88 protein-coding genes and 1 riboswitch are annotated in these 101592 nt (G+C 71.8%); of the genes, 45 read left to right on the top strand and 43 right to left on the bottom strand.

The features are described from left to right. Positions 1-176: 176 nt before the first annotated feature. The 6 genes from AC068Z_RS37915 to AC068Z_RS37890 all read right to left on the bottom strand — a co-directional run bounded on the left by AC068Z_RS37915 (position 177) and on the right by AC068Z_RS37890 (position 6274). On the bottom strand, positions 177-1166 hold the full coding sequence (locus tag AC068Z_RS37915) for a zinc-dependent alcohol dehydrogenase family protein (RefSeq protein ID WP_478566752.1): 990 nt from the start codon (positions 1164-1166) through the stop codon (positions 177-179). Further along, positions 1163-1987 carry a carbohydrate ABC transporter permease gene (locus AC068Z_RS37910; protein ID WP_478566749.1) on the bottom strand — a complete coding sequence of 275 codons (825 nt, stop codon included), beginning with the start codon at positions 1985-1987 and terminating at the stop codon, positions 1163-1165. The genes AC068Z_RS37915 and AC068Z_RS37910 overlap by 4 nt, the downstream gene beginning before the upstream one ends. Next, positions 1984-2925 carry a carbohydrate ABC transporter permease gene (locus AC068Z_RS37905; RefSeq protein ID WP_478566746.1) on the bottom strand — a complete coding sequence of 314 codons (942 nt, stop codon included), beginning with the start codon at positions 2923-2925 and terminating at the stop codon, positions 1984-1986. The genes AC068Z_RS37910 and AC068Z_RS37905 overlap by 4 nt, the downstream gene beginning before the upstream one ends. Next, positions 2922-4289, bottom strand: coding sequence for an ABC transporter substrate-binding protein (locus AC068Z_RS37900; RefSeq protein WP_478566743.1), 1368 nt, complete (start codon positions 4287-4289; stop codon positions 2922-2924). Before AC068Z_RS37900 ends, AC068Z_RS37905 begins: the two co-directional genes overlap by 4 nt. Before the next feature lie 103 nt (positions 4290-4392). Next, the gene (locus AC068Z_RS37895; RefSeq protein WP_478566764.1) at positions 4393-5160 is read right to left on the bottom strand and encodes a DeoR/GlpR family DNA-binding transcription regulator; all 768 of its coding nucleotides are present in this window, start codon (positions 5158-5160) and stop codon (positions 4393-4395) included. 304 nt (positions 5161-5464) lie between these two features. Further along, a complete protein-coding gene (locus AC068Z_RS37890; protein ID WP_478566740.1) occupies positions 5465-6274 on the bottom strand; it encodes an NAD-dependent epimerase/dehydratase family protein in 810 nt (269 codons plus the stop codon). A gap of 193 nt (positions 6275-6467) precedes the next feature. On the opposite strand from AC068Z_RS37890, the gene AC068Z_RS37885 reads away from it, so the two are divergent. Both AC068Z_RS37885 and AC068Z_RS37880 read left to right on the top strand, forming a co-directional pair. After that, entirely contained in the window at positions 6468-7412 is a 945-nt protein-coding gene (locus tag AC068Z_RS37885; protein WP_478566737.1) for a 5-dehydro-4-deoxyglucarate dehydratase, read from the top strand. Beyond that, positions 7409-8566 (top strand): hypothetical protein, encoded by a 1158-nt coding sequence (locus tag AC068Z_RS37880; protein WP_478566734.1) that lies wholly within the window; start codon positions 7409-7411, stop codon positions 8564-8566. Before AC068Z_RS37885 ends, AC068Z_RS37880 begins: the two co-directional genes overlap by 4 nt. On the opposite strand, the gene AC068Z_RS37875 is transcribed toward AC068Z_RS37880, so the two are convergent. Next, complete coding sequence (locus AC068Z_RS37875; protein ID WP_478566731.1) at positions 8503-9726, bottom strand: MFS transporter; 1224 nt, start codon at positions 9724-9726, stop codon at positions 8503-8505. The two genes, AC068Z_RS37880 and AC068Z_RS37875, sit on opposite strands and share 64 nt — an antisense overlap. Before the next feature lie 63 nt (positions 9727-9789). Between AC068Z_RS37875 and AC068Z_RS37870 the strand changes: the two genes are divergently transcribed. The 20 genes from AC068Z_RS37870 (at position 9790) to AC068Z_RS37775 (ending at position 30844) form a co-directional block, all read left to right on the top strand. Then, positions 9790-9927 carry a hypothetical protein gene (locus AC068Z_RS37870; protein ID WP_478566729.1) on the top strand — a complete coding sequence of 46 codons (138 nt, stop codon included), beginning with the start codon at positions 9790-9792 and terminating at the stop codon, positions 9925-9927. Positions 9928-9957: 30 nt separating this feature from the next. Beyond that, the gene (locus tag AC068Z_RS37865) at positions 9958-10428 is read left to right on the top strand and encodes a hypothetical protein (protein ID WP_478566726.1); all 471 of its coding nucleotides are present in this window, start codon (positions 9958-9960) and stop codon (positions 10426-10428) included. Further along, entirely contained in the window at positions 10425-10796 is a 372-nt protein-coding gene (locus AC068Z_RS37860; protein WP_478566723.1) for a peptidase inhibitor family I36 protein, read from the top strand. The genes AC068Z_RS37865 and AC068Z_RS37860 overlap by 4 nt, the downstream gene beginning before the upstream one ends. A 119-nt stretch (positions 10797-10915) precedes the next feature. Beyond that, positions 10916-11500 (top strand): TIGR03086 family metal-binding protein, encoded by a 585-nt coding sequence (locus AC068Z_RS37855; protein WP_478566720.1) that lies wholly within the window; start codon positions 10916-10918, stop codon positions 11498-11500. 478 nt (positions 11501-11978) lie between these two features. Beyond that, positions 11979-12635 (top strand): GntR family transcriptional regulator, encoded by a 657-nt coding sequence (locus AC068Z_RS37850; RefSeq protein WP_478566717.1) that lies wholly within the window; start codon positions 11979-11981, stop codon positions 12633-12635. After that, the gene (locus AC068Z_RS37845; RefSeq protein WP_478566714.1) at positions 12632-13543 is read left to right on the top strand and encodes a dihydrodipicolinate synthase family protein; all 912 of its coding nucleotides are present in this window, start codon (positions 12632-12634) and stop codon (positions 13541-13543) included. Before AC068Z_RS37850 ends, AC068Z_RS37845 begins: the two co-directional genes overlap by 4 nt. Further along, a complete protein-coding gene (gene araD, locus AC068Z_RS37840; RefSeq protein WP_478566711.1) occupies positions 13531-15261 on the top strand; it encodes an L-arabinonate dehydratase in 1731 nt (576 codons plus the stop codon). Before AC068Z_RS37845 ends, araD begins: the two co-directional genes overlap by 13 nt. Before the next feature lie 109 nt (positions 15262-15370). After that, positions 15371-16306, top strand: coding sequence for a carbohydrate ABC transporter permease (locus tag AC068Z_RS37835; protein WP_478566708.1), 936 nt, complete (start codon positions 15371-15373; stop codon positions 16304-16306). Continuing rightward, positions 16303-17196, top strand: a complete 894-nt coding sequence (locus AC068Z_RS37830; RefSeq protein ID WP_478566705.1) for a carbohydrate ABC transporter permease — start codon at positions 16303-16305, stop codon at positions 17194-17196. Before AC068Z_RS37835 ends, AC068Z_RS37830 begins: the two co-directional genes overlap by 4 nt. Next, positions 17193-18476 carry a pectate lyase family protein gene (locus AC068Z_RS37825; protein WP_478566702.1) on the top strand — a complete coding sequence of 428 codons (1284 nt, stop codon included), beginning with the start codon at positions 17193-17195 and terminating at the stop codon, positions 18474-18476. Before AC068Z_RS37830 ends, AC068Z_RS37825 begins: the two co-directional genes overlap by 4 nt. Further along, the gene (locus AC068Z_RS37820; RefSeq protein ID WP_478566699.1) at positions 18473-19630 is read left to right on the top strand and encodes a Gfo/Idh/MocA family protein; all 1158 of its coding nucleotides are present in this window, start codon (positions 18473-18475) and stop codon (positions 19628-19630) included. Before AC068Z_RS37825 ends, AC068Z_RS37820 begins: the two co-directional genes overlap by 4 nt. Beyond that, complete coding sequence (locus AC068Z_RS37815; RefSeq protein WP_478566696.1) at positions 19627-20475, top strand: DUF6807 domain-containing protein; 849 nt, start codon at positions 19627-19629, stop codon at positions 20473-20475. The genes AC068Z_RS37820 and AC068Z_RS37815 overlap by 4 nt, the downstream gene beginning before the upstream one ends. Further along, positions 20472-21974 (top strand): glycoside hydrolase family 43 protein, encoded by a 1503-nt coding sequence (locus tag AC068Z_RS37810; RefSeq protein WP_478566693.1) that lies wholly within the window; start codon positions 20472-20474, stop codon positions 21972-21974. The genes AC068Z_RS37815 and AC068Z_RS37810 overlap by 4 nt, the downstream gene beginning before the upstream one ends. A gap of 33 nt (positions 21975-22007) precedes the next feature. After that, complete coding sequence (locus AC068Z_RS37805) at positions 22008-23975, top strand: pectinesterase family protein (protein ID WP_478566690.1); 1968 nt, start codon at positions 22008-22010, stop codon at positions 23973-23975. A gap of 48 nt (positions 23976-24023) precedes the next feature. After that, the gene (locus AC068Z_RS37800) at positions 24024-25367 is read left to right on the top strand and encodes an ABC transporter substrate-binding protein (protein ID WP_478566687.1); all 1344 of its coding nucleotides are present in this window, start codon (positions 24024-24026) and stop codon (positions 25365-25367) included. A gap of 94 nt (positions 25368-25461) precedes the next feature. After that, positions 25462-26247, top strand: coding sequence for a rhamnogalacturonan acetylesterase (locus tag AC068Z_RS37795; protein ID WP_478566684.1), 786 nt, complete (start codon positions 25462-25464; stop codon positions 26245-26247). Positions 26248-26280: 33 nt separating this feature from the next. Then, positions 26281-27597 (top strand): pectate lyase family protein, encoded by a 1317-nt coding sequence (locus tag AC068Z_RS37790; RefSeq protein WP_478566681.1) that lies wholly within the window; start codon positions 26281-26283, stop codon positions 27595-27597. 59 nt (positions 27598-27656) lie between these two features. Beyond that, on the top strand, positions 27657-28769 hold the full coding sequence (locus AC068Z_RS37785) for a pectinesterase family protein (protein ID WP_478566678.1): 1113 nt from the start codon (positions 27657-27659) through the stop codon (positions 28767-28769). A 1-nt stretch (position 28770) separates the two neighbouring features. Further along, positions 28771-29808 carry a pectinesterase family protein gene (locus tag AC068Z_RS37780; protein WP_478566675.1) on the top strand — a complete coding sequence of 346 codons (1038 nt, stop codon included), beginning with the start codon at positions 28771-28773 and terminating at the stop codon, positions 29806-29808. Then, complete coding sequence (locus AC068Z_RS37775) at positions 29795-30844, top strand: dienelactone hydrolase family protein (RefSeq protein ID WP_478566672.1); 1050 nt, start codon at positions 29795-29797, stop codon at positions 30842-30844. The genes AC068Z_RS37780 and AC068Z_RS37775 overlap by 14 nt, the downstream gene beginning before the upstream one ends. A gap of 31 nt (positions 30845-30875) precedes the next feature. Here the strand turns inward: AC068Z_RS37775 and AC068Z_RS37770 are convergent, their stop codons facing one another. Further along, a complete protein-coding gene (locus AC068Z_RS37770; RefSeq protein WP_478566670.1) occupies positions 30876-33074 on the bottom strand; it encodes a glycoside hydrolase family 43 protein in 2199 nt (732 codons plus the stop codon). Between the two features lie 199 nt (positions 33075-33273). On the opposite strand from AC068Z_RS37770, the gene AC068Z_RS37765 reads away from it, so the two are divergent. After that, a complete protein-coding gene (locus AC068Z_RS37765; RefSeq protein WP_478566667.1) occupies positions 33274-34428 on the top strand; it encodes a right-handed parallel beta-helix repeat-containing protein in 1155 nt (384 codons plus the stop codon). 93 nt (positions 34429-34521) lie between these two features. Here the strand turns inward: AC068Z_RS37765 and AC068Z_RS37760 are convergent, their stop codons facing one another. The 3 genes from AC068Z_RS37760 to AC068Z_RS37750 all read right to left on the bottom strand — a co-directional run bounded on the left by AC068Z_RS37760 (position 34522) and on the right by AC068Z_RS37750 (position 36869). Further along, on the bottom strand, positions 34522-35352 hold the full coding sequence (locus AC068Z_RS37760; RefSeq protein ID WP_478566664.1) for a pectate lyase: 831 nt from the start codon (positions 35350-35352) through the stop codon (positions 34522-34524). 84 nt (positions 35353-35436) lie between these two features. Beyond that, on the bottom strand, positions 35437-36306 hold the full coding sequence (locus AC068Z_RS37755; RefSeq protein ID WP_478566661.1) for an anti-sigma factor: 870 nt from the start codon (positions 36304-36306) through the stop codon (positions 35437-35439). Next, positions 36303-36869 (bottom strand): SigE family RNA polymerase sigma factor, encoded by a 567-nt coding sequence (locus tag AC068Z_RS37750; RefSeq protein WP_478566658.1) that lies wholly within the window; start codon positions 36867-36869, stop codon positions 36303-36305. Before AC068Z_RS37750 ends, AC068Z_RS37755 begins: the two co-directional genes overlap by 4 nt. A 256-nt stretch (positions 36870-37125) precedes the next feature. Here AC068Z_RS37750 and AC068Z_RS37745 point away from each other — a divergent pair, with 256 nt between their 5' ends. Then, on the top strand, positions 37126-38526 hold the full coding sequence (locus tag AC068Z_RS37745; protein WP_478566655.1) for an NCS2 family permease: 1401 nt from the start codon (positions 37126-37128) through the stop codon (positions 38524-38526). Positions 38527-38529: 3 nt separating this feature from the next. Here AC068Z_RS37745 and AC068Z_RS37740 read toward each other — a convergent pair whose 3' ends face one another. The 5 genes from AC068Z_RS37740 to AC068Z_RS37720 all read right to left on the bottom strand — a co-directional run bounded on the left by AC068Z_RS37740 (position 38530) and on the right by AC068Z_RS37720 (position 43691). After that, positions 38530-39987 carry a peptidoglycan D,D-transpeptidase FtsI family protein gene (locus tag AC068Z_RS37740; RefSeq protein WP_478566652.1) on the bottom strand — a complete coding sequence of 486 codons (1458 nt, stop codon included), beginning with the start codon at positions 39985-39987 and terminating at the stop codon, positions 38530-38532. A 53-nt stretch (positions 39988-40040) separates the two neighbouring features. Then, entirely contained in the window at positions 40041-40691 is a 651-nt protein-coding gene (locus AC068Z_RS37735; RefSeq protein WP_478566649.1) for a response regulator transcription factor, read from the bottom strand. Continuing rightward, positions 40688-41935 carry a sensor histidine kinase gene (locus AC068Z_RS37730; RefSeq protein WP_478566645.1) on the bottom strand — a complete coding sequence of 416 codons (1248 nt, stop codon included), beginning with the start codon at positions 41933-41935 and terminating at the stop codon, positions 40688-40690. Before AC068Z_RS37730 ends, AC068Z_RS37735 begins: the two co-directional genes overlap by 4 nt. Next, the gene (locus AC068Z_RS37725; protein WP_478566642.1) at positions 41932-42831 is read right to left on the bottom strand and encodes a hypothetical protein; all 900 of its coding nucleotides are present in this window, start codon (positions 42829-42831) and stop codon (positions 41932-41934) included. Before AC068Z_RS37725 ends, AC068Z_RS37730 begins: the two co-directional genes overlap by 4 nt. Before the next feature lie 86 nt (positions 42832-42917). Further along, the gene (locus tag AC068Z_RS37720; protein ID WP_478566639.1) at positions 42918-43691 is read right to left on the bottom strand and encodes an IclR family transcriptional regulator; all 774 of its coding nucleotides are present in this window, start codon (positions 43689-43691) and stop codon (positions 42918-42920) included. A gap of 133 nt (positions 43692-43824) precedes the next feature. On the opposite strand from AC068Z_RS37720, the gene AC068Z_RS37715 reads away from it, so the two are divergent. Beyond that, on the top strand, positions 43825-45360 hold the full coding sequence (locus tag AC068Z_RS37715) for an aldehyde dehydrogenase (NADP(+)) (protein ID WP_478566636.1): 1536 nt from the start codon (positions 43825-43827) through the stop codon (positions 45358-45360). Here AC068Z_RS37715 and AC068Z_RS37710 read toward each other — a convergent pair. Beyond that, positions 45357-46004 carry a response regulator gene (locus AC068Z_RS37710; protein ID WP_478566633.1) on the bottom strand — a complete coding sequence of 216 codons (648 nt, stop codon included), beginning with the start codon at positions 46002-46004 and terminating at the stop codon, positions 45357-45359. The two genes, AC068Z_RS37715 and AC068Z_RS37710, sit on opposite strands and share 4 nt — an antisense overlap. Positions 46005-46081: 77 nt before the next feature. Continuing rightward, entirely contained in the window at positions 46082-47785 is a 1704-nt protein-coding gene (locus AC068Z_RS37705) for a sensor histidine kinase (protein WP_478566630.1), read from the bottom strand. Between the two features lie 180 nt (positions 47786-47965). Between AC068Z_RS37705 and AC068Z_RS37700 the strand changes: the two genes are divergently transcribed. Both AC068Z_RS37700 and AC068Z_RS37695 read left to right on the top strand, forming a co-directional pair. Continuing rightward, positions 47966-48502 (top strand): LURP-one-related family protein, encoded by a 537-nt coding sequence (locus AC068Z_RS37700; protein ID WP_478566761.1) that lies wholly within the window; start codon positions 47966-47968, stop codon positions 48500-48502. Between the two features lie 41 nt (positions 48503-48543). Next, positions 48544-49152 carry a DUF1349 domain-containing protein gene (locus AC068Z_RS37695; RefSeq protein WP_478566627.1) on the top strand — a complete coding sequence of 203 codons (609 nt, stop codon included), beginning with the start codon at positions 48544-48546 and terminating at the stop codon, positions 49150-49152. Here AC068Z_RS37695 and AC068Z_RS37690 read toward each other — a convergent pair. Then, entirely contained in the window at positions 49091-50491 is a 1401-nt protein-coding gene (locus AC068Z_RS37690; RefSeq protein WP_478566624.1) for an MFS transporter, read from the bottom strand. The genes AC068Z_RS37695 and AC068Z_RS37690 overlap by 62 nt on opposite strands. Before the next feature lie 70 nt (positions 50492-50561). On the opposite strand from AC068Z_RS37690, the gene AC068Z_RS37685 reads away from it, so the two are divergent. From AC068Z_RS37685 to AC068Z_RS37665, 5 genes are all read left to right on the top strand, one after another. Then, positions 50562-51521 (top strand): GlxA family transcriptional regulator, encoded by a 960-nt coding sequence (locus tag AC068Z_RS37685; protein WP_478566621.1) that lies wholly within the window; start codon positions 50562-50564, stop codon positions 51519-51521. Between the two features lie 62 nt (positions 51522-51583). Further along, on the top strand, positions 51584-52300 hold the full coding sequence (locus AC068Z_RS37680) for a DsbA family oxidoreductase (RefSeq protein ID WP_478566618.1): 717 nt from the start codon (positions 51584-51586) through the stop codon (positions 52298-52300). A gap of 96 nt (positions 52301-52396) precedes the next feature. Further along, a complete protein-coding gene (locus AC068Z_RS37675; RefSeq protein ID WP_478566615.1) occupies positions 52397-53449 on the top strand; it encodes an aminotransferase class V-fold PLP-dependent enzyme in 1053 nt (350 codons plus the stop codon). Positions 53450-53469: 20 nt separating this feature from the next. Next, positions 53470-54090 (top strand): RNA polymerase sigma factor, encoded by a 621-nt coding sequence (locus AC068Z_RS37670; RefSeq protein WP_478566612.1) that lies wholly within the window; start codon positions 53470-53472, stop codon positions 54088-54090. Positions 54091-54124: 34 nt separating this feature from the next. Continuing rightward, positions 54125-55126: a maleylpyruvate isomerase family mycothiol-dependent enzyme gene (locus AC068Z_RS37665; protein ID WP_478566609.1), complete on the top strand. Its 1002-nt coding sequence runs from the start codon at positions 54125-54127 to the stop codon at positions 55124-55126. A gap of 3 nt (positions 55127-55129) precedes the next feature. On the opposite strand, the gene thpD is transcribed toward AC068Z_RS37665, so the two are convergent. The 5 genes from thpD to AC068Z_RS37640 form a co-directional block, all read right to left on the bottom strand. Next, entirely contained in the window at positions 55130-56014 is an 885-nt protein-coding gene (thpD, locus tag AC068Z_RS37660) for an ectoine hydroxylase (protein ID WP_478566606.1), read from the bottom strand. 6 nt (positions 56015-56020) lie between these two features. Beyond that, the gene (locus tag AC068Z_RS37655) at positions 56021-56425 is read right to left on the bottom strand and encodes an ectoine synthase (RefSeq protein ID WP_478566603.1); all 405 of its coding nucleotides are present in this window, start codon (positions 56423-56425) and stop codon (positions 56021-56023) included. 19 nt (positions 56426-56444) lie between these two features. Then, positions 56445-57716 (bottom strand): diaminobutyrate--2-oxoglutarate transaminase, encoded by a 1272-nt coding sequence (gene ectB / locus AC068Z_RS37650; protein ID WP_478566600.1) that lies wholly within the window; start codon positions 57714-57716, stop codon positions 56445-56447. 32 nt (positions 57717-57748) lie between these two features. Next, positions 57749-58255 carry a diaminobutyrate acetyltransferase gene (gene ectA, locus AC068Z_RS37645; RefSeq protein WP_478566597.1) on the bottom strand — a complete coding sequence of 169 codons (507 nt, stop codon included), beginning with the start codon at positions 58253-58255 and terminating at the stop codon, positions 57749-57751. 253 nt (positions 58256-58508) lie between these two features. Then, positions 58509-59039 carry a DinB family protein gene (locus AC068Z_RS37640; RefSeq protein WP_478566594.1) on the bottom strand — a complete coding sequence of 177 codons (531 nt, stop codon included), beginning with the start codon at positions 59037-59039 and terminating at the stop codon, positions 58509-58511. A 98-nt stretch (positions 59040-59137) separates the two neighbouring features. Here AC068Z_RS37640 and AC068Z_RS37635 point away from each other — a divergent pair, with 98 nt between their 5' ends. Both AC068Z_RS37635 and AC068Z_RS37630 read left to right on the top strand, forming a co-directional pair. Continuing rightward, positions 59138-60469 (top strand): esterase/lipase family protein, encoded by a 1332-nt coding sequence (locus AC068Z_RS37635; protein WP_478566591.1) that lies wholly within the window; start codon positions 59138-59140, stop codon positions 60467-60469. Between the two features lie 4 nt (positions 60470-60473). Further along, complete coding sequence (locus AC068Z_RS37630) at positions 60474-65069, top strand: AAA family ATPase (protein ID WP_478566588.1); 4596 nt, start codon at positions 60474-60476, stop codon at positions 65067-65069. Here the strand turns inward: AC068Z_RS37630 and AC068Z_RS37625 are convergent. Then, complete coding sequence (locus AC068Z_RS37625) at positions 65066-66166, bottom strand: pyridoxal-phosphate-dependent aminotransferase family protein (protein ID WP_478566585.1); 1101 nt, start codon at positions 66164-66166, stop codon at positions 65066-65068. The genes AC068Z_RS37630 and AC068Z_RS37625 overlap by 4 nt on opposite strands. Before the next feature lie 200 nt (positions 66167-66366). On the opposite strand from AC068Z_RS37625, the gene AC068Z_RS37620 reads away from it, so the two are divergent. The 6 genes from AC068Z_RS37620 to AC068Z_RS37595 all read left to right on the top strand — a co-directional run bounded on the left by AC068Z_RS37620 (position 66367) and on the right by AC068Z_RS37595 (position 73194). Next, a complete protein-coding gene (locus AC068Z_RS37620; RefSeq protein ID WP_478566582.1) occupies positions 66367-67212 on the top strand; it encodes a transporter substrate-binding domain-containing protein in 846 nt (281 codons plus the stop codon). After that, complete coding sequence (locus tag AC068Z_RS37615) at positions 67209-68042, top strand: amino acid ABC transporter permease (RefSeq protein WP_478566579.1); 834 nt, start codon at positions 67209-67211, stop codon at positions 68040-68042. Before AC068Z_RS37620 ends, AC068Z_RS37615 begins: the two co-directional genes overlap by 4 nt. Next, positions 68039-68830 carry an amino acid ABC transporter ATP-binding protein gene (locus AC068Z_RS37610; protein ID WP_478566576.1) on the top strand — a complete coding sequence of 264 codons (792 nt, stop codon included), beginning with the start codon at positions 68039-68041 and terminating at the stop codon, positions 68828-68830. Before AC068Z_RS37615 ends, AC068Z_RS37610 begins: the two co-directional genes overlap by 4 nt. A gap of 41 nt (positions 68831-68871) precedes the next feature. Continuing rightward, positions 68872-69963, top strand: a complete 1092-nt coding sequence (locus AC068Z_RS37605; RefSeq protein WP_478566573.1) for an amidohydrolase family protein — start codon at positions 68872-68874, stop codon at positions 69961-69963. 154 nt (positions 69964-70117) lie between these two features. Next, the gene (locus AC068Z_RS37600) at positions 70118-71020 is read left to right on the top strand and encodes an SCO1860 family LAETG-anchored protein (RefSeq protein ID WP_478566570.1); all 903 of its coding nucleotides are present in this window, start codon (positions 70118-70120) and stop codon (positions 71018-71020) included. A gap of 137 nt (positions 71021-71157) precedes the next feature. Continuing rightward, positions 71158-73194: a hypothetical protein gene (locus tag AC068Z_RS37595; RefSeq protein WP_478566567.1), complete on the top strand. Its 2037-nt coding sequence runs from the start codon at positions 71158-71160 to the stop codon at positions 73192-73194. A 48-nt stretch (positions 73195-73242) separates the two neighbouring features. Here the strand turns inward: AC068Z_RS37595 and cobC are convergent, their stop codons facing one another. Genes cobC through cobM form a run of 6 tightly spaced genes read right to left on the bottom strand, consistent with a single transcriptional unit; the run spans position 73243 to position 79545 of the window. Then, a complete protein-coding gene (gene cobC / locus AC068Z_RS37590; protein WP_478566564.1) occupies positions 73243-74316 on the bottom strand; it encodes an Rv2231c family pyridoxal phosphate-dependent protein CobC in 1074 nt (357 codons plus the stop codon). Further along, a complete protein-coding gene (locus AC068Z_RS37585) occupies positions 74306-75226 on the bottom strand; it encodes a sirohydrochlorin chelatase (RefSeq protein ID WP_478566561.1) in 921 nt (306 codons plus the stop codon). Before AC068Z_RS37585 ends, cobC begins: the two co-directional genes overlap by 11 nt. Further along, positions 75223-75813, bottom strand: a complete 591-nt coding sequence (locus AC068Z_RS37580) for a precorrin-8X methylmutase (RefSeq protein ID WP_478566558.1) — start codon at positions 75811-75813, stop codon at positions 75223-75225. The genes AC068Z_RS37585 and AC068Z_RS37580 overlap by 4 nt, the downstream gene beginning before the upstream one ends. Next, entirely contained in the window at positions 75810-77483 is a 1674-nt protein-coding gene (gene cobJ / locus AC068Z_RS37575) for a precorrin-3B C(17)-methyltransferase (protein WP_478566555.1), read from the bottom strand. The genes AC068Z_RS37580 and cobJ overlap by 4 nt, the downstream gene beginning before the upstream one ends. Then, a complete protein-coding gene (cbiE, locus tag AC068Z_RS37570) occupies positions 77480-78730 on the bottom strand; it encodes a precorrin-6y C5,15-methyltransferase (decarboxylating) subunit CbiE (protein ID WP_478566552.1) in 1251 nt (416 codons plus the stop codon). The genes cobJ and cbiE overlap by 4 nt, the downstream gene beginning before the upstream one ends. Beyond that, positions 78727-79545, bottom strand: a complete 819-nt coding sequence (cobM, locus tag AC068Z_RS37565; RefSeq protein ID WP_478566549.1) for a precorrin-4 C(11)-methyltransferase — start codon at positions 79543-79545, stop codon at positions 78727-78729. The genes cbiE and cobM overlap by 4 nt, the downstream gene beginning before the upstream one ends. A gap of 202 nt (positions 79546-79747) precedes the next feature. Between cobM and AC068Z_RS37560 the strand changes: the two genes are divergently transcribed. Further along, on the top strand, positions 79748-80476 hold the full coding sequence (locus AC068Z_RS37560; RefSeq protein ID WP_478566546.1) for a ZIP family metal transporter: 729 nt from the start codon (positions 79748-79750) through the stop codon (positions 80474-80476). Between the two features lie 53 nt (positions 80477-80529). On the opposite strand, the gene cobI is transcribed toward AC068Z_RS37560, so the two are convergent. The 10 genes from cobI to AC068Z_RS37510 form a co-directional block, all read right to left on the bottom strand. Further along, complete coding sequence (cobI, locus tag AC068Z_RS37555; RefSeq protein WP_478566543.1) at positions 80530-81282, bottom strand: precorrin-2 C(20)-methyltransferase; 753 nt, start codon at positions 81280-81282, stop codon at positions 80530-80532. Continuing rightward, on the bottom strand, positions 81279-82631 hold the full coding sequence (locus AC068Z_RS37550; protein ID WP_478566540.1) for a cobyrinate a,c-diamide synthase: 1353 nt from the start codon (positions 82629-82631) through the stop codon (positions 81279-81281). Before AC068Z_RS37550 ends, cobI begins: the two co-directional genes overlap by 4 nt. Continuing rightward, positions 82625-83233 carry a cob(I)yrinic acid a,c-diamide adenosyltransferase gene (gene cobO / locus AC068Z_RS37545; protein ID WP_478566537.1) on the bottom strand — a complete coding sequence of 203 codons (609 nt, stop codon included), beginning with the start codon at positions 83231-83233 and terminating at the stop codon, positions 82625-82627. Before cobO ends, AC068Z_RS37550 begins: the two co-directional genes overlap by 7 nt. Next, positions 83233-85224, bottom strand: a complete 1992-nt coding sequence (locus tag AC068Z_RS37540; protein ID WP_478566534.1) for a putative cobaltochelatase — start codon at positions 85222-85224, stop codon at positions 83233-83235. Before AC068Z_RS37540 ends, cobO begins: the two co-directional genes overlap by 1 nt. Beyond that, complete coding sequence (gene cobN / locus AC068Z_RS37535; protein WP_478566531.1) at positions 85221-88874, bottom strand: cobaltochelatase subunit CobN; 3654 nt, start codon at positions 88872-88874, stop codon at positions 85221-85223. Before cobN ends, AC068Z_RS37540 begins: the two co-directional genes overlap by 4 nt. Then, positions 88871-90382 (bottom strand): cobyric acid synthase, encoded by a 1512-nt coding sequence (locus AC068Z_RS37530; RefSeq protein ID WP_478566528.1) that lies wholly within the window; start codon positions 90380-90382, stop codon positions 88871-88873. Before AC068Z_RS37530 ends, cobN begins: the two co-directional genes overlap by 4 nt. Then, positions 90379-91320, bottom strand: coding sequence for a cobalamin biosynthesis protein (locus AC068Z_RS37525; protein WP_478566525.1), 942 nt, complete (start codon positions 91318-91320; stop codon positions 90379-90381). Before AC068Z_RS37525 ends, AC068Z_RS37530 begins: the two co-directional genes overlap by 4 nt. 101 nt (positions 91321-91421) lie before the next feature. Next, positions 91422-91561: riboswitch (cobalamin riboswitch) on the bottom strand. Between the two features lie 193 nt (positions 91562-91754). Further along, complete coding sequence (locus AC068Z_RS37520; protein WP_451724519.1) at positions 91755-91976, bottom strand: hypothetical protein; 222 nt, start codon at positions 91974-91976, stop codon at positions 91755-91757. Between the two features lie 34 nt (positions 91977-92010). Then, the gene (locus tag AC068Z_RS37515) at positions 92011-93249 is read right to left on the bottom strand and encodes an inorganic phosphate transporter (RefSeq protein WP_478566520.1); all 1239 of its coding nucleotides are present in this window, start codon (positions 93247-93249) and stop codon (positions 92011-92013) included. A gap of 154 nt (positions 93250-93403) precedes the next feature. Continuing rightward, positions 93404-94153: a lysozyme gene (locus AC068Z_RS37510; protein ID WP_478566517.1), complete on the bottom strand. Its 750-nt coding sequence runs from the start codon at positions 94151-94153 to the stop codon at positions 93404-93406. 196 nt (positions 94154-94349) lie between these two features. On the opposite strand from AC068Z_RS37510, the gene AC068Z_RS37505 reads away from it, so the two are divergent. From AC068Z_RS37505 to AC068Z_RS37495, 3 genes are all read left to right on the top strand, one after another. After that, the gene (locus AC068Z_RS37505) at positions 94350-95141 is read left to right on the top strand and encodes a class II aldolase/adducin family protein (protein ID WP_478566514.1); all 792 of its coding nucleotides are present in this window, start codon (positions 94350-94352) and stop codon (positions 95139-95141) included. A gap of 250 nt (positions 95142-95391) precedes the next feature. Next, positions 95392-96519, top strand: a complete 1128-nt coding sequence (locus AC068Z_RS37500) for an alpha/beta hydrolase family protein (protein ID WP_478566511.1) — start codon at positions 95392-95394, stop codon at positions 96517-96519. Positions 96520-96733: 214 nt separating this feature from the next. Beyond that, on the top strand, positions 96734-98134 hold the full coding sequence (locus tag AC068Z_RS37495; protein ID WP_478566508.1) for a hypothetical protein: 1401 nt from the start codon (positions 96734-96736) through the stop codon (positions 98132-98134). Here AC068Z_RS37495 and AC068Z_RS37490 read toward each other — a convergent pair. Both AC068Z_RS37490 and ypfJ read right to left on the bottom strand, forming a co-directional pair. After that, positions 98131-98544 (bottom strand): VOC family protein, encoded by a 414-nt coding sequence (locus tag AC068Z_RS37490; protein ID WP_478566505.1) that lies wholly within the window; start codon positions 98542-98544, stop codon positions 98131-98133. The genes AC068Z_RS37495 and AC068Z_RS37490 overlap by 4 nt on opposite strands. Positions 98545-98651: 107 nt before the next feature. After that, a complete protein-coding gene (ypfJ, locus tag AC068Z_RS37485) occupies positions 98652-99542 on the bottom strand; it encodes a KPN_02809 family neutral zinc metallopeptidase (protein ID WP_478566502.1) in 891 nt (296 codons plus the stop codon). Between the two features lie 372 nt (positions 99543-99914). Between ypfJ and AC068Z_RS37480 the strand changes: the two genes are divergently transcribed. Then, entirely contained in the window at positions 99915-101513 is a 1599-nt protein-coding gene (locus tag AC068Z_RS37480) for an ABC-F family ATP-binding cassette domain-containing protein (RefSeq protein ID WP_478566499.1), read from the top strand. Positions 101514-101592 lie beyond the last annotated feature (79 nt).

Raw genomic sequence — 101592 nt, 5'->3', positions numbered from 1 at the left:
TGGGGCGGGTGGTTCTTCGGCGTCCTCTGGGTGTGACACTGTTCCTACGAGCCCGCGCGCCCGCGGGGGCTCTTGCTGCCGTTGCGCGCCGGGGGGGGGGGGGGGGGGGGGGGGGGCGGGGCCCCCCCCCCCCCACCCCCGCTGGCGGCTGCCGCCCCCAAGTGCCGGAAGTGCCCCTACGGCACCACCACGATCTTCCTGCCCACCCCCGCCGCGAACTGGTCCAGCGCCTCCGGGTACCGGTCCAGGGGGATGCGGTCGCTGATGAAGACGTCGGGGTTCAGGACGCCGTTCGCGAAGAGTTCCGCCGCTCGTTCGAAGCTGTGGAGGACCGCCATGGAGCCGGTGATGGTGATCTCCTGGTTGTAGATGCGGTAGGGGTCGATCTCGACCCGGGTCGCGTAGTCCGCCACCCCGAACTGCAGGAACGTGCCGGCCTTCGCCACCCTGCCCAGGCCGTCCTGGATCGCCGCCGCGTTGCCCGTCGCGTCCACCACCAGGTCCCAGCCCTGGGGACGGTCCAGTTCGTCCGGGTTCGCCGCGGCCGCCGAGACGCCGAGGTGCCGGGCCGTTTCCAGACGCGTCGGGTTGACGTCCACCATGTCCACGCTCGCCGCACCCGTCCGCTTCGCCAGCTCCAGCATCATCAGGCCCATCGTGCCCGAGCCGTAGATCAGGACGTGCGCGCCGAGACGGGACTGGAGGACGTCGTAGCCGCGTACCGCGCACGACAGGGGTTCCACCAGTGCCGCGTCCTGGGTGCGGACGTGGTCGGGGAGCAGCACGCAGTTCGCCACCGGGGCCACCGCGTAGCGCGCCGCGCCGCCCGCCGTCGTCACGCCGATCGCCGCCCAGCGTTCGCAGAGGTTGTTGTGGCCCGTACGGCAGTAGCGGCACTCGTGGCAGTAGAGGGACGGGTCCACCGCCACCCGGTCGCCGACCCTCAGCTCCGTGACGTCGGTGCCCAGGCCCACCACCTCGCCGGCGAACTCGTGCCCGGGCACGATCGGCAGCTTCGGGGCGAACTCGCCCTGGAGAATGTGCAGATCCGTGCCGCACAGGCCGCAGGCGGCGACCTCCACGACGACCTGGCGCGGGCCCGGCGTCGGATCCGGGACCTCGGCGACCACGGCCTTGCCCACGGACTCGATGACGGCGGCCTTCATTTCACTGCTCCCAACGACAGGCCCTGGACCAGCTTGTCCTGGGCGGCGAACCCCGCGGCGAGCACCGGCAGGGAGATGACGAGCGAGGCGGCGCACACCTTCGCCAGGAACAGGCCCTGGCTGGTGATGAAGCCGGTCAGGAAGACGGGCGCGGTCTCCGCCACCACACCCGTCAGCACCCTCGCGAACAGCAGCTCGTTCCAGCTGAAGATGAAGCAGATCAGGGCTGTCGCGGCGATGCCGGGGAGGGCGATCGGGGCGACCACCCGGGCGAGGATCGTCGGGAGCTTCGCGCCGTCCACGCGCGCCGCCTCGATCACCGCCACCGGTACCTCGGAGAGGAACGACTGCATCATCCAGACCGCGATCGGCAGGTTCATCGAGGTGTAGAGAATGACCAGCAGCCAGATGTTGTCCAGCAGGTCGGTGTTCTTGGCGAAGAGATAGATCGGCAGCAGGCCCGCCACCACCGGGAGCATCTTCGTCGACAGGAAGAAGAACAGGACGTCCGTCCACTTCTTCACCGGGCGGATCGACAGGGCGTAGGCGGCGGGGAGGGCGAGCAGCAGGACGAGGAGTGTCGAACCGACGGACGCCACCGTCGAGTTGATCAGCGACGGCCACGGGGTCGCCCCGCCGCCCGTGCCGAAGAACTCGCGGTAGCCGTCCAGGGTCAGTGCCGCGCCGAAGGACGGCGGGTTCGTCGCCGCGTCCTCCTCCGAGTGGAAGGACGTCAGGGCCATCCAGGCGATGGGCAGGAAGAACAGGATGCCGACCGCCCAGGCCAGCAGGCCGAGGCCGTTTCTGCGTACGGCGTTCATGCGCGGGAGGCCTCCTCGCGGAACAGGGACGAGACGACCCGCAGTGCGAAGGTCGCGATGATGATCGAGCCGATGACCACCAGGACGCCGGCCGCCGAGGCGAGGCCGTTCTCATGGGCCTGGTAGAAGCTCTGGTAGACGGTGTACGGCAGGTTCGCGGTGCCCAGGCCGCCCGAGGTGATGGTGAAGACCGCGTCGAAGTTCTGGACGATGTAGATCGAGCCCAGCAGGGCCCCCAGCTCCAGGTACCGGCGCAGGTGGGGGAGGGTCAGATGACGGAAGATCTGCCAGTCGCTCGCGCCGTCCACCCGCGCGGCCTCGATCTGCTGCTGGTCCCGGCTCTGCAGCCCCGCCAGCAGGATCAGCATCATGAACGGGGTCCACTGCCAGACCAGGGCCGCCTCCACGGCCAGCAGCGGTGTGTTGGAGATCCAGTCCGGCTGTGGGCCGCCCACGTAGTGCAACAGGCCGTTGAACAGGCCGTATTCGGGGTTGTACAGGACGTGCTTCCAGAGCAGGGCCGCCGCCACCGGGACCACCAGGAAGGGCGCGATCAGGAGCGTGCGGACCACTCCTCTGCCCTTGAATTTGCGGTCCAGCAGCAGGGCGAGGGCCAGGCCCAGGATCAGGCTCGCCAGGACCACGGCCACCGTCAGCAGGACCGTCGTCCAGACCGAGCGGCGCAGGTCGGGGTCGGTGAGGACCTCCTCGTAGTTGGCGAAGCCGGTGAAGCTGCGGGCGTCGGGGTAGAGGGAGTTCCAGTCGAAGAAGGAGATCACCAGCGTGGCCACGAACGGCAGCTGGGTCACCGCGATCATGAAGATCAGCGCGGGGAGGAGCGGGGCGCGGGTGGCCCATGCGCGCAGGCGGTCCGAGGGGCGTTTCTCGGCGCGCTGCAGGGCGGGTGCGGCTGTCGGAGCGGTGGTCGTGGCGGTCATCGTCCCTCGTACTCCTCGGAGATCTTCTCGGCGAGCTCCTGTGCCTTCTTCAGGGCCGACTCGACGGACTGGCGTCCGGCGATGGCCGCGCTGATCTCCTGGGAGACCTTGGTGCCGAGATCGGTGAACTCGGGGATGCCGACGAACTGGATGCCGGGTGCCGGGCGCGGCTGCACCCCCGGGTCCTTCGGCCGGGCGCCCTCGATGGCCTCCTTCGTCATCTCCTGGAAGGCGGCGGCCTCCGCGCGGTAGGCGGGGTTGGCGTAGGTGGAGGCGCGCTTGCCCGCCGGCACGTTGGACCAGCCGATCTCGTCGCCGACGAGTTGCTCGTACTGCTTGCTCGACGCCCAGGAGACGAACTTCCAGGCCTTGTCGGGGTTGCGGGAGGCGTCCTGGATGCCCCAGGCCCAGGTGTAGAGCCAGCCCGAGGAGTCGGTCTTCTCGACCGGGGCGGGCGCGTAGCCGACCTTGCCCTTGACCGGGGAGTCGGCGGACTCCAGGGAACCGGCCGCGGAGGTGGCGTCGTACCACATGGCGACCTTGCCCTGGGTCATGTTGTTGAGGCACTCGGCGAAGCCGGACTGGGCGGCGCCGGACTCGCCGTGCTCACGCACCAGGTCGACATAGAACTTGGTCGCCTTCTCCCATTCCGGGGAGTCGAGACGGGCCGTCCAGTCCTGGTCGAACCAGGTGCCGCCGAAGGTGTTCACGACCGTGGTGAGCGGTGCCATGACCTCGCCCCAGCCGGGCAGTCCGCGCAGACAGATGCCCTTCATGCCCGACTCGGCGCTGTCCACTTTCGCGGCCAGGTCCGCGACCTGCTGCCAGGTGGGGTGCGCGGGCATGGTCAGGCCTTCCTTCTCGAACACGTCCTTGCGGTACATCAGGAAGGACGACTCGCCGTAGAAGGGCTGGCCGTAGAGCTTTCCGTCGTCGCCGGTCAGCGATTCGCGCATCGGCTTCAGGACGTCCTGTTCGTCGTACTCCGGGTCCTTCGCGACGTAGGAGTCCATCTCCTTGAGCCATTCGTTGCGGGCGTAGATCGGTATCTCGTAGTTGGAGAGGGTGGCGACGTCGTACTGGCCGGCCTGGTTGGCGAAGTCCTGGCTGATCTTGTCGCGGACGTCGTTCTCGGGCAGGACGGTGAAGTTGACCTTGATGCCGGTCTCTTCGGTGAAGTGCGGCGCGAGCTTCTGCAGCTCCACCATCTGGGGGTTGTTGACCATCAGGACGTTGATCGAGTCACCGCCCGATCCGGCCCCGCCCGCGCCCGCCCAGCAGCCGGCGAGCAGCGGGGTGAGCAGCGTCCCTGCGGCGGCCGTGGCGAGCGTGGCTCGCGGCCTCCGTCGGCTCTGGGTTCGCATGGATCGCTCCTGGACGTATGGGGATATAAGGGGCGCCTCTGGGTGCGGTGAGGCCCCTTGTGGGTGTCAGTTGGAATGTCGGACGCAGATGTCGGTCGGCGTCTCAGACCCGGATGACCTGCGGGCCCAGCAGGGAGTAGCGGTGCGCCTCCGCCGACGGCAGCAGCGTGCTCGTCACGATCGCCTCCAGTGCGCCGACCTCCGTGAACCGACAGAAGCTGACCGCGCCGAACTTGGTGTGCACGCCCGCGAACACCGTCCGCCGGGACGCGCGTACGGCCTGCGCCTTGACCTCGCTGACCGCGGGGTCGGGGGTGGTCAGCCCGTGTTCGCGGGAGATGCCGTTGGCGCCGATGAACGCCAGGTCGATGACGAAGCCGGCCAGCATCTTCGTCGTCCAGTGGTCCACGGTCGCCAGCGTGCCGGCCCGGACCCGGCCGCCGAGCAGCAGCACCGAGACGTTCTCCGCCTCCGCCAGCGCGCCCGCGACCGGCAGGGACGCGGTGACCACGGTCAGCGGCCGGTCCCGGGGGAGCGCCTCGGCGATGAGCTGGGGGGTGAAGCCCTCGTCGACGAACACGGTCTCGGCGTCCCCGAGCAGTTCGGCCGCGGCGGCCGCGATCCTGCGCTTCTCGGGGACGTGGCTGGTGGCGCGGAAGGCGAGCGTGGTCTCGAAACCGGCGCTCTCCACGGGGTACGCGCCGCCGTGGGTGCGGCGGACGAGGCCGTGGTCCTCCAAGGCGCGGAGGTCTCGGCGTACGGTCTCCCGGGCGACGCCCAGTTCCTCGGCGAGGGCGTTGACGTCGACGGAGCCGTGGGTGCGGGCGGCGCGGATGATCTCTCGCTGGCGTTCTTCCGCGGTCCTGGTCATCTTCTCGTCACCCGCCTTCCTGCGTGGTTGCCCGTTCGGGCTCATGGAGGAAGTTCTACAGCGGGCGCGAGGCCGTGACCAGGTCTGTTACGGGGGTGAAAGTGCCCGTGTGTGCCCGTTCGGTCTTGCTCGTACGAGGTGAGGCCGGGGCGGGTCGGTGGTCGTCCGCAGGTGCGTCGTGGCTGGTCGCGCAGTTCCCCGCGCCCCTGGGGAGTTCGGCCGGCCCCGTGTCGTGCCGTGCCCGAATACACGGGCGGGCGGGCCCGTTTTCTGCCCGCCCGCGCTTGCTGTCGCTCTGTTTCGGTCAGTACGGCCAGATCGGGGGGTCGTTCACGAAGTGGCCGCCCAGGTAGGCGTGGGACTCGTTCGCCGGGTCCAGGTCGCCCTGTTCCGCGATCAGCTTCTCGGCGTAGGGCTCGGAGTCGTCCTGGGGGTCGTAGCCGAGGGCGCGGGCGGTGGTGAGGTCCCACCACAGGCGGGTGTTGGCGGAGGAGCCGTAGACGACGGTGTGGCCGACCTCCTCGGCGGTCAGGGCCGCGTGCAGCAGCCGGGCGCCGTCGGCGGGGCTCATCCACACCGACAGCATGCGGACGCTGGTCGGCTCGGCGAAGCAGGAGCCGATGCGGACCGACACGGTCTCCAGGCCGAACTTGTCCCAGTAGAACTGGGCCAGGTCCTCGCCGAAGGACTTGGACAGGCCGTAGAAGGTGTCCGGGCGGTGCGGGGTGGTGATCGGGATCAGCGGGTCCGCGCCCTGGGGGCGGGGGGTGAAGCCGACCGCGTGGTTGGAGGAGGCGAAGACGACACGCGCGACGCCCTCCTCGCGTGCGGCCTCGTACAGGTTGTACGTGCCCAATATGTTCGCCCGGAGGATCTTCTCGAACGGGGCTTCCAGGGAGATGCCCGCCAGATGGATGATCGCGTCCACCCCACGGACGGCCTCGCGCAGCGCCTCCTTGTCGGCGAGGTCCGCGACGATCGCGTCCGGCTCGCCCTCGATCGGGCGCAGATCGAGCAGGCGCAGCTCGTAGCCGTACGCGGGAAGCAGGTCCCGCATCAGGGTGCCGAGTCCGCCGGCTGCGCCGGTGAGCAGAACGGTGCGGGGCGCTGGCATCCTCGGTCTCCTTGGGTGGACGAGAGTGGACGGCCGTATGACTGCACGGTATTCACATTCGTGGACAAGCTATGGATCATCACCCCGGCTCGTCAAGGGTGGCGGACCTTGTGTTCATAAACATAAACTCTGATCAGAAACCTGCACACTGTTCGTGCACCCCGTCGTGATGGACCCGTTCTAGGGAGAGCCTGTGACGCCAGCCGACCTCGCCGCTCGACTCGGCATCCCCAGCGGGCCGCTGTTCTTCCCCGTCACCGCCTACGACGCCGAGGGAGCCGTTGATCTCGACGTCTACCGCGAGCATGTCCGCCGCGGGGTGGAGGCCGGTGCCGCCGCCGTGTTCGCCTGCTGCGGCACCGGGGAGTTCCACGCGCTGACGCCCGAGGAGTACCAGGACTGCGTCCGGGCGGCCGTCGAGGAGACGGCGGGCCGGGTGCCGGTCGTCGCGGGCGCCGGGTACGGGACCGCGCTGGCCGTGCGGTACGCCCGGCTCGCCGAGTCGGCCGGAGCCGACGGGCTCCTCGCCATGCCGCCGTACCTGGTGCTGGCCGCGCAGGAGGGGCTGCTGCGGCACTACCGCGAGGTCGCCGCCGCCACCGCCCTGCCCGTGATCGTCTACCAGCGCGACAACGCCGTGTTCACCCCGCGGACGGTCGTCGAACTGGCCCGCACGGACGGGATCGTCGGGTTCAAGGACGGCCTCGGCGACCTGGACCTCATGCAGCGGATCGTCAGCACGGTCCGCTCCGAGGTCCCCGGCGACTTCCTCTACTTCAACGGGCTGCCGACCGCCGAGCAGACCCAGCTCGCCTACCGCGCCCTCGGCATCACGCTCTACTCGTCGGCCGTCTTCTGCTTCGCCCCCGAACCGGCCCTCGCCTTCCACCAGGCGCTGCGCCACGGCGACGACGCCACCGTGCGCCGCCTGCTGGACGGCTTCTACCGGCCCTTCGTCGAACTGCGCGCCCAGGGCCGGGGTTACGCCGTGGCGCTGGTCAAGGCGGGCGTCCGGCTGCGCGGCCTGGACGTCGGGGAGGTCCGCCCGCCGCTGCACGAGCCGACCGAGGACCATGTCAAGCAACTCGCTCTGCTGATCGAGCGCGGGTACGCGCTCCTCGAGGAGGATGGACAGTGAAGGCGTCGGCATTCGTCTACCCCTGGGACGTCAACGGCGACCCCGCGGCACCCGGGCGGATCGCCGCCCTCGGAGTGCGGCAGGTGACCCTGGCCGCCGCCTACCACTCCACGCGCGCGCTGACCCCCCGCCACCCGCGCCACCGCATCGTCACCGCCGAGCACGCGGCCGTGCTGTACCCCACGGACGAGCGGTGGCAGGGGCGGGAACCGCGCCCGTACCCCGCCGGTGACTGGGCACCCGGGGACGCCTACGGCGAGGCGGCGGACGCGCTCGCGGAGGCCGGTCTGGAGGTGCACACCTGGGTCGTGCTCGCCCACAACTCCCGCCTGGGCGCCGAGCATCCGGACACCTCCGTCGTCAACGCCTACGGCGACCGCTACCCGTGGGCGCCGTGCATCGCGCAGCCCGCCACGCGCGCGTACCTGATCGACCTGGCCGCGGAGGCCGCCGTACGGCCCGGGGCGCGGGGCACCGAACTGGAGTCCCTCGGCTGGTACGGCCTCGCCCATCTGCACGCCCACGACAAGACCGGCGGGGTCGGCCTCGGCGAGGCGGGGCAGTACCTGATGTCGCTGTGCTTCTGCCCGGTCTGCCGACAGGGGTACGGCGCCCAGGGCCTGGACGCGGACGAGCTGGCGGCCGCCGTACGGGCCGCGCTGGAGCCGCTGTGGCAGGGCACGGCCGCCGACGAGGGGTGGACGGGCGTCGAGAAGCTGCTCGGCGAGGGCAACGCGACGGCAACACGCGCGTGGCGGGACGGGACCGCCCGTACGCTCCAGGAGGCGGCCGTCGCCGCCGTACGCGCCGCCGCCCCGCCCGGCTTCCAGGTGCTGCTGCACGCCGATCCGGTGCCGTACCACTGCGGGGCCAACGCCGGTGTGGATCCGGCCCACATCCTGTCCGTCGCGGACGGTGTGGTCGTGCCCTGTACAGGCGGTCCCGGACTGCTGACGCCGTTCGCGGAGCAGGGGCACGGCGTGCTCGCCGCCAACCTCACGGTGGTCTCCGGAATGGGCGGCAGCCCGGGCACCCTGGCGGTGGACGCGGCACGCGCGCGTGACCTCGGGGCGACGGAACTGCGGCTGTATCACGCGGGGTTGGCGTCCGACGGAGACCTGGAGCTGGTGCGCTCGGCGCTCGCCGGGGCCTGAAGCAGCGGTACGGCCGTGACGAGCAGCGCCGCCCCCGTCACGGCCGGCAGCAGCCGGTGGTCGACCGGTCCGACGAGCGCGGCGCCCGCGGCGAGGCCGATCACGTTCGGGGTGAACACCAGCGTGTTGGCGGTGGCGGTGACGCGGCCCAGCAGCGGGCCCGGCGTCTCCCGCTGGACGTGAGTGAGGGCGGCGATCAGCACGGCGGGCAGCCCCGCGCCGATCGCCGCGCCGCACACCAGGGCCAGCGGGTCGGAGGGGACCGCGCGCAGGGCCACCGCGACGCCGAACAGCACGACGCCGTACCCGCCGAACCGATGCGCGCCCAGCCGGCGCAGGGCGGGACCCGACACCACGCCCACCGCCACCGAGCCGGCGCCCTGGACGGCGTACAGCACACCCGCGTAGGCGGGGGAGTGCCCGAGCGCCTCGACGACCGACCAGATCAAGGCACCGTTCACCCCGGCGAAGAGCATGGTGGCGCCGCCGGTCAGGATCAGCAGCCGCGTCCGGGGGCGGGACCAGAGGTACCGGGCGCCGAGGCGCCAGTCCGTGCCGGCTGCCGGTTGCGGCCGGGGCTCCCGGACGCGCAGGGAGGCGTACAGACCGGCGGCGGCCAGGAAGGTGACCGCGTCCAGCAGGGCGACGCTCGCGCCGCCGTGGAGCGCGTAGAGGGCGGCCCCGGCGGGCGGGGCGAGGATCTTCATGCCCTCGTTCGCCGTCATGCGCAGACCGTTGAAGTCGCCGAGCAGGGGCCTGGGCACGGCGGAGGCCACGAGGGCCGACTCGGCCGCGTCATCGACGACGCCCGCGGCGCCGTACACGAAAAGGACCGTGAACAGGAGCCACAGGTCGGCCGGGGCGTCCACGGTGAGCAGGGTGAGCAGGAGGGCCGCGAGCAGCAGGTTCGTGGTGATCAGCAGGGGTGCGCGGCGGGTGCGGTCGGCGAGGGCGCCGAGCAGCGGGCCCGCCAGGGTGGGGGCCCACATCGCGAGCATGCAGAGCGCGGCGAGACCGTCCGAGCCGGTGAGGTCCTTCACCCACACGCCCGACACCAGCCACAGCGCCGAGGTCCCGAAGCCGGAGATCACGACCCCCGTGAGACAGCGCCGCGCGGTGCGGTCGCGCAGTACGGGGAGCAGGGTCCATTGCGTCGTCATGCCTGCTCAGCGTGGCGCTAAGGCGATCGGGTCGGGATCGGGCAGGTGCCTTAGAACCGGCGCGTGATCGGCGGGTTCCCGGAGACGGCCGTACGGCGCCACCCGACGGCGGCCGTACGGCGCCCCCTCCCGGAGACGGCCGTACGGCCCACCCCGGCCGCCCTGTCGCTCACCAGGGTGAACGGTCGGCCCCCGCCGTGACCTGCGGCCTTTGCCGCGGTTGGGATGATCATGCGCGCCGTCGTCCTGCTCACCGCCCTGTGCGCCCTCACCGCCTGCGCGGCCCCGCAGGCCGCACCGCTCACCCCGGACGACACCGTCAGGACCGCGCAGCTGCTGCTCACCGACCGCTGCCTGACCGCCCAGGGCCTCACCCCGCCGCGCCCGGGCCGACGCCCGGCCGGCGCCGACGAACAACGCCGGGTCAGCGACGCGCTGTTCGGCACCGGACGCGCCGAACTCACGCTCACGCTGCCCAGCGGGCACGAGATCAGCCAGCACACCGACGGCTGCCTCGCCCGGGCCCAGCAGCGGCTCTACGGCGACCAGGAGCGCTGGTTCCGCGCGTCCACCACCGTCAACAACCTCAAGGCCAAGGCGCCGGAAAGCGAACAGAGCGCCTACCGGGAGCTGCGGGCGCACGCCGTCCGCACCGCCCGTTCCCTCCTCCAGTCCGCCCATGAGAAAGGCACGTCCCGATGAAGAAGCCCGCCCTCCTGGCCGCCGCGCTGCTCCTCGCCGCCGGCAGCTCCCTCGCCACCTCCGCCACGGCCTCGGCCGCCGACTGCCCGAGCGGCAACTTCTGTGCCTGGGAGCACGCCGACTACCAGGGACAGCGCGCCAACTGGCACGGCGACGACGACTGGTGGGAGAGCTACATCGCCGACGAGGACTCCTCCTGGGCGAACCACGGCATCGAGGGCCCGGGCATCCCCAGCCACGTGAAGGTCTACTCCTCGGCCAACCAGGGCGGCCACATGACCCTCTGCCTCGCCCCCGGCCAGGAGGTGAACTACAACGGCGCCGCCAACGACGACGGCGACTCCCACACCTGGGCCATGGGCTGCTGACCCCCCGCCGCTCCCGGCGATGAGTTTCCGGGGTGCGAGCGGTCCACCCTTCAGGACCACCCGGCCCGCCCGAACAGCCCGGCCTCACGGCCACCCCGGAAATCGCTGAGGAGCGACGGATGACGGACTCGATCATCGATCTCGGACCCCAGACCCAGGTGCTGGCCCATCTCGCCGGCGAGGTGAGCGACGAGCAGTTGGCGGACCCGACGCCGTGTCCGGAGCTGGCCGTACGCAACCTGCTGGGGCACCTGCTGCATCTGTCCGTCGCCTTCCGTGACGCGGGGCGCAAGCGGCTCGGCCCCACGACCGACACCAGCCCCGGCGAGTCCGTCCCGGACATCGGCCCCGGCTGGCGCGAGGAGCTGCCCGAGGTCCTCGCCGAACTCGCCGAGGCCTGGCGGGATCCGGCCGCCTGGACCGGGATGACCCGGGCCGGCGGGGTGGACCTCCCCGGCGAGGTCGCCGGTGCCGTGGCGATCGACGAACTGGTCATTCACGGCTGGGACCTGGCCCGCGCCACGGGCCTTCCCTACGTCCCCGACCGGACCGCGCTCCAGGCCTGCCACGCCTTCCTCCTCGCCTCGGTGGACGATCCCAGCCGCGGCGAGATCTTCGGCCCCGTCGTCCCCGTCCCCGACAGCGCGTCCCTGCTGGACCGGGCGGTGGGGCTGAGCGGGCGGGACCCGGAGTGGAAGCCGTAGTGGAAGCCGTAGGAGGACCTTGAACGGGGGCCCGCCACCCCGCACCCGACCGCCCTCGCTCCGGACATCTCCTCCGGGGCGGGGGCGCCGTCGTGCGGGTGGACGCCGGTACCGGGACGTTCGCGGAGTTGCGGCGGCACACGGGGCGAGCGGGTGCTCGCCTGCTCCGGCGGCTCCGGCGGCTCCGGCGGCTCCGGCGGCTCCGGCGGCTCCGGGGACGCCGGACCCCGCCCCGCGCTCACCGAACTCGCCCACTGCGCCGCCCTGTTCCTCCGCGAGGCCGGCATCGACCGGCATCGCGAAGGCGAACGGGTCTATCCGACGCCCGAGGGCGCCGGAAGTACCGCCCAGGAGGCCCACGCGGTGCGAACTTCCTTTGTCAGAAGCATTGACGAAACATCGAGGCGCTCCTACCTTCATCGCGTCGTACTTCGTACGTCATATATGAGACGCGATATGTGAGATCCGAGAGGCGCGCATGACCTCTGTGCCCACGCCGATCCCCTCCCGCACGCAGTTCGTGCTGGAGGAGATCAAACGCCGTATCCTCACCGGCCGGTTGACGCCGGGCCAGGCCCTGGTGGAGGCCGAGCTCGCCGCGCAGTTCGGGGTGTCCAAGACCCCGGTGCGCGAGGCGCTCAAGACGCTCGCCGGGACCGGGCTCGTCGTGATGAACCAGTACAAGGGCGTCACGGTGCGCATGGTGGACGCGGACATGGCGCGCGAGGTCTACGACGTGCGGCTGCTCCTCGAACCCGAGGCGCTGAAGCGGGCCGTCCGCCGGGGCGCCTCGCTCGACGCCGCCCGCGACGCCCTCACCCGGGCCGACGTCGCCACCGACACCGCCGAACGCTCCCTGGCCAACCGGGAGTTCCACCGCGCCCTGTACCTGCCCTGCGGCAACCCGCTGCTCGGCCGGATGCTCGACGAGGTCCGTGACCAGGCCGCCCTCGTCTCCGCCGTCGCCTGGGCCGCCTCGCCCTCCTGGGAGCGGGAGGCCGGGGAGCACCGCGAGATCCTGCGGCTCGCCATCGAGGGCGACGCGGACGGGGCCGCCTCCGCCCTCCACGCGCACATCGCGTCTTTCGTCGAGCGGGCGTTCCCCGAGGCGCCGGAACAGGAAGGTCAGGAATGAGCGGCGTGACGTTCGAGACCCAGCGGGCGGCCCTGGCCGACGTGGTGTCGATCCCGGTGACCCCCTTCGCCGAGGACGGCAGCGTCGACCAGGACGTCCACCGGGCCCTGTTGCGCCGACTGCTCGACGGGGGGATCCGGACCCTCACCCCCAACGGCAACACCGGTGAGTTCTACGCCCTCACCCCGCAGGAACGCCGGCTCGTCACCGAGCTGACCGTCGACGAGGCCGGCGACCGCGCCGTGATCCTCGTCGGCGTCGGCCACGACCTGCCCACCGCCGTGGCCTCCGCCCGGCACGCCCGGGACCTGGGCGCCGCGATGGTGATGGTCCATCAGCCCGTCCACCCCTACGTCTCGCAGGCCGGCTGGGTCGACTACCACCGCGCCATCGCCGAGGCCGTGCCCGAGCTGGGCGTCGTCCCGTACATCCGCAACGCGCAGCTCACCGGCGAACGGCTCGCCGAACTCGCCGACTCCTGCCCGAACGTCATCGGCGTCAAGTACGCCGTACCGGATGCCGCCAAGTTCGCCGCCTTCGCCCGGGACGCGGGCCTGGAGCGGTTCGTCTGGGTGGCCGGGCTCGCCGAGCCCTACGCCCCCTCCTACTTCTCCGCGGGCGCCACCGGCTTCACCTCGGGACTGGTGAACGTCGCCCCGGCCGTCTCGCTGAACATGATCGAAGCGCTTCGATCCGGGGACTACCCGGCCGCCATGAAGGTGTGGGAGCAGATCCGCCGCTTCGAGGAGCTGCGCGCCGCCAACGGCTCCGCCAACAACGTCACCGTCGTCAAGGAGGCCCTCGCCTCCCTCGGCCTGTGCCGCCGGGACGTCCGCCCGCCGAGCAAGCCGCTGCCCGAGGACGAGCGCGCCGAGGTCGCCGCGATAGCCGCCGGATGGTCCCTGTGAAGGCGCCGGAAGAGCTCAGAAGCCATCAGTGGTACGGCACCGAGGGCCAGTTGCGCACCTGGTCGCACAACGCCCGGATGCGTCAACTGGGGTACGAGGAAGAGGAGTACCGGGGCCGCCCGGTGATCGCGGTCCTCAACACCTGGTCCGACATCAACCCCTGCCACGTCCATCTGCGCGAGCGCGCACAGGCGGTCAAGCGGGGGGTGTGGCAGGCCGGGGGCTTCCCGCTCGAGTTCCCGGTCTCCACGCTCTCGGAGACCTACCAGAAGCCGACCCCGATGCTCTACCGCAACCTCCTCGCGATGGAGACCGAGGAGCTGCTGCGGTCGTATCCCGTCGACGCGGCGGTGCTGCTCGGCGGCTGCGACAAGTCGACGCCGGCCCTGCTCATGGGAGCGGCCTCGGCCGACGTCCCGTCGCTGTTCGTGCCGGCCGGGCCGATGCTGCCGGGGCACTGGCGGGGCGAGACCCTCGGGTCCGGCACCGACATGTGGAAGTACTGGGACGAGCACCGCGCGGGCAACCTGACCGACTGTGAACTGCGTGAGCTGCAGGGCGGGTTGGCCAGGAGTCCCGGTCACTGCATGACCATGGGCACCGCGTCCACGATGACCGCGGCGGCGGAGGCCCTCGGCATGACGCTGCCCGGCGCCTCCTCGATCCCGGCCGTCGACTCCGGGCACGAGCGGATGGCCGCCGCCTCCGGGCGCCGTGCGGTGGACCTCGCCTGGAGCGGGCTCAAGCCCTCCGGGATCCTCACCCGGGAGGCCTTCGAGGACGCCGTCACCACGGTGCTGGGGCTCGGTGGCTCCACCAACGCGGTCATCCATCTGATCGCCATGGCCGGGCGGGCGGGGGTCAGGCTCACCCTCGACGACTTCGACCGCATCGCCCGTACGGTCCCCGTGCTCGCCAACGTCCGGCCCGGCGGACAGACGTACCTCATGGAGGACTTCCACTTCGCCGGTGGCCTGCCCGCCTTCCTCTCCCGCATCACCGACCTGCTGCACCTGGACCGGCCCACGGTCAACGGCACCCTGGGCGAGCAGATCGCCGGCGCCCAGGTGCACGACGCCGACGTCATCCGGCCCCGCGACAACCCCGTCGCGAGCGAGGGCGGGGTCGCCGTACTGCGCGGCAACCTCTGCCCGGACGGTGCCGTCATCAAGCACATCTCCGCCGAGCCGCACCTGCTCAAGCACACCGGGCCCGCGGTCGTCTTCGACGACTACAAGGCCATGCAGCGCACCATCAACGACCCCTCGCTGGGCATCACCGCCGACAGCGTGCTGGTGCTGCGCAACGCCGGACCCAAGGGCGGCCCCGGCATGCCCGAGTACGGCATGCTCCCCATCCCCGACCACCTGCTCAAGCAGGGCGTCCGGGACATGGTCCGGATCTCCGACGCCCGGATGAGCGGCACCAGTTACGGCGCCTGCGCACTGCACGTGGCGCCCGAGTCGTACATCGGCGGACCGCTCGCCCTCGTCCGCACGGGCGACCGGATCACCCTGGACGTCGAGGCGCGCAGCCTCCATCTCCACGTGGACGACGAGGAGTTGGAGCGCCGCGGGGCGGAGTGGACACCGCCGCCCGTCCGCTACGAGCGCGGCTACGGCGCGCTCTACAACGAGCAGATCACGCAGGCCGACACCGGCTGCGACTTCGAGTTCCTCGCCCGCCCGGGCAAGGTGGCGGACCCCTACGCGGGCTGAACCACAGCGAACCACAGCGCACCGCACGACCCGCACAGCCCTGTACACGGAGAAAGCGCTTCCTCCACGACGTACGCCCCGCACGACGCAAGAGATCGGAGAAACAGTCATGGCCCAAGCCGCAGCCGTGGCGAAACCGCCCGCGCCACCGAGGCGGCGCCGTGCCTCCGCCACCCCCCGCAGACTGCCGTACCTGTTGATCGCCCCGGCCGCCCTGCTGATGCTGGGCTTCATCGCCTACCCGGTCATCAGCGTCTTCTACTACAGCCTCCAGGACTACAACCCCACCAAGCCCTGGCGGAACGGCTTCGCGGGCTTCGACAACTTCGTCCACGCCTTCACCGACGACCCGCTGTTCTGGGACACCCTCGTCTTCAGCGCCAAGTGGGTCTTCGTCGAGGTCGGACTCCAGCTGCTGTTCGGCCTGGCGCTGGCCCTCATCGTCAACCAGACCTTCGTCGGACGGGGGCTCGGCCGCGCGCTGGTCTTCTCGCCCTGGGCCGTCTCCGGTGTGCTGACCTCCGCGATCTGGGTGCTGCTCTACAACTCCCAGACGGGCATCACCCGTTACCTCGCGGACATGGGCATCGGCTCCTACGGCACCAGCTGGCTGTCGGACACCTCCACCGTCTTCCCGGCGGCGATCGTCGCCGACCTGTGGCGCGGAGTGCCCTTCTTCGCGATCCTCATCCTCGCCGACCTCCAGTCCGTCTCGAAGGACCTGTACGAGGCCGCCGAGGTCGACGGGGCCAGCCGGTTCAAGCAGTTCTGGCACATCACGCTGCCCCATCTGAAGGACGCCATCATCCTGTCCACGCTGCTGCGCGCGGTGTGGGAGTTCAACAACGTCGACCTGCTCTACACCCTCACCGGCGGCGGACCCGCGGGGGAGACGACGACGCTCCCGCTGTACATCGCCAACACCAGCGTCGACGCCCACAACTTCGGCTACGCGTCGGCCCTGACGACCGTGGCGTTCGTGATCCTGCTCTTCTGCTCGATGGTCTATCTGCGGCTGAGCAAGTTCGGAGGTGACAGCAAGTGAGCGTCAAGGAAGCCACCCCCGTCGTGCCCGTCGCCAGGCGGAACCCGCCGCCGCCCCGCCCCTCGGGCAAGCACCGCGCCTGGGACGAGGTCCCGCGCTGGAACATCTACCTCCCGCTCGGCATCTATCTGCTCTTCACCCTGATCCCGTTCTACTGGATCCTGCTCTTCGCGCTCCGCCCGGCCGGCTCCACCTCGCTCGTGCCCTGGCCGATGACCTTCGACCACTTCGAGAAGGTCTGGAACGAGCGCAGCTTCGGCACCTACTTCCAGAACAGCGTCCTGGTCGGCGTCGCCACCCTGGTGATGACCACCCTGGTCGCCCTGGCCGGCGGCTACGCCCTCGCCCGGTTCGACTTCAAGATCAAGCGGGCCTTCATGCTCGGCCTGCTCTGCTCGCAGTTCGTGCCGGGGGCGCTGCTGCTGGTGCCGCTCTTCGAGATCTTCGCCGAACTCCAGATGATCAACTCGCTGGGCAGCGTCATCCTCGCGGAGACGGTCTTCCAGCTCCCGCTGTCGATGATCCTGATCAGCAACTTCATCAAGAACGTGCCGTACTCCCTGGAGGAGGCCGCCTGGGTCGACGGGTGCGGGCGGCTGCGGGCCTTCCGGGTCGTCGTCCTCCCGCTGCTGCGGCCCGGGTTGATCGCCGTCGGCTCCTTCGCCTTCGTGCACTCCTGGAACCACTTCCTGTTCGCCCTGATGTTCCTCAACAACCAGGACAAGCAGACCATCCCGGTCGGTCTGAACACCCTGATGAGCGCGGACAGCGTCGACCTCGGCGCGCTCGCGGCGGGCGGCATCATCGCCGCCGTACCCGTGGTGATCGTGTTCGCCTTCATCCAGAAGTGGCTGATCACCGGCTTCAGCGCGGGGGCGGTGAAGGGATGAGAGGGCACCGGTTCATCGTCCCGCTCGCCCTGCTGGGCGTGCTGAGCGTCCCCGCGCACGCCGAGGGCCGTGACATCGGCCGCGACACCCTGCCCGCGCACGACGGCTGGGCCTCGTACGGCACCGGCACGACCGGGGGCGCGGCGGCCGACGACGCTCATGTCCTCACGGTCACCGACCGCGCGGGCCTCGTCCGCGCCCTCGACGGCGGCAGCGACACCCCGAAGATCATCAAGATCGCCGGGACGATCGACGCCAACACCGACGACGACGGCGACCCCCTGGACTGCGCCGACTACACCACCGACGGCTACGACCTGAAGAAGTACCTGGCCGCCTACGACCCCCGCACCTGGGGTTCCGCCAAGCCCAGCGGCCCCCAGGAGGAGGCCCGCCAGGCCTCGGCGCGCCGGCAGGCCGAGCGCGTCGAACTGAGGGTGGGCTCCAACACCACCCTCGTCGGACTCGGTGACAAAGCCGTCCTGAAGGGCGCGAGCCTCCAGGTCACGGACGCCTCCAACGTGATCGTCCGCAATCTCGAACTCCGCGACGCCTACGACTGCTTCCCCGTCTGGCAGCCCAACTCCGGCGGCCTCGGCGACTGGAAGACGGCGTACGACAACCTCTGGCTGCGCGGCGCCACCCATGTCTGGGTCGACCATGTGACGTTGAGCGACAAGGGCCACCCCGACGAGGACGAGCCCACCCACTTCGGCCGCAACTACCTGCGCCACGACGGACTGCTCGACATCACCAACGGCTCCGACCTGGTCACCGTCTCCTGGAGCCGGTTCGCCGACCACGACAAGGCGATGCTCATCGGCAACAGCGACTCCGCCACCGGCGACCGGAGCAGGCTCCGGGTCACCCTGCACCACAACCAGTTCGAGTCCGTCGTACAGCGAGCCCCGAGGGTCCGCTTCGGGCAGGTGCACGTCTACAACAACCGCTACGTCGTCGAGGACGGCCTCCGGTACGCGCTCGGGGCCGGGACCGAGTCCGCCCTGTACGTCCAGAACAACGTCTTCCGCACCCCCGGCCACATCGAAGTCGCCGACCTGGTCAAGAGCTGGAACGGCAGCGCCCTGCACGACGAGGGCACCCTGTTCAACGGCTTCCCCGTCGACCTGCGCACCATCTACAACGCCTACAACCCCGGCGGCGAGCGCGATCTCACGGCCGACGTGGGCTGGACACCTACCCTGCACACAAAGATCGACAGCGCGGCGACGGCCGACCGAGCGGTGGCACGCGGCGCGGGCGCGGGGAGGATCCCATGAGCGGCACCGACATCGTCCTGGCGGGCGCGCGCGGCCATGGCCGCTGGCACCTGGAGAACATCCGACGGCTCCAGGACCAGGGCGTCGTACGGCTGGCCGGCGTCTGCGAGCTGACGCCGCTGACCGAGGCGGAGATCCCCGCGGGCCTCGGCACGCCCGAGCAGTCCGCCGACTTCGGCGCGCTCCTGGACTCCACCGGCGCCCGGATCGCGGTGATCTGCACCCCGATCCCGACCCACACGGACCTGGCGCTCCAGGCGGCGGCCCGCGGCGTGCACCTGCTGCTGGAGAAGCCGCCCGCCCCCTCCTTCGCCGAGTTCCGGCGCATGGCCGACGGAGTCGCGAAGGCGGGCGTCGCCTGCCAGATCGGCTTCCAGTCGCTCGGCTCGCACGCGGTGCCCGCGATCCGGCGGATGATCGCCGAGGGCACCATCGGCCAACTGGTCGGCATCGGCGGGGCCGGCGCCTGGGCCCGTCCCGAGGCCTACTACCGGCGCGCTCCCTGGGCCGGCAAGCGGCGCCTGAACGGCGCCGACGTGATCGACGGCGCGCTGACCAACCCGCTCGCGCACGCCGTCGCCACCGCCCTCGCGCTCGGCGGGTCCGGTCGTGCCGAGGACGTCACCGAGGTCGAGACCGAACTGCTGCGCGCCAACGACATCGAGTCCGACGACACCTCCTGCGTCCGGGTCTCCACCGCCCAGGGCCACCCGGTGGCCGTCGCCGCCACCCTGTGCGCCGAGCACCCCGACGAGCCGTACGTCGTGGTGCACGGCAGCAGCGGCCGGATCACCTTCTGGTACAAGCAGGACCGGGTCCTGCTCCAGCGCGCGGGCCACGGCCCCGAGGAGTCCGAGTACGGCCGCACCGACCTGCTGGAGAACCTCGTACGGCATCTCACCGACGGCGCCGACCTGCTCGTCACCCCCGAGGCGACCGGCGCCTTCATGAAGGTCGTCGAGGCGATCCGGCTCGCCCCCGACCCCGCCCCGCTGCCCGCCGGGGCCTGGCGTCTGCTCCCCGGGGAACAGCGCCGGGTCGTGCCCGGGGTCGACGGTCTGGTCGCGGCCGCCGCCGACTCCCTCGCCCTCTACTCCGAGCTGGGCGCCCCCTGGGCGCTGCCCCACGGACTCCGCAAAGAGGTGAGCACATGACGACGCCCAACGACACCCCGGTCCTGCGGGTCGCGGGCCGCCCGGTCGGCCGGTACGTCACCCGGCCCGAACTGCCCGACCGGCTCTCCCCGCGCCCCTACCTGCACCCGGTCACCACCCTGTCCGGTACGGCGGTCACCGAGCTGAGCCCCGCCGACCACCTCCACCACCTCGGCGTCGGTGTCGCCGTTCCCGACGTCGAGGGGCACAACTTCTGGGGCGGGCGCACCTTCGTCCGCGACCAGGGCCCCACCGAGCTGGACAACCACGGCGCCCAGCGCCACGCGGGCTTCCAGCTGCGCGACCCGGACGGCTTCGTGCAGGAGCTGCGCTGGATGGCGGCGGGCGCCGAGCTGCTGCGCGAGCGCCGTACCGTCGCGGCGACCGAACTGACCGACTCCGCCTGGGCGCTGGACTTCACCTTCTCGCTCACCAACAGCACGGCGGGCGTGCTGTCCATCGGCAGCCCCGCCACCAACGGGCGCCCCGGCGCGGCCTACGGCGGCTTCTTCTGGCGGGCCCGCAAGGAGGCCTCGGCCCCCGACGTCCTCACCCCCGGCGCGGAGGGCGAGGAGGCGGCGCACGGCAGCCGCGCCGACTGGGTCGCCCTGGTCGGCACCTCCTGGACGCTCGTGTTCGCCGGGGCCACCGAACGCACCCGCCAGGACCCGTGGTTCGTACGGACGGCCGAGTACCCGGGGGTGGGCTCCTCCCTGGCGTACGAGGACCGGCTGCCGATCGCCCCCGGTGACACCGTCGTCCGCAGGATCGTCACCGTGGTCGCCGACGGACGTCTCGACCGGGACGCGGCGACGGCGCTCATCAGGAAGGCGGTGAGCCAGTGACGACGTACACCAACCCGGTCCTGAACGCGGACTGGTCCGACCCGGACGTCCTGTGCGTCGGGGACGACTTCTACCTCACCGCCTCCAGCTTCGGCCGCGCCCCGGGGCTGCCGCTGCTGCACTCCCGCGACCTCGTCAACTGGACTTTGGTCGGCCACGCCCTCGAACGCCTGGAACCGGCTGCCGAGTTCAGGACGCCCCGGCACGACTGCGGGGTCTGGGCGCCCTCCCTGCGCCATCACGACGACCGCTTCTGGATCTTCTGGGGCGACCCGGACCAGGGCGTTTACCAGGTCAACGCCCCCGAGATCCGCGGGCCCTGGACCCGGCCGCACCTGCTGAAGTCCGGCAAGGGTCTGATCGACCCCTGCCCGCTGTGGGACGAGGAGACCGGCGAGGCCTACCTGGTGCACGCCTGGGCCAAGTCCCGCTCCGGCGTCAAGAACCGGCTCACCGGGCACCGGATGCGCCCCGACGGCACCGAGCTCCTCGACGAGGGCAAGGTGATCGTCGACGGCGACCGGATCCCCGGCTGGTTCACCCTGGAGGGCCCCAAGCTCTACCGGCACGACGGCTGGTTCTGGATCCTCGCTCCCGCCGGGGGAGTGGAGACCGGCTGGCAGGGCGCCTTCCGCTCGCGCGCCTTCTTCGGCCCGTACGAGGAGAGGATCGTCCTCGAACAGAAGGACACCGAGGTCAACGGCCCCCACCAGGGCGGCTGGGTGCGCACCCCGGCCGGCGAGGACTGGTTCGTCCACTTCCAGCAGCGGGGCGCCTACGGCCGGGTCGTGCACCTCCAGCCGATGCGCTGGGGCACCGACGGCTGGCCGGTCCTCGGCGACGAGGGCGCCCCCGTGGCCGTACACCGCAAGCCCACCCTGCCGCCGCAGCCGCCCGCCGCGCCCGCCACCGACGACGACTTCCCCGGCGGACGGTACGGCCGGCAGTGGCAGTGGACCGCCAACCCGCGTGAGGGCTGGTCCACCCAGCACTCCGCCGACGGGCTCCGGCTGACCTGCGTCCGCACCGCCGACGCGCACGACCTGCGCAGGCTGCCGAACGTGCTCACCCAGCGGCTGCCCGGGACGCCGGCCGCCGTCGAGGCCGAACTGCGCCTGGACAGCGCGGAACCGGGCGCGCGGGCCGGTCTCGCCGTGCTCGGGGACGCCTTCTCCTGGATCGGACTCCAGCGCGGCAGCGACGGCACGGTCCACCTGGTCCACCGGTTCGCCGAGGCCGTCGCCGAACAGGAGCGGGACGCCTCGCACCCACGCCTGGCACCCGAGGGGCGGGCGCGGCTGCGCATCGAGATCGGCTCCGGTGCCCGCTGCCGCTTCCTCTACGACGCCGGCGACGGCTGGACGTCCTCGGGTCCCGTCTTCGCCGCCACTCCCTGGCGCTGGGTCGGCGCCCTGCTCGGTCTGTTCGCCCTCGCGCCCACCGGTCAGGGACACGCCGGTGCCGCGAGCTTCACGCTCTTCCGGGTCATTCCCTCGTAACTCACCTTTTTCGTAAGCCTGTTGGGAGCCGCAATGACGCACCTCCGTGGCAAGCGCTTGCCGGGGGCGGGCAGAACCATGGCCGCCGTCGTGGGTCTGATCGCCGCGCTCGGTCTCGGGGCGGTCGGCGAGGCGGACGCCGTGCCCGTCGCCGGGTCCGTGTCCCGGTTCTCCGACACCCCGCACGGGTTCGCCTCCCTCGCCGGAGGCACCACCGGCGGGGCCGGCGGCAAGGTCGTCACGGTCACCGACCATGCGGCGCTGGCGAAATACGCGGCGGCGGCCGAGCCGTACGTCATCCGCGTCCAGGGCACCATCACCGCCGATCCGTTCGGAGCGAGCATCGAGGTCGCCTCGGACAAGACGATCGTCGGGGTGGGCGGTGGCGGGGAGCTGGTGCAGGGCGAGTTCCGTCTCAGCCCCGGCACCCACAACGTGATCATCCGCAATCTGACGATCCGGGACTCGGCGATCGAGGGCGACTGGGACTGCAAGGACACCGATTTCGACGGCATCCAGATGGACACCGTCCATCACGTCTGGGTCGACCACAACCGCTTCTCGAACATCTGCGACGGACAGCTCGACATCCGCGAGGACAGCGAGTACGTGACCGTCTCCTACAACCGGTTCGAGAACAACAACAAGACGTTCGGGCTGGGCTGGACGACCAACGTCCGCACGCAGATCACCGTCGACCACAACTGGTTCCGCAACACCAAGCAGCGCAACCCGTCGGTGGACAACGCGGCTTACGCGCACCTGTACAACAACTACCTGACCGCCCAGGCGGATCCGGGCGACCCCGTGTGGACGTACGGGAACTGGTCGCGCGGTCGGACGAAGATGGTCATCGAGAACAGCTTTTACGAGGACGTCCAGCACCCCTACCAGGCCGACGCCACCGCCGAGTTGGTGCAGCGCGGATCGATCCTCCGTCGTACGACGGGCCGCCACGACACCTGGGGCGCCGCCTTCGAGCCCCGGGAGTTCTACGACTACCGGCTCGACCCGGCCGCCGCCGTGCCCGCGCTGGTGAAGCGGTTCTCGGGGCCGCAGGAGCGGATCGGCGTGACGTTGCACGTACCCGCCGACCACCCGACCGTGCAGGCCGCCGTGGACGCCGTGCCCGACGGCAACGCCGTGCCCGTGACCATCGCCGTCGCGCCCGGGACGTACCGCGAGAAGGTGTTCATCCCCGCGACCAAGCCGAACATCCTGCTGCGCGGGACTGGACAGGACCGGTCCGACACGGTCATCGTCTACGACACGCCCGCCGCGTACGGCGGCTCCACCGGGAGCGCCACCGTACGGATCGCCGCGAACGACGTCACCGGGCGCAACCTCACCTTCAGCAACGACTTCGACGAGGCCGCGCACGAGCTGAACGGCGAGCAGGCCCTCGCCATGAAGACGACCGGTGACCGGATCGTCTTCGAGGACACGGCGTTCCTGGGCAACCAGGACACCCTGATGACCGACAGCCCCAAGCTGACCACCGTCAGCCGGGTCTACCTGCGCGACTGCTACATCGAAGGCGACGTCGACTTCGTCTACGGGCGGGCGACGACGGTCATCGAGCGGTCGGTGATCCGTGCGCTGAGCCGCGGCTCGGCCACCAACAACGGCTACCTCACCGCCGCTTCGACCTGGAAGGGCAACCCGTACGGCTTCCTGATCACCGACTCGAAGGTGGTCAGCGACGCACCGGCCGGATCCTTCCACCTCGGCCGGCCCTGGCACCCCGGCGGCGAACCCGACGCCGTCGCCCAGGTGCTGATCCGGGACACCGAACTGCCGGCCGCGATCAAGGCGGCGCCGTGGACCGACATGAGCGGGTTCTCCTGGCGGGACGCGCGGTTCACCGAGTACCGCAACCACGGCCCGGGGGCGGGGACTTCGCCGGACCGGCCGCAGCTGAGCGACGCCGAGGCGCGGGTCCGCACCGTCGCCGACTACCTCCAGGGCACGGACGGCTGGGCGCCGTACGTCCGCCACTGACCCCCACAACTCCATATCTCGCTGGATCCAGAAGAAGAGAGCCGACCAATGAAGATCAGCATCCGTAGAAGCAGGCGCGCTGCCATGGCCGTCGCCCTGGGCTCCGTGCTCGCCCTCACCGCCACCGCCTGCGGCGACGACGGCAGTGGCGGCGGCGGGGACAAGGGATCCGAGGGTTCCGGCACGGGCAAGATCGTCTTCTGGGACAACAACGGCGGTGTGCGCACCGACATCTGGAAGGAGATCATCGCCGACTTCGAGAAGGCGAACCCGGACATCGAGGTCGAGTACGTCGGGATCGCCTCCACCGAGTACCAGTCCAAGGTCGACACGGCCATCCAGGGCGGCGGCCTGCCGGACGTCGGCGGTGTGGGCGCCGCCATGCTCGCCGGGTTCTCCGCGCAGAACGCCCTGGAGCCGCTGGACGACCGGCTCGCCGGGTCCCCCCTGAACGGCAAGCTCAACGAGGACATGGTCACCTCGCTGAAGGCGGCCGGGGGCGGCGACGATGCGCTGTACTCCATTCCGACCTCCGCGAACAACGGTGTGCTCTACTACCGGACCGACCTGTTCAAGAAGGCGGGCCTGGACGAGCCGACGACCTGGGACGCCTTCTACGAGGCCGCGGAGAAGCTGACGAACGCCAAGAAGAACGAGTTCGGTTACACGATCCGCGGCGGCGCCGGATCCATCGCCCAGGCGCTGGACGCGATGTACGGGCAGAGCGGGATCACCTCGTTCTGGAACGGCGACAAGACCACCGTCAACGACCCGAAGAACGTGGAGGCGCTGGAGAAGTACGCGGCGCTCTTCAAGAAGGCCACTCCGGCCGCCGACCTCAACAACGACTTCACCAAGATGGTCGCGCAGTGGGACTCCGGCACGATCGGGATGCTGAACCACAACCTGGGCTCGTACCAGGACCATGTGAAGGCGTTCGGGACGGACAAGTTCCGGGGGATTCCGCAGCCGGTGGGTGACAGCGGCAAGCGGGTCCAGGTGTCCAACCCGGTCGACGGTCTCGGCGTGTTCCAGAGCTCCAAGAACAAGGAAGCCGCCTGGAAGTTCATCGAGTTCGCCGTCTCGCACGAGGAGAACTCCAAGTTCAACGAGTCCGCGGGGCAGGTGCCGGCGAACAACGACGCGGCGAAGGACGCGTGGGTGTCCACGGCCGAGCCCACGAAGCTGGCGGCCGAGGCGCTGACCGACGGTTCCACGACCATCGTCCAGCTGCCGTACTACCTGCCGGACTGGAACACCATCTCCAAGGCCGACAACGAGCCGAACTTCCAGAAGGTGCTGCTCGGGGACATGAGTGCGGAGGAGTTCCTCAACACGTTGGCCGAGCAGCTCAATGAGGCTCAGGCCGAATGGAAGGAACAGAACGGCTGAGAGGTCGGGTGCCTGATGCTGTGCGGCCGGCCGCGGGTCGGTTGTGGCTGGTCGCACAGTTCGCCGCGCTCCTGAGGAAGGAAGGTCACGTCAGTTGTCGATGTCCCGTAGACAGGTTGCCGCCTTCGCCGCTGCTCTGCCTGTCACCTTTGGTACCGCCCACGCCGGTGAGCAGCGTTCGCGCACTGTATTCGTCGCCGGAGACTCCACCGCCGCTCAGAAGTACGCCGACGCCGCTCCTGAGACCGGGTGGGGGATGGCTCTTCCCTTCTTCCTCCGGAAAGGGCTGGCCGTCTCCAATCACGCCGTGAACGGGCGCAGTTCCAAGAGCTTTGTCGACGAAGGGCGGCTGGATGTCGTTCTCTCGGCCATTCGGCCCGGGGACTTCCTGCTGATCCAGTTCGCTCACAACGACGAGAAGGCCACGGACCCGACCCGGTACACCGAGCCGTGGACGACGTACAAGGACTATCTGCGGCTGTACGTCGAAGGGGCCCGGGCCCGTGGAGCCCGGCCCGTGCTGGCCACCGCCGTCGAGCGGCGGAGGTTCGACGCCGACGGCAACGCATCGCCGAGCCACGGCGACTACCCGGCGGCGATGCGTGCGCTCGCCGAGGAGGAGCGGGTGGCCCTGCTCGACATCCAGGCCCTGTCGCTCCAGTTGTGGCAGTCGCTCGGTGTCGAGGAGACGAAGAAGTACTTCAACTGGACCGCCACCGAGCAGGACAACACGCACTTCAACCCGCCCGGAGCCATCGAGGTGGCGCGGCTCGTGGCGCGGGAGCTGCTGCGTACGCGGGTGCTGCGCCCGCAGGACCTCCGCCGGCTCGACGAGGCGATCCCGGAGTCCTGGATCACCTGGCCTCCGGCCGCCGCCTGAACCACTGACCACGTGAGAGAAGAGAGCCGCACGATGAACGCACAGAAGTGGCATGGGCATGCCACAGCCAAGGGTGCCGTGCTGATCGGCTGCACCGCGCTCGTGCTCGGGATGACCGGGGCCGGGACCGCCCAGGCCGGTTCCTCCCGTGACCTGGGCCGTGAGGTGCTCGCCGCCGGGGACGGATGGGCCTCGGAGGGGGCCGGGACCACCGGGGGCGCCGCCGCCGACGCCGCGCACGTGTACACCGTCTCCACCTGGGCCGAGTTCAAGGCCGCCCTCGCGGAGGGCGGGACCGCGCCCCGGATCATCAAGGTCAAGGGTGTGATCGACGCCGTCTCGGAGGGGTGCGACTCGCTCGCCGCCGAGGGATACGACTTCCAGCGGTACCTCGCCGACTACGACCCCGCCGTGTGGGGGCACGACACCCCGGTCAGCGGGGAGCAGGAGGACCTGCGGGCCGCGTCCGCCGCCAACCAGGACAAGATGATCAAGGCGAGCGTGCCGGCGAACACGACGATCGTGGGCGTCGGGCGGGACTCCGGGATCCGCGGGGGCAGCCTGCAGATCCGGGGCGTCGACAACGTGATCGTCCGCAACCTCACCATCGAGGCTCCCCTCGACTGCTTCCCGCAGTGGGACCCGACCGACGACAACAAGACCGGCGCCTGGAACTCCGAGTACGACGGGGTCGTCGTCTACGGCTCCACCCATGTGTGGATCGACCACAACACCCTGACCGACGGCCGCTATCCCGACAGCTCCCTGCCGGAGTACTTCGGCAAGGTCTACCAGCAGCACGACGGGCTGGTCGACGTGGTGCGCGGCGCCGACTACGTGACCGTGTCCTGGAACTCCTTCCGGGACCACGACAAGACCATGCTGATCGGCAACAGCGACAGCGCGGGCTCGACCGACGCCGGCAAGCTCAGGGTCACCCTGCACCACAACCGCTTCGAGGGCATCGTGGAGCGGGCGCCGCGTGTCAGGTTCGGGCAGGTCGACTCGTACAACAACCACTTCGTGGTGACCGGCGGGCAGAAGTTCGGCTACGTCTTCGGCATCGGCGCCTCCTCGCAGTTGTACGCCACCCACAACGCCTTCTCGCTGGCCTCCGGGATCAGCACCGGCAAGGTGCTGAAGAAGTGGAACGAGGCCCCGCTGACCGCCGAGAACAACTACGTCAACGGCAGGCTCACCGATCTGATCGCCGTCCACAACGCCGAGATCCCCGCCGAGACCCTCCAGTCCGGCGCCGGCTGGACGCCCACCCTGCGCACCAGGGTCGATCACCCGCGAGCCGTCCCGGGCATCGTCGACCACCGCGCCGGAGCCGGCCGCGTCTGCTGACCCGCGCCACGGCCGGGGCGCCCGCCGCCCCGGCCGCTCCAGGAAAGGAGAGCACCCGCATGCAACTCCCCCTGTCCAGAAGGGGTTTCCTGGTGGCGAGCACCGGCGCGGCCGTCGCCCTCGGCGCCGGCCCCGCACTGGCCGCCCCCGGCCCCCGCCCGTTCGGGCGGTACGGCTCGCCCGCCGCCCGCCTCACCCCGCACACGCTCTACGTCGACCCGCACGGCCGCGGCGACCACACCACCGTCCAGGCCGCGGTGAACGCCACCACCGGCAGCGGCTGGACGCTGGTCCTCGCGCCCGGCACCTACCGGGAGACCGTGAGCGTCGACGTCACCCGTACCGAGATGACCTGGCTCGGCGCCGGAGACGGCCCCCGGGACGTCGTCATCGTCTACGACAACGCCGCCGGCACCCCCAAGCCCGACGGCTCCGGGACCTACGGCACCTCCGGCTCGGCCACCACGACCGTGCGCGCCGACGGATTCACCGCCCGCCGGATCACCTTCGCCAACGACTGGCTGCGCGCCGACCACCCCGGGATCAGCGGCACCCAAGCCGTCGCCATCAAGGTCATGGGCGACCGCTCCGCCTTCCACCACTGCCGCTTCCTCGGCCACCAGGACACCCTGTACGCCGACACAGGCGCGCTCACCGTCTTCGCCCGGCAGTACTTCGCGCACTGCTACGCCGAGGGCGATGTCGACTTCGTGTTCGGGCGGGCCACGGCCGTCTTCGAGCACTGCCACTTCCGCACGCTGACCCGCACCGACCTGGCCGCCGCCCCGTACGGCTTCGTCTTCGCGCCCTCGACGGCCGGCGCCAACCCGCGCGGCTACCTGGTGACCAGGAGCCGTGTCACCAGCGAGGCCCCGGACGCCTACTACAAGCTGGCCCGCCCCTGGGTGCCCAGCTCCGACCGGACCGCGAGCCCGATGCTCACCGTCCGCGAGACCTGGCTCGGCCCCGGCGTCGACGCGGTCGCGCCCTACGCCAACATGTCGGACGCCTACCCGTGGCAGCTGCAACGGTTCGCCGAGTACCGCAACCTCGGCCCCGGCGCCGAGATCACGGTCCCGGAGAACCGCCCCCAACTCAGCGACGAACAGGCGGAGTCGGCGACGCGCACCACGTATCTCGGGGACTGGCAGCCCTGGAAGGAGGACTGCTGAGATGCGCCGGCGCACCCTCCTCGCGGGCCTGACCGCCGGAATCGCGGCGAGCGCGACCGGCACCGCACCCGCCCTCGCCGTCGGCCGACACGTTCTGCACGTCCGCCCGGGTGACTCCGTCCAGGCCGCCCTGGACGCGGTCACCGGGCCCGGCCGGACGATCGTGGTGCACCCGGGGATTTATCGAGAAGTCGTCAAAGTCCCAGCTGTCGCCGCCGAGTTGACCTTGCATGGCGCCACCCGGAACCCGCGTGACGTCGTCATCGTGTACGACAACGCCAACGGCACCCCGAAGCCCGACGGTTCCGGGACCTACGGCACCGCGGGATCCGCCACCTTCACCTCGGCCGCTCCCGGGCTCACCGTCCGGGACCTCACCCTCGCCAACGACTGGCTGCGCGCCGACCACCCCGAGATCACCGGCACCCAGGCGGTCGCGGCGTACATCACGGGGGACCGGTCGAGCTTCGACAACGTCCGCTTCCTGGCCCACCAGGACACGCTCTTCGTCGACACGACCGCGCTGACCTCCTTCGACCGGCAGTACTTCCACCGCTGCCACATCGAGGGCGACGTCGACTTCGTCTTCGGCCGGGCGACCGCCGTCTTCGAGCACTGCCGCTTCCACACCCTCCGGCGGGACGTGGACTTCACCCCCAAGGGCATGGTCTTCGCCCCCGCCACCGCCCGCGCCAACCCCTACGGCATCCTCGCGCTCCGCTCCCGCATCACCTCGGGGGCGGAGGACGGGGCGTACAAGCTGGCGCGGCCGTGGGTGCCGTCGTACGAGACGACCGCATGGCCCTCGCTGGTGGTGCGGGACACCTGGATCGGCCCGGGCGTCGACCCCGTGACCCCCTACACCGACATGCGTGAGGCGTACCCCTGGCAGACCATGCGCTTCCGGGAGTACGGCAACTCCGGGCCGGGCGCGGTGATCTCGGTCCCGGAGAACCGGCCGCAGCTCACGGCCGCGGAGGCCGAGGCGCACACCAAGCGGTCCTACCTGGGCGACTGGCGGCCGTATGGGCACGCCTGAGGACCTGTATCCGGCGCTGAAGAAGGACCTCGCCTTCCCGTTGGCCTGGGGCACCTCGCCGATCCGTGACTTCGGCACCTGGCGGTCGGTCGCCCGGGACAAGGTCGAGGAGTGCCTCGTCGTCGACCGGCAGGACGAGACGCCGTACGCGCCCGAATACGACACGTTCTCCCAAGCGGACGGATACACAAGGGAGTTGGTCACCCTCTCCCTCACCCGCTACGAACGCGTTCGGGGCGCGCTGCTCACCCCGCACGGTCCCGGGCCCTTCCCCGCCGTGCTGCTCCTGCACGACCACGGCGCCAGGTTCGACATCGGCAAGGAGAAGCTGGTCCGGCCCTGGTACGACGACACCCGGCTCGCCTCCGCTCAGGCCTGGGCCGACAAGTACTTCAGCGGACGCTTCGTCGGCGACGAATTGGCCCGGCGCGGATACGTCGTGCTGTGCCTGGACGCGCCGGGCTGGGGTGACCGCGGGCCGATCACCTACGAGCAACAGCAGGCCCTCGCCTCCAACTTCTACAACCTCGGCTCCTCGCTCGCCGGGCTCATGGCCCGGGAGGACGTCCGTGCCGCCGGTTTCCTGGCGGGTCTGCGCCGGGTGCGCCGGGTCGCGTCCGCCGGCTTCTCCATGGGCGCCTACCGGGCCTGGCAGACGGCCGCGCTCAGCGACGACGTCGCCGCCTGTGCCGCCGTGTGCTGGATGACCGGGCTGAAGGAAATGATGGTGCCCGGCAACAACACCCTGCGCGGGCAGTCGTCGTACTACCTGCTCCATCCCGGGCTCGCCCGGCATCTCGACATCCCCGACGTGGCGAGCATCGCCGCCCCCAAGCCGATGCTCCTCTTCAACGGCGGGCTCGACCCGCTGTTCCCGGCCGACGGTGTCCAGGTCGCGTACGACAAGCTGCGCGCCGTCTGGCGGTCCCGCCGCGCCGAGGAGCGGTTGCGCCCGAAGACCTGGCCGGACCTCGGTCATGTCTTCGTCGACCGCATGCAGGACGAGGTCCACGACTGGCTCGACCACGTCCTCTGATCACCGGTGAGCTCGTACCTGAACAACTGGGCTACCGCCGCACCGGCCTGATCGACTCCAGGGTCGGCACCACCGGCACGATCGTGCCGTCCGCCGCGAAGTCCAGGCGGTCGACGGTCGTCTCGCGGTGCGTGCCGTCCCCGCCGGGCCTGCCCGGGCCGTTGAGGGCGAAGCGGTGGTAGACGATGTACCAGTCGTCCGTGCCGGGGACGTTCACCACCGAGTGGTGGCCGGTGCCCTTGATGCCGTACTCGGGGCGCTTGGACAGGATCGTGCCCCGCTCGGTCCACGGGCCGAGCGGGGACGGCCCGGTCGCGTAGGCGACGTGGTAGTTCTCGCTGCGTGTGTCGTCCTCGGACCACATGAAGTAGTACGTCCCGCCGCGCTCGACCACGAACGAGCCCTCGCGGTAGTTCGCCGGGGTGATGTCCTTCACCCGGGCCGGGTCGAACGACACCATGTCGTCGTTCAGCGGGACGACATAGCCCCGGCCGTTGCCCCAGTAGAGGTACGACGTGCCGTCGTCGTCCGTGAAGACGGCCGGGTCGATCATCTGCCCGCTCCAGGCCCCGCCCTTCGCGACCAGCGGCTTGCCCAGCGCGTCCTTGAACGGGCCCGCCGGGGAGTCCGCCACCGCCACACCGATCTGCTGCTCGGCGCAGAAGTAGAAGTAGTACGTGCCGTCCCGCTCGGCGATCGCGGGCGCCCAGGCGTACTTGTCCGCCCAGGACACGTCCGGACCGAGGTCCAGGACGACGCCGTGGTCCTTCCAGTGGACCAGGTCCTTGGAGGAGTACGCCTTGAACCGCGTCCCGCCCCAGCCGCGGAAGCCGTCGGTCGTCGGATAGATCCAGTACTCGCCGTCCATGTAGCGCACATCGGGGTCGGCGTTCAGACCCGGCAGCACCGGACTGCGGGTCGGCACCGCCTCGACCGTCCAGGCGCGGCTCGTGCCGTCCGGCGCGGTGACGGTGTACGTCTGCGGCGTACGGAAGTCGCGGTGCGTACCGGACTTGGGGCTCACCGTCGCACCGGCGCCCAGCCAGAGCTGCGGCGCGAGGTGCCGCGGATCCGCGTCCGGGCGCATCGGCAGGACGACCTTGCTCGCCGACTCCGTGACGATGGCGTACCCCTGCTGCCCGCGCGCGGTCGCGTCGACGACCGACGCCGGGCTCTCCGGGTAGGCGGCGAGCAGCCGGTCGTACTCCGCCCGCGTCACCGGGATGACCGTGCCGTGCCGCGGGCTCGCCGGGAGCTGGTAGTCGGTGGACGGCGTCCACCGGCCCGAGTCCAGGTCGGTCGTCTCGAAGGGCAGGTAGCCACGGCCGCCGTACTCGTCGATGAACAGGTACCACTTCTCCTCGGTGTTCGACTTGAACACCGTCGGCCCCTCGCCCCGGTCCATCGCGCCGCTCCCGATGCAGTCGGCGACGAAGTCGTACGACGTGTCCGTCAGGGAGGCCGACTTCTCGCCGGTGACGAACTTCGAGCAGGGGCCGGCGGAGCCGGGGTCGCGCTCGTCCTTGGTGTAGCGGTAGTACGTGCCCGCGTGCTCGACGACCGTGGAGTCGATGACGGAGTAGCCGGGGTCGTTCCAGACCTTGGGCTCGCTGAAGGTGCGGAAGTCCTTCGTCGTCGCGTACAGCATCTTGTTGTACGTCGATCCCGTGTGGTCCGGGTCGTCCTCGGCGTACAGCTTGGACGCCCAGAAGACGACGTACTCGCCGAGCGTCTCGTCCCAGTACGCCTCCGGTGCCCAGGTGTTGCCCGCGTTGTCGGGTGCGACCTTCACCAGCCGCTGGTCGGTCCAGTGCACCAGGTCGGTGGACTCCCAGACCATGACGGACTTGCTGCCGTGCCGCTGGACCTGGTCCCAACTGCCGCTGGAATTGCGGTACATGCGCAGGTCGGTGGCGATCATGAAGAACTTGTCGCCCTCGGGGGAGCGGATCACGAAGGGGTCGCGCAGTCCCTTCTCCCCGGTCGTGGAGGTCAGGACCGGCTTGCCCGCGTTCAGCTCGCGCCAGTGCAGGGCGTCGTTGCCGCGGCTGAGGGCGTAGCGGATCTGCTCGCCGTCGGCGGTGCCCTCGCCGGTGAAGTAGGCGAAGAGGTAACCGGCGTACTGGGGGTGCTTCACGGGTGGCGCTCCTGAGTGGGCGGTGCCGGGCGGGACGGTGAGCAGGGCCAGGAGGAGTGAGAGACAGGCGACGAGCAGCAGGCGTGGGCGCATGTCAGTCCTGTGTGGGAGTGGGGGATTCTGTTGGAAGGTGCGCGCCTTCGGAGTGTCACCAGCGGGAAACAGCACGTCAATCGGTGGCGGCGGGATCAGGGGCAGCGAAAGTTTCGCTTGTTTTCGTTGAGGTACGGCAACCTCGGGCGGCCCGGTGGCGACTGCCTGGCGTCCCCATCCCCCAGGAAAGGAACGTTCCGTGCGTCAGAGCACCGGACGCCACCGCAGGACCCGCACTCTCTCCATCGCCGCGGCCGTGGCCGTCGCCGCGGGGGCGGGCGGCGTCCACCTCGGCCTCTCGAACGGCGGTGCCGAGGCCGCCTCGACGACGGTCACCGTGTCCTCCACGGCCGGACTGGAAGCGGCCGTGAAGAACGCGACCGCCGGTACCACCATCCTGGTGCGCGGCGGTACCTACACCCCGGCCGCCACCCTCAAGTCCACCGCGAACGGCACGAGGTCGGCGCGGATCACCTTGCAGGCCCACGGCGCGGAGAAGGTGCGGATCGACGGCTCCGAGCTGGCCGACGGCTCCTGGCTGGCCGGGATCCACGGCGACTACTGGACCGTCTCCGGGATCACCTTCCAGAACTCCCCGGCCCAGGGCTTCGTCGCCACCTCCTCGGTGGGCGGGATCTTCAAGAACCTCGTCACCGCGAACAACGGGGACTCCGGGTTCACCCTGCGGGGCGACGGCACGACCGGCAACCTCGTGGAGAACCTGGACAGTTACGGCAACTACGACCGGGCCGGGCACGGGCAGAACGCCGACGGCATCGCGGTGAAGTTCGGCTCCGGGACGGGCAACCGGATCACCGGGGCGCGGCTGTACAACAACTCCGACGACGGCCTCGACCTCTGGCAGTTCTCCTCGCCGATCACCATCGACCACTCCTGGGCCTTCGGCAACGGCGAGAACCGCTGGGGCGACCCGGCCTTCGAGGGCAACGGCAACGGCTACAAGCTGGGCGGCGGGGGCGTGACGGTGGCGCACGTCGTCAACAACAACGCGGCCTGGGACAACACGCTGAACGGCTTCACCGAGAACTCCAACCCGGGCGCGATCGTGCTGAACCGCAACACCGCGTATTCCAACGCCGAGGCGGGCTTCTACTTCGCCACCGGCAGGGCCCGGCTCGCCCGGAACCTGGCGGTGAGCGACAAGGGCGGTCCGTCCAAGCTGGGTTCCTCCACGCTGTCCGCCGCGAACAACTGGGACAGCGGGGTGTCGACGCCGGCCTTCAGGTCGGTGGACACGGCGACGGCGTACGGCTCCCGGCGGGCGGACGGTTCGCTGCCCGCGACGACCTTCCTGACCACGGGCTCCACCACCATCGGCGCCCCGATGGACTGAGTGCGGAAAGCGCAGCGCCCCCCACCGGTCGTCACCGGTGGGGGGCGCTTCTTCTGCTGACCGAGGGGGGCTCAGGCCAGCAGGACCTTGGGATTACTGGTACGTGATGTCAGACGCGGTGAAGCGGCATGACGTTCCGTCCGGGCCCACACCGAGCTGCGTCGGCTCGGCGCCGGTGTTGTTGCCCTTGAAGCGGACGCACGTCTTGATCTTCTTGCCGCTGTCCCCGTGGATCCGGACCTTGCGCAGCGAGGCGGTGTCCCCGTAGTTGGAGTTGATGCCCACGATCGAGTTCATCGGCGCGGTGACATCCACGTCGTTGATGATGACCGTGCGCTTGTACTGCGTGGAGCAGTTGCCGCAACTGCGCACCAGCTTGCCGGAGTTGGCGACCTGGAACTTGCTCACGACCAGCTTGCCCGCGCCGTTGAACTGCAGGACCTTGTCCGAGCCGTTCCTCGCACCACCGCCGTAGACCGTGTACACGGAGGAGGCGGACTTGCCCTTGAAGGTCGCCGCGTCCTCGCCGACGTCCAGCCACCACACGTTCTGGAGCGTGCAGGAGCCCATGCAGTGCACGCCGTCCGCGGCCGGGGTGCCGATGATCACGTTCTTCAGGACCGCGCCGTCGGCCAGCTGGAAGACCGGGTCCTGGCCCTCGTCCTGGCTGTCGCCGCCGAGCGCGCCGCTGCCGTAGAACTTCTTGTAGCCGCCGTCGTAGGTGCCCGACACCTTGATGGTGCTGGTCACGGCCTGGCTGCCCTTTGCGGTCGGCCAGGAGGAGGCGGCGCCCGCGGAGGACAGCATCGTCGTGGTGACGATCGCCGCGCCGGTGATGCCGAGGGCCGAGGCTCCGGCGATCACCGCCCGCCGCTTGGTGACCCGGCGGCGGTGGCGGACGCGCTGTTCAGCTGGTGCAGTCATGCCCATTCCTTGCGTGGGGAGTTGTTCCTTGCGCTACCTGGTCGCCACCGGTCGGGAATGGGTTGCCGCTCTTTCGGAAATTTCCTACGAGTCGCCTTCGGCGTCCGACTCGTCGTCCTGGTGGGGCGCGAAGCCGCCCGCCACGGACAGCTCTTCGTCGCCCGCGCGGGCCGTCGCGGAGTAGCCGTCGGCCTGGGCGTCCCGGCCGCCGCGCTCATGGTCGTACTGCCCGGCGAACACCCACTCGCCCGCCGGGACCGCACGGCCGTCCTTGAGCACCCAGGTGTAGACGAGGAAGCCGTCCCGCTCGCCGACCGTCAGCGCGAAGTCGTCCTCGGGCAGCGAGCGCCAGGCGCCGGTGGAGGTCACCCCGCCGGTCTGCGCGACCTTCAACTCCACGGTCAGTTCCGTGAGTTGCTCGTCGGTCTTCAGGGTCACATTGCTCTGCGCCCAGAACTCGTTGCTGTGCGGGTCGACCGAGCCGTCCGACCACAGCGGACCGTCCTCCTCGCCGGCGGCGGGCGGCTCGGAGCTCTGCGTCGGCCGTGCCGTGGTCGGCGTGCCGCTCGGCTCGCGGGTGGCCTCCTTCGACGGCTCCGGGCCGGGGTCGGCCGGGGGAGTGGGCGGGGCCGGCGCGCGGCTGGTCGCGTCCGGCGAGGGGGTGGGCGTCGGCGAGGTGGCCACCGTCTGCTGCGGGGCGTCCTCCTTCACGGCCGAAGCCACCGCGTACCCGCCGATCGCGAGCACCCCCGCGACCGCGGCCGTGGCGCCGACCACGCGCATCCAGCCGAACACCGGCGGACGGGCCGGCCGGTGGTCGGGACGGACCTGTCCCGGAGCATCCATGCCGCGCTCGATCCGGGCGAGGATGCGCTCGCGGTCCGGTTCGTGCGCCTCGGCCGCCTCGTGCAGCCGGGCGCGCAGCTCGTCGTGCACGTCCCGCTGCATCGTCATCGGTCCCTTCCCGCGGTGTCGCCGGTGCGCGCCATCGCCGCGTGCATCCTGAACGGTGCCCCCTGCGAGCCGAGCAGCCGTTGCAGCTCCGCCATCCCCTTCGACGTCTGGCTCTTGACCGTACCCACGGAGACACCCAGGGCGAGCGCCGTGTCCTTCTCCGAGAGGTCGAAGGCGTGCCGCAGCACCACACAGGCCCGTTTGCGGAACGGCAGTCTACGCAGCGCCTCCTGGACGTCGACCACACCGGCCACGTCCGGGTTCTCGGTCCTCTCCTCGCGCTGCGACCAGAACAGGGCGACCCGGCGCCGCTCGCGCACCGCGCTGCGGATCCGGGTGCGGGCCAGGTTGGCGATCACGCCCCGGGCGTAGGCGACGGGGTGGTCGGCGGCGCGGACCCGGTCCCAGCGATGCCACAGTGCCAGCAGGGCGTCGGCCGCCAGATCGTCGGCGGCGTCCGCCTCGCCCGTCAACAGATGGGCCAGGCGGGAGAGTTCGGCGTAGTGGCGTTCGAAGAAGGCATGGAACTCCACGGAGGCTGCGTCGTCGACGACTGTGCCCACGGGCGACCTCTCCTGCCTGTGAGTGTGCCTGTCAGCGGCATGTGAATGACATGTGATCGTCCGGCGATCTTCCGGTCGAGGTGCGGAAGCGTAGCAGTAAGCGCATGCATGGTTCGTACGAGGCTTCGAACGGCGTGTGGCGGATCGCACGTGAACAGCGGTGATTCCGTAACACGGGGAAAACCTGAGGCGGGTTCAACAGGGGAACAATCCAGCCAGCATCCGCACATCGATCATTCAGGCAACAAGGAGCCACATGAGCAGCGTCGATCGCTTCTTCAGGATCTCCGAACGGGGGTCCACGTTCGGCCGTGAGATACGCGGCGGCTTCGCCACGTTCTTCACGATGGCCTACATCCTTGTCCTGAATCCCATCATCCTGGGCAGCGCGAAGGACAAGTTCGGCGAGACGCTCGACCCGGTCCAACTCACCACCGCCACCGCCCTGGTGGCCGCCGTGATGACGGTCATCATGGGCGTCGGCGGCAACCTCCCGCTCGCGCTCGCCGCGGGCCTCGGCCTGAACGCCGTCGTCGCCTTCCAAATCGCCCCGCTGATGAGCTGGGACGACGCGATGGGCCTGGTCGTCCTCGAAGGCCTGCTGATCTGCGTGCTGGTCGTCACCGGACTGCGCGAGGCCGTCATGCACGCCATCCCGCAACCCCTGAAGCAGGCGATCAGCGTCGGCATCGGCCTGTTCATCGCCTTCATCGGCTTCGTCGACGCCGGCTTCGTCAGCCGTATCCCGGACGCGGCGAACACCACGGTTCCGGTGCAGCTCGGGGGCACCGGCAACCTCACCGGCTGGCCGATCCTCGTGTTCTGCCTCGGGGTCCTGCTGACGATCGGGCTGCTCGCGCGCAAGGTGAAGGGCGCGATCCTGATCAGCATCGTCGTGATGACGGTCGTCGCCCTCGTCATCAACTCGATCGCCGACGTCAAGAGCTGGGGCCTGACCACGCCCGAGTGGCCCGACAAGCTGGTCGACACCCCCGACTTCGGGCTCATCGGCCAGTTCAGCCTGTTCGGCGCCTTCGGCGAGACCACGGTCATCACGGTCGTGCTGCTCGTCTTCACGCTCGTGCTGTCCGACTTCTTCGACACCATGGGTACGGTCGTCGGCATCACCGCCGAGGCGGACCTGCTGGACGAGGAGGGCAAGGTCCCGAACCTCGGCCGGGTGCTCCTCATCGACGGCGCGGCGGCGGTCGCGGGCGGCGCGGCCTCCTCGTCCTCGGCGACCTCCTACATCGAGTCGGCGGCGGGCGTCGGAGAGGGCTCCCGCACGGGCTTCTCCAACCTGGTCACCGGCGGTCTGTTCGCCCTCGCCCTGTTCCTCGGTCCGCTGCTCACCATCGTCCCGCTCCAGGCCGCGGCGCCCGCCCTCGTCGCCGTCGGCTTCCTGATGATGACCCAGGTCAAGAACATCGACTGGGACAGGTACGAGATCGCCATCCCGGCCTTCCTGACCATCGCCGTGATGCCGTTCACGTACTCCATCACGAACGGCATCGGGGCGGGCTTCCTCGCCTACGTCCTCATCAAGTCCGTGCTCGGCAAGGCCAAGGAGGTCCACTGGCTGCTGTGGGGCACCTCGGCGCTGTTCCTCGTGTACTTCGCCATCGACCCGATCGAGCAGGTGCTGGGCGTCAAGTAGCCCTCAGTCCGCCAGAGCCGCCCGCATCATCGCCTTGGCCACCGGCGCGGCCAGCCCGTTGCCACTGACCTCGGAGCGGGCGGCGTCGGACTGCTCGACCAGGACCGCGACCGCCACCTCCTTGCCGTTGGTGTCGGACTTCGCGTAGGAGGTGAACCAGGCGTACGGCGTCTCGCTGTTGTTCTCGCCGTGCTGGGCCGTACCGGTCTTGCCGCCCACGGTCGCACCGGAGATCCGCGCGTTGGTGCCGGTGCCGTCCTCGACGACCGTCTCCATCGCCGACTGCAGCTGCTCGGCCGTCGTGGAGCCGATGACCTCCGTGGTGTCCGCGTCGGAGTCGTAGTCCTGGAGGACATCACCCCCGCCGTCGGTCACCTGGGACACCATGTGCGGCGACACCGACGTGCCGCCGTTCGCGATGGTCGCCGACACCATGGCCATCTGCAACGGCGTCGCCGTGACGTCGAACTGGCCGATCCCGGTCAGCGCGGTCTGCGCCTCGTCCATGCCGGAGGGGTACACGCTCGGGTAGGCGCGGACCGGGACGTCCTGCTCGTCGTCGTTGAAGCCGAACTTCTCGGCCATCGCCTTCACCTTGTCCTGGCCGAGGTCGTGGGCCATCTTCGCGAAGACGTTGTTGCAGGAGTACTGGAGCGCGACCCGGATCGAGGCGTTCTCGCAGGGCGCCGACTTGTTCTCGTTCTCCAGCACCGTCACGGTGCCCGGCAGCGTGTACGGGTCCGGGCTCTCCGTCTTCTCGTCCACCGAGGAGTACAGCCCGTCCTCCAGCGCGGCCGCCGCCACGACCAGCTTGAACGTCGAACCCGGCGCCACCGGCTGCCGCAGCGCGCGGTTGGTCAGCGGCTTGTCGGAGTCCTCGGTGAGCTTCTTCCAGGCCGTCCCGGCCGTGTTCGCGTCCGTCAGCGACGAGGGGTCGTACGACGGGGTCGACACGACCGCCAGGATCCGACCGGTGGCCGGGTCGATCGCGACCGCCGCGCCCTTCTTGTCGCCGAGCGCCTCGTACGCCGCCTGCTGCACCCCGGGGTCGATCGTCGTGATCACGTTGCCCGGATCGGCCCGCTTGCCGGTGACCGTGTCCAGGGCGTTCTTCAGCCGGGTGTCCGTGCCGTTGAGGACGTCCTGGTAGATGCCTTCCAACTGGGTCGGCGCGTACGCCTGGGAGGCATAGCCCGTCACCGCCGCGTACAGCTCGCCGTCGGTGTACGTGCGCTTGTACGCGAGATCGCCGCCCTTCGTCCGTGCCGAGCCGGTGATCGACTCACCGGCCACGATGATGTTCCCGAGCGGTGCCGCGTACGTCTGAATCGCGTTCCGCCGGTTGTCCTTGTCGTCCGCGAGTGCCCGGCCCTCGTAGAACTGCACCCAGGTCGCCCGCACCAGCAGAGCGAACACGAGGAGCAGCGTGAAGACCGATGCGCGCCTGATCGTCTTGTTCATCCCACCGGCAGGACGAGCGGACCGGAGCGATTCGTTCCCTGGCGGGGCTTTTCTCATCGAGTGTTCATGAAGCCCGCCTCATAGGCGGCGATCACGGCCTGGGTGCGGTCCCGCGTGCCCGTCTTCGCCAGCACCGCCGCCACATGCGACTTCACGGTGGCCGGACCGACCTCCATCCGCCCGGCGATCTCGGCGTTGGTCAGCCCGCCCGCCATCAGCCGCAGCACCTCGCTCTCCCGGCCGGTGAGCCGGGCCACCCAGGGCGGCGGGGCGGGGTTCGCGCGCGCGTGCTCGGTCGCCAGGGCGCGTACGGCCGCCGGGAACAGCAGGGTGTCGCTGCGCGCGATCAGCCGTACCGCCTGGACGAGCGCGTCGGCGTCGGCCCGCTTGAGCAGGAACCCGGCGGCTCCGGCGCGCAGGGCGTCGTACACGTAGGAGTCGTTCTCGAAGGTCGTCACGACGACGATCCGGGGCGGGTCCGGGAGCGTGGCGAGGATCTGCTCGGTGGCGCGGATGCCGTCGATCTCCGGCATCCGGACGTCCATGAGGACGACGTCCGGGGCCTGCGCACGGACGACGGACACGGCCTCGGCGCCGGTCGCCGCCTCGCCGACGACCTCCAGGTCGGGCTCGGCGGAGAGGATGGCGCGCAGGGCGGTGCGGACCATGCGCTCGTCGTCGGCGAGGACGACACGGATCGTCATACGGGTCCCTTCAGGGGCAGTCGTACGTACAGCCGCCAGCCGCCTTCGGTGGCGCCCGCCTCCGCCGTCCCGCCCAGCAGGCGGGCGCGGTCGGCGATGCCGCGCAGGCCGTGGCCGCCGCCGGGGCGGCAGACGGGGGTGGAGGTGACGGGGTTGTCGAGGGTGATCTCCAGGCGCCCGTCGGCCGGGGCGATCCGCAGGGACACGGGCTTCCCGGCGTGCTTGAGGGCGTTGCTCAGACCCTCCTGCACGATGCGGTAGGCCTCGCGGGACAGGATCGGCGGCAGCGTCCCGGGGTCGACGCCGACCTCGGCCGTGACCCGCAGTCCGCCCGCCCGCGTGCGGTGCAGCAGTCCGTCCAGGTCGGCGGCGAGCGTGGGCGCCGGTGCCGTGTCGGGCGCGTCGCCCTCCCGCAACACCCCGAGGACGGCGTCGAGTTCGCCGACCGTGCGCCGGGTGGTGTCCTCGATCGCGGCCAGCGCCTCGCGGGCGAACTCCGGGTCGCTGTCGAGGAGTCGGCGGGCCGCGCTCGCCTGGAGGGTGACCGCGCTCAGGGCGTGTCCGACGGAGTCGTGCAGTTCGCGCGCGAGCCGGTTGCGTACGGCCAGATCGGCGGCGCGGGCCTCCGCCGCCGCTAGCCGGTCCTCGGGACTCGGGCCGAGCAGGTCCGGCGCCCAGCGGGCGAGCAGGGTGCCCGCGCCGCCCGCGCACGCGGCGAGGGCGACGAGGAAGGCGACGCCCGCGACCGGGGTGAGCGCCAGCACCCACGTCTGGTCCCAGGCCTCGGGCATGCCGATCAGACCGTCGCCGAAGGCGGCGACCACGGGCAGGGCGATCAGTACGGCGGCGAACGGCGGCACCGCGAGCGACATCCCGGCGATGATCCCGCCGAAGCCCAGATGCAGTGTGAACCAGGCCGCCGAGCGCACCTTCGCGACCCGGCCGCGGGCGGGCTCGTAGGAGAGCCGGTCCGCGTCCACGGCGCACAACGAGCGCGCGGCGGAGGCCTCCAGGGAGCGGCTCAGCGGGAACACGGTGGCGGTGATCGCGGCGAGCGGCAGGCCGACGGCGAACGACAGCAGCTGGGCGCGGAGATCGCCCCAGAACCGGTTCGTGCCCAGGGCGGGGCCGACGACGATCTCGCCGACGAAGACGTACGGCATGGCGAGCGCGCCGCCGAGGATCAGATGGATCCAGCGCCGGCGCGTCCGCCGTCCGAACAGGAACCGGGCGGCCTGCCTCATCCGCGGCGCCGGGGGAGGGCGGCGGACCGCCGCGCGAGGAAGTCGGCCCCTACGGCGGCCACCAGGATGCCGGTGATCATCTGGCCGGCGTGGGCGAGGTGCAGCGGCCGCGTGGCCTGGTCGGGTTCGATGAGCGCGGCCAGCGACAGCCATGCTCCCCAGCAGGCCGCGGCGCCGGAGCCGACCCAGGCGAGGGCGAGCGGGACCCGGACGGGCAGCGCCGGGGCGCGGTGGAGGGCGAGGGGCAGGACGCCGCCGACGGCCGCGAGGAGGAAGAGGGCGTCCAGGGCGCGCAACAGGTCGCCACCGCAGGCCCGGTACAGGTGGAGGGCGAGCGGGAGGACGGCGACGGCCGTGGCCGCGAGGGCGGCGGTGCGCCGGACGGGGCCGACGCGGGGCAGTTCCCGGATCCGGCCGCGCCACAGGTGGCCCCAGCGGTCGCGGGCGTACCGGGCGAAGAGGGCGCCCAGGGCGAGTCCCTGCACGATGAAACCGCCGTAGACGACGCTGAACACCCAGTCGTGGAGGAAGGGTTCGGAGGGGCTGTCGTCGGCGGGGTCCAGCAGGAGCTGGGGCGGGAACCCGATCATGATCGGTGCGAGCAGCCCGGTGGCGACCCACACGGGCCCCGCGAGCAGCCAGGCCGGCACCCGCAGCCCCCAGGGCCGGGTGAGCACGAACGCCAGCAGGACGACGCAGGAGTCCATGAGCAGGGTGACCCCGTTGGCGACGGCCATCACCCCCCGCTGCTCCAGCAGCGCACTCCCCGCCGGAATCCCGATCTCGCTCCCGGCGAGCCAGGCGGCCTTCAGCCCGAGATACGGCAGACAGGCGGCGACGGCGACGACGCGCAGGAGTGCGGGGGAGCGGTACGGGAGGAGAAGTGACTGCGTCATGCCGTCACGCTCCCGCGGCCGCGGTACCGCCCGCCTCCTGCACGGCGACGATCCTGCTCCGCCTGACGGGGGAGAAGGGGATCACCTCAGAGTCGGCGCGTGGCCAGGGTCAGCCGGTCCCGGGCGTCGAACAGGGCGTCCTTCACCATCTGTTCGTGCGCCGGGGTCAGCCGGGCGACCGGGACCGAGCAGCTGATGGCGTCGCGGGCCGGGGTGCGGTACGGGATCGCCACGCCGAAGCAGCGCAGGCCCAGCGTGTTCTCCTCGCGGTCCACGGAGAAGCCCTGTTCACGTACCTGGTGGAGCTCCTCGATGAGCTTCTCCCGGTCCGTGATCGTGTTCTCCGTCAGCGCGGGGAGCGTCTCCGGGAGCATCTTGCGGACCTGTTCGTCCGTGTACGTGCTCAGCAGGGCCTTGCCCAGGGACGTGGAGTGGGCGGGGAGCCGGCGGCCGACCCTGGTGAACGGGCGCAGGTAGTGCTGGGACTGGCGGGTGGCCAGGTAGACCACGTTCGTGCCGTCGAGCCGCGCCAGGTGGATGGTCTCCGTCGTGTCGTCCGACAGCCGGTCCAGCGTCGGCCGCGCCGCCGCGACCACCTCGTCGCCGTCGATGTACGAAGTGCCGACCAGCAGCGCCCGCACCCCGATGCCGTACCGCGTGCCCGTCGCGTCGGTCTCCACCCAGCCCAGCTCCACGAGCGTGCGCAGCAGCATGTACAGGCTGGACTTGGGATATCCGACCGCCTCCTGGACCGCCGCGAGGGAGTGCATACCGGGGCGTCCGGCGAAGTACTCGAGCAGTTCAACCGTCCGCACCGCGGACTTGACCTGCGCCCCGCCCCCCGTCTCGCCTGCCGACATCGCCCTTGACCCCTTCGTTCGACGGGAAATAGTCTCCAACAGCATATTCACCATGAGAGACAGCGTTCAGTATATCGAACAACCCTGGTGAATGACCCCGTACTGCGGCAATACATGTGTGGAGGGACCCGCGGTGGCAGCAGCACCAGTCTGGAGTGTCGACCCCCGTACCGGGAAGCAGCGCGAGCAGGTTGCGGTGGAGGCCACAGCCCAGGAGGTGGACGCCGCCGTCCGCGCCGCGCGCGAGGCGCTCACGGCCCTCACCGACCGCGTGACCCGCGCGGCCTTCCTGCGGACGGCCGCCGCGCAGCTGGAGGCCGCCAAGGACCAGCTCGTCGAGGTCGCCGACGCCGAGACCGCGCTCGGACCGGTCCGGCTGACCGGTGAACTCGCCCGCACCTGCTACCAGCTGCGCGCCTTCGCGGACATCGTCGACGAGGGCGCCTTCCTGGACGTCGTCATCAACCACCCCGACGACACCGCGACCCCGCCGATCCCGGACCTGCGCCGCTACAAGGTGCCGCTCGGGGTCGTCGCCGTCTACTCCGCCTCCAACTTCCCCTTCGCCTTCTCCGTCGCGGGCGGCGACACCGCCAGCGCGCTCGCCGCGGGCTGCCCGGTGGTCGTCAAGTCCCACCCCGACCACCCGGCCCTGTCCGAGCTGGTCGCCAAGGTGCTGCGCGACGCCGCCGCGGAGCACGGCATCGCACCGGGCGTCGTCGGCCTGGTCCACGGCTTCGAGGCGGGCATCGAGCTCATCAGGCACCCGCTGGTCTCGGCGGCCGGCTTCACCGGTTCGGTACGAGGGGGGCGTGCCCTCTTCGACGCGGCCGCCGCCCGTCCGGTCCCGATCCCCTTCCACGGCGAGCTGGGCTCGCTGAACCCCGTCCTCGTCACGGAGGCCGCCGCCGCCGAACGCGCGGAGGCCATCGGCGCCGGGCTCGCCGGGTCGATGACCCTGGGCGTCGGGCAGTTCTGCGTGAAGCCCGGCCTGGTGCTGGCGCCCGCCGGTGACGCGGGCGACCGGCTGGTCAAGTCCCTCACGGACGCCGTCAGCGACGTCGACTCCGGGGTCCTGCTGGACCACCGGATGCGCGACAACTTCGTCGCCGGGGTCGCCGAGCGGGCCGGACTGCCCGAGGTGGAGTCGCCGGTGACGCCGGGCGCGGGCGGCGAGCACACCGTCAGCGCGGGCTTCCTCACCGTGGCCGCCGGGAAGCTGGCGGCCGAGGGCGCGTACGACCTGCTGCTGGAGGAGTGCTTCGGTCCCGTCACGGTCGTCGCCCGCTACGCCGACGAGGACGAGGCGAAGTCGGTGCTGTCCCGGCTGCCGGGCAACCTGACCGCCACCGTGCATGTGTCCGCCGAGGAGGCCGCGGGCCAGGGCCGGGGGCCCGAACTGCTCGCGGAGCTGACCCCGTTGGCCGGCCGGGTGCTGGTCAACGGCTGGCCCACCGGTGTCGCCGTGGCCCCGGCCCAGCACCACGGCGGCCCGTACCCGGCCACCACCTCCACCTCCACCTCCGTCGGCGGCACGGCGATCGAGCGGTGGCTGCGCCCGGTGGCGTACCAGGGCGCCCCCGAGGCGCTGCTTCCCCCGGAGCTCAAGGACGACAACCCGCTCGGTCTGCCGCGCCGCTTCAACGGCAGCCTGGAGGGCCGCGGCTAGAGCCCCGCGTCCCTGGCCAGCAGGGCCGCCTGGACCCTGTTCTCGCACTCCAGCTTGGTCAGGATCCGGCTCACGTACGTCTTCACCGTGGCCTCGCTCATGTGCAGCCGGGCGCCCGCGTCCGCGTTGGACAGGCCCTCGCCGAGCAGCGCGAGCACGTCGCGTTCCCGCTCGGTGAGGCCGGCGAGGCGGCGGCGGGCCTCCTCGCCGCGCGCGGTGGCGGCGGGGGAGGCGAGGGTGTCCACGACGTGCCGCGTGGCGGCCGGGGAGAGATAGGCGTTCCCGGCCGCCGCCGCGCGCACCGCGTGGATCAGTTCCTGCGGCGCGGAGTCCTTCAGCAGGAAGCCCGCGCCGCCGTGGCCGAGGGCCCGCAGGACGTTGTCGCGTTCGCCGAAGGTGGTCAGGATCAGCGCACGGACCCCCGGCGCGGCCCGGCCCAGCTCGGCCAGTGCGGCCAGCCCGTCCATCACCGGCATCCGGATGTCGAGCAGCGCCACGTCGACCGCGCCGCTGCGCGCGGTCTCCACCGCCTCCTTGCCGTTCGCCGCCTCGGCGACGACGTCGATGTCGTCGGCCGAGGTGAGGATCATCCTGATGCCGGCCCTGATGAGCGGCTCGTCGTCGGCGACGAGGACCCGGATCACACGGCCTCCTGCGCGGTGTCGGTGCGATGAACTGATGACCAGAGCCCCGTCATCATGCCCGATCCCGCCGGCGCCCCCTACGGCTCGTACGCGTAGGACTCCTTGGCGACCAGCTCCCCGCCCCGGAAGCAGAACCGGTAGACGATGTCCGCGTCCACGTCCACGAAGTGCCGGCAGGACGCGTCCTCGGGCAGCGGGGGCCCTTGCTCCTCGACGCCCGAGGTGAGGATGGAGTCCCCGTCCGGGAGTCTCCTCTCCACGTCCGCCTCGGCGTCGCCGATCCGCGCGGACCGGTACACGTCCTTCGATATCGTGCCGCTCTCCACCTCGGCCCACAGGGCCTTGAGCCCCCACACCACCAGGGCGCCCACGCCCACGACGAGGACCAGTGCGGTGACACCGCAGCCGACGGCGACCTTCTTCTTGCTGCTCATGATGGCGGCGAACTCCCCTTGCGGATCGGAACGGTCGATGACCGCACCACCGTCGCCCGCCGCCCCGGTGCCGATCTGCCCCCGAAAGTCGTCGTCCGCGTCGACGGAGGTCGCGCCGTCCGGCCGGGGCCGGGGCTCGTCGCCGTACGGCAGGACGCCCGCGAGCCGGAAACCCCCCTCGGGGGTGGGCCCGGTGTGCACCATGCCGCCGACCAGCCGGGCCCGCTCCCGCAGCCCCGCGAGCCCTTGCCCGCCGCTGACCGCGGGCCCGGCACCGGGCGCCCCCGGCCCGTTGGCCACCTCGACCACCAGGCTGTCCGGCTCGTACCGCAGGGCCACGGTGATCGGGGCGCCCGGCGCGTGCTTGTGCGCGTTGGTCAGGCCCTCCTGGGCGATCCGGTACGCCGCGTGATCGGCCGCCGGGGCCAACGGCCGTACGGTGCCGGACCGCTGCAGTTCCACCTCCGCGCCCGCCGCCCGCGACGACTCCACCAGCCCGTCGACCGTGGCCGCCCCGCGTGCCGGGGGCGGCCCGGCGTCCGGGTCCTGCCCCTCGGGCACACCGTCGCGCAGGATGCCCACGACCTCCCGCAGCTCCCGCATCGCCGCCACCGAGGCCTCCCGCAGGATGCCCACGCCCTGCTTCTGACGGTCGCCGAGGTCCGGGTCCACCTCCAGCGCCCCGGCGTGCACGGAGATCAGCGCGAGCTGGTGGCCGAGGCTGTCGTGCATGTCCTGGGCGATGCGCTGGCGTTCCAGGAGCCGGGCCTGCCGCGCCACCATCGCCTGTTCGCGCACGAGTTGGGCGTTGTGCCGGCGCAGGGTGTCCAGCAGCGCGTGCCGCTGGGCGCGGTAGCGGGAGGCGAGGCCCGGCACGACCACCAGCGCCAGGAAGCCGCCCGCGCCGATCGCCGCCGTCACGAGCGGCGACAGCTGGACCTCCTCGCCGGACGTCCCGAACACGGCGAGGGCGACATGCAGGGCGAACCCGACGGCGTACGCGGCCAGCGCCCGCCCGGGCCGCAGGATGCGGCTGCCCGCCGACCAGCTCGCGTACATCAGCAGCGGCGTCGCCCCCGCCACCGCACCCGCGAAGGCCGCCGAGGCGATCAGTACCGTAGCCGGCAGCGACCGGCGGGCCAGGGACAGCACGGCGACGCCGAGGACCACGGCTGCGGTCCGCGCCCCGAATCCGGCCTCGGCGGTGTCGAACAGCCCCGCGAGCGAGGCGAGCACGACGGTGAGCACCGCCTCGCCCGCGATCCTCCTGCGGGGCCACGGGGAGGCGGCGGCGAGCCGGGAGCGGAGGGTCCGGCCGGGTGCGGGTATGACTGCTGGTGCGTCCACCCGCCGACCATAGTCAGCGGACCGCGACGGCGACCGTCCTCTTTGGTCGCTGACGACGACGACTTATGGAGACTGCCCGGGAACGCCCCCTCGCGCCGATGCTGGATCCGCAGCAGAGTCCGTCATCAGGGGGGAACAGTGGGCAACGAGCGATTCACCGTCCGGCAGAAGACGACCCTCATGGTCAACCGGTACGTCGTGACCGAGACCCTGCCGGACGGATCCGACGGCAAGGTGGTCGCCTTCGCCGAGCAGAAGCGGATGACGCTCAAGGAGCGGATGACCTTCTACACCGACGAGTCCAGGGACCGGGTCCTGTTCACCGCCCAGGCCCGGCAGATCCTCGACGTCGGCGCCGTGTACGACGTCCAGGACGCGGCGGGCGCCGCCATAGGCACCTTCCGCAAGAAGTTCGGCGCCTCGCTGCTGCGCTCGACCTGGGAGCTGGACCAGCCGGGCTCGGTCGCCTCCACCGGACGGGAGCGCAACATGACCGTGGCGGTGCTGCGCCGGGTCTGGGAACTGCTGCCGCTCGACCTCGTGCCGTTCGCGTGGCCGTACCACTTCGACTTCACCGACGGGGACAGGCCGGTGATGACGGTCGACAAGAAGTTCGGGCTGCGCGACCGCTATCTCCTGGAGGTGGCCTCGCCCGATCTCGACCTCCGCCTCGCCATCGCGCAGACCGTGGCGCTAGACGCCCTCCAGTCCCGCTGACCGGCTGCGCGGCGCCGGAGGGGGCCTGCGAGAATCCCGGCATGGACGTGGAACTCCCCGAACTCCCTTTCCCGCTCCGCACCTACGGCCCCAGCGGCCACTGGTCCTACGAGGACGGTGTCCTCACCGGATGGGCCGGCCCCCGGCAGGACCGTTTCGTGCCGCCGACCGGCGAGGCCCTCGACCCCGCCGCCGACGCGCCCCGGCTGCTCGGAGCGCCCGAGGGGGACTTCCAGCTGATCGCCCGGGTCACCGTCGGGTTCGCCGGTGCCTTCGACGCCGGAGTCCTCTACGCGCACGTCGGGGAACGAGCCTGGGCCAAGCTCTGCCTGGAGTACTCCCCGGACGTCCCCACCGTCTGCACGGTGGTCACCCGGGGTCACTCCGACGACGCCAACTCCTTCACCGTGGAGGGGAGTTCGGTGTGGCTGCGGGTGAGCCGCACCGGGCGTGCCTTCGCCTTCCACGCCTCCCGCGACGGCGAGCGGTGGACCTTCGTCCGGCTGTTCACCCTCGGCGACGAGAAGGCGACCGGCGCGGCGCTGGTCGGCTTCATGACGCAGTCGCCGATGGGGGAGGGCTGTGTCGTCACCTACGACCACCTCGAGTTCCGTCCGAGCTGGCCGGACGACCTGAGAGACGGAAGCTGAGGGCGAAGGTCACCGCGAGCAGGCCCGCGCTGATCACCAGGCACAGCCGCATCCCGGAGAGGAAGCCGTCGGAGACCAGTGCTCCGAACACCGCGATCCCGAGTCCGCCGGACACCTGGCGCGCCGAGTTCAGGACGCCGGCCGTCAGGCCCGCCCGTTCCGCCGGCACGGCGTCCATCATCGCCGCGGTCAGCGGCGGCACCGTCAGCGCGCAGCCGATCCCCATCGGGACGAGGAGCGCGGCGAGCAGGACGGGAGGCGTACCGGCGTCGACGTACAGCAGGAGGAGCAGTCCCGCGACGGCCAGGCCCTGGCCGAGCAGCATGGGCAGCCGTACGCCGTGGCGGCTCGCGAGCTTGCCCGCGATCACGTTCGTCACCGCGATCAGAGCGGACATCGGCAGGAACAGCAGGCCGGCGTGGAGCGCGCTCAGCTCCATCACCCGCTGGAAGAACAGCGAGAAGACGAAGACCAGGCTGTAGAAGGAGAGGCTGACCGCCGATCCGACCGCGACGGCCACGGCGACCGTGCGGTCGCGGAAGAGGGCGAGCGGGACCACCGGGTGCGGATGGCGCGCCTCGATCCGCAGGAAGGCGGTGGCCAAGACGGCGGCCACCGCGAGCGCCGCCCAGCCGGCCGTGCCGCCCTCGATCGCCGCGAACGCCAGGGCGGTCAGCGCGATCACCGCCGTGACCTGGCCCGGCAGGTCCAGCGGCGCGGGGCGGCGCTCGGCGGCGGGGGCGCGCAGCAGCAGCGCGAGGATCAGCAGCCCCACCGGCAGGTTGACGAAGAAGATCCCGCGCCAGTCCCAGGCCGTGGTGAGCGCGCCGCCCACCACCGGACCCAGCGCCATCGCCGCCGAACCGCCCGCGGCCCACAGCGCCACCGCCCGGGCCCGCCGGGCCGGATCGGCGTACGCCTGCCGCACCAGCGCCAGCGAGGCGGGCAGCACCACGGCCGCCGCCACGCCCTGCACCACCCGCGCGCCGAGCAGCACGGGCAGGTCCGGTGCGAGGCCGCAGGCCACGGAGGCGAGGGTGAACACCGCGGTGCCGAGGGCGTACGCCCGGCTCGCCCCGACCCGGTCCGCGAAGGCGCCGGTGGACAGCATCAGTGCCGCGAAGGCCAGTGTGTAGGCGTCCACCACCCACTGCAGGCCCGACAGCCCGCTGCCGACGGAAGTGCCGATCGCGGGCAGGGCCACGTTCACGATGGACGCGTCCAGGCAGACGAGGCCGAAGCCGAGGAGCGCGGCGGTGAGGGCCAGCGCGGGGGAAGGCCGCTGGGGCTTCAACGGGACGAAGGGCGACGTGAGTTGGTCGGTCCGGTGGGTTGCCATGCGTCCATGCTGCGGATCTTGGCCGTCGTACAGTAGTGGCCCGAATGCCATACGTCCGGAGGTTCTGGCCATGCACCGTGTCGCCGTCATCGCGCCCTTCCGGGTGGCCATGTTCAACCTCGCCATCCCGGAGCTGTTCTTCGAGCGGACGCGGGTCGACGGCGCGCCGGGCTACGAGGTGACCGTCTGCACTCCGGAGCCCGGGGTGATCGTCACCACCGGTGGCCTCGACCTGCATGTCGGACGCGGTCTGGACGCCCTGGACGACGCCGACACCGTCCTCGTCGCGGGCACCGGTGAGCGGTTCCACCCCGAGGCGCGCACCGTCGCCGCCGTCCGGGAGGCCGCGGCAGCGGGCAAGCGCGTCGCCTCCATCTGCTCCGGCGCCTTCGTGCTGGCCGAGGCGGGTCTGCTCGACGGCCGCAGCGCCACCACGTACTGGCAGCTCACCGAGGAACTGCGCGAGCGCTACCCGGCGCTCGACGTCAAGGGTGACGTCCTCTACGTCCAGGACGGCCAGATCCTCACCGCCTCCGGCTACGCCGCCGGGATCGACATGTGCCTGCACATCATCCGCACCGACTACGGCGCCGCCGTCGCCAACGAGGTGGCCCGGCTGGCGCTGGTCGCCCCGGTCCGGCCCGGCGGGCAGACCCAGTTCACCCAGACCCCGCTGCCGCCCGAGCGGGGCACCGCCTGCGCCGACACCCGGGGCTGGGCCATGCGCCGGCTCGACCAGCCGCTCACCCTCACCGACCTGGCCCGGCACGCGGGCGTCAGCGTGCGCACGCTGACCCGGCGCTTCCACGCCGAGAGCGGGGTGAGCCCGTTGCAGTGGCTGCTCCATCAGCGCGTCGAGCGGGCGAAGGAGCTGCTGGAGACCACCACCCTGCCCATGGACCAGGTGGCCCGCGCCTGCGGCCTGGGCACCGCCGACTCCCTGCGCGCCCATGTGGTCCGCCGCACCGGGCTGACCCCGAGCGCGTACCGGACCCAGTTCAGCCGGATGGGAATGAAGACGGTCGCTTGAAGGTTCACCCATGTTGGCGGAGGCAGTCTCCGCTTCCGTCCGACCTGGAGAGAGCCGAGAACATGCGCGTCGAGATCTGGAGCGACATCGCCTGCCCCTGGTGCTACGTGGGCAAGGCCCGCTTCGAGAAGGCGCTCGCGGCCTTCCCGCACCACGACGCGGTCGAGGTCGTGCACCGCTCCTTCGAGCTGGACCCGAACCGCGCCAAGGACGACACCGGCCTCGTCATTCCGATGCTCGCGAAGAAGTACGGCATGAGCGAGGCGCAGGCCCAGGCCGCGGAGGACAACGTCGGCGCCCAGGCCGCCGCCGAGGGCCTCGCCTACCGCACCCGGGGCCGGGACCACGGCAACACCTTCGACATGCACCGGCTGCTGCACTTCGCCAAGGACCAGGGCCGCCAGGGCGAGCTGGTCCAGGCCCTGTACGAGGCGAACTTCGCCGAGGAGGCCTCCGTCTTCGGCGACGCCGAGCGGCTCGTACGCCTCGCCGTCGCCGTCGGCCTGGACGAGGCCGGCGCCCGCACGGTGCTCGCCGACCCCACCGCCTACGCCGAGGAGGTCCGCGCCGACGAGCGCGAGGCCGCCCAGCTCGGCGCGACCGGCGTGCCCTTCTTCGTCATCGACCGCAAGTACGGCGTCTCCGGCGCCCAGCCCGCCGAGGTCTTCGAGCAGGCCCTCACCCAGGCCTGGGGTGAGCGCTCCCCGCTCACCCTGATCGACCAGGGCGAGTCGGAGGCCTGCGGTCCCGACGGCTGCGCGGTGCCGCAGCAGGGCTGAAAGCCGCAGGTCGGGGCGGACCTATAAGAGGTGCTTAGCGAAACCACGTAAAAAATCGCAATGGACGGGGGGTTCCCGGGGTCGCAGAGTGGACCCATGGAGACCTTCGAGAGCCTCGTCCGCGCCGAGTTCACCCCGGAGAACACTTACCTCAACACCGCGAGCAACGGCCTCCTGCCGGCCCGCACCGTCGCCGCCGTACAGGAGGCCCTGCGGATGCGGGCCGAGGGGCGGCCCATCGGTTCCCTGTACGAGGACGCCGAGCAGGTCCGCGCCGCCTTCGCCCGGCTCGCCGGGGTGCCCACCGGGCGGGTCGCGATGGGCGCCTCGGTCGCCGAGTACGGCGCGCTGATCGCGGCCTCGCTGCCCGCCGGTGCCGAAGTCCTCACCGCCGAGGCCGACTTCGCCTCCCTGGTCAACCCCTTCCACATGCGCGGCGACCTCAAGGTCCGGGCCGTGCCGCTGGAGCGGCTCGCCGAGTCGGTCCGCCCCGGCACCGCGCTCGTCGCGGTCAGCGCCGTGCAGTCCGCCGACGGCCGCCTCGCCGACCTGCCCGCGCTGCGGGAGGCGGCCCGCGCGCACGGCGCCCGCACCTACGTCGACGCCTCCCAGTCGGCCGGCTGGCTGCCCATGGAGGCCGGCTCCCACGACTTCCTCGCCGCCGTGGGCTTCAAGTGGCTCATGGGCCCGCACGGCAACGCCTTCTTCGTCGCCCCCGAGGACTTCGGCGGTCTCACCCCGCTGCTCGCCGGCTGGGTCGCGGGCGAACTGCCCTGGGAGAGCTGCTACGGTCCGGTCCAGGAACTCGCCCACTCCGCACGGCGGTTCGACGTCAGCCCCTCCCTGCTCACCTACGCGGGGCTGCGCGCCTCCCTCGCCCTCATCGAGGAACTCGGCGTCGACGCCGTCCACGCCCACGACCTCGCCCTCGCCGACCAGTTCCGCGCGGGCCTCGCCGGCCTCGGCCACGAACCGGTCCCGTCCCCCGGCTCGGCGATCGTCTCGGTCCCCCGGCTCGGTCACCGCCAGCCCGAGCTGAGCGCGGCCGGAATCGAGGTCTCCGACCGCGCGGGCAATCTGCGCGCCGCCTTCCACCTCTACAACACCCCCGCCGATGTCGACCGGCTGCTGGACGTGCTGGCGTCCTGACGCTAGGAAGGGCACCAGGGGTGGTGGTGCCGGTGGAGTCCACGGGCGATACGGCCGTGACCCCGGCCGCCGACGCGGAACTGCACCGGCGGCTGGTGTACGGCGACGAGTCCGCGCTGGCCGAGGCGTACTCGGCGTACGGGCCGCTGGTGCGGCGCATCGCCGTGCGGGTCACCCGCGCCCCGGGCGCCGCCGAGGACGTGGCGCAGGAGGTCTTCGCCCAGCTGTGGAGCAGACCGTACGCCTTCGACGCGCGCCGCGGCTCGCTGCGCACCTGGCTGTCCCTGCTCGCCCACCGGCGGGCCGTGGACTGGGTGCGCGGCGAGGCCCGGCACCACAAACACGCCCACGCCGACGAATCGGCCCTGCTCACCGTCCCCGAGCCCGGACCCGGCCCCGACGAGACCGTGGTCGACCGGGAGCGCTCCCTGCTGCTGCACACCGCGCTCGCCGAACTCCCGCAGCCCCAGCGGGAGGTGGTGCACCTGGCCTATTTCGCGGGCCGCACCTACCGGCAGGCGGCCGTGGAGCTGGGCATTCCCGAGGGCACGGCCAAGACCAGACTCCGCACCGCCCTGCGCACCCTGGCCGAAACGCTGGCCGACCCACCCGACCCCGCGCTGGAAAGAGGCGCATCATGAGGGTGAGGACCCGTTCCGGGGAAGGAGGCGGTCGGTGACCGAGCACGAGGACGTACGGGATCTGCTGGCCGCCTGGGCCTTCGGCGCCCTGGAACCGGCCGACGCCAAGCGGGTACCGCTGCATCTCGCCGGATGCGAGAGCTGCGCGGCGGAGGCGGAACGGCTGCGCGAGACGGTACGGCTGCTCGACGGACCGCCCATCGGCGGGCTGCCCGCCCGGCCCGCCGCGGGTCTCCCGCCCCGGCTGCTCGCCCGGCGCCCGGCCGCACCCCGTACCGCCGCGCACGCGGCGCCCTACGCCGCCGCCGTCCAGGGCCTGCGGGCGCTGCTGCCCGAGGCGGACGGCCACTGGACCACCCCGGTGGTGCACGACTGGGACGTGCACGCCACCGTCGCCCATCTGCTCGCCGCCGACGAACCCCTCGCCGGGCGGCTCGGCGTCCCCGCGCGGGTGCCGGAGAGCGCGCTGCCGCAGGATCTGGGCTGGGAGGACGCCTGGAACCGGCGGACCGCCGAGGTCATCGCCCACGAACGCGGCCGTACGCCCGAGGAGACGGTGGCGGCCTGGTCGGGACAGGCCGACGCGCTGCTCGCCACTCCGGAGGCGCGGGACGCCGAACTCGCGGCGCGGGCCGAGATGTTGATGGGGGTCCGGCTGCCGGTCGCCGACCACTTCGTGGTGCGCGCCTTCGAGGCGTGGATTCACACCGACGACATCGGCCGCGCCCTCGGACTCACGGTCCCGCCGCCGCCCGAGGAGCACTTGGGGCAGCTGGTCCGGCTCGCGGTGCGCATCCTTGGTCTGGCGCTCGGTCCGGACGCGGCGCCGGTGCTGTTCTCGGTCAGCGGCATGGAGCAGTGGGTGCTGGGCTCCGAGGCCGAGCCGGTCCAGGCCGAACTCGCCCTGGACCCCGTCGACTTCTGCCTTCTCGTGGGCGGACGGTGCACGCCCGAGGAGGTACCGAGAGGCGCCACGGGCGACGCGGCCGCCGTACGGAACGTACTGGAGCGGGCCGCGTCGCTGGCGTGGCTGTGAGTACTACTTGACCGGCGTGAAGTCCCGTGCGCCGATGAACTCCGGTCGCCGGATCGGGGCCGCGAACGGCTCCACGGCCTCGTTCTCCACGCTGTTGAACACGATGAAGACGTTCGAGCGCGGGAACGGCGTGATGTTGTCGCCCGAGCCGTGCATGCAGTTGCAGTCGAACCAGGTGGCCGAACCGGCCCGGCCGGTGAACAGCTTGATGCCGTGCCGGGTGGCCAGCTCGGTCAGCGCCTCGTCCGAGGGCGTCCCCGCGTCCTGCATCTGCAGCGACTTCTTGTAGTTGTCCTTCGGCGTGGCCCCCGCACACCCGAGGAAGGTCTTGTGCGAGCCGGGCATGATCATGAGCCCGCCGTTGGTGTCGTAGTTCTCGGTCAGCGCGATCGAGACGGACACCGTCCGCATGTTCGGCAGCCCGTCCTCGGCGTGCCAGGTCTCGAAGTCCGAGTGCCAGTAGAAACCGCTGGCCCCGAACCCCGGCTTGACGTTGATCCGGGACTGGTGGACGTACACGTCCGAGCCGAGCAGCTGCCGGGCCCGCCCGACGACCCGCTCGTCCCGCACCAGCGAGGCGAACACCTCGCTGATCCTGTGCACTTCGAAGACCGAGCGGATCTCCTTGGACTGCGGCTCGATGATGGAGCGCTCGTCCTCACGGATCGCGGGGTCGGTGACCAGCCGCTCCAGCTCCTGCCGGTAGACGGCGACCTCGTCGTCGGTGATGAGCTGGTCGACGGCGAGGAAGCCGTCGCGCTCGTACGACTGGAGGTCCGCGGCCGCGATCGGCCCGGGCGCGCCCGGCGGCGACCAGACGACCGGGTCCTGGCGCGGGGTGGACACCTCGGTGGTGCCTCGGCTCGGGTACAGATCAGTCATCGTCATGATGCTTCACACCTCCTCGGGCTCGGTGAGCAGCGGATAGACGCCGTTCTCGTCGTGGTCCTCCCGGCCGGTCACCGGCGGGTTGAAGACACAGAGGCAGCGGAAGTCCTGCTTCACCCGCAGCGTGTGCCTCTCGTGGCCGTCCAGGAGGTACATGGTGCCGGGCGTGATCGTGTGGGTCAGCCCGGACTCGTGATCGGTCAGTTCGGCCTCGCCCTCGACGCAGACGACCGCCTCGATGTGGTTCGCGTACCACATGGACGTCTCCGTACCCGCGTACAGAATCGTCTCGTGGAGCGAGAACCCGACCCGCTCCTTGGCGAGGACGATGCGTTTGCTCTCCCACGTGCCGGACGCGGCCCTCACATGCCGGTCGGTGCCTTCGATGTCCTTGAACGAACGGACGATCACGGTGTTCGACGCCTCCTGCTCAGATGGTTTCTCGTACGGCGCGGGCGAGGACGCTCAGGCCCTCGTCCAGCTCTTCGGGGGTGATGGTCAGCGCGGGCAGCAGCTTGACGACCTCGCTCTCGGGACCCGACGTCTCGATCAGCAGCCCGAGTTCGAAGGCGCGCCGCGCCACCCGCTCGGCGCGGGCCTTCTCGTGGAACTCCAGGCCCCACACCAGACCGCGGCCGCGGTACTCGGCCACGTCGGCGAGGTTCTCCTCCGTGATGGAGATCAGCGCCTGCTCGACCTGCTCACCACGGGTCCGGGTCTGCTTCTCCATCGCCGAGCCGTCGGCCCAGTACGTCTCCAGGGCGGCGGTCGCGGTGACGAAGGCGGGGTTGTTGCCGCGGAAGGTGCCGTTGTGCTCGCCCGGCTCCCAGATGTCCAGTTCGGGCTTGAACAGGCAGAGCGACATGGGCAGTCCGTAGCCGCTGATGGACTTGGACACGGTGACGATGTCCGGGGTGATGCCCGCCTCCTCGAAGGAGAAGAAGGCACCGGTACGGCCGCAGCCCATCTGGATGTCGTCGACGATCAGCAGCATGTCCTGCCGCTCGCACAGCTCGGCGAGTGCCCGCAGCCACTCCGCGCGGGCCACGTTGATGCCGCCCTCGCCCTGCACGGTCTCGACGATCACGGCGGCGGGCTTGTTGAGCCCGGAGCCCTGGTCCTCCAGCAGCCGCTCGAACCAGAGGAAGTCGGGCACCTGGCCGTCGAAGTAGTTGTCGAACGGCATCGGCGTGCCGTGCACCAGCGGGATGCCGGCCCCGGCCCGCTTGAAGGCGTTGCCGGTCACGGCGAGCGAGCCCAGCGACATCCCGTGGAAGGCGTTGGTGAAGGACACGATGGCCTCGCGCCCCTTCACCTTCCGCGCCAGCTTCAACGCGGACTCCACGGCGTTGGTGCCGGTCGGACCCGGGAACATGACCTTGTACGGCAGGTCACGCGGCCGCAGCACCAGGTCCTGGAAGGTCTGCAGGAAGGCCCGTTTGGCGCTGGTGGACATGTCGAGCCCGTGCGTGACGCCGTCCCGCTCCAGGTAGTCGAGCAGGGCCCGTTTCAGGACGGGGTTGTTGTGCCCGTAGTTGAGTGAGCCGGCGCCGGCGAAGAAGTCCAGGTACTCGTGGCCGTCCTCGTCGTACATACGGCTGCCGCGCGCACGGTCGAAGACGGTGGGCCAGCCGCGGCAGTAGCTGCGCACCTCGGACTCCAAGGTCTGGAAGACGCTGAGGTCGGGCTGGGTGATGGTCACGACGAATCGCTCCTCGTTTGCGTGGGGGGAGGTCAGTGGTGGAGGGGACCGATGCGGTAGAGGACTTCCGGGTCGTGCGGCCCGTCGGGGAACAGGCTGGTGGGGAACAGCACCTCGCGCTCCAGCGCGGCGCCGTGCCGCTCGGCGAACGAGCCGAACAGCCGCTCGGAGGCGGTGTTGCCGGGGGTGATGGTGGTCTCGACGCGGGTGACGCCGTACTCGCCGCGGACCCGTGCGACGAGCCCGTCGAGCAGCGCGGCGGCGATGCCGCGCCCCCGGTGGGAGTCGTCCACCGCCACCTGCCAGACGAGCAGGGTGCCCGGCCGGTCCGGCCGTACGTAGCCGGTGACGAAGCCGACCGGCTCGCCGTGCTCGTCGCGGGCGACCGCCGAGGTGCCGGCGAAGTCGCGGCACCACAGCAGATAGCTGTAGGACGAGTTCAGATCGAGGGCCTTCGAGTCCTTGGCGATACGCCACAGCGCGGCGCCGTCGGCCATCGTCGGCCGGTCGATTTGCAGGTCTGCTTGTGCGGCAGTCATGCGAATTGAACTTACCGAGGGAAATTAAAAAATGCATGGTTGGGTGGGGTTACATCGATGGCTGGATTGTGTTATCCGCGCGAGGGGAGGAAAGCCCGATTTGCCTGCAACATATTCAGGCAAATCGGGCGTGGTGTGTAACGCGTCACAACCATGTAATGAGCCATGAAATCTCTGCGTTTACGCCCCGATAAAGCGGGCAGAAGCAAAGAGGAAAGCTACCCTCGTAAAAGAATTCAGAATTAGCCCGAATTCAGGTCCCGGTAACTCCGTCGATACGCTCGCGCAGGATGTCGGCATGGCCGTTGTGCCGTGCGTACTCCTCGATCATGTGCAAATACACCCAGCGCAGACTGATCTCCATCCCCCCGACGGGCCCGCCCCCCGGAATCCGCCCGACGTCATCGAGCGAACGCTCACCGCACACCGCCCGCCCCCGCTCGATCTCCCGCCGCCACACCTTGAGCGCCTCGTCGAGCCCCCGCTCGGGTGTGAGCGCGTACCCGGTCCGCTCCTCGAACACTGGCTCCGGCCCGACGACCCCGAACGCCCGCTGGAACCAGTTCCGTTCCACCTCGGCCATGTGCTGGACCAGCCCCAGCAGCGTCAGCGCGGAGGGCGCGGCGGAAGCGACCCGCACCTGCCGGTCGTCCAACCCGGCACACTTCACCTCCAACGTCCCCCGATGAAACGCCAACCAGCTCTCCAGCATGGGCCGTTCGGAAGCGGCGAGCAGGGGGACGGCGCGACCGTCGGGGAGGGTGAGGGGGGTCTCGTCAGTCATGGGGTCAGCTTGGCACGGGGGTTCGCGTTCGGCGATTGTCCCAACTGCCGTAGGGGAATGCTGACTCGGCGAGTCGGACGAGCCGAGACGGGGGCGCTGTGGGCGGTTCGGACGCGGTGCTGGTCCTCCCCGGGATCATGGGCAGCGAACTGCGGGACACCGAGTCGGGCGATCTGCTGTGGGGCCCCCTCGACCCCCGCTGGTATCTGGGTGCCTGGACGAACGGCACCGCCCTGGACCGCCTTGCGCCCACCGAGGACGAACTGTCCGGCCGGACCGGCCGGATCGAGCCGGTCGCCCTGCTGAGGGCCCCCGCCTTCGCGCCGGTCCTACGCGGCGTCGAACCCTACGGCCACCTGCTGGCGAGGCTGCGCGCGGCCGTCGAGGACCCGTGCGCCGTCACGGGGTTCCCCTACGACTGGCGCCTGCCCGTCGCCCACAACGCGGCCCGGCTCGCCGACGCGGCCGAACGGCATCTGACCGGCTGGCGGCGGCACAGCGGCCGCACGGACGCCCGGCTGGTCATCGTCGCCCACTCCATGGGCGGTCTCGTGGCCCGGCACTTCGCGGAGCGGCTCGGCGGCGCCGGAATCCTGCGCACCTTGATCACCCTCGGCACGCCCTTCTACGGTGCCGTCGCGGCGGCCCACATCCTCAGTCTGAGCAAGGGCACGAAGATGCTCCTGCCCGCGCGGCGGCTGGGCCGGCTCGCCCGTCTCATGCCCGGCCTGTACGACCTGCTTCCCACCTATCGGTGCGTTCTGGAGGAGGCGGGTCCGCGGCTGCTCACTCCCGGGGACCTCGCGGCGATCGGCGGTGACCCCGGGCTCGCGGCGACCGCCCTGGCCGACCGCTGGGACGACAAGGTGCCCCCGTGGCTTCGGGTCGTCGTCGGCGTCGACCAGCCGACGGCGCAGTCGCTGGAACTCCGGGACGGGACGGTCGTACCGCGTCACGGCCTGCCGGAAGGGCCGGACGGCACGCTCGTGGACCACGGTGGGGACGGCACGGTGTACCGGCACTCGGCGACCGGTTTCTGCGAACGCCCCGCGTACTGGTCCCAGCGGCATGCCGCCCTCGCCCGCATGGACGAGGTCGTCGACCATGTGCGCGCGGTAGTGACCGAGGTCCGGCTCGGACCCCGGCTGCCCGCCCGTACCGGCGTGGGGGCGGAGGTGCCGGACCTCACCGTGGCTGGAACGCCGTTCGAGATCACGGCCCACGGGGACGTCGAGGCCTCGGAGGTGCGCTGCCGGATCGTCGCCGCGCACGACGACCGCCAAGCCGCGCGGCCGGTGTTCACCCGGCGCGACGACCGCGTCGCCGCCACGGCTGTGCTCAACCGGCCCGGCATTTACCGCGTGGAAGTCCGGCGCGGCGGCACCTCCCCCGTCGTCTCGCTGCTGATGGCGTTGGCGCCGGAGGAGTGACGTGATGGCGGGCGACCCCGACTTCGAGATCGAGACGGTGGCGATCGGGCGCTACGTCAACTTCCCCGAAGTGGACGGCGTGGAGGAGACGATCGCGGAGACGGTACGGCTGCTCGGCGAGCTGGGGGGAAAGCCGCGGTCCTGGCCCGAGGGGCCGCTCACGTACGGTGCGGTCAACGCCCGGCTGGACGCGTGGTCGGCGGCCCGGGAGCCGCACAACTCGGTGCTGTTGTGGAGCGGACACGGGGAGACCGACGGGGACCGCGCCTGGCTGGCCCATCCCGAGTCCACCAAACTGCCCACCAGCGGGGTGGACGCGGGGCAGCTGGCCGGCCACATCCACGACGAGTGGGTGGACAGCCGGCGGGGCGACTCCGGTGCCTGGGCGATGGTGGTCGTGGAGGCGTGCGGCGCCGATGTCTTCGTCCGCAGGGTCAACTCCGCCCTCCTGGCCATGCCGGAAGTCCCGGGGCGGCTGCTGCTGGTGGGCGTGAGCACCCAGGGCGGCGAGGCCCGGCTCGGCACCTTCAACGACGTGCTGGCGCCCACCATCAGGTCGTTCGAACCGAACGACGCCGGAATCGAGTTGCGGGAACTCGCGCGGCGGCTGGAGAACAGGCTCCGGGACTACGGCGGCCGGGTGGACTTCCTCCCGCCCTTCGAAGCCACCGAGCTGCGCCGGGTCCGCCGCAGCGAACAGCCCGTCACGGTCACTGTCGACGACTACCAGCGCCTGCGCCGATTCCTCGACGGCCTCGGTCCCGACGAGCGGCGCCACTTCTTCACCAAGGCGCAGGGCGCGGACACCGGCGAGCTGGCGTGGTTCTTCGTAGGGCGACAGAAGGAGCGCCGCGCACTCGCACGCTGGCTGCGGGACGCGGAACCCGGCCTGTACGTCGTCACAGGACCGCCGGGCACCGGCAAGTCGGCGCTGCTCGGCAACCTGGCCGTGCACGCGCGCCGCGAGATGCTCCGTCTGCTGGTGGCGGCCGGTGAGCTCGCGGATCCCGGAGCCGACGACCTGCCCCCGGCGGACGTCTTCGACGCCGTCGTGCATCTGGCGGGACTGACCGTCCACGCCCTCGTCACCCGGCTGAGCCTGGCGGCCGGCCTGCCCGCGCCGCCCGCCGGTGAGCCGGGACAGGCCGTCGACCGACTGCTGGCGGCTCTGCGCGCGCGGCCCGGCCTGTTCACCGTGCTCGCCGACGCGCTCGACGAGGCCGAGGAGCCCGCGGAAGTGGCCGTCGTGGTGCTGCGCAGGCTGGCGGAGCTGCCCAACTGCCGGGTGATCGTGGGTACCCGCCCCACGGGTCCGGCCGGCGAGGACCTGCTTGGCCGTCTCGTCCGGAGGCCTGGCGTCGAGAAGCGGGTCCTGGAACGCACCCCGGAGGCCCAGGCCGACTATGTGAGACTGCGGCTGACGGCGGCCCGCCCGCCCCACCTCTCCGACGTGGTCCTGAAGGACGTCGTACGACGGACCGCTCGGCTCAGCCCCAGCTTCCTGTCGGCCCGCATCGCGGTGGCTGAGATCATCGCCCGCCCGGAACTGCTGCTCCCGGAACACTCGACGGCGCTCGACCAGTTGCTCGGCCAGTCCCATGAGGCCACGTTCGCGGCCACGGCTCGCCGGCTGGCCCGTACCTCCGGCACCGCGCTGCCGCTGCTGCACGCCCTCGCCCTGTCCCGGGGTCGAGGACTGCCCCGGTCGGGCGGAGTGTGGGCCGCCGCGGCGTCCGCGCTGGGGGAGGGGCGGCAGGTGGACGAGGAGGACATCGACGAGGTGCTGGGCCTCGCCGCGCCGTACATCCTCTTCGATGTCGAGGACGGCCAGACGGTCCATCGGCTCGCTCACTACGCCTTCCAGGAGCACTTCACGGCGCCGGGGTCGACCGAGGGCGAACTCCTCCTGACACGCGGCCTGTTGGAACTCGCCCGCGACCTGTCCGGCGAACCCCTCAATCCCTATGTCGCCCGGCGTCTGGTCGACCACGTCGCCGCCACCTCCGCCTGGCGGGACCTTGCGGATGAGCCGGAGGTCCTCGACCGGCTTCCTCCGGAGACCATCGCGTCCCGCGCCCAGTGGGCCGCACTGGGCCAGGCGGATCTGCCGCCCGAGATCGTCGGAGTGCTCGGGGCCTGGCGGACCCTGGGCCGACTCAAGCCCGCCGAACGTGCCCTGGCCCGCACCCTGGCCGGAGCCCGCCTCACCGGCACGACCCTGCCCTGGCCCTCGTACGGCGAACTGCCCTGGCACCTGGCCTGGACCACCTTGTCCCGGTCGGAACTGACGGCGACGCTCGGCGACGACGTGAAGGCCTTGGGAACGCTGAGGCTGCCCGAACACGGCACCGCGTTGGTGGCGCTGGAAGGGGCGCCGGCACTGCGGTTCTGGGATCTGGCCAGCGGTGAGCCGTTGGCCGATCCGCTCACGCTGGAGTCCGACGAGCGGGTAGGCCTTCATGTCGTCCCCCTGCCCGATGGTCGGACGATCCTGGTCGTCACCGCGCTGAACGCTCCGCCGTGCGTGTTCGACCTCAGCACGCTGCGTCCGGTCGCGCACCACCGTCTCGACGACGGCCGCGTCAGGGCGAGAAGGGGCGACGGACGCGTCGTGTACGCGTACGGGAACCGTCTCGGCACGGTCTATGCGGTCGACGCGCGCTCCGGGGCGGAGGTGGGGTCGGAGTTCATCGACCGGCAGGCGCGAACCTGGCCGCTGGCCGCCGTTCCCCTCACCGGCGGGGGCGATGTACTGCTGCTGGGCAACGACTGTCAAGAGCTGCTGGTCTGGGACATGGAGGGGAGCGCCCGGGAGACAGAGCGGCATCCGCCTGTCCGGCTTGCTGGGGGGAACTGCTTCACGCTCGACGACGGCAGGCGGCTGGACGCCCGGGTTCACGACGGGAGAATCCACCTGTCTGCCCGCGCCCCGGACGCCAGGCCCGACCTGCGGGAGCCGCACCTGTGGTTGGGGAGGTCGAGGTGGATACACCTCTTCCCAGGACCGCACGGCACGGTCCGCGCCGTTGTGCGGACCGACGTCGACACCTACCGGAAGGTGGAGATCGACTCCGGCCGGACGGGTCCGCCCCTGCACCCGAGGGAGAGGCTGGACCACTATCAGCGGTCCTTCGACTGGCCGCAGGAGCGGGAGTTCCCCCTGATGGTGCGTGTCACCGGCGGCTCGGGCGAACTGGACCGGGAGGCCGAGTGCCTGGACACAGGTACCGGTGAACGGCTCTACCTGGTGCACAGGCTGAAGGGCACGTGGGACATCGAAGTGGTGTGGGAGCGCCCGGGCGACCCGGTGGTGGTGTACGTGTGCCGGACGGGCGTGGAACTGCGGGACCTGAAAGTCGAAGGGCGGTATCGGGTCGAACCGCCTGCCCACAGGTTCACCACGGTGCGGCTTTCCTCGGGCCGACCGGCCGTCGCCACGGCCGAGGGGGCCCGGATCGATCTGTGGGACATCCTGGCAGGTCGGCGTGGGGCCAGGGGCGAACGCCGGATGCGTCTTCCCCCGAACAGGAAGGTGAGGCGCCTGGAGCGGCTTCCGCAGCCGGACGGCAGCCTGGTCCTGGTCACGATGTCGGAACACGAGCTGGGGGATTCGGAGGAGGACGAGAGACAGATCTTGGCGGAACTGTGGATCCCGGCCACGGGCCGTCGCATCGGCGACCCGATCCCACTCCGTTCCCCCGCGGGGCTCACCGTCATCGAAGGCGGCGACGGTGATCGGGCGCCTGTCGCGTTCGTGCTGCACGGTGATGGAATCCGGCAGCCACGTGACATCCGCACCGGCAACCCGCTCCCGGTGACGATCGACGAGGACCTGTACAACTGCCGCTACGCACTTATGAACTCGGTCGCCGGCCCCTTGCTCCTCGTGAGCGGGCACGACTCGATCCATGCCCACGACCTCACCACGGGCGAGCGGCTGCACACCCTTCATGTAGGCCTGCCTGTCCAGGACATGGCGGTGGTCGGTGCCCGCCTCGTCATCGCGACACCGGTCGGGCCACTGGCGCTCGACCACACCGATCATCATGTCCCTGAGGCCACCGCCTCGACGCTGCTGCCGTTCGAGGGCACCAGAGTGCGGCCCGCCGCGCCGACCGGACTCAAGATCACGGCGGGGTGCCTCGGCTTTGTCGCGTTCTTACTCGCTCTCATGTGGAGCCTGTTCGCCCTGGGGCCATCAGAGCGGGCGGCAGAGCCGGTCGTCATCGACCAGATCTCCGCCGACCTTCCCTTCTGCCCCACCGGCTCCGGCTGCGCAGACGCTCGGGGAGGCACCACATTCCCCTACATCCTCGGCACCCGTCCCACGAGAACCGTCTACGACGTGCCGCACGACGGTGACTTCAGAACCACCCTCCGGCTGACGGCGTCGACGTCCGACTGCCCCGAGTCGATCTGGGTCCGCTACCGCGTCGCTACCCCTTCCACCGCACGCACCGGCGAGATCCGCCGCGGCGACAGCGAGAAGGTCAGCCTGGACAAGAAGGGCGCCGGTCAGGTGGAGCTGACCTTCACACTCGTCGATGCCACCGCCGACTGCCACCCCGTCCTGGAGGTCCGGAACCCCGTCACGGACTAGCCCCAGGCCTCCGCCACCGCGTGCTCGGCGGCCGCGACGTCCACCGTCAGCCCCGACTCCGCCAGCGCGGTGCCCAGGGCCGTCAGGGACTGTCGTACCGCATCCGGCGTCGCGTCCGGGCCGTAGTGGTTCACGCGGATCATCTCCTTGGCCAGCTGACCGCCGCCCGCGGCGAGCGGCAGCCCAGGCGCTCGGCTCAGCGCCTCGGCCACCACCGCGGAGGCGTCCACCCCGGACGGAGTCCGCAGCGTGGTCGCCACCGGGGCCGCCTCCGTCGCCTTGTGGACGTACGGCTCCAGGCCTCCGCCCAGGGCGAGCGCGCCCGCGCGGGTGGCCGTCGCGGCCGTCGCGTGGCGGGACATCAGGGCGTCCAGGCCCTCCGACTCGATGCGGGCCACGCACGCGTCCAGTGCCAGCATCTCCAGCTGGGCCGGGGCGTGGAGCAGGGCGCGGCGGCCGGTGTCGATCCAGCGGACCTTCCAGTCCAGGAGGGACAGGTACGAGCGGCGAGGGGCGCTCGGGTTCGCCGCCATGCGGGTCCAGGCGCGCTCGCTCACCGAGACCGCCGACACGCCCGCCGGGCCGCCCATCGCCTTCTGGGCCCCGATCACGCACAGGTCCACGCCCCACTCGTCCGGCAGCACCGGCTCCGCGCCGATCGACGCCACCGCGTCCAGGTAGAACAGGGCACCGTGGGCCCGGACCACCTCGCCGATCTCCGCCACCGGGTTCGTGTTGCCGGTCGCCGCCTCCGCGTGGACCAGGGAGACGAAGTCGATCTCCGGGTGCTCGGCGAAGGCCTCGGAGATCTGCGCGGCCGTGACCGCCGTGTGGAAGGGCACCGCCAGATCGATCACCGTGGCGCCGCAGTCCCTCAGCCAGTCGCCGAAGGTCTGGCCGTAGGGGCCCGTGATCACGTTCAGGGCCGTCGTGCCGGGGCCCGCGGTGCCCCGGATGGCGCCCTCCAACGGCAGCAGCGCCTCGCCCTGCATGATCACGACGTCCTGCCCGGTGCGCAGCAGCCGCCCCACCCGGTCCTCGATCGAGGCGAACTGCGCTGCGTCCATCGGGGCGAGGTCCAGGAAGGGGTGGGTCACGGCGGTGCTCTCTTCGGTCTTGGTGGTCAGCGTGCTTCAGTCACGGCGATCAGCGTGACGGTTGACGGATCGAGGGTAACCGTCCGCAGTCGACCGCCCACTTCTTAGGTCGTACGGGCTCACAGCCATGGGTTTGATTTGAGGACCTCAAACCTTTCCTTATAATCGGAACCCATAGTTCACCCACAGGAGGCTCCCCCGTGAAGACGACCCTCGGGCGCCGGACCCGCATTCTGGCCGCCACCACCGCGACGGCCGGGCTGGTGCTCGTGGCCGGCTGCTCCTCGGACGACGACGGCGGCAGCGGCACCAAGACCGCCGCCGGTGGCGTCGAGCTCGTCAAGGCGGGCCAGCTCACCACCTGCACCCACCTGCCGTACCCGCCCTTCCAGTCGGAGATCGACGGCGAGGTGCAGGGCTTCGACGTCTCCCTCGTCGACCTGGTCGCCGAGGACCTCGGCGTGCAGCAGGAGATCCTCGACACGCCGTTCGAGAACTTCAAGACCGGCGCGTTCCTCAACTCCGGCGAGTGCGACCTGGCCGCCGCCGGTATGACCATCACCGAGGAGCGCAAGAAGAACGTCGACTTCTCGGACCCCTACTTCGAGGCCACCCAGGCCCTGCTCGTCGACAAGGACAGCGGGATCGGCTCGCTCGCCGACGCCAAGGGCAAGAAGGTCGGCGCCCAGGCGCAGACCACCGGTGAGGACTACGCCAAGAGCCAGGGCCTCGACCCGGTCTCCTTCGAGTCCTCCGACGCCGTCCTCAACGGTCTGCGCACCGGCCAGGTCGACGCCGTCGTCATCGACTACCCGGTCGTCCAGGGCTGGCTGAAGGACAAGGCCAACGCCGACGCCTTCTCCGTCGCCGAGCAGATCAACACCGGTGAGCAGTACGGCTTCACGGTGAAGAAGGGCAACGCCAAACTCCTCGCCGCCGTCAACAAGGCGCTCGCCGACGCCAAGGCGGACGGCACGTACAAGGAGATCTACGAGAAGTGGATCGGCCCGTACGACGAGGCTGCCGCGTCCCCGTCGGCGTCATGACGACCACGGACCCAGAACTCAAGCCGAAGAAAAAGGGCCTGACCCGGCGACAGAAGCGCAAGCTGTCCCGCGGTATCCAGTACGTGGTCTTCGTCGCGGCCGTGATCGCCTTCGCGTTCGCGGCCGACTGGGACCAGCTCAAGAACCAGTTCGCGCAGGCCGACATCGCCGAGCAGATGTTCCCGGACATCATCACGCTGGCGCTGAAGAACACCGTGCTGTACACCCTGTCCGGCTTCGCCTTCGGACTGGTCCTCGGCATGGTGATCGCGCTGATGCGGCTGTCGTCCGTGGGCCCGTACCGCTGGTTCGCCGGGGTGTACATCGAGATCTTCCGCGGCCTGCCCGCCCTGCTGATCTTCATCTTCATCGGCGTGGCCGTGCCGCTGGCCTTCCCGGGCACGGAGATCCCCGGCGGCACCTACGGCAAGGTCGCGCTCGCGCTCGGCCTGGTGGCGGCCGCCTACATGGCGGAGACGATCCGGGCCGGCATCCAGGCGGTGCCCAAGGGGCAGATGGAGGCGGCCCGTTCGCTGGGCTTCTCCCCGGCCCGCGCGATGGTCTCGATCATCATCCCGCAGGCCTTCCGGATCATCCTCCCGCCGCTGACCAACGAGCTCGTCCTGCTGTTCAAGGACTCCTCGCTGGTGCTGTTCCTCGGTGTCACCCTGGAGGAGCGCGAGCTGTCCAAGTACGGCCGTGACCTGGCCAGCACGACCGCCAACTCCACGCCGATCCTCGTCGCGGGCCTGTGCTACCTGCTGGTGACCATCCCGCTCGGCTTCGTCGTGCGCCGCATGGAGTCCAAGGCTCAGGAGGCCGTCCGGTGAGTCGTCCCGAGATCCAAGTCCGCGATCTGCACAAGTCGTTCGGCGACAACGAGGTCCTCAAGGGCATCGACCTGGAGATCGGCCAGGGCGAGGTCGTCTGTGTCATCGGCCCCTCCGGCTCCGGCAAGTCGACGCTGCTGCGCTGCGTCAACCTGCTGGAGGAGCCCACCAAGGGCCAGGTCTTCGTCGGCGGCACCGAGCTGACCGACCCGGACGTCGACATCGACGCCGCCCGCCGCCGGATCGGCATGGTCTTCCAGCAGTTCAACCTCTTCCCGCATCTGACGGTGACCGAGAACCTCACGCTGCCGCAGCGCCGGGTGCTCCGGCGCGGCAAGGCGGAGGCCGCCAGGGTGGCCGCCGAGAACCTGGAGCGGGTGGGCCTCGCGGAGAAGGCGGGCGCCTACCCGTCCTCCCTCTCCGGCGGTCAGCAGCAGCGGGTGGCCATCGCCCGTTCGCTGGCGATGGGCCCGGAGGTGATGCTCTTCGACGAGCCGACCTCCGCGCTGGACCCGGAGCTGGTCGGCGATGTCCTCGCCGTCATGCGCATGCTCGCCAACGAGGGCATGACGATGATGGTCGTCACCCATGAGATGACCTTCGCCCGCGAGGTCGCCGACCGGGTGGTCTTCATGGACGGCGGAGTGATCGTCGAGGACGGCGTCCCGGCCCAGGTGATCGGCAACCCGAGCCACGAGCGCACCCGCCACTTCCTGTCCCGGCTGCTCGACCCGGCCATGGCCGAGGTGGAGGAGGAGACCTCCGACCAGGTGGGCAAGAGCGAGTAGCCGCCCATCAGGGCGCCGGCGCGAGTCATTAGGGTGCAGGCATGAGCGAACGCGCGGTGCTGCACGTGAAGGGCCGGGTCCTCGTCGGTCCGGACGACGTCCGGGACGAGCTGTGGGTCGTGGACGGCAGGATCTCGTACGACCGGCCCGTCGGCCCGGGAGACGTCCGTACCGTCGAGGGCTGGGCCCTGCCCGGCCTGGTCGACGCGCACTGCCACGTCGGCCTCGGCGCCCACGGCCCCGTCGACCAGGACGTCGCGGAGAAGCAGGCGCTGACCGACCGGGAGGCCGGCGCCCTGCTGATCCGCGACGCGGGCTCGCCCTCGGACACCCGCTGGGTGGACGACCGCGAGGACCTGCCGAAGATCATCCGGGCCGGCCGGCACATCGCCCGCACCCGCCGCTACATCCGCGGCTACGCCCATGAGATCGAGCCCGAGGACCTGGTCGCCTACGTCGGCCAGGAGGCCCGCCGCGGCGACGGCTGGGTCAAGCTGGTCGGCGACTGGATCGACCGCGACCTCGGCGACCTCGCCCCCAGCTGGCCCCGGGACGCGGTCGAGGCCGCCATCGCCGAGGCCCACCGGCTCGGCGCCCGGGTCACCGCCCACTGCTTCGCCGAGAGCTCCCTGCGCGACCTCGTCGAGGCGGGCATCGACTGCATCGAGCACGCCACGGGCCTCACCGAGGACCTGATCCCGCTCTTCGCCGAGCGCGGGGTCGCCATCGTGCCGACCCTGGTCAACATCGCCACCTTCCCCCGGCTCGCCGAGGGCGGCAAGGGCAAGTTCCCCGTCTGGTCGGCCCATATGCGCCGGCTCCACGAACGCCGTTACGACACCGTGCGCGCCGCCTACGACGCCGGCATCCCGGTGTTCGTCGGCACCGACGCCGGCGGCACCCTGCCGCACGGACTGGTCGCCGCCGAGGTGGCGGAACTGGTCACCGCGGGCATCCCCGCCACGGAGGCGCTCTCGGCGACCACTTGGGGCGCACGGCGCTGGCTCGGGCGCCCGGGACTCGACGAGGGTGCGCCGGCGGATCTGGTGGTGTACGAGACCGACCCGAGGGCCGACGTACGGGTGCTGGCCGCGCCGCGGCGGATCGTGCTGAACGGCCTCGTCATGAGTTGACCGGGTGGCTGTGGAGAACGTGCGTGCCCAGGGATTCGAAGACCTGCACGGAACGGTCACGTTGGAGTGAACCCTCGTCAGCTTGCTGACGACCCTCTGTCCGCGCGTAATCCTTACGGGGTCCCAAGCATGTCTCTCTGGGGGTCCCACCACCTTGAACGGCAACAACTTCCGCATGCCCGCACGCCGTTTCGCCACCGTCGCGGCGGCCACGGTCCTCGCCGCCGGACCAGCGGCGCTGACCGGCGCGGGCGCCGCCCACGCGACCGGTGACGAGGGCCGGGCGAGCGCCGTGGTCCTGCGCACCGGGCTCGACGTCTCCCTGCTCAACAAGACCGTGAACGTCCCGCTCGCGGTCTCCCTCAACGAGGTCCAGGCCCCGCAGAGGGCCGAGAAGACCGCGCTCACCGCCGAGTTGGACGGCGTCGACGGCGGCCGGCCGTTCAGCGTCCTGGCCGCCGACGTGGCCTCGGCGAAGGCGACGGTCACCGACACCAAGGCCGAGGGATACACCAACCTCGCGCACGCGAAGATCCATGTGCCCGGTCTGCCCCTGCTGTCCCTGATCGAGCTGGAGGGCGTCACCTCCAAGGCGACCTGCGAGGCCGGGAAGGCCCCGGCCGCCACCTCCAACCTCCTCGGCGCGGTGACCGTCCTCGGCAAGAAGGTCACCGTGACGACGGGCGGCACCACGGACGTCCAGGTGCCGGGCGTCGGCGAGGTCCGCCTGGACCTGTCGAAGACCGAGACCACCTCGCGTACGGCGGCCGCCACCGCGCTCGAACTCACCGTGTCCGTCGACCCGTTGAAGCTGAACGTGGCCGAGGTGACGGGCACGGTCACGCTCGCGAAGACCACCTGCGAGGCGCCCGCCGCACCCGCCGCCCCGAGCGAGGAGCCCTCCCAGCAGGTCGAGCCCCAGGGCGGCCCCGTCGAGGAGGCCGGCCTCGCCGAGACCGGCGGCAACTCGCTCACGCCGTACCTCGCGGGCGGCGCGCTCGTCCTGCTCGTCGCGGGCGGGGGAGCGGTGGCGCTGGCTCGCCGGGGCAAGGGCTGAGCGCCGGGCGTTCGCCTCAACAGGACCCCGTCAATGCGCACTTCTGCGCATTGACGGGCACCCCGCCCCGCAGGACGTTGAGCCCCACCGGAACTCCGGGCCGGGCCCGGAGTCCGAAAGCCTCGGGGGAGGAACACATGACCGACCCACAGCGCAGTGGCGTCTACGCCCTGGAGCTGCCCCGGCCCACGGGACGCCTGCTCATGCTGGAAGAACTCCGCGTCGACGTGGACGGGTTGATGCCCACCATGACCGTCAGCGGCACCAGGACCCGGCTCTTCGGCGGCCGGCTCACCTGGATCGCCCGGGTGGACTGGGACGACGTACAGCAGGGGTACACGGGAGAGATCACCTACCGGGACGGGAACACGTCCCTGGAACCGCACACGCATGTCTTCGTGACCCTGTCGGGCGGCCTGGTCGGCAGGGCGCGCAGGGCCCGGGTGACGTTCACCGGCGGCGGCCGCCCGGACGCGGCCCGCACCTATCTCTTCCGGCGTGCGGCCTTCCGCGAGGTCGGCATCGAGTACGACTGCGCCAGCGACGCCACCGCGGTCACCGACTACGAGCTGCACGCCCACCCGAACCGGCCCGCCGACCTGCCGAGCGCCACGCTGACCGTCGAGGACGCCTTCACCCGCCTGGGCATCGCCGTCACCCGGACCGGCGGTGACGACCAGGTCCCGGTCATCAAGGCGGGCACCGACGGCGTGTGGACCGACATCGAGATGCACGACGCCATGCAGGTGCACTGGTCCAAGTGGGCGGACGCGCCGCAGTGGCAGGTGTGGACGCTGTTCGCCGGACGGCACATCCGGGGCCGCAACCTCGGCGGGATCATGTTCGACGACATCGGCACCGCCCAGCGCCAGGGCTGCGCCGTCTTCAGCAACTCCTTCATCTCCGCCCCGCGCCCGGGCGACCCGCACTCCGAACACGCGGTCCAGCGGCTGCGGTTCTGGACGGCCGTGCACGAGATCGGGCACTGCTTCAACCTCGCCCACTCCTGGGACAAGGACGAGGGCAGCCGATGGATCCCGCTGGCGGACGAGCCGCTGGCCCTCAGCTACATGAACTACCCGTTCCGCTACCCCGGCGGAGAGGCCGCCTTCTTCGCGGACTTCCGGTACGGGTTCAGCGAGAACGAGCTCCTCTTCCTGCGCCACGCCCCGGAACGGCTGGTCAAGCAGGGCGACGCGCCCTGGTTCGACGAGCACGCCTTCGAGGAGATCCGGCAGGCCGTGCCGAACGCCCTGGAGCTCACCGTACGGGTCAACCGGCCGTCCCCCCGCTTCGAGGCGCTGGAGCCGGTGGTCGCCGAGGTGAAGCTGGCGAACACCTCGTTCGCGCCGGTCGTGGTGGACCGCAACGCCCTGCTCGGCGAGCGGCTCACGGTGATCATCGCCGCCGACGGCCGCGAGGCCCGCCGCTGGGTGCCGTACGCCCGGCACTGCTACCTGGACGACCCGTGCGTCCTCCAGCCCGGCGAGGCGCTGTACGCGCCGCTGTTCCTCAGCGCCGGACTGAACGGCTTCGACCTGGCCGAGCCCGGCCGCTACCGGATCCACGCGATGCTGGACACCGGCTCGGGTGCGGGTTCGGGTGCGGCTTCCGGGCAGATCCTGTCCGCGCCGCTCGCGCTCGACATCCGGCCGCCCGGCAGCCGCGAGGCGGAGCTGCTCGCCCCGGACGTGTACACCGACGAGGTCGGGCGGGTGCTCGCCTTCGGCGGCAGCCGCGGTCACGCCCCGGCCCTGGACCGCGCCAACGACGTGCTGCGCGAGGCGGTCGAGCGGCTGCCGGACAGCGCGCTGGCCGTCCACGCCGCCGCGGCCCTCAGCCGTACGGCGGCCGTGCCGGGCCGGATCCTCGTGCACCACTCCGCCAACCCGCGCGACCGCGAGTTCCAGGCCTACGCGCCCGATCCCGAGCAGGCGCTGCCGCTGATCGAGAAGGCCTACGGCGACCCGGGCGCCGCGGCCGACACCCTCGGCCACATCAGGCTGACGCAGCAGGTCGAACAGGTGGCGGTGGCCCTCGCCGGAGCCGGTGAGCGCACCACCCGGGAGGCGGTCCGGCTCACCAACGAGCTGGCCGACACCCTGGACGCCCGGCACGTGCTGCCCTCGGTGGTGGAGTCGGTCCGGTCCACCGCGCGGGAGCTGTCGGGCTGAGGGGAAGGACGGGTGCGGTCGGCGGCTGGTCCCTCCGCCGACCGCACCTCATCCCCGCGCCGGAGCCAGTGCCCGGTCGAGCGCCCGGTCCAGCGCCTGGAGAAAGGAGTTGACCGTCGCCCGGTCCCGCACGGCGAGCCGCAGCCACTCCTCGTCGAGCCCGGGGAAGGTGTCCCCGCGCCGCACCGCGTACCCGAGGTCGCGCAGGTGCCGCCGTACGGCGGCCGCCTCCGGCAGGCGTACGAGGACGAAGGGGCCCTCCGCCGGCCGCGCCACTCTCAGGCCCCGCGCGGCGAACTCCTCCAGCCCCGCGACGAGATGGGCCCGGTCGGCGGCGATGCGGTGGGCCGCGTGGGCCGCCTCGGCCAGGGCCCGCGGCTCCACGCAGGCCTCGGCCGCGGCCAGCGCCGGGGTGGACACCGGCCACAGGGGCTGGGCGCGCTCCAGTTCCGCGACGGTCTCCGGGGCGGCGAGGACGTAGCCGATGCGCAGTCCGGCCAGGCCCCAGGTCTTGGTGAGGCTGCGCAGGACGACCAGGCCCGGCACGTCCGTCCGCCCGGCCAGCGCCTCCCGCTCGCCCGGCACCGCGTCCATGAAGGCCTCGTCCACCACCAACGTCCGCCCGGGGCGGGCGAGTTCGGCGAGGGACCGGGCCGGGTGCAGCACCGAGGTCGGGTTCGTCGGGTTGCCGATCACCACCAGGTCCGCGTCCTCGGGGACGGCCGCCGGGTCGAGCCGGAAGCCGTCCTCCGCCCGCAGCAGCACCCGGTCCACCGTGTGCCCGGCGTCCCGCAGCGCGGCCTCCGGCTCGGTGAACTGCGGGTGCACGACGACCGGCCGGCGGATCTTCAGGGCGCGCGCCAGCAGCACGAACGCCTCGGCGGCGCCCGCCGTGAGCAGCACGTGGTCCACCGGCAGGCCGTGCCGTGCCGCCACCGCGGCCCGCGCCGCCCGCCCGTCCGGGTAGGCGGCCAGGCCCGCCAGGGAGCCGGCGATCCGGTCCCGCAGCCAGGCCGGCGGCGTGTCCGCGCGGACGTTCACCGCCAGGTCGACCAGCGCCGAACCGTCGTCCCGGACCTCCGCGTCCCCGTGGTGGCGCAGGTCATGGCCCTCAGTGCGCATGCGAGTGGGCCCCGTGGTGATGGCCGTGGTGGTGATGGTGGCCGTCGTCGTCGGGGTGGAAGTGCGGCTGCTGGGGCAGGCCCACCTTGTCCTCGAAGCCCGGCAGCGCGATGCGGTACACGCACGAGTCGCAGTTCATCCGCAGATCGCCCTTGACGGCCTCCTCGTACCGCTCCATGACCAGATCCAGCAGCTCCGGCTCCGGGCCGATCACCTCGGCCGAGCGCACCTCGACCTCCGGGTGGGCCGCCGCCCAGCCCTCGGTCTGCTGCTTCACCCGGTCCGGGAGGATGCCGGTGAACAGGAAGTACGGCAGGACGACGATCCTGCGCGCCCCGAGCTTCACGCACCGGTCGAGGCCGCTCGGCACGTCCGGCGCCGCCAGCGACACGAACGCCGTCTCCACGCCCGCGTAGCCGCGCCCCTCCCACAGCAGCCGGGCCGCCTTGTGCACCTCGGCGTTGGCGTCCGGGTCCGTCGAACCGCGTCCCACCAGCAGCACCGTGACGTCCCCCCGGCCTTGCGGATCGCGCCCGCCGAGGGCCTCGTCGAGCCGCCGCTCCAGCACGTTCAGCAGCGAGGGGTGCGGGCCCAGCGGGCGGCCGTAGGTGTACGAGATCCCCGGGTGCCGCTCCTTCTCGCGGGTCAGCGCCGCCGGGATGTCGCCCTTGGCGTGCCCGGCGGAGACCAGCATCAGCGGCACCGCGGCGAACCGGCGCACGCCCCGCTCCACCAGTTCCGTGACGGCCTCGCCCAGCGGCGGCGGGGAGAGCTCGATGAAACCGCCCGCGACGGGCAGTTCGGGGTGGCGGCGGCCCAGCTCCCGGACGAAGTCGCGGAACGCCTCGGCTCCGGCGTCGTCCCGGGTGCCATGGCCGGCGATGAGCAGGGCGGGCGGGGGGGTGGTCACGATTTCTCCTCGGAGTGTGAAACGGGGTGGTACAGCAGGGCGTTGAGCGCCGCGGACGCGACCGCGGAGCCGCCCTTCTCGGACACGTTGCTCACGGCGGGCAGCCCGCTCATCCGCAACGCCTCCTTGGACTCGACCGCGCCGACGAAGCCGACGGGCAGGCCGATCACGAGGGCCGGGGCGGCGTCCAGGGTCAGCAGCTCCTCCAGCGCGGTCGGCGCGTTGCCGATCACCCAGAGGGCGCCGGGGCCGACCTGCTCGTAGGCGAGCCGGATGCCGTGGGCGGAACGGGTCAGCCCCGGCCCGGCCACCCCGTCCTTCAGGCGGCAGACGGTCTCGCGCCGGGTGATGCCGGCCCCGACCATCTCCACGTCCACGACGACGGGCGCGCCCGCGTGCAGGGCGGCGTGGGCCCGCTCCAGGGCGGCCTCGTCCATGACGAGGTCGCTCGCGTACTCCAGATCGGCCGCGGAGTGGATGACCCGCTCCACGACCGCCCGGGTCAGCGGCGGGAAGTGCGAGGTGTCCAGGCGGGCCCGCAGCCGCCGGTAGGACTCCTCCTCGATGGGGTGGACGACGCGGTTCACTCGGCGCCCTCCCCGGCGGACTGCCAGCGGTAGCCGCGGGGCGTCACCATGCGCCCGGCGATGTTCCGGGTCGCGGTGTTGCCGACGGTCACGACCGTCATCATGTCGACCGTCGCGGGGTCCAGCGTGCCCAGCGCGGTGACCCTGCTGGACTCGTCGGGCCGCGAGGCGTTGCGTACGACACCGACCGGCGTCGTCGGCTCGCGGTGCTCGGCGAGGATCGCCAGCGCCTTGGGGAGCTGCCAGTCCCGGCCCCGGGAGCGGGGGTTGTAGAAGGTGACCACGATGTCCGCCTCGGCCGCCGCCCGCACCCGCCGCTCGATGACCTCCCACGGCGTGTGCAGGTCGGACAGGCTGATCGACACATGGTCGTGGCCCAGGGGGGCGCCGAGGATCGCCCCGGCCGCGAGCGCGGCGGTGACCCCGGGGACACCGACCACGTCGATGTCGTCGCTCGCCTCGGCAAGCGCGGGGGAGGCCATGGCGTACACCCCGGCGTCCCCGCTGCCGATCAGCGCGACGGCGTGCCCCTTGCGGGCCTCGGCCACGGCCGTGCGTGCCCGCTCCTCCTCGGCACCGAGCCCCGACTCCAGCAGCCGGGTGCCGGGGCGCAGCAGGTCGCGGATCTGGTCGACGTACTGGTCGAGGCCCACGAGCACGGAGGCGCGCCGCAGTTCGGCCTTGGCGCGCGGGGTGAGCAGGTCCCGGGCGCCGGGTCCGAGGCCGACCACCGCGAGGCGCCCGCGCGCGGGACGTCGTACGACCGCGCAGGTCGCCATCGCCGACTTCCGCTTGGAGACGAGGAGTTCACCGCCCTCGACCAGCGCCGAGGCCTCGGCGACGGAGGGGGTGCCCACGGCGGCGAGGGGGGCGTCGGAGGGGTTCGGGACCTCGACCCGCGCGAGCCGCTCGGCGGGGTACGTCACCAGCGGCACCCCGAGCCGTTCGGCGGCCTCGACGATGCCGGGCTCCTCGGACTTGGCGTCCACGGTGGCGAGCCGGGCCACCGAAGCGACCGACAGCCCCTCCAGCGAGCGGTGGATCAGCCCGAGAATCTCCTCGACAGGCGCCCCCTTGGAGGCGCCGACGCCGACGACGAGGGACGGCGGGCGCAGGACGACCTCGCGCTCGGCGGGCTCCACGGCACGGTCCGTGAGACGGACCGTGTACGCGCCCTCCTCGGTGACCTTCAAGGCGGGCAGCGGCCACGCCAACTCGGCCGCCAGGGCCACCGGTTCACCGTCCAGCAGGGCCCGGGAGACGGCGGCGACATCGCCCTCCACCGGGAAGCCGAGGGTGTCCAGGCCGGGCAGCCCGACGGCGTCGGTCGCGGTCGTCACCACCGGCTGGGCGGTGAGCAACTCACCTACCTGCACGGCGAGTTCGTTCGCCCCGCCGCCGTGCCCGCCGACCAGCGACACGGCGAACCGCCCGCCCTCGTCGACGCAGACCACACCCGGGTCGGTCCGCTTGTCCCCGAGCAGTGGTGCGACCAGCCGCACCACGGCCCCCGTGGCGAGAAAGCACACGAGCTGCTCGCACTCCGCGAAAGCGGCCCGTACGGCGTCCGCCACCGGGCCCTCGTACACGCGCGTACGGTCCGGCCACGCCGCGGCCAGCCGGTCCCGCGCAGCCGCCCCCGCCGCGGTGGCGGAAATCAGGCCGATCACTGAGCAACTCCTTCGTCGACAGGGGGATTTCCCAGCCCATGGGGACTTCGCAGACCCCAGAGCAGAAACACAGGATTGGTCGCCGCCAGCCGGGACACGTCCCCCGGCAGCGGGGCGAGCCGAGAGGACTGCAACAGCACTCCGTCGCAGTCGAACCCGGCTTCGGTGAGCGCGGCCCGAACGGCCGGCACCCGGTCCAGGGCCGCCATGGCGACCACCACGGTCCGCCGGGCGCGCCGCGCACAGGCGGTCACGATGGCGGGCAGCTCACGCCCCCCGCCCCCGACGAACACCGCGTCGGGATCCTCCAGCTCCGCCAGCACCGCCGGCGCGGCTCCGTGCACGGTCCGTACGTCGACGCCGTGCGCGACGGCGTTGGCGCGGATCCGCCCGACGCCGTCCGGGGTCCTCTCCACCGCGGTCACGGCGGCGCCGAGCCGCGCGCACTCCACGGCCACCGAGCCCGAGCCCGCGCCCACGTCCCAGACCAGATCGCCGAGCCGGGGCCCGAGCCTGGCCAGGGCCAGCGCCCGCACCTCGAACTTGGTGATCATCGAGTCCCGGTGGGTGAACTCCGTCTCGTCCAGGGCCCATCCGGCGGGCCCGGCGGGCGGCCCGGCGACCGTGCGTACCGGCCCCAGCAGCCGCGTCTCGTCCAGGCACAGGACGACACTCACCGCCGTACCCCAGTCGCGGGCCGCGGCCTCGGCGGGCGTGACCCGCTCGACGCGCTCCCCGGCCGTGCCCAGCGCGGAGGCGACGAGCAGGACGCGGGAGTCCGGCCCGAGGGCGGCCCCCAGTTCCGCCGGACCGGAACCGGGACCGGTCAGCACCGCCACCTTCGGCCGTGCCCGGCACACGTTCACGGCCGTCCGCAGGTCCCGCCCGTGCGCGCTGACCACGACGGCGTCGTCCCACGGCACCCCGGCCCGCGCGAACGCGGTCGCCACGGAGGAGACCCCGGGGCGGATGTCGAGCGCGCGGGACCCGAACCGCTCCGCCAGCACCCGCACGATCCCGAAGAACCCCGGGTCGCCGGAGGCCAGGACGACCACCCGGTGCGCCTTGTCCAGATGCCGCTCGATGGTGTCCAGCGCCGGAGCGAGCGGACCGAGGACGACCCGCTCGGCGTCGGCCGGGACGGGCGCCGCGTCCAGATGCCGCCGCCCGCCCACGACGAGCCGGGCACCGGCCAGCGTCCCGTCCGGGACGGGCGCCCCCGTCCCCGTACCGACGACCGTGATCATGTGTTCGCCCCGCGTTCGCGCAGCGCCCGACGGGCCTCGGGGTCGGCCTTGCGGAAGCCGTGGAAGTGGCCGGGGTGGTAGAGGTGCGAGCGGGTGCCGTGCGCGGAGAGCGCCGGGCCGACCAGGAACAGCGTGTGCTTCCACAGCTTGTGCTCCTTGACGGTCTCCTCCAGCGTGCCGACCGTGCACGTCACGATCAGCTCCTCCGGCCAGGTGGCCTGGTAGGCCACCACGACCGGGGTGTCCGTGGGATAGCCGCCCTCCAGCAGCTCCCGCACCAGATGCCCGCTGCGCGCCGCCGACAGGAAGACGGCCATGGTCGTGCCGTGCCGGGCGAACTCGCGCACCTCCTCGCCGGGCGGCATCGGCGTCTTGCCGCCGCCGAGCCGGGTGAGGACGACCGACTGGGCGACCTCGGGGATGGTCAGCTCGCGCTGCGCGAGCGCGGCGACGGCCGAGAAGGCGGAGACGCCCGGGACGACCTCGGTCGCGATCCCGATCCGCGCGCACCGGTCGAGCTGCTCCTGGGTGCCGCCCCAGAGGGCGGGGTCGCCGGAGTGGATGCGGGCGACGCGCAGCCCGTCGGCCCGCGCCCGCTCGTAGACGGCGACGACGTCCTCGAGGGACATCGTGGCCGAGTCCAGGATCTCCGCGTCCTCGCGGGCGTGCTGGAGGACCTCCGCCTGGACCAGGCTGGCCGCCCAGATCACCACGTCGGCCTCGGCGATGGCACGCGCGGCACGGAACGTCAGCAGATCGGCGGCGCCGGGGCCGGCACCGACGAAGGTCACCTTGCCGGTGGGGGCATCGGCCATGGGGATCGGTCCTCTCGGTCTTACGTGTGCGGTGGAAAGGCGGTGGGCTGGTTTTTCGCTGTGCGGTGGAAAGGCGGTGGGCGGGCTTTTCGTCGTGCGGTGGACGGCCGGTGGGCGGGTTTTTCGTCGTGCGGCGGAAAAGTCAGTGGGCGGCCGGGCGTCGGACACCCGTGGGCGCGCGCCGATCCGATAGCAAGGCGTCATGGCGATCTTCGTGGCGCTCGGCGCGTTCCTCATGACGCTGGCCGGCGGCTGGACGGCACAGCGCGTGACGGACCGCCGTCATCTCGTGCTGGGCCTGGCCGGCGGTCTGATGCTGGGCGTGGTCGGCCTCGACCTGCTGCCCGAGGCGCTGGACGCGGCGGGCGAGGAGATCTACGGCGTACCGGCCGCGCTGCTGCTGTTCGTGGCCGGCTTCCTCCTGGCCCACCTGGTGGAACGCCTGCTGGCGGCCCGTCAGGCGGCGCACGGCGCGGAGGAGGTGGACGGCCGGGCGCCCGAGGTGGGCCTGACGGCCGCCGCGGCGATGGTCGGCCACAGCGCCATGGACGGGGTGGCGATCGGCGCCGCGTTCCAGGTGGGCGGCGGCATGGGCACGGCGGTCGCCCTCGCGGTCATCGCCCATGACTTCGCGGACGGCTTCAACACGTACACGATCACGAGCCTGTACGGCAACGCCCGCCGCCGAGCGCTGGCCATGCTGTACGCCGACGCCGCCGCGCCCGTGGTGGGCGCCGCCTGCACGACCTTCGTGACCATCCCCGAGGGGCTGCTCGGCTGCTATCTCGGCCTGTTCGGCGGCGCGCTGCTCTACCTCGCGGCGGCGGAGATCCTCCCCGAGGCGCACCACGAGCACCCGGCCCGATCGACGCTGCTGTGCACGATCGCGGGGGCGGGATTCATCTGGCTGGTGGTGGGGATCGCGGGATGACGGCCCCGGGGAAGCGGCTTGGGCAAGGCTTCTCGAAGGGGACGCGAAGGGGGTCACAACTTGCCGCCCCGCCCGCCCTCGCGCCGCGCGGGCGCGATGAGCGTGGAGAGATACGGCAGCGGCGCCCCGTCGAGTTCGGCGGCGGGCCGGATGTACTCCTCGGGCAGCCCGAGCGCGGCGCCCCACACGGCGTCCCCGATCCGCCCGGTCTCCCGCAGCGCCTCGGCGACCTCCCCGGCCTGGCGCCCGAACTTGTAGGCGACGACGGTTCCCGGCCCGGCGAGCGCGTCCTTGAGCACGGCGGCCCCGGCGGTGACCGGAACGAGGGTGAGCGGCTCGGTGCCCTCGGTCAGCACGGCACCGGAACGGGCGGCGAGGTCCTGCATGGCGGTGATGCCGGGGACGGTCTCGACGACGGTGCCCGGCAGGAGGTCCCCGATGGTGTGGGCGAGGTAGGTGAAGGTGGAGTAGACGTTGGGATCACCGATGGTGGCGAAGGCGACGACGTCGTGCTGCCGGAGCAGTTGGGCGACCCGCTCACCGGCGGCGTCCCAGGCGGCCTCCCGCCGGCCCCGGTCGCTGCGCTCGTTGAGCGCGAAGACGACCCGGACGACCTTCTCCTCGGGCACGTAGTGCAGCACGGTTGCCTCGGCCCGTCCCCGTTCACCGCCGTCCGTTCCGTCAGGTGCAGCCATGACGGGCACGACGACGACATCGGCGGCCCGCAGAGCGTTGACGCCCTTGACGGTCACCAGCTCGGGATCGCCGGGTCCCACACCGACACCGATCAACCTGCTGCTGCTCATGACGTCCGGCACCTCTCCACGAACCGATGGGCGACGCGGGGCCGCGCGGCCCAGTGGGTGTGCAGATAGCTGGCATGCACACCAAGCTGTACGAACCCTTCGACGCGCCGGGCGGGCCCGAGCACGCCCCAGGCCGGAGCGTCCCCCGCCCCCGGCTCGACGACGGTCCGATGAAACTCGTGCCCCCGCATCCGGGTACCGGCCTCGGCGAGCGCGCTGTCCGTGACGGCGACGGCGTCCCGGTACCCCAGGGTGAGCCGCTCCGACATCCGCGCGCTCGCGTCGAGCACCCCGCACATCGGCAGCCCGTCCAGCTCCCGGCACAGATAGAGCAGCCCGGCGCATTCGGCGGCGACGGGGGCGCCGCTCTCGGCGAGAGCGGCGACGGCCTTCCGCAGCGGCTCGTTGGCGGACAGCTCGGCGCCGTACACCTCGGGAAACCCGCCCCCGATGACCAACCCGCCCGTACCGTCCGGCAGTTGTTCGTCCCGAAGGGGGTCGAAGGGTACGACGTCGGCGCCGGCGGCGGTGAGCAGCTCGGCGTGCTCGGCGTAGGAGAACGTGAACGCGGGACCACCGGCGACGGCGATCACCTCGCGGGTGCCGGGGGTGGCCACGGGCGGTTCCCAGGCCGCGCACGACAACGCGCCCGCGCCCCGTGCCAGCCGCAGCAACCCGTCCAGATCGCACCCGGCCTCGACCTGCGCGGCCATCGCCGCCACCGCGTCCAGGGCCTCGCCCCGCCGTTCGGCGACCGGAACCAGCCCCAGATGCCGCGAGGGCGTGTCCACCTGAGGCGCCCGTCGCAGCACGCCGAAGACGGGGATCCCGACCGACTCCAGCGCCTCCCGCAGCAGCTCCTCGTGCCGGTCCGAGGCGACCTTGTTCAGGATCACGCCCCCGACCCGCACCTCCGGATCCCAGGACGCGAACCCGTGCACCAGCGCCGCCACGGACCGGGACTGCGAGGACGCGTCGACCACGAGCACCACCGGCGCCCGCAGCAACTTCGCCACATGAGCCGTGGAGGCCAGTTCACCTTCCCCCGCGGCCCCGTCGTACAGCCCCATCACGCCCTCGACGACGGCGACGTCGCAGCCGCGCGACCCGTGCAGGAACAGCGGTCCGATCAACTCGGGGCCGCACAGGTACGCGTCGAGGTTCCGCCCCACGCGCCCGCTCGCGAGCGCGTGATAGCCGGGGTCGATGTAGTCGGGCCCCACCTTGTGCGGAGACACGGCGAGCCCCCGCGCGGCGAACGCGGCCATCAACCCCGTGGCGACGGTGGTCTTCCCGCTCCCCGAGGAGGGCGCGGCGATGACCAGCCGAGGGACGGAAGACGTCACCACTCGATCCCTCTCTGGCCCTTCTGGCCCGCGTCCATCGGGTGCTTGACCTTCGACATGTCGGTCACGAGATCGGCGAAGTCGACCAGCTTCTCGGGCGCGTTACGGCCGGTGATCACGACATGCTGGGTGCCAGGACGGTTCCGCAGCACGTCCACGACCTCGTCCGTGTCCACCCATCCCCAGTGCATGGGGTAGGCGAACTCGTCCAGCACGTACAGCTTGTACGTCTCGGCCGCGAGGTCCCGCTTGACCTGCTCCCAGCCCTCCCGGGCCTTCTCCTCGTTGCTGAGGTTGTCCCCCTGCAGGTCGCGCTGCACCCACGACCAGCCCTCACCCATCTTGTGCCAGTCGACGGACCCGCCCTCACCGGACGCCCCCAGCACCCGCAGCGCGTTCTCCTCGCCGACCTTCCACTTCGCCGACTTGACGAACTGGAACACCCCGATCGGCCAGCCCTGGTTCCAGGCCCGCAGCGCGAGCCCGAACGCGGCCGTCGACTTGCCCTTGCCGATCCCGGTGTGCACGACGACCAGCGGCCGGTTGCGCCGCTGCCGCGTCGTCAATCCGTCGTCCGGAATCACACTCGGCTGTCCCTGCGGCATTACGCGGCCCTCCTCTGCACGTCCTTCACCAGACCGGCGATCGAGTCGGCCCGCAACTCGTCCAACGTCACCGCCGTACCGCCCAGGTCACCCGCCAACTGCCCCGCGAGCCCCAGCCGTACGGGCCCGGACTCGCAGTCGACGACCACCGAGGCGACCCCCTCGGCCGCGAACAGCCGGGCCGCACGCGACGCGAGCGCGACCGGCTCGGGTCCACCGGTCGCCCGGCCGTCGGTCACGACCACGACCAGCGCCCGCCGAGCCGGATCCCGCAGCCGCTCCACCCGCAGCACGTCGTGCGCCTTGAGCAGCCCGGCGGCCAGCGGCGTACGCCCGCCCGTGGGCAGCGACTCCAGCCGGGCCGCCGCAGCGTCCACGGACGACGTGGGCGGCAGTGCCACCTCCGCCGCCGAGCCGCGGAACGTCACCAGACCGACCTTGTCCCGCCGCTGGTACGCGTCCAGCAGCAGCGACAGCACGGCCCCCTTCACGGCGCTCATCCGCTGCCGGGCCGCCATCGACCCGCTCGCGTCGACCACGAACAGCACGAGGTTGCCCTCCCGCCCCTCCCGCGTCGCCTGCCGCAGATCGTCCCGCCGTACGACGAGCCCGGGCCCCGACCGCCCCCGCGCCCGCTGATGCGGCGCCGCCGCCCGCACGGTCGCCGCGAGATGCAGCTTGGTCAGCGCGCCCCGGGGCCGCCGGGCCCCGGTCGTCCGCCCGTGCTCGGTCCGCGCCCGCGACCGCCGCCCGGCGGCACCCTCACCGATCCCGGGCACGCTCAGCACCTTGGCCCGGAACGGCTCCGAGGCCCGTACGGCGGACTGCTCGCCCGCGCCGGACGGCTGCGGCTGCCCGCCCTCGCCCTCCTCGGGCCGCGCACCCTCGTCCCCGCCCCGCGGACCGGCGTCCGGAGCCGGCTGCCCGCCGCCCCCGCCGCCCCCGCCGGGCCCGTCCGGGTCGGGATCCTCGTCGCCCTCGCCGCTGAATTCCTCCAGCGTCTGATCGAGCTTGTCCTCGTCGAGTCCCGGCGCGTCGAACGGATTGCGCCGCCGCCGGTGCGGCAGCGCGAGCAGCGCCGCCTGCCGTACGTCCTCGGCGAGCACCTCCGTCCGCCCGGCCCACGCGGCCAGCGCCGTGGCCGTACGCGCCATCACGATGTCGGCGCGCATGCCGTCCACCTCGAAGGCCGCGCAGGTCGCCGCGATCTGCCGCAGCGCCCCGTCCCCGAGCCGCACCGACGGCAGCAACTCCCTTGCGCCGACAATCCGTTGCCGTACGGCCGCCTCCTCGTCCGCCCAGTGGGCCGCGAAGCCGCCCGGGTCGTCGTCGTAGGCGAGGCGGCGCCGTACGACCTCCACCCGCTGGTCGGGCTCGCGCGAGGCGGCGACCTCGACGGTCAGCCCGAACCGGTCGAGCAACTGCGGCCGCAGCTCGCCCTCTTCGGGGTTCATCGTCCCCACGAGGAGGAAACGCGCGGCGTGCCGGACCGACACGCCCTCGCGTTCGACGTACGACGCGCCCATCGCCGCCGCGTCGAGCAGCAGGTCGACCAGGTGGTCGTGGAGGAGGTTCACCTCGTCGACGTAGAGGATCCCGCGGTGGGCGTCGGCCAGCAGTCCGGGCTCGAAGGCCTTCACGCCCTCCGCGAGGGCGCGCTCGATGTCCAGCGCGCCGACCAGCCGGTCCTCGGAGGCGCCGACCGGAAGTTCGACCATCCTGGCGGGGCGCGCGGTGCCGCCGCCCGGCTCGTGCGGCCCGTCCGGGCAGGCCGGGTCGGGCCGCCCCGGGTCGCAGGAGAACCGGCAGCCGGGCACGACGGCCACCTCGGGCAGCAGCGCCGAAAGGGCGCGCACCGCCGTGGACTTGGCGGTGCCCTTCTCACCGCGCACCAGCACACCGCCGACCGCGGGCGAGACCGCGTTCAGCAGCAGCGCGAGCCGCAGGTCGTCCTGGCCGACCACGGCCGTGAAGGGGAAGGGGGTGGTCACTGGTCGCCCTCCAAGTCGCCTTCCAGCTCCAGATAGGTGGCCCGCAGCCGCTCCAGCGTGTCCGCGTCCGGCTCGGCCCACAGACCGCGGTCCGCCGCCTCCAGCAGCCGCTCGGTGATCCCGCGCAGCGCCCAGGGGTTGGACTGCTTCATGAAGTCCCGGTTCTCCGGGTCGAAGACGTACTCGGCGCTGAGCTTCTCGTACATCCAGTCGTCCACGACCCCCGCGGTGGCGTCGTAGCCGAAGAGGTAGTCGACGGTCGCCGCCATCTCGAAGGCGCCCTTGTAGCCGTGCCGGCGCATCGCCGCCATCCAGCGCGGGTTGACCACCCGGGCCCGGAACACGCGGTGCGTCTCCTCGCCCAGCGTGCGCGTCTTCACCTGCTCGGGCGTGGCGGAGTCGCCCACGTACGCCTCGGGGCTGGTGCCCGTCAGATGGCGCACCATCGCGACCATGCCGCCGTGGTACTGGAAGTAGTCGTCGGCGTCGACGAGGTCGTGCTCGCGGGTGTCGACGTTCTTCGCCGCGACCGCGATCCGCCGAAACGCCGTCTCCATGTCCCCGCGCGCCGCCCGCCCGTCGAGCCCGCGGCCGTAGGCGTAGCCGCCCCACACCGCGTACACCTCGGCGAGGTCGGCGTCCGAGCGCCAGTTGCGGGCGTCGATCAGCGGCAGCAGCCCGGCGCCGTACGCGCCCGGCTTGGAGCCGAAGACCCGCGCGGTCGCCCGGCGCCGGTCGCCGTGCTCGGCGGTGTCCTCGTCGGCGTGCGCCTTGACGAAGTTCCGCGAGGCGGGCTCGTCCAGCTCGGCCACCGCCCGCACCGCGTCGTCGATCAGCCCGACCACATGCGGGAACGCGTCCCGGAAGAACCCGGAGATCCGGACGGTGACGTCGATGCGCGGCCGTCCCAGCTCCTCCAGAGCCACCACCTCGAACCCGGTCACCCGGCGCGAGGCGTCGTCCCACACCGGACGGCAGCCCAGCAGCGCCAGGATCTCCGCGATGTCGTCACCCTGGGTGCGCATCGCGGACGTGCCCCACACCGTGAGCCCGACGGACTTCGGGTACTCGCCGGTGTCCTGGAGGTAGCGAGCCACCAGCGAGTCGGCGAGGGACTGGCCGACCTCCCAACTCAGCCGGGAGGGGATGGCCTTGGGGTCGACCGAGTAGAAGTTGCGGCCGGTCGGCAGGACGTTGACCAGACCGCGGGTGGGGGAGCCGGAGGGCCCGGCCGGGACGTATCCGCCGTTGAGGGCCCGGAGAATGTGCCCGATCTCGTCGGTGGTCTTCGCCAGGCGCGGTACGACCTCGTCGCAGGCGAACTCCAACACCCGCACGGCGTCCGGCAGTTCGGTGCCGATGACCTCACGCACGAGCGCCGGTACGGCCGCGGCCCGCCAGTCCCGCTCCTCCATGCCCTCGGCGACCCGGCGGCACAGCTGCTCCAGCAGGTCGATCGCGTCGGCGGCCGTGCGCGACGGGCCCTCGACGAGGTCGCTCAGCTCGACCGGCACCTTCACCGGGGTGCCCGGCTCGGCCAGCAACTCCTTCTCGTCCAGCCCGAAATGGGCGGCCAGCGCACTCCGCAGCCCCGGCAGCGCGTTCGCCTGGCCGCCCCACACCTGTGAGGCGCGCAGCACGGCGAGCACGAGGTTGACGCGCGGTTCGCCGGCCGGTCCGTCGCCGAGGACGTGCAGCCCGTCCCTGATCTGCACGTCCTTGATCTCGCACAGATAGCCGTCGATGTGCATGACGAACTCGTCGAACGCCTCGTCGTCCGGCTGCTCGTCGACGTGCAGGTCGTGGTGGAGTTCGGCCGCCTTCACCAGCGTCCAGATCTGCGCCCGTACGGCCGGCGCCTTCGCCGGGTCGAGGTCGCTCACCAGGGCGTACTCGTCGAGGAGTTGTTCCAGCTTGGCCAGGTCGCCGTAGGTGTCGGCCCGGGCCATCGGCGGGACGAGATGGTCGACGACCGTGGCGTGCCCGCGCCGCTTGGCCTGAGTTCCCTCGCCGGGGTCGTTGACGATGAACGGGTAGATCAGCGGGAGTTCACCGAGCACCGCGTCCGGGGCGCAGCCTCCGCTGAGGCCGAGCCCCTTGCCCGGCAGCCACTCCATCGTGCCGTGCTTGCCCATGTGGACGATCGCGTCGGCGCCGAAGGAGTTCTCCAGCCACCGGTAGGCGGCCATGTAGTGGTGGGACGGCGGCATGTCCGGGTCGTGGTAGATCGCGATCGGGTTCTCGCCGAAGCCGCGCGGCGGCTGGATCATCACGACGACATTGCCGAACTGGAGGGAGGCGAGCACGATGTCGTCCCCGTCCACGTACAGCGAACCCGGCGGCTCGCCCCACGCCTCGGTCATCGCCTGCTTCAGTTCCGGGTCGAGCTTCTCGAACCAGGCCCGGTAGTCGGTGAGCGGCACCCGTGCGGGCGCCGAGGCCAGCTGTTCCTCGGTGAGCCACTCGACGTCGTGGCCACCGGCCTCGATGAGCCGGTGGATCAACTCGTCGCCGCCGGAGGGGTATGCGGTGACCCCGTAGCCGGCGTCCTTGAGCGCGTCCAGCACCCGTACCGCCGACGCGGGCGTGTCGAGTCCGACCGCGTTGCCGACGCGGGAGTGCTTGGTCGGGTAGGCGGTGAAGACCAGCGCGAGCTTCTTCTCGACGTTCGGCTTGTGCTTCAGCGCCGCGTGCCGGACGGCGATCCCGGCGACGCGCGCGGCCCGCTCCGGGTCGGCGACGTACACCGGGACGTCGTCCGGGCCCTGCTCCTTGAAGGAGAACGGCACCGTGACGAGCCGGCCGTCGAACTCCGGGATGGCGACCTGCATGGCCGCGTCCATGGGCGAGAGGGCGGCGTCGGACTCGTCCCAGGCGGCTCTGGACGACGTGAGGCACAGCCCTTGCAGCACCGGGATGTCGAGGTCGGCGAGGGCCCCGATGTCCCACGCCTCCTCGTCCCCGCCCGCCGAGGCCTCCGAGGCGTGCGTGCCGCCCGCCGCCAGGACCGTGGCGACGAGCGCGTCGGCCCGGCCGAGGATCTCGTACAGCCCCGCGTCGGCGCCGCGCAGCGAACCGCAGTACACCGGCAGGGCGTTGGCGCCGCGCGCCTCAATGGCGTCGCAGAGCGTGTCGACGAAGCCGGTGTTGCCGCTCAGTTCATGGGCGCGGTAGAAGAGCACGCCGACGGTGGGCCGGCCGCCCTCCAGGGCGCGGTCGCCGTGGACGCCGTACTCCGGCATCTTCTGCGGCTCGACGAACCCCTCGCCCGTGAGCAGCACGGTGTCGGAGAGGAAGCGGGCGAGTTCGGTGAGGTTGGCGGGGCCGCCCTCGACGAGGTACCGCAGCGCCTCGGCGACGACACCGGCGGGTACCGACGACTCGGCCATCAACTCCGCGTCCGGGACGGCCTCTCCGCCCAGCAGCACGGTCGGGATGCCGGAGGCCTTCAGCGTGGCGAGCCCGTCCTCCCAGGCGCGCTTGCCGCCGAGCAGCCGTACGACGGCGATGTCCGCGCCATCGAGGAGGCCGGGGAGCTCCTCCGCGACGTCCACCCGGGTCGGATTGCCGATCCGGTAGGAGGCACCGGACGCCGCCCTGGCCGCCAGCAGATCCGTGTCGGCGGTCGACAACAACAACACTGTGCTCATGCGGGCGCTCCCGGTGGAATGAAAGGCAGTCCTTGCGGCGCGCCCGACTCGATGAGCCGCCGGAGCGCGTCGGTGTCCGCGTGCTGTTCGATCAGATCGCCGAGCACATCGAGCTGCTCCTCGCGCAGCGCGGCGAACGAGGTGTCGGCGGCCGGCACGAAACGGCGGCCCGCGGCGGCCGCCACCTCGCGCAGGAAGGCACGGCGGAAACCGTCCGACTCCAGTGAGCCGTGCCAGTGGGTGCCCCAGGTCTGCCCGACCCGGCAGCCGTCCAGGAAGGGTTCACCGCCGTGCACGGAGGCGACCCCGTGGTGGATCTCGTACCCCTCGACCCGCTCGCCGAGGGCCTCGCCGACGGGCCGGGTGAGGGTCTTCTCGCGCGCGAACCGCACGCGGACGGGCAGGATCCCGAGTCCGGGGACATGACCGCGACGGCTCTCGACGTCGTCCTCGATGTGCTCGCCGAGGAGTTGGAAGCCACCGCAGACGCCGAGGACGGGCCGCTCCTCGGCGGCTCGTCGCACGATCGCCTCCGCGAGCCCCCGCTCCCGCAGCCACTCCAGCGCGCGGACCGTGCCCCGGGTCCCGGGGACGACGACGAGATCCGCGTCGGCCAGTTCCTCCGGCCGGTCCACGAACCGCACGACGACACCCGGCTCGGCGGCGAGGGCGTCGACGTCGGTGAAGTTGGACATGAGCGGCACGGCACAGACGGCGACGCGCAGCACGTCCTCGCCGACGGGGGAGGAGACCTGGGACTCCCGGACGGCTCCCCGCAGCGACACCCGCAGGCCGTCCTCCTCGTCGATGCCGAGCCCGTGCCGGAAGGGCAGGACGCCGTAGGTCCGCCGCCCGGTGAGGCCGTGCAGCATGTCCAGGCCCGGCTCCAGCAGCGAGACGTCACCGCGGAACTTGTTGACGAGGAACCCGGCGACGAGCCGCTGGTCCTCGGGCGAGAGCAGCGCGACCGTGCCGAAGAAGGAGGCGAAGACACCCCCGCGGTCGATGTCGCCGACCACGACCACGGGCAGCCCGGCGTTCCGGGCGATCCCCATGTTCACGATGTCGGTCCGCCGCAGATTGATCTCGGCGGGCGAACCGGCCCCCTCACAGATCACCGCGTCATACGTGCCCCGCAGTTCGGCCAGACAGTCGAGCACCGTCCCGAGGAGCTGCTGCTGCCGCCCCCCGTGGTACCCGCGCGCGCTCAACTCGCCCACCGGCTTGCCCATGAGCACCACCTGGCTGCTCTGCTCACCACCGGGCTTGAGCAGCACCGGGTTCATCAGCGCGGTCGGCTCGACGCGGCAGGCCTGGGCCTGCATGGCCTGGGCCCGCCCGATCTCGGCGCCCTCGCGGGTGACGAAGGAGTTGAGCGACATGTTCTGCGCCTTGAAGGGAGCCACCTTGACCCCCTGCCGCACCAGCCACCGGCAGATACCGGCGGTGACGACGCTCTTCCCGGCATCGGAGGTGGTCCCGGCGACGAGCAGCCCACCGCCCGTCATGACGTACGCCCCTTCACGACCCGGCGCGCGACGACGCTGACGCCGAGCGCCAGCCAGCCGACCCGCCGCGACAGCCGTACGGCCCGTTCGATGTCCCCGACTTCCACTGCCCGCCCCTCCCCGTTGAGTACCGGTCGATGTTCGACGCGTCCGCCGTACGACAGAGTCCCGCCGAGCCGGACGCCCAGCGCCCCCGCGAACGAGGCCTCCACGGGCCCGGCGTTGGGGCTCGGGTGCTTCTCGGCGTCGGCGCGCCAGGCGCGTACCGCACCCTGGGGATTCCCCCCGGCGACGGCGGCGAGTACGGCGGTCAGCCGCGCCCCCGGCCACCCGGCGACGTCGTCGAGGCGGGCCGAAGCCCACCCGTAGCGCCGGTAGCGGGGCGACTTGTGGCCGACCATGGCGTCGAGGGTGTTCACGGCCCGGAACCCGAAGAGTCCCGGCACCCCGCCGAGCGCGCCCCACACCAGCGCGCCGACCACGGCGTCGGAGGTGTTCTCGGCGACGGACTCCACGACGGCCCGGGCGATCCCGTCGGCGTCGAGCGCCTGCGGATCGCGCCCGCACAGATGCGGCAGCCGTGCCCGCGCGGCCTCCACGTCCCGTGCTTCGAGCGCGCGCCCGATGCTCCGGGCCTCACGGGCGAGCGAAGTCCCCCCGACGACTGCCCAGGTGGCGAGGCCGGTGAGGACGACGGACGCGGCGGGGGAGTGTCGTACCGCACGAGAGGTGAGAGCGCCGACGGCGACGGCGCCACCGGCGCACACGGCGGTGTGCAACGCGCCCCGCCCCCGGTCGTCCCGCCACAGCACCCGCTCCACGGCACCCGCGGCCCGTCCGAACGCGGCGACCGGATGCCCACGGCGCGGATCGCCGAGGAGCAGGTCACCCAGGAGGCCGGCGGCGGCGCCGTACGCGAAGACGCGATCGGCCCGCATCGGCTCAGCCGGTCGCGGAGTCGGAAAGGGGTCTGGCGCTGGGTGTCAACAGGCAGGCGAGCATCGCGACATGTCCTCACTCAGGGTGTCCACGCCCTGGTTCGACTAGACCGGCGGTGAGAGTTCCTGGCTCCCGGGGCTACCTACCCCGGTGACAGTGGCGGGACCGCGCCGGACTCGCACCGGCTTCCTCTCCTGCCGCCGTAATTGGCTCCGGCAGTCCACCACGGCCCCGGAACGGCCGTCAACTCGCTGTTGACCTGCGAGGGAAGAGTGTGCTGAGGCCCACATCGGGCCCCGTGGGACGGGGTGGGAACAGCGCCGCCCGGGGCGTCGGGAAGACCCACCCGCCCGCATACGACAACGCGCCCCGCCCGTCGCCCGGCAGGGGCGATCGGACAGAGCGCGCGTCTGGGTGTCTTGGCGGGGAGCCGTCAGGCCACGATCAGGTAGATGCCGTAGCCCACGGCCGCGGCGCAGGCCGCGAAGCAGGCGTACGCACCCGTGAGCGCGACCGTCGCGGTGCCGCCCTGCTCCGCCGCTCGTTCGCGGCGGGCGAGGCCGGTGATGCCGAGGGTGAAGAGGGCCACGAGGGCCACGGTGACCACGAGGCTGACGCCGAAGACGGAGCCGAGGGCCGCCCAGTCGATCTTCATGATGCTGATTCCTTCAGAGAGCCGGGTGGGCGGGTCAGACGGTGGCCTGCGACGGGGCCGGTTCGCCGGCCGGGGCCGGGATCGTCGCCGTGAGGTCTTCGGTCACCGTGCCCGCCGGGGGCGGGGTGACCGCGGCCATGGCCGTCGTGACGACGCCGGCCGGCTCCTCGGCGGTCTCGTTGACGTTCGTGTGGTCGACGACCTCACGACGCGAGATCTTCCAGATCGCCGCGCTGGAGGCGACCAGGAAGACCGCCACGAGGCCGGTGCCCCAGCTGCCGAAGCCGGTGACCCACTCGGCGACCGCGGCGACCAGCGCCGCCGCCGGCAGCGTCAGGCCCCACGCGACGAACATCCGCGTCGCCGTCGACCAGCGCACCACGCCGCCCTTGCGGCCCAGCCCCGCGCCCATCACCGAGCCGGAGACGGAGTGCGTGGTGGAGAGCGAGAAGCCGAGGTGGGAGGAGGCCAGGATGACCGTCGCGGCGCTGGTCTGCGCGGCGAAGCCCTGCTGCGGCTGGAGGTCGGTCAGGCCCTTGCCCATCGTGCGGATGATCCGCCAGCCGCCCAGGTAGGTGCCGAGCGCGATGGCGATGCCCGCGGAGAGGATGACCCACATCGGCGGGTCGGAGTCGGGGGCGAGGGTGCCGCCGGCGACCAGGGCGAGGGTGATGATGCCCATGGTCTTCTGCGCGTCGTTGGTGCCGTGGGCCAGCGAGACCAGGCCGGCCGAGGCGATCTGCCCGGCGCGGTAGCCCTTCTCGGAGGACTTGCTGCCCTCGGCCTTCTTGCCCAGGGAGTACATCAGCTTCGTCGCGAGCAGCGCCGCGATGCCCGCGACCAGCGGGGCGGCGACGGCCGGGATCAGCACCTTGGTGACGAGGACGTCGCCGTGGACCGCGCCCACGCCCGCCGAGGCGATGGTCGCGCCGATCAGACCGCCCATGAGGGCGTGCGAGGAGCTGGAGGGCAGGCCCACCAGCCAGGTGAGCAGGTTCCAGAGGATCGCGCCCACCAGGGCGGCGAATATGACCTCGGGACGTATGCCGGTCTCGTCGACGAGACCCTTGGAGATCGTGTTGGCGACCTCCACGGAGAGGAAGGCGCCTACAAGGTTCAGTACGGCGGACATGGCCACCGCGACCTTGGGCTTGAGCGCGCCGGTCGAGATGGTGGTGGCCATCGCGTTGGCGGTGTCATGAAAACCGTTCGTGAAATCGAACGCGAGTGCGGTTACCACCACAATCGCGAGGATCAGCGAGAAGTTTTCCATTTACCCAGGCAATCGTTCGAGGTCATTGGCCAGGCGAACGTAGGTAACCTGAATGAACGGAAGGTGAACACGGGCGGGCCGCACGGTGTCCGGAGGCTGGTCTCGATCTTCTGGGCATATCGCGCGGCCTCGCACGGTCCAGGCGCCCCAAGGACTAGGAGCCCCGGGCGAACTTCCGGAGCTGGTTCAGAGACCCGTTGAAGAGATTCTGGTCACCCGGCAGGCTGCCGCCGTTGTCGTACTGCCAGAAGGTCCACCTCGACCAGCCGGCCGGCAGTGTCCCCGCGCTCGAGGAGTTGTAGCGGGCCACCCACAGCGCGTGATGCGAGGCGAAGGCCCGGCTGCTGCCGGTGCAGGTGTTCCACCAGTGCGCGGTCGTGTAGATCACCGGGCGGCGTCCGGTCAGCCGGTGCACCTCGTTGCTGAACGAGGTGATCCAGCCGACCATCTTCGACCTGGTCAGGCCGTAGCACTTGCGGTCCTTGTCGTAGGGGTTGTACTCGATGTCCAGCGCGGGCGGCAGCGTCCAGCCGTCCGCCGTCCAGCCGCCGCCGTTGCGCACGAAGTGCGCGGCCTGGGTCTTCCCGGGCGACTTGTTCGGCAGCGCGAAGTGGTACGCCCCGCGGATCAGGCCGGCGTTCCGGGAGCCGTTGTACTGCTGGTTGAAGTACGGATTGCGGTAGGTGTGCGATTCGGTCGCCTTGACGTAGACGAACTTGGCGCCCTTCGTCTTGGCGCGCGGCCAGTCGACGTTCTTCTGGTGGGACGAGACGTCGTGTCCCTTGGGCCGGCTCGCCGCCGCGGCCGGGGACTCGGCCAGCGCGGTTCCCCCGATGGTCAGCGCCGCCACGGACGCCGCGAGTACGCGGGCGCGGTGGCGGGACGGTTTGCGATCACGGGCCATGTTTCCCCCCGGAATGGCGACGTGCACGACAAATCAGCCAGAGATTACTGGAAGGTCGGTGATTGCCGGTCGATCTCCGGCCAAGCACCGGGAGAGGGTGAAGTATCCGGATATGCGTCCTTCCGGAGGCCTGACTTCCGGCCTAGAGTGCCCCGGCCCGCCCGCCGTCCGGGGCCCCGGCTGGCAGGATCGCGGCATGGCTGAGCAGCGAGGGAAGCAGCGGGTCGGAGGGGAAACGCGGGAGGGCGCACAGGGAGTGGGGGAGTCGTGGCGGGAGGCTGCGCTTCCCGAGGAGGAGCGCGCCTGGGCGGAACTCGTCGCGACGGCCCGCCGGACCGTGACCGAGGGGCTGGTCGTGGGCACCTCCGGCAATGTCTCGGTGCGCGTCGGGGACACGTTCCTGGTCACGCCGTCGGGCGTGCCGTACGACCGGCTCGGACCGGAGGACGTCACGGGCGTCGACCTCTCGGGCCGCCAGGTGCTCGGCCGACTGCGCCCGACCAGCGAGTTGCCCATGCATCTCGCGGTCTACGGCGCGACCGGCGCCCGAGCCGTCGTGCACACCCACGCCGTGTACGCCACGGCCGTCTCGACCCTCGTCGAGGAGGTCCCCGCGATCCACTACATCACCGCCGACCTCGGCGGCCCCGTCCGGGTTGCCCCGTATGCGACGTACGGCACCGAGGAGTTGGCCGAGAACATGCTCCGCGCCCTTGCCGACCGCACCGCCTGCCTCCTCCAGAACCACGGCACGACGGCCTACGGCACGACCCTGGCCCAGGCCTACGACCGCACAGCCCAACTGGAGTGGATGTGCAGGGTCTGGCTGACGGCATCCGCAGTACCGGGCCTCACCCCAACCCTCCTGACCCGCCCCCAGCTGAACGAGGTGAGCGAGAAACTCCGGGGATACGGCCAGCAGACACAGCCCCCGCAGTCTCCGCAGTCTCCGCAGTCCCCGCATTCCCCGCAGTCTCGGCCGACGTAGCTGCGGGCAGTCGTGCCGCTGGGGCGGCACGGGTGGGCGCAGCGGCACCCCGCAAGCGCGGGCGAGCGAACCCACCCGACCCGCACTCCAGCGAACCCGCACCCCACCCCACCGCATCCGCATCCGCACCCGCACCCGCACCCTCAGCACCCCCTCCCACCCCCGCCACCCCGCACCCGACCCTCGCGCACCGTCACCCCCACCCTGCCTCCCACTGGCCCCCAACCGGGTCCGCCAGGACACTGGACCCGTGCGCACTGTCAAAGCGACGGCCGCTGCCGTCACCATGGCCCTGGCCGCCGGCGCGGCAAGCGTGGCCGCCGGCCGACTCGCCAGCGACGCCGCGCTCAAGGCGCCCCCCGGCAGGCCCCTGCCCACCGAACCCCGGCTCACGGTGCACGGCACGGCGGCCGGCCAGATCACCCTCACCCGCGACCTGGCCTCCCTCCGCCCCGGCGTCTACGGCCTCGGCGGCGACGGATCGCACGCCGTCGTGGGCCCCGTACTCGACACCGCGACCCACACCGCCGACACCGTGGTGCGCCGCCTCGAACGCGTCACCCACGGCACCCTCGGCCGCGGCGACCGCGTCTGGCTCACCCCCAACGTCCACATCGGCGACCCCCGCTCCGCCCTCGGCCTCGAACACGCCGACGTCGACATCCCCGGCGAACTCGGCCCGCTGCCGGCGTGGTTCGTGCCCGGCAGCCGCGCCACCTGGATCATCGCCGTGCACGGCCTCGGCACCACCCGCGAACTCGCCATGAACGTCATGGAGTTCCTCACCGGCCGCCACTTCCCGGTCCTCGCCCTCGGCTACCGCGGCGACCTCGGCGCACCCCGCTCCCCGGACGGCCTGAACCACCTGGGCGAGACCGAGTGGCGCGACCTGGACGCCGCGATCCGCTACGCCGTGCGCTACGGCGCCGAACAGGTCGTCCTCCTCGGCTGGTCCACCGGCGCGACGATGGCCCTGCGCGCCGCCGCCCACTCCGGACTGCGCGACCGGGTCTCGGGGCTCGTCCTGGACTCCCCGGTGCTCAACTGGGAGGCGACCCTGCGCGCTCTCGCCGCGGCCCGCCGCACCCCGGGCGCCCTGCTCCCGCTCGCGGTCCGCGCGGCGCAGGGCCGCACGGGCCTGTACGGGAACCGGGCCGCCACCGACGGCCTCCCGGAGCGCATCACCGTGCCGACCCTGATCCTCCACGGCCCCGACGACACGGTCGCGCCCTGGATCCACTCCCGCCGCCTGGCGGACGCGCGCTCCAACCTGGTCGCCCTCCACACGGTCAGGCGCGCCCCCCACAGCGCCATGTGGAACGCCGACCCCAAGGCCTACGAGGAAGCCCTGCGCCGCTTCCTGACCCCCCTCATGTGAGCACCCCCTCCGTCCGCGGCCGCCCGCCGCTCCCGCCGCGCCGCCCGAACCGCCCGCACCGCCCCGGAACGGTCGCACAGGTTCCGTTTAACCCGGTACAACTGGCCTGTTATCGGTCCTCGGCCGCCCGCGGGACCCCGTGCGTTGGCCATCCCCGTCGCCCCTCGTGACATTCCGTTTGGGTTTTCGGACCGTCAACCGGAAGACTGCCCCCGTGACGTCCCGTATCCCGCGCGACTCCAGGCTTCGACTCGTCCGCCCCCGACCCCTGGCCGCCGCCCCCAGAGCCGTGAACCAGCGGCGCCCGAGCCGCCCCGCCCCGCGCCCTCCGGAGGGCACCCCGGCCCCCGCGGAGCTGGCCCGAATGGCGCGTTCCGGCCTGGCCGCCGCGGCCCGCGTCGCCCACTGGGCCGACGCCTCCCTGCACCCCGGCCGCGACGGCGCGCACCCCGACGGCAAGGGCACGCTCTCCGACGCGACCGCGGAACGGGCGGCTGCCGACCTGCGCCTGACCGTGGCTCAGGTCCGCGCGGACTGGGACACCGCCCGCCTCGCCGGTCTGATCGAGGTGCACGGCGACAGCGCCCGCCCCGGCTGGCGGCTGCGCGCCTGGGACCGCGACGACAGCGCCGTCCTGCGCGGCTGGGTCGCCCTGTTCGACGCCTGGTCGCTCGCCTACCCGGAGCCCCTGGAGCACGAGCCCGCCGCCGTCGCCGAGGTCGTCTCGGCCATGCCCCAGGTGCTCTCCTTCCTCCAGCTGTCCGCCGGCCCCGTGCCGGTGGCGCAACTGCTCGACCTGCTGGAGCAGCGCGTCACCGAACTGCGCACCGAGCGCTGCGAGATCCCCTACGGCCCGCAGCCCGAGCCGGACTCCGTCGCCCGCGCCGGCGACACCCCGCTCGCCCCCCTGCTGGACTGGGCCCTGCACGCCCTCGCCTCCGTCGGCGCCCTCACCTACGGCGACGGCCAGGCCACGCTCACCCCGCTCGGCAGCTGGGCGGTCTGGGTCAAGCTGGAGCAGATCTGCGTCGCCGCCCAGAGCCCCGCCGGGAACATCGAGCAGGCCGCCGAGGACATGCTCCGCGGCTGCGCCCAGCTCCGCCCCAACGCCGCCCGCGCCGAGTACCGCGCCTGGCTGGCCGCCCGCCCGGTCGGCAGCGCCGTCACCGAACTGATCCACGCGGCCCGCGGCGAGGACGCCCTGCTGCGCGGCCTCGCCTTCGAGGCGCTGCGCGTCGTCGGCGCCCCCGCCGAGCCCGACGTACGGTCCGTGGCCGATGAGCCCGCCCTGCGGCCGTACGCCCTGCTGTGGCTGGCCGAGCACGACGGGGTCGACCCGGAGGACGCCCACGAAGTCCTCACCCGGGAGGAGGCCACCTGGCTGTGGGTGGACACCGCCGCCGCGGTCGCCGACCACGGTGAGGCACCCATGCTGGTCCGCCACCTGGAGTCCGCGCTCCAGCCGACCGTCCCCGCGCTCCTGGACGAGGTCCGCTCGGTCGGTCACCCCCGCACCGTGCAGGTCCTGGTCGCGCTCGCCGCCGCGCACCCCGACCCGGCGCTGGCCAAGGCCGTCCGCCGGGCCGCCTTCCAGGTGCACACGGGCGGGAGCTAGCCGGTGATCTCCGGCGCGTACGTGCCGAAGCTCCAGATGTTGCCCTCGGCGTCCCGGGCCATGTAGTCCCGCGAGCCGTAGTCCTGGTCCGTCGGGGGCATCAGGATCTCCACCCCGTGCTCCAGGGCGCGCCGGTGGTGGCTGTCGACGTCGTCCACGACGACGTACACCCCCACCGGGCCCGCGCTCTTCATCGCCGAGTCGAAGACCCCGCCGCGGCCCTTGGAGCCGACCATGATCGCGCCGTTGCCCTGGGTCAGCTCCGCGTGGAACACCGAGCCGTCCTCACCCTCGTACACCGTCAGCTCGGTGAAGCCCAGGGCCTCGGTGAGCTGCCTGATCGCCGCTCGCGCGTCCGCGTACAGCACCGTCGGGTAGATGCTGGGACGCCCGCTCTCCGTGCCTGCCATGCCGATCACTCCCTGTGCCCGTCCGCCTGCGACATCCCCACTGCCGCCAGTGTCGCAGCGGCCACTGACAACGCCCGCCGACCTGTGACGCAGCCTCGGGAAGGGGCTCAGCGGAAGGTGTCGCACCGGGTGAGTTCCCCGCTGTCGAACCCCTGCCGGAACCACTCCTGCCGCTGCCGCGCCGACCCGTGCGTCCAGGTCTCCGGTGTCACTCTGCCCTGGAAGCGCTCCTGGATCCGGTCGTCGCCCACGGCGGCCGCCGCGTCCAGACCGTCCCGGATGTCGGCGTCGGTGAGGCTGGTGATCAGCGGCCGCCCGGTGGACTCGTCCTTGGTCGTGGTGGCGTGGTGCGCCCAGACGCCGGCGTAGCAGTCGGCCTGCAGCTCCACGCGCACCGCGTCGCTGTCCGCCCCGGTCCGCCCGTCCCGCGACCGGCCGAGCGTGCCCGTCAGGTCCTGCACGTGGTGCCCGTACTCGTGCGCCACCACGTACGCCTGCCCGAACGGCCCGCCGGTGGCCCCGAAGCTCGTCCGCAGTTCGTCGAAGAACCCGAGGTCCAGATAGACCTTGCGGTCGCCGGGGCAGTAGAACGGCCCGACCGCGCTGGTCGCCGCCCCGCACGCCGTGCCCACCCGTCGGCTGAAGAACACCGTCGGCGAGCGCGAGTACGTGCCGCCGCGCCGGGTGAACTCCTCGTCCCAGAAGTCCTGCACGCTGTTGACCACGGCCACCATGCGGCAGTCGTCCCGGGCGTTGGCGTCCCGCCCGGTCCGGCACGACCGCTGGACCTGCGCCAGGCTCGACGCCGTGGCCGCGGGCTGCTCGCTCCCGTCGGTCAGGCCCAGCTGGTCGGGGCCGACCCCGAGGAGGAGCGCCAGGACCAGCGCCAGCAGTCCGGCGATGCCGCCGCCGACCGTGGCCCGGCCGCCGGGGACGCGGCTGCCCCGTACGTCCTGCACCTCGGAGGTGTCCAGCCTCGCGTCGTCGTCGAACTGCATGGGGCCGCACCCTCCGCGTACGCCGTGCCCCCTCGGCCATCCTCACCCGCCGCCCCGCCCCGGGCGCCGGACGAGCGCCCGAACGGGGGAGAGCCGTCCCTGCCGCCGCGCTTTCGCCCCCGCGCGTGGAGTGCGTCACGGCCAAGCGTCGCCGCTCGCGCGGCCCTGTCCGGGAGCGGACCGGACGTCCCAGCTCACGGCCCTGGCCTCGTCGCGCCGACCACAGACCGCTCGGCAGCGAGGTCCGGCGGGACGGAAAACCGCTTGCACAGCCCCGTTAGACTGGCCGCATGGCCATTCTCCTCGCGCATTAGACGGCGGGAACGTCCTCAGCCGCCCATTCCGCCAACGACCCCGCCCTGGAGTCTGACCGTGATTTCCGCCACCGGCATCGAGCTGCGCGCCGGCGCCCGAGTCCTCATCGAGTCCGCCACGTTCCGCGTCGCCAAGGGCGACCGCATCGGTCTGGTCGGCCGCAACGGCGCGGGCAAGACCACCCTCACCAAGTGCCTGGCCGGTGAGGGCATCCCCGCGGGAGGCCAGATCACCCGCTCCGGCGAGGTCGGCTACCTCCCCCAGGACCCCCGTACCGGCGACCTCGACGTGCTCGCCCGCGACCGCATCCTCTCCGCCCGCGGCCTGGACGTCCTGATCCGCAAGATGCGGGAGAACGAGGAGCGCATCGCCAACGGCAAGGGCGCCACCCGCGACAAGGCGATGAAGCAGTACGAGCGCCAGGAGACCGAGTTCCTCACCAAGGGCGGATACTCCGCCGAGGCCGAGGCCGCCACCATCGCCGCCGCGCTCAACCTGCCCGACCGGGTGCTCGGCCAGCCGCTGCACACCCTCTCCGGTGGTCAGCGCCGCCGTATCGAGCTGGCCCGGATCCTGTTCTCGGACGCCGACACCCTGCTGCTCGACGAGCCGACGAACCACCTCGACGCCGACTCGATCGTCTGGCTGCGCGACTACCTGAAGACCTACCGCGGCGGCTTCATCGTGATCTCCCACGACGTCGACCTGGTCGAGACGGTCGTCAACAAGGTGTTCTACCTGGACGCCAACCGGGCCCAGATCGACGTCTACAACATGGGCTGGAAGCTCTACCAGCAGCAGCGCGAGGCCGACGAGAAGCGCCGCAAGCGCGAGCGGCAGAACGCCGAGAAGAAGGCCGCCGCCCTGAACGCCCAGGCCGACAAGATGCGCGCCAAGGCCACCAAGACGGTCGCCGCGCAGAACATGGCCCGCCGCGCGGACAAGCTGCTCTCCGGCCTGGAGGCGGTCCGCGTCTCGGACAAGGTCGCCAAGCTGCGGTTCCCCGAGCCGGCGCCCTGCGGCAAGACCCCGCTCACCGCCGAGGGCCTGTCGAAGTCGTACGGCTCGCTGGAGATCTTCACCGACGTCGACCTGGCCATCGACAAGGGATCCAGGGTCGTCATCCTCGGCCTCAACGGCGCCGGCAAGACCACCCTGCTCCGGCTGCTCGGCGGCGTCGAGACGCCCGACACCGGCGAGGTCATCGAGGGCCACGGGCTCAAGCTCGGCTACTACGCCCAGGAGCACGAGACCCTCGACCCGGACCGCACGGTCCTGGAGAACATGCGCTCCGCCGCGCCCGACATGGACCTCGTCGAGGTCCGCAAGGTGCTCGGCTCGTTCCTGTTCTCCGGCGACGACGTCGACAAGCCGGCCGGGGTCCTCTCCGGCGGTGAGAAGACCCGTCTGGCGCTCGCGACCCTGGTGGTCAGCTCGGCCAACGTGCTGCTCCTGGACGAGCCGACCAACAACCTCGACCCCGCGAGCCGCGAGGAGATCCTCGGCGCGCTGCGCACCTACAAGGGCGCGGTCGTGCTGGTCACCCACGACGAGGGTGCCGTCGAGGCGCTGCAGCCGGAGCGCATCATCCTGCTGCCGGACGGCGTCGAGGACCTGTGGGGTGCCGACTACGCCGATCTCGTCGCCCTGGCGTGATCGAAGAGGTGATCCACTGCGTATGGATCATTCGGCCCATCCGTGATCCATCATCTGTGTGAGATCTCCTCGTACCGAG

The sequence above is a fragment of the Streptomyces sp. NPDC043726 genome (assembly GCF_056436565.1).
This window is presented reverse-complemented; position numbering and strand designations above follow the sequence as displayed.

Bases quoted from the DNA above. Each gene is read 5' to 3' on its own strand.
- AC068Z_RS37915 (WP_478566752.1), bottom strand. From the start codon at position 1,166: ATGAAGGCCGCCGTCATCGAGTCCGTGGGCAAGGCCGTGGTCGCCGAG.
- AC068Z_RS37910 (WP_478566749.1), bottom strand. From the start codon at position 1,987: ATGAACGCCGTACGCAGAAACGGCCTCGGCCTGCTGGCCTGGGCGGTC.
- AC068Z_RS37905 (WP_478566746.1), bottom strand. From the start codon at position 2,925: ATGACCGCCACGACCACCGCTCCGACAGCCGCACCCGCCCTGCAGCGC.
- AC068Z_RS37900 (WP_478566743.1), bottom strand. From the start codon at position 4,289: ATGCGAACCCAGAGCCGACGGAGGCCGCGAGCCACGCTCGCCACGGCC.
- AC068Z_RS37895 (WP_478566764.1), bottom strand. From the start codon at position 5,160: ATGACCAGGACCGCGGAAGAACGCCAGCGAGAGATCATCCGCGCCGCC.
- AC068Z_RS37890 (WP_478566740.1), bottom strand. From the start codon at position 6,274: ATGCCAGCGCCCCGCACCGTTCTGCTCACCGGCGCAGCCGGCGGACTC.
- AC068Z_RS37875 (WP_478566731.1), bottom strand. From the start codon at position 9,726: ATGACGACGCAATGGACCCTGCTCCCCGTACTGCGCGACCGCACCGCG.
- AC068Z_RS37865 (WP_478566726.1), top strand. From the start codon at position 9,958: ATGCGCGCCGTCGTCCTGCTCACCGCCCTGTGCGCCCTCACCGCCTGC.
- AC068Z_RS37860 (WP_478566723.1), top strand. From the start codon at position 10,425: ATGAAGAAGCCCGCCCTCCTGGCCGCCGCGCTGCTCCTCGCCGCCGGC.
- AC068Z_RS37855 (WP_478566720.1), top strand. From the start codon at position 10,916: ATGACGGACTCGATCATCGATCTCGGACCCCAGACCCAGGTGCTGGCC.
- AC068Z_RS37850 (WP_478566717.1), top strand. From the start codon at position 11,979: ATGACCTCTGTGCCCACGCCGATCCCCTCCCGCACGCAGTTCGTGCTG.
- AC068Z_RS37845 (WP_478566714.1), top strand. From the start codon at position 12,632: ATGAGCGGCGTGACGTTCGAGACCCAGCGGGCGGCCCTGGCCGACGTG.
- araD (WP_478566711.1), top strand. From the start codon at position 13,531: ATGGTCCCTGTGAAGGCGCCGGAAGAGCTCAGAAGCCATCAGTGGTAC.
- AC068Z_RS37835 (WP_478566708.1), top strand. From the start codon at position 15,371: ATGGCCCAAGCCGCAGCCGTGGCGAAACCGCCCGCGCCACCGAGGCGG.
- AC068Z_RS37825 (WP_478566702.1), top strand. From the start codon at position 17,193: ATGAGAGGGCACCGGTTCATCGTCCCGCTCGCCCTGCTGGGCGTGCTG.
- AC068Z_RS37820 (WP_478566699.1), top strand. From the start codon at position 18,473: ATGAGCGGCACCGACATCGTCCTGGCGGGCGCGCGCGGCCATGGCCGC.
- AC068Z_RS37815 (WP_478566696.1), top strand. From the start codon at position 19,627: ATGACGACGCCCAACGACACCCCGGTCCTGCGGGTCGCGGGCCGCCCG.
- AC068Z_RS37805 (WP_478566690.1), top strand. From the start codon at position 22,008: ATGACGCACCTCCGTGGCAAGCGCTTGCCGGGGGCGGGCAGAACCATG.
- AC068Z_RS37800 (WP_478566687.1), top strand. From the start codon at position 24,024: ATGAAGATCAGCATCCGTAGAAGCAGGCGCGCTGCCATGGCCGTCGCC.
- AC068Z_RS37790 (WP_478566681.1), top strand. From the start codon at position 26,281: ATGAACGCACAGAAGTGGCATGGGCATGCCACAGCCAAGGGTGCCGTG.
- AC068Z_RS37785 (WP_478566678.1), top strand. From the start codon at position 27,657: ATGCAACTCCCCCTGTCCAGAAGGGGTTTCCTGGTGGCGAGCACCGGC.
- AC068Z_RS37780 (WP_478566675.1), top strand. From the start codon at position 28,771: ATGCGCCGGCGCACCCTCCTCGCGGGCCTGACCGCCGGAATCGCGGCG.
- AC068Z_RS37775 (WP_478566672.1), top strand. From the start codon at position 29,795: ATGGGCACGCCTGAGGACCTGTATCCGGCGCTGAAGAAGGACCTCGCC.
- AC068Z_RS37770 (WP_478566670.1), bottom strand. From the start codon at position 33,074: ATGCGCCCACGCCTGCTGCTCGTCGCCTGTCTCTCACTCCTCCTGGCC.
- AC068Z_RS37760 (WP_478566664.1), bottom strand. From the start codon at position 35,352: ATGACTGCACCAGCTGAACAGCGCGTCCGCCACCGCCGCCGGGTCACC.
- AC068Z_RS37755 (WP_478566661.1), bottom strand. From the start codon at position 36,306: ATGACGATGCAGCGGGACGTGCACGACGAGCTGCGCGCCCGGCTGCAC.
- AC068Z_RS37745 (WP_478566655.1), top strand. From the start codon at position 37,126: ATGAGCAGCGTCGATCGCTTCTTCAGGATCTCCGAACGGGGGTCCACG.
- AC068Z_RS37740 (WP_478566652.1), bottom strand. From the start codon at position 39,987: ATGAACAAGACGATCAGGCGCGCATCGGTCTTCACGCTGCTCCTCGTG.
- AC068Z_RS37735 (WP_478566649.1), bottom strand. From the start codon at position 40,691: ATGACGATCCGTGTCGTCCTCGCCGACGACGAGCGCATGGTCCGCACC.
- AC068Z_RS37730 (WP_478566645.1), bottom strand. From the start codon at position 41,935: ATGAGGCAGGCCGCCCGGTTCCTGTTCGGACGGCGGACGCGCCGGCGC.
- AC068Z_RS37725 (WP_478566642.1), bottom strand. From the start codon at position 42,831: ATGACGCAGTCACTTCTCCTCCCGTACCGCTCCCCCGCACTCCTGCGC.
- AC068Z_RS37720 (WP_478566639.1), bottom strand. From the start codon at position 43,691: ATGTCGGCAGGCGAGACGGGGGGCGGGGCGCAGGTCAAGTCCGCGGTG.
- AC068Z_RS37700 (WP_478566761.1), top strand. From the start codon at position 47,966: ATGGTCAACCGGTACGTCGTGACCGAGACCCTGCCGGACGGATCCGAC.
- AC068Z_RS37695 (WP_478566627.1), top strand. From the start codon at position 48,544: ATGGACGTGGAACTCCCCGAACTCCCTTTCCCGCTCCGCACCTACGGC.
- AC068Z_RS37690 (WP_478566624.1), bottom strand. From the start codon at position 50,491: ATGGCAACCCACCGGACCGACCAACTCACGTCGCCCTTCGTCCCGTTG.
- AC068Z_RS37685 (WP_478566621.1), top strand. From the start codon at position 50,562: ATGCACCGTGTCGCCGTCATCGCGCCCTTCCGGGTGGCCATGTTCAAC.
- AC068Z_RS37680 (WP_478566618.1), top strand. From the start codon at position 51,584: ATGCGCGTCGAGATCTGGAGCGACATCGCCTGCCCCTGGTGCTACGTG.
- AC068Z_RS37675 (WP_478566615.1), top strand. From the start codon at position 52,397: ATGGAGACCTTCGAGAGCCTCGTCCGCGCCGAGTTCACCCCGGAGAAC.
- thpD (WP_478566606.1), bottom strand. From the start codon at position 56,014: ATGACGATGACTGATCTGTACCCGAGCCGAGGCACCACCGAGGTGTCC.
- ectA (WP_478566597.1), bottom strand. From the start codon at position 58,255: ATGACTGCCGCACAAGCAGACCTGCAAATCGACCGGCCGACGATGGCC.
- AC068Z_RS37640 (WP_478566594.1), bottom strand. From the start codon at position 59,039: ATGACTGACGAGACCCCCCTCACCCTCCCCGACGGTCGCGCCGTCCCC.
- AC068Z_RS37630 (WP_478566588.1), top strand. From the start codon at position 60,474: ATGGCGGGCGACCCCGACTTCGAGATCGAGACGGTGGCGATCGGGCGC.
- AC068Z_RS37615 (WP_478566579.1), top strand. From the start codon at position 67,209: ATGACGACCACGGACCCAGAACTCAAGCCGAAGAAAAAGGGCCTGACC.
- AC068Z_RS37605 (WP_478566573.1), top strand. From the start codon at position 68,872: ATGAGCGAACGCGCGGTGCTGCACGTGAAGGGCCGGGTCCTCGTCGGT.
- AC068Z_RS37595 (WP_478566567.1), top strand. From the start codon at position 71,158: ATGACCGACCCACAGCGCAGTGGCGTCTACGCCCTGGAGCTGCCCCGG.
- cobC (WP_478566564.1), bottom strand. From the start codon at position 74,316: ATGCGCACTGAGGGCCATGACCTGCGCCACCACGGGGACGCGGAGGTC.
- cbiE (WP_478566552.1), bottom strand. From the start codon at position 78,730: ATGATCACGGTCGTCGGTACGGGGACGGGGGCGCCCGTCCCGGACGGG.
- cobM (WP_478566549.1), bottom strand. From the start codon at position 79,545: ATGGCCGATGCCCCCACCGGCAAGGTGACCTTCGTCGGTGCCGGCCCC.
- AC068Z_RS37560 (WP_478566546.1), top strand. From the start codon at position 79,748: ATGGCGATCTTCGTGGCGCTCGGCGCGTTCCTCATGACGCTGGCCGGC.
- cobI (WP_478566543.1), bottom strand. From the start codon at position 81,282: ATGAGCAGCAGCAGGTTGATCGGTGTCGGTGTGGGACCCGGCGATCCC.
- cobO (WP_478566537.1), bottom strand. From the start codon at position 83,233: ATGCCGCAGGGACAGCCGAGTGTGATTCCGGACGACGGATTGACGACG.
- cobN (WP_478566531.1), bottom strand. From the start codon at position 88,874: ATGAGCACAGTGTTGTTGTTGTCGACCGCCGACACGGATCTGCTGGCG.
- AC068Z_RS37530 (WP_478566528.1), bottom strand. From the start codon at position 90,382: ATGACGGGCGGTGGGCTGCTCGTCGCCGGGACCACCTCCGATGCCGGG.
- AC068Z_RS37525 (WP_478566525.1), bottom strand. From the start codon at position 91,320: ATGCGGGCCGATCGCGTCTTCGCGTACGGCGCCGCCGCCGGCCTCCTG.
- AC068Z_RS37520 (WP_451724519.1), bottom strand. From the start codon at position 91,976: ATGAAGATCGACTGGGCGGCCCTCGGCTCCGTCTTCGGCGTCAGCCTC.
- AC068Z_RS37515 (WP_478566520.1), bottom strand. From the start codon at position 93,249: ATGGAAAACTTCTCGCTGATCCTCGCGATTGTGGTGGTAACCGCACTC.
- AC068Z_RS37510 (WP_478566517.1), bottom strand. From the start codon at position 94,153: ATGGCCCGTGATCGCAAACCGTCCCGCCACCGCGCCCGCGTACTCGCG.
- AC068Z_RS37505 (WP_478566514.1), top strand. From the start codon at position 94,350: ATGGCTGAGCAGCGAGGGAAGCAGCGGGTCGGAGGGGAAACGCGGGAG.
- AC068Z_RS37490 (WP_478566505.1), bottom strand. From the start codon at position 98,544: ATGGCAGGCACGGAGAGCGGGCGTCCCAGCATCTACCCGACGGTGCTG.
- ypfJ (WP_478566502.1), bottom strand. From the start codon at position 99,542: ATGCAGTTCGACGACGACGCGAGGCTGGACACCTCCGAGGTGCAGGAC.